This is a genomic window from Mycobacterium sp. SMC-15 (assembly GCF_045310925.1).
GTDB lineage: Bacteria > Actinomycetota > Actinomycetes > Mycobacteriales > Mycobacteriaceae > Mycobacterium.
Genome location: NZ_JBJIAJ010000008.1, coordinates 1 through 115,343, shown reverse-complemented (window position 1 = coordinate 115,343; position 115,343 = coordinate 1). Strand labels below are relative to the sequence as shown.

At 67.3% G+C, this 115,343-nt stretch carries 101 protein-coding genes, 5 tRNA genes and 2 pseudogenes (1 of these 108 running past the window's edge); 33 read left to right on the top strand and 75 right to left on the bottom strand.

Annotation, left to right across the window (positions count from 1 at the left end):
• On the bottom strand, positions 1–729 hold the 5' portion of the coding sequence (locus tag ACJH71_RS13535) for an adenylate/guanylate cyclase domain-containing protein (RefSeq protein WP_406758523.1). It extends 1,467 nt beyond the left edge of the window; 729 of the gene's 2,196 nt are visible here — the first part of the coding sequence; its start codon is at positions 727–729; its stop codon lies off the left edge, out of view.
• Between the two features lie 52 nt (positions 730–781).
• Between ACJH71_RS13535 and ACJH71_RS13530 the strand changes: the two genes are divergently transcribed.
• Entirely contained in the window at positions 782–1,651 is an 870-nt protein-coding gene (locus ACJH71_RS13530) for a ribokinase (protein ID WP_406758522.1), read from the top strand.
• Here ACJH71_RS13530 and ACJH71_RS13525 read toward each other — a convergent pair.
• Both ACJH71_RS13525 and ACJH71_RS13520 read right to left on the bottom strand, forming a co-directional pair.
• Positions 1,635–2,030, bottom strand: a complete 396-nt coding sequence (locus ACJH71_RS13525; RefSeq protein WP_406758521.1) for a tautomerase family protein — start codon at positions 2,028–2,030, stop codon at positions 1,635–1,637. The two genes, ACJH71_RS13530 and ACJH71_RS13525, sit on opposite strands and share 17 nt — an antisense overlap.
• Positions 2,031–2,134: 104 nt before the next feature.
• Entirely contained in the window at positions 2,135–4,189 is a 2,055-nt protein-coding gene (locus ACJH71_RS13520) for an NAD(+) synthase (protein ID WP_406758520.1), read from the bottom strand.
• Between the two features lie 56 nt (positions 4,190–4,245).
• Here ACJH71_RS13520 and ACJH71_RS13515 point away from each other — a divergent pair, with 56 nt between their 5' ends.
• The 4 genes from ACJH71_RS13515 (at position 4,246) to ACJH71_RS13500 (ending at position 7,642) form a co-directional block, all read left to right on the top strand.
• The gene (locus ACJH71_RS13515; protein WP_406758519.1) at positions 4,246–4,785 is read left to right on the top strand and encodes a cysteine hydrolase family protein; all 540 of its coding nucleotides are present in this window, start codon (positions 4,246–4,248) and stop codon (positions 4,783–4,785) included.
• Positions 4,786–4,789: 4 nt separating this feature from the next.
• Positions 4,790–5,641 carry an NAD-dependent protein deacetylase gene (locus ACJH71_RS13510; protein ID WP_406758518.1) on the top strand — a complete coding sequence of 284 codons (852 nt, stop codon included), beginning with the start codon at positions 4,790–4,792 and terminating at the stop codon, positions 5,639–5,641.
• A gap of 48 nt (positions 5,642–5,689) precedes the next feature.
• Positions 5,690–6,952, top strand: a complete 1,263-nt coding sequence (locus tag ACJH71_RS13505) for an MFS transporter (protein WP_406758517.1) — start codon at positions 5,690–5,692, stop codon at positions 6,950–6,952.
• A 204-nt stretch (positions 6,953–7,156) separates the two neighbouring features.
• Positions 7,157–7,642, top strand: a complete 486-nt coding sequence (locus ACJH71_RS13500; RefSeq protein ID WP_406758516.1) for a hypothetical protein — start codon at positions 7,157–7,159, stop codon at positions 7,640–7,642.
• 25 nt (positions 7,643–7,667) lie between these two features.
• On the opposite strand, the gene ACJH71_RS13495 is transcribed toward ACJH71_RS13500, so the two are convergent.
• Entirely contained in the window at positions 7,668–8,927 is a 1,260-nt protein-coding gene (locus ACJH71_RS13495; protein WP_406758515.1) for a cytochrome P450, read from the bottom strand.
• 105 nt (positions 8,928–9,032) lie between these two features.
• Between ACJH71_RS13495 and ACJH71_RS13490 the strand changes: the two genes are divergently transcribed.
• Entirely contained in the window at positions 9,033–9,668 is a 636-nt protein-coding gene (locus tag ACJH71_RS13490) for a TetR/AcrR family transcriptional regulator (protein ID WP_406758514.1), read from the top strand.
• Here the strand turns inward: ACJH71_RS13490 and ACJH71_RS13485 are convergent.
• From ACJH71_RS13485 to clpX, 17 genes and pseudogenes are all read right to left on the bottom strand, one after another.
• Positions 9,649–10,416, bottom strand: coding sequence for a PE-PPE domain-containing protein (locus ACJH71_RS13485; protein ID WP_406758513.1), 768 nt, complete (start codon positions 10,414–10,416; stop codon positions 9,649–9,651). The two genes, ACJH71_RS13490 and ACJH71_RS13485, sit on opposite strands and share 20 nt — an antisense overlap.
• Before the next feature lie 127 nt (positions 10,417–10,543).
• The gene (proB, locus tag ACJH71_RS13480) at positions 10,544–11,650 is read right to left on the bottom strand and encodes a glutamate 5-kinase (RefSeq protein WP_406758512.1); all 1,107 of its coding nucleotides are present in this window, start codon (positions 11,648–11,650) and stop codon (positions 10,544–10,546) included.
• Positions 11,647–13,092, bottom strand: coding sequence for a GTPase ObgE (gene obgE / locus ACJH71_RS13475; protein WP_406758511.1), 1,446 nt, complete (start codon positions 13,090–13,092; stop codon positions 11,647–11,649). The genes proB and obgE overlap by 4 nt, the downstream gene beginning before the upstream one ends.
• Before the next feature lie 48 nt (positions 13,093–13,140).
• Entirely contained in the window at positions 13,141–13,401 is a 261-nt protein-coding gene (gene rpmA / locus ACJH71_RS13470) for a 50S ribosomal protein L27 (RefSeq protein ID WP_024440772.1), read from the bottom strand.
• 17 nt (positions 13,402–13,418) lie between these two features.
• Positions 13,419–13,730 carry a 50S ribosomal protein L21 gene (rplU, locus tag ACJH71_RS13465; RefSeq protein ID WP_024440773.1) on the bottom strand — a complete coding sequence of 104 codons (312 nt, stop codon included), beginning with the start codon at positions 13,728–13,730 and terminating at the stop codon, positions 13,419–13,421.
• A gap of 152 nt (positions 13,731–13,882) precedes the next feature.
• Entirely contained in the window at positions 13,883–16,807 is a 2,925-nt protein-coding gene (locus ACJH71_RS13460) for an Rne/Rng family ribonuclease (protein ID WP_406758510.1), read from the bottom strand.
• Positions 16,808–17,104: 297 nt separating this feature from the next.
• Positions 17,105–17,551 carry a nucleoside-diphosphate kinase gene (ndk, locus tag ACJH71_RS13455; RefSeq protein ID WP_406758509.1) on the bottom strand — a complete coding sequence of 149 codons (447 nt, stop codon included), beginning with the start codon at positions 17,549–17,551 and terminating at the stop codon, positions 17,105–17,107.
• An 85-nt stretch (positions 17,552–17,636) separates the two neighbouring features.
• Positions 17,637–17,987: a DUF4233 domain-containing protein gene (locus tag ACJH71_RS13450; RefSeq protein WP_406758508.1), complete on the bottom strand. Its 351-nt coding sequence runs from the start codon at positions 17,985–17,987 to the stop codon at positions 17,637–17,639.
• On the bottom strand, positions 17,984–19,399 hold the full coding sequence (folC, locus tag ACJH71_RS13445) for a bifunctional tetrahydrofolate synthase/dihydrofolate synthase (protein ID WP_406758507.1): 1,416 nt from the start codon (positions 19,397–19,399) through the stop codon (positions 17,984–17,986). The genes ACJH71_RS13450 and folC overlap by 4 nt, the downstream gene beginning before the upstream one ends.
• On the bottom strand, positions 19,396–22,035 hold the full coding sequence (locus ACJH71_RS13440) for a valine--tRNA ligase (protein ID WP_406758506.1): 2,640 nt from the start codon (positions 22,033–22,035) through the stop codon (positions 19,396–19,398). The genes folC and ACJH71_RS13440 overlap by 4 nt, the downstream gene beginning before the upstream one ends.
• Positions 22,036–22,156: 121 nt before the next feature.
• Positions 22,157–22,738, bottom strand: a complete 582-nt coding sequence (locus ACJH71_RS13435; protein WP_406758505.1) for a DUF937 domain-containing protein — start codon at positions 22,736–22,738, stop codon at positions 22,157–22,159.
• A 99-nt stretch (positions 22,739–22,837) separates the two neighbouring features.
• The gene (locus tag ACJH71_RS13430; protein ID WP_406758504.1) at positions 22,838–24,094 is read right to left on the bottom strand and encodes a saccharopine dehydrogenase family protein; all 1,257 of its coding nucleotides are present in this window, start codon (positions 24,092–24,094) and stop codon (positions 22,838–22,840) included.
• Positions 24,095–24,188: 94 nt separating this feature from the next.
• Positions 24,189–24,422 (bottom strand): annotated as a pseudogene (locus ACJH71_RS13425) (transglycosylase family protein); the annotation flags it as partial.
• A gap of 934 nt (positions 24,423–25,356) precedes the next feature.
• Entirely contained in the window at positions 25,357–25,929 is a 573-nt protein-coding gene (gene mobA, locus ACJH71_RS13420) for a molybdenum cofactor guanylyltransferase (RefSeq protein WP_406758503.1), read from the bottom strand.
• 4 nt (positions 25,930–25,933) lie between these two features.
• Positions 25,934–27,019: a 2-oxoacid:ferredoxin oxidoreductase subunit beta gene (locus ACJH71_RS13415; protein WP_406758502.1), complete on the bottom strand. Its 1,086-nt coding sequence runs from the start codon at positions 27,017–27,019 to the stop codon at positions 25,934–25,936.
• Positions 27,016–28,956 carry a 2-oxoacid:acceptor oxidoreductase subunit alpha gene (locus tag ACJH71_RS13410; RefSeq protein WP_406758634.1) on the bottom strand — a complete coding sequence of 647 codons (1,941 nt, stop codon included), beginning with the start codon at positions 28,954–28,956 and terminating at the stop codon, positions 27,016–27,018. Before ACJH71_RS13410 ends, ACJH71_RS13415 begins: the two co-directional genes overlap by 4 nt.
• A gap of 287 nt (positions 28,957–29,243) precedes the next feature.
• Complete coding sequence (gene clpX, locus ACJH71_RS13405) at positions 29,244–30,527, bottom strand: ATP-dependent Clp protease ATP-binding subunit ClpX (protein WP_406758501.1); 1,284 nt, start codon at positions 30,525–30,527, stop codon at positions 29,244–29,246.
• 263 nt (positions 30,528–30,790) lie between these two features.
• Here clpX and mmuM point away from each other — a divergent pair, with 263 nt between their 5' ends.
• Positions 30,791–31,669 carry a homocysteine S-methyltransferase gene (gene mmuM, locus ACJH71_RS13400; RefSeq protein ID WP_406758500.1) on the top strand — a complete coding sequence of 293 codons (879 nt, stop codon included), beginning with the start codon at positions 30,791–30,793 and terminating at the stop codon, positions 31,667–31,669.
• Positions 31,670–31,742: 73 nt separating this feature from the next.
• On the opposite strand, the gene clpP2 is transcribed toward mmuM, so the two are convergent.
• From clpP2 to ACJH71_RS13380, 4 genes are all read right to left on the bottom strand, one after another.
• Positions 31,743–32,390, bottom strand: a complete 648-nt coding sequence (gene clpP2, locus ACJH71_RS13395) for an ATP-dependent CLP protease proteolytic subunit ClpP2 (protein WP_406758499.1) — start codon at positions 32,388–32,390, stop codon at positions 31,743–31,745.
• Positions 32,387–32,965: an ATP-dependent CLP protease proteolytic subunit ClpP1 gene (clpP1, locus tag ACJH71_RS13390; RefSeq protein ID WP_406758498.1), complete on the bottom strand. Its 579-nt coding sequence runs from the start codon at positions 32,963–32,965 to the stop codon at positions 32,387–32,389. The genes clpP2 and clpP1 overlap by 4 nt, the downstream gene beginning before the upstream one ends.
• A 95-nt stretch (positions 32,966–33,060) precedes the next feature.
• Positions 33,061–34,473, bottom strand: a complete 1,413-nt coding sequence (tig, locus tag ACJH71_RS13385) for a trigger factor (protein ID WP_406758497.1) — start codon at positions 34,471–34,473, stop codon at positions 33,061–33,063.
• Between the two features lie 57 nt (positions 34,474–34,530).
• Positions 34,531–34,607, bottom strand: a tRNA-Pro gene (locus tag ACJH71_RS13380).
• 136 nt (positions 34,608–34,743) lie between these two features.
• Here ACJH71_RS13380 and ACJH71_RS13375 point away from each other — a divergent pair.
• Together ACJH71_RS13375 and ACJH71_RS13370 are read left to right on the top strand one after the other, a co-directional pair.
• Positions 34,744–34,814: transfer RNA gene (locus ACJH71_RS13375), tRNA-Gly, on the top strand.
• Positions 34,815–35,033: 219 nt separating this feature from the next.
• A complete protein-coding gene (locus ACJH71_RS13370; protein ID WP_406758496.1) occupies positions 35,034–36,257 on the top strand; it encodes a serine hydrolase domain-containing protein in 1,224 nt (407 codons plus the stop codon).
• Between the two features lie 21 nt (positions 36,258–36,278).
• On the opposite strand, the gene ACJH71_RS13365 is transcribed toward ACJH71_RS13370, so the two are convergent.
• From ACJH71_RS13365 to ACJH71_RS13340, 6 genes are all read right to left on the bottom strand, one after another.
• Positions 36,279–36,644, bottom strand: coding sequence for a hypothetical protein (locus ACJH71_RS13365; RefSeq protein ID WP_406758495.1), 366 nt, complete (start codon positions 36,642–36,644; stop codon positions 36,279–36,281).
• 94 nt (positions 36,645–36,738) lie between these two features.
• On the bottom strand, positions 36,739–37,542 hold the full coding sequence (locus tag ACJH71_RS13360; protein ID WP_406758494.1) for an Fpg/Nei family DNA glycosylase: 804 nt from the start codon (positions 37,540–37,542) through the stop codon (positions 36,739–36,741).
• A gap of 22 nt (positions 37,543–37,564) precedes the next feature.
• The gene (locus ACJH71_RS13355; protein WP_406758493.1) at positions 37,565–38,044 is read right to left on the bottom strand and encodes a ribose-5-phosphate isomerase; all 480 of its coding nucleotides are present in this window, start codon (positions 38,042–38,044) and stop codon (positions 37,565–37,567) included.
• Complete coding sequence (locus tag ACJH71_RS13350; RefSeq protein WP_406758492.1) at positions 37,978–39,000, bottom strand: aromatic alcohol reductase; 1,023 nt, start codon at positions 38,998–39,000, stop codon at positions 37,978–37,980. The genes ACJH71_RS13355 and ACJH71_RS13350 overlap by 67 nt, the downstream gene beginning before the upstream one ends.
• On the bottom strand, positions 39,000–39,611 hold the full coding sequence (locus tag ACJH71_RS13345; protein WP_406758491.1) for a DsbA family protein: 612 nt from the start codon (positions 39,609–39,611) through the stop codon (positions 39,000–39,002). Before ACJH71_RS13345 ends, ACJH71_RS13350 begins: the two co-directional genes overlap by 1 nt.
• A gap of 78 nt (positions 39,612–39,689) precedes the next feature.
• The gene (locus tag ACJH71_RS13340; RefSeq protein ID WP_406758490.1) at positions 39,690–40,070 is read right to left on the bottom strand and encodes a DUF1304 domain-containing protein; all 381 of its coding nucleotides are present in this window, start codon (positions 40,068–40,070) and stop codon (positions 39,690–39,692) included.
• A 60-nt stretch (positions 40,071–40,130) separates the two neighbouring features.
• Between ACJH71_RS13340 and pepN the strand changes: the two genes are divergently transcribed.
• A complete protein-coding gene (pepN, locus tag ACJH71_RS13335) occupies positions 40,131–42,695 on the top strand; it encodes an aminopeptidase N (protein ID WP_406758489.1) in 2,565 nt (854 codons plus the stop codon).
• On the opposite strand, the gene ACJH71_RS13330 is transcribed toward pepN, so the two are convergent.
• From ACJH71_RS13330 to ACJH71_RS13320, 3 genes are read right to left on the bottom strand one after another with little or no spacing between them, the layout of a single operon-like run.
• Positions 42,696–43,433: a hypothetical protein gene (locus ACJH71_RS13330; RefSeq protein ID WP_406758488.1), complete on the bottom strand. Its 738-nt coding sequence runs from the start codon at positions 43,431–43,433 to the stop codon at positions 42,696–42,698.
• 59 nt (positions 43,434–43,492) lie between these two features.
• Positions 43,493–43,960, bottom strand: a complete 468-nt coding sequence (locus tag ACJH71_RS13325; protein ID WP_406758487.1) for a DUF5130 domain-containing protein — start codon at positions 43,958–43,960, stop codon at positions 43,493–43,495.
• Positions 43,947–44,168, bottom strand: a complete 222-nt coding sequence (locus tag ACJH71_RS13320) for a hypothetical protein (protein WP_406758633.1) — start codon at positions 44,166–44,168, stop codon at positions 43,947–43,949. The genes ACJH71_RS13325 and ACJH71_RS13320 overlap by 14 nt, the downstream gene beginning before the upstream one ends.
• 317 nt (positions 44,169–44,485) lie before the next feature.
• On the opposite strand from ACJH71_RS13320, the gene ACJH71_RS13315 reads away from it, so the two are divergent.
• The 4 genes from ACJH71_RS13315 to ACJH71_RS13300 are packed head-to-tail and all read left to right on the top strand — an operon-like array spanning position 44,486 to position 47,215.
• On the top strand, positions 44,486–45,394 hold the full coding sequence (locus ACJH71_RS13315; RefSeq protein ID WP_406758486.1) for an MOSC domain-containing protein: 909 nt from the start codon (positions 44,486–44,488) through the stop codon (positions 45,392–45,394).
• A 16-nt stretch (positions 45,395–45,410) separates the two neighbouring features.
• Positions 45,411–45,827, top strand: coding sequence for a RidA family protein (locus ACJH71_RS13310; protein WP_406758485.1), 417 nt, complete (start codon positions 45,411–45,413; stop codon positions 45,825–45,827).
• A 2-nt stretch (positions 45,828–45,829) separates the two neighbouring features.
• On the top strand, positions 45,830–46,756 hold the full coding sequence (locus tag ACJH71_RS13305; protein WP_406758484.1) for a carbon-nitrogen hydrolase family protein: 927 nt from the start codon (positions 45,830–45,832) through the stop codon (positions 46,754–46,756).
• A 33-nt stretch (positions 46,757–46,789) separates the two neighbouring features.
• Positions 46,790–47,215, top strand: coding sequence for a hypothetical protein (locus tag ACJH71_RS13300; protein ID WP_406758632.1), 426 nt, complete (start codon positions 46,790–46,792; stop codon positions 47,213–47,215).
• Between the two features lie 3 nt (positions 47,216–47,218).
• On the opposite strand, the gene ACJH71_RS13295 is transcribed toward ACJH71_RS13300, so the two are convergent.
• Positions 47,219–47,860 carry an HNH endonuclease gene (locus ACJH71_RS13295; protein ID WP_406758483.1) on the bottom strand — a complete coding sequence of 214 codons (642 nt, stop codon included), beginning with the start codon at positions 47,858–47,860 and terminating at the stop codon, positions 47,219–47,221.
• 135 nt (positions 47,861–47,995) lie between these two features.
• Here ACJH71_RS13295 and ACJH71_RS13290 point away from each other — a divergent pair, with 135 nt between their 5' ends.
• Both ACJH71_RS13290 and ACJH71_RS13285 read left to right on the top strand, forming a co-directional pair.
• Positions 47,996–48,394 carry a globin gene (locus tag ACJH71_RS13290; RefSeq protein ID WP_406758482.1) on the top strand — a complete coding sequence of 133 codons (399 nt, stop codon included), beginning with the start codon at positions 47,996–47,998 and terminating at the stop codon, positions 48,392–48,394.
• The gene (locus ACJH71_RS13285) at positions 48,394–49,971 is read left to right on the top strand and encodes an alpha-amylase family glycosyl hydrolase (RefSeq protein WP_406758481.1); all 1,578 of its coding nucleotides are present in this window, start codon (positions 48,394–48,396) and stop codon (positions 49,969–49,971) included. Before ACJH71_RS13290 ends, ACJH71_RS13285 begins: the two co-directional genes overlap by 1 nt.
• 13 nt (positions 49,972–49,984) lie before the next feature.
• Here the strand turns inward: ACJH71_RS13285 and ACJH71_RS13280 are convergent, their stop codons facing one another.
• Positions 49,985–50,842, bottom strand: coding sequence for an alpha/beta fold hydrolase (locus tag ACJH71_RS13280; protein ID WP_406758480.1), 858 nt, complete (start codon positions 50,840–50,842; stop codon positions 49,985–49,987).
• Between the two features lie 112 nt (positions 50,843–50,954).
• Between ACJH71_RS13280 and ACJH71_RS13275 the strand changes: the two genes are divergently transcribed.
• On the top strand, positions 50,955–51,506 hold the full coding sequence (locus ACJH71_RS13275; protein WP_406758631.1) for a helix-turn-helix domain-containing protein: 552 nt from the start codon (positions 50,955–50,957) through the stop codon (positions 51,504–51,506).
• Between the two features lie 18 nt (positions 51,507–51,524).
• Here the strand turns inward: ACJH71_RS13275 and ACJH71_RS13270 are convergent, their stop codons facing one another.
• The 5 genes from ACJH71_RS13270 to ACJH71_RS13250 all read right to left on the bottom strand — a co-directional run bounded on the left by ACJH71_RS13270 (position 51,525) and on the right by ACJH71_RS13250 (position 59,789).
• Positions 51,525–51,932, bottom strand: a complete 408-nt coding sequence (locus ACJH71_RS13270) for an acyl-CoA thioesterase (RefSeq protein WP_406758630.1) — start codon at positions 51,930–51,932, stop codon at positions 51,525–51,527.
• Between the two features lie 29 nt (positions 51,933–51,961).
• Positions 51,962–56,803 (bottom strand): NAD-glutamate dehydrogenase, encoded by a 4,842-nt coding sequence (locus tag ACJH71_RS13265; RefSeq protein ID WP_406758479.1) that lies wholly within the window; start codon positions 56,801–56,803, stop codon positions 51,962–51,964.
• 53 nt (positions 56,804–56,856) lie between these two features.
• Positions 56,857–58,530 (bottom strand): energy-dependent translational throttle protein EttA, encoded by a 1,674-nt coding sequence (gene ettA, locus ACJH71_RS13260; RefSeq protein WP_406758478.1) that lies wholly within the window; start codon positions 58,528–58,530, stop codon positions 56,857–56,859.
• Between the two features lie 80 nt (positions 58,531–58,610).
• On the bottom strand, positions 58,611–59,084 hold the full coding sequence (locus ACJH71_RS13255; protein WP_406758477.1) for a single-stranded DNA-binding protein: 474 nt from the start codon (positions 59,082–59,084) through the stop codon (positions 58,611–58,613).
• A 153-nt stretch (positions 59,085–59,237) separates the two neighbouring features.
• Positions 59,238–59,789, bottom strand: a complete 552-nt coding sequence (locus ACJH71_RS13250; protein WP_406758629.1) for an LppX_LprAFG lipoprotein — start codon at positions 59,787–59,789, stop codon at positions 59,238–59,240.
• Here ACJH71_RS13250 and ACJH71_RS13245 point away from each other — a divergent pair.
• Positions 59,740–60,135 (top strand): hypothetical protein, encoded by a 396-nt coding sequence (locus ACJH71_RS13245; RefSeq protein WP_406758644.1) that lies wholly within the window; start codon positions 59,740–59,742, stop codon positions 60,133–60,135. The genes ACJH71_RS13250 and ACJH71_RS13245 overlap by 50 nt on opposite strands.
• Positions 60,136–60,252: 117 nt before the next feature.
• The gene (locus tag ACJH71_RS13240; protein ID WP_406758476.1) at positions 60,253–61,599 is read left to right on the top strand and encodes an MFS transporter; all 1,347 of its coding nucleotides are present in this window, start codon (positions 60,253–60,255) and stop codon (positions 61,597–61,599) included.
• A 79-nt stretch (positions 61,600–61,678) separates the two neighbouring features.
• On the opposite strand, the gene ACJH71_RS13235 is transcribed toward ACJH71_RS13240, so the two are convergent.
• From ACJH71_RS13235 to ACJH71_RS13215, 5 genes are all read right to left on the bottom strand, one after another.
• Entirely contained in the window at positions 61,679–62,509 is an 831-nt protein-coding gene (locus tag ACJH71_RS13235) for an SDR family NAD(P)-dependent oxidoreductase (protein WP_406758475.1), read from the bottom strand.
• 105 nt (positions 62,510–62,614) lie between these two features.
• On the bottom strand, positions 62,615–64,627 hold the full coding sequence (locus tag ACJH71_RS13230) for a cytochrome c oxidase assembly protein (protein ID WP_406758474.1): 2,013 nt from the start codon (positions 64,625–64,627) through the stop codon (positions 62,615–62,617).
• A gap of 67 nt (positions 64,628–64,694) precedes the next feature.
• Positions 64,695–67,049 carry a glycerol-3-phosphate 1-O-acyltransferase gene (locus tag ACJH71_RS13225; RefSeq protein WP_406758473.1) on the bottom strand — a complete coding sequence of 785 codons (2,355 nt, stop codon included), beginning with the start codon at positions 67,047–67,049 and terminating at the stop codon, positions 64,695–64,697.
• Entirely contained in the window at positions 67,046–68,701 is a 1,656-nt protein-coding gene (locus ACJH71_RS13220; RefSeq protein WP_406758472.1) for an HAD-IB family hydrolase, read from the bottom strand. Before ACJH71_RS13220 ends, ACJH71_RS13225 begins: the two co-directional genes overlap by 4 nt.
• The gene (locus tag ACJH71_RS13215; protein ID WP_406758471.1) at positions 68,698–70,146 is read right to left on the bottom strand and encodes a wax ester/triacylglycerol synthase family O-acyltransferase; all 1,449 of its coding nucleotides are present in this window, start codon (positions 70,144–70,146) and stop codon (positions 68,698–68,700) included. Before ACJH71_RS13215 ends, ACJH71_RS13220 begins: the two co-directional genes overlap by 4 nt.
• A gap of 320 nt (positions 70,147–70,466) precedes the next feature.
• Here ACJH71_RS13215 and ACJH71_RS13210 point away from each other — a divergent pair.
• The 3 genes from ACJH71_RS13210 to ACJH71_RS13200 all read left to right on the top strand — a co-directional run bounded on the left by ACJH71_RS13210 (position 70,467) and on the right by ACJH71_RS13200 (position 72,050).
• A tRNA-Arg gene (locus ACJH71_RS13210) sits at positions 70,467–70,540 on the top strand.
• Positions 70,541–70,598: 58 nt separating this feature from the next.
• Positions 70,599–70,973 (top strand): HNH endonuclease, encoded by a 375-nt coding sequence (locus ACJH71_RS13205; RefSeq protein WP_406758470.1) that lies wholly within the window; start codon positions 70,599–70,601, stop codon positions 70,971–70,973.
• Positions 70,974–71,291: 318 nt separating this feature from the next.
• Complete coding sequence (locus ACJH71_RS13200; RefSeq protein ID WP_406758469.1) at positions 71,292–72,050, top strand: enoyl-CoA hydratase; 759 nt, start codon at positions 71,292–71,294, stop codon at positions 72,048–72,050.
• 10 nt (positions 72,051–72,060) lie between these two features.
• Here ACJH71_RS13200 and ACJH71_RS13195 read toward each other — a convergent pair whose 3' ends face one another.
• The 19 genes and pseudogenes from ACJH71_RS13195 to ACJH71_RS13105 all read right to left on the bottom strand — a co-directional run bounded on the left by ACJH71_RS13195 (position 72,061) and on the right by ACJH71_RS13105 (position 94,678).
• Positions 72,061–73,248, bottom strand: a complete 1,188-nt coding sequence (locus ACJH71_RS13195) for a dihydrolipoamide acetyltransferase family protein (RefSeq protein ID WP_406758468.1) — start codon at positions 73,246–73,248, stop codon at positions 72,061–72,063.
• Positions 73,245–74,294 (bottom strand): alpha-ketoacid dehydrogenase subunit beta, encoded by a 1,050-nt coding sequence (locus tag ACJH71_RS13190; RefSeq protein WP_406758467.1) that lies wholly within the window; start codon positions 74,292–74,294, stop codon positions 73,245–73,247. Before ACJH71_RS13190 ends, ACJH71_RS13195 begins: the two co-directional genes overlap by 4 nt.
• Positions 74,294–75,388, bottom strand: coding sequence for a pyruvate dehydrogenase (acetyl-transferring) E1 component subunit alpha (gene pdhA, locus ACJH71_RS13185; protein WP_406758466.1), 1,095 nt, complete (start codon positions 75,386–75,388; stop codon positions 74,294–74,296). The genes ACJH71_RS13190 and pdhA overlap by 1 nt, the downstream gene beginning before the upstream one ends.
• Before the next feature lie 216 nt (positions 75,389–75,604).
• Entirely contained in the window at positions 75,605–78,247 is a 2,643-nt protein-coding gene (locus ACJH71_RS13180) for a multicopper oxidase domain-containing protein (RefSeq protein WP_406758465.1), read from the bottom strand.
• Between the two features lie 80 nt (positions 78,248–78,327).
• Positions 78,328–79,389: a zinc-binding dehydrogenase gene (locus ACJH71_RS13175; RefSeq protein ID WP_406758464.1), complete on the bottom strand. Its 1,062-nt coding sequence runs from the start codon at positions 79,387–79,389 to the stop codon at positions 78,328–78,330.
• Between the two features lie 11 nt (positions 79,390–79,400).
• Positions 79,401–80,648, bottom strand: a complete 1,248-nt coding sequence (locus ACJH71_RS13170; RefSeq protein ID WP_406758463.1) for a sulfotransferase family protein — start codon at positions 80,646–80,648, stop codon at positions 79,401–79,403.
• Positions 80,645–81,718, bottom strand: coding sequence for a DUF1214 domain-containing protein (locus ACJH71_RS13165; protein WP_406758462.1), 1,074 nt, complete (start codon positions 81,716–81,718; stop codon positions 80,645–80,647). Before ACJH71_RS13165 ends, ACJH71_RS13170 begins: the two co-directional genes overlap by 4 nt.
• Entirely contained in the window at positions 81,711–82,328 is a 618-nt protein-coding gene (locus tag ACJH71_RS13160) for a TetR/AcrR family transcriptional regulator (RefSeq protein ID WP_406758461.1), read from the bottom strand. Before ACJH71_RS13160 ends, ACJH71_RS13165 begins: the two co-directional genes overlap by 8 nt.
• Positions 82,329–82,421: 93 nt before the next feature.
• Positions 82,422–83,243 (bottom strand): class I SAM-dependent methyltransferase, encoded by an 822-nt coding sequence (locus ACJH71_RS13155; protein WP_406758460.1) that lies wholly within the window; start codon positions 83,241–83,243, stop codon positions 82,422–82,424.
• Between the two features lie 69 nt (positions 83,244–83,312).
• The gene (locus ACJH71_RS13150; RefSeq protein WP_406758459.1) at positions 83,313–84,236 is read right to left on the bottom strand and encodes a ketopantoate reductase family protein; all 924 of its coding nucleotides are present in this window, start codon (positions 84,234–84,236) and stop codon (positions 83,313–83,315) included.
• Between the two features lie 4 nt (positions 84,237–84,240).
• Positions 84,241–85,416 carry an enolase C-terminal domain-like protein gene (locus ACJH71_RS13145; protein ID WP_406758458.1) on the bottom strand — a complete coding sequence of 392 codons (1,176 nt, stop codon included), beginning with the start codon at positions 85,414–85,416 and terminating at the stop codon, positions 84,241–84,243.
• Positions 85,417–85,439: 23 nt separating this feature from the next.
• Entirely contained in the window at positions 85,440–86,237 is a 798-nt protein-coding gene (locus ACJH71_RS13140; RefSeq protein WP_406758457.1) for an HpcH/HpaI aldolase/citrate lyase family protein, read from the bottom strand.
• Positions 86,234–86,820 (bottom strand): annotated as a pseudogene (locus tag ACJH71_RS13135) (MaoC family dehydratase). Before ACJH71_RS13135 ends, ACJH71_RS13140 begins: the two are co-directional and overlap by 4 nt.
• A complete protein-coding gene (locus ACJH71_RS13130; protein WP_406758456.1) occupies positions 86,820–87,980 on the bottom strand; it encodes an acyl-CoA dehydrogenase family protein in 1,161 nt (386 codons plus the stop codon). The pseudogene ACJH71_RS13135 and the gene ACJH71_RS13130 overlap by 1 nt, the downstream one beginning before the upstream one ends.
• Positions 87,977–90,001 carry an acetyl/propionyl/methylcrotonyl-CoA carboxylase subunit alpha gene (locus tag ACJH71_RS13125; RefSeq protein WP_406758455.1) on the bottom strand — a complete coding sequence of 675 codons (2,025 nt, stop codon included), beginning with the start codon at positions 89,999–90,001 and terminating at the stop codon, positions 87,977–87,979. Before ACJH71_RS13125 ends, ACJH71_RS13130 begins: the two co-directional genes overlap by 4 nt.
• Before the next feature lie 6 nt (positions 90,002–90,007).
• Positions 90,008–91,579: a carboxyl transferase domain-containing protein gene (locus ACJH71_RS13120; protein WP_406758454.1), complete on the bottom strand. Its 1,572-nt coding sequence runs from the start codon at positions 91,577–91,579 to the stop codon at positions 90,008–90,010.
• Positions 91,576–92,217, bottom strand: coding sequence for a 3-oxoacid CoA-transferase subunit B (locus ACJH71_RS13115; protein ID WP_406758453.1), 642 nt, complete (start codon positions 92,215–92,217; stop codon positions 91,576–91,578). Before ACJH71_RS13115 ends, ACJH71_RS13120 begins: the two co-directional genes overlap by 4 nt.
• A 2-nt stretch (positions 92,218–92,219) precedes the next feature.
• Positions 92,220–92,963 carry a CoA transferase subunit A gene (locus tag ACJH71_RS13110; RefSeq protein WP_406758628.1) on the bottom strand — a complete coding sequence of 248 codons (744 nt, stop codon included), beginning with the start codon at positions 92,961–92,963 and terminating at the stop codon, positions 92,220–92,222.
• 74 nt (positions 92,964–93,037) lie between these two features.
• Positions 93,038–94,678: an AMP-binding protein gene (locus tag ACJH71_RS13105; protein WP_406758452.1), complete on the bottom strand. Its 1,641-nt coding sequence runs from the start codon at positions 94,676–94,678 to the stop codon at positions 93,038–93,040.
• A 101-nt stretch (positions 94,679–94,779) separates the two neighbouring features.
• On the opposite strand from ACJH71_RS13105, the gene ACJH71_RS13100 reads away from it, so the two are divergent.
• Both ACJH71_RS13100 and ACJH71_RS13095 read left to right on the top strand, forming a co-directional pair.
• Entirely contained in the window at positions 94,780–95,433 is a 654-nt protein-coding gene (locus ACJH71_RS13100) for a TetR/AcrR family transcriptional regulator (RefSeq protein WP_406758451.1), read from the top strand.
• Positions 95,434–95,499: 66 nt separating this feature from the next.
• A complete protein-coding gene (locus tag ACJH71_RS13095) occupies positions 95,500–96,267 on the top strand; it encodes an MmpS family transport accessory protein (RefSeq protein ID WP_406758450.1) in 768 nt (255 codons plus the stop codon).
• A gap of 42 nt (positions 96,268–96,309) precedes the next feature.
• Here the strand turns inward: ACJH71_RS13095 and ACJH71_RS13090 are convergent, their stop codons facing one another.
• Positions 96,310–97,611: an MFS transporter gene (locus tag ACJH71_RS13090; protein WP_406758449.1), complete on the bottom strand. Its 1,302-nt coding sequence runs from the start codon at positions 97,609–97,611 to the stop codon at positions 96,310–96,312.
• A gap of 23 nt (positions 97,612–97,634) precedes the next feature.
• On the opposite strand from ACJH71_RS13090, the gene cmrA reads away from it, so the two are divergent.
• The gene (cmrA, locus tag ACJH71_RS13085; RefSeq protein WP_406758448.1) at positions 97,635–98,441 is read left to right on the top strand and encodes a mycolate reductase; all 807 of its coding nucleotides are present in this window, start codon (positions 97,635–97,637) and stop codon (positions 98,439–98,441) included.
• 8 nt (positions 98,442–98,449) lie between these two features.
• Here cmrA and ACJH71_RS13080 read toward each other — a convergent pair whose 3' ends face one another.
• Positions 98,450–100,018, bottom strand: a complete 1,569-nt coding sequence (locus ACJH71_RS13080; protein WP_406758447.1) for a helicase HerA-like domain-containing protein — start codon at positions 100,016–100,018, stop codon at positions 98,450–98,452.
• Positions 100,019–100,093: 75 nt separating this feature from the next.
• Here ACJH71_RS13080 and orn point away from each other — a divergent pair, with 75 nt between their 5' ends.
• Positions 100,094–100,750, top strand: coding sequence for an oligoribonuclease (orn, locus tag ACJH71_RS13075; RefSeq protein ID WP_406758446.1), 657 nt, complete (start codon positions 100,094–100,096; stop codon positions 100,748–100,750).
• A gap of 36 nt (positions 100,751–100,786) precedes the next feature.
• A tRNA-His gene (locus ACJH71_RS13070) sits at positions 100,787–100,862 on the top strand.
• A gap of 167 nt (positions 100,863–101,029) precedes the next feature.
• Here the strand turns inward: ACJH71_RS13070 and ACJH71_RS13065 are convergent.
• Together ACJH71_RS13065 and ACJH71_RS13060 are read right to left on the bottom strand one after the other, a co-directional pair.
• Positions 101,030–101,620, bottom strand: coding sequence for a class I SAM-dependent methyltransferase (locus ACJH71_RS13065; protein ID WP_406758627.1), 591 nt, complete (start codon positions 101,618–101,620; stop codon positions 101,030–101,032).
• Between the two features lie 108 nt (positions 101,621–101,728).
• The gene (locus tag ACJH71_RS13060) at positions 101,729–103,168 is read right to left on the bottom strand and encodes an alkaline phosphatase family protein (protein ID WP_406758445.1); all 1,440 of its coding nucleotides are present in this window, start codon (positions 103,166–103,168) and stop codon (positions 101,729–101,731) included.
• 248 nt (positions 103,169–103,416) lie between these two features.
• Between ACJH71_RS13060 and ACJH71_RS13055 the strand changes: the two genes are divergently transcribed.
• On the top strand, positions 103,417–104,202 hold the full coding sequence (locus tag ACJH71_RS13055) for a hypothetical protein (protein ID WP_406758444.1): 786 nt from the start codon (positions 103,417–103,419) through the stop codon (positions 104,200–104,202).
• A gap of 14 nt (positions 104,203–104,216) precedes the next feature.
• Here the strand turns inward: ACJH71_RS13055 and ACJH71_RS13050 are convergent, their stop codons facing one another.
• Positions 104,217–105,446 (bottom strand): Ig-like domain-containing protein, encoded by a 1,230-nt coding sequence (locus tag ACJH71_RS13050; protein ID WP_406758443.1) that lies wholly within the window; start codon positions 105,444–105,446, stop codon positions 104,217–104,219.
• Positions 105,447–105,600: 154 nt separating this feature from the next.
• On the opposite strand from ACJH71_RS13050, the gene ACJH71_RS13045 reads away from it, so the two are divergent.
• Positions 105,601–105,673 (top strand) — tRNA-Lys (locus ACJH71_RS13045).
• Between the two features lie 431 nt (positions 105,674–106,104).
• The gene (locus ACJH71_RS13040) at positions 106,105–107,085 is read left to right on the top strand and encodes a hypothetical protein (RefSeq protein WP_406758442.1); all 981 of its coding nucleotides are present in this window, start codon (positions 106,105–106,107) and stop codon (positions 107,083–107,085) included.
• A 74-nt stretch (positions 107,086–107,159) separates the two neighbouring features.
• Here the strand turns inward: ACJH71_RS13040 and ACJH71_RS13035 are convergent, their stop codons facing one another.
• Both ACJH71_RS13035 and ACJH71_RS13030 read right to left on the bottom strand, forming a co-directional pair.
• Entirely contained in the window at positions 107,160–109,496 is a 2,337-nt protein-coding gene (locus tag ACJH71_RS13035) for an amino acid permease (RefSeq protein ID WP_406758441.1), read from the bottom strand.
• Positions 109,497–109,561: 65 nt separating this feature from the next.
• Entirely contained in the window at positions 109,562–109,789 is a 228-nt protein-coding gene (locus tag ACJH71_RS13030; RefSeq protein ID WP_406758440.1) for a DUF3618 domain-containing protein, read from the bottom strand.
• Positions 109,790–109,881: 92 nt separating this feature from the next.
• Between ACJH71_RS13030 and bcp the strand changes: the two genes are divergently transcribed.
• The 3 genes from bcp (at position 109,882) to ACJH71_RS13015 (ending at position 112,066) form a co-directional block, all read left to right on the top strand.
• Positions 109,882–110,355, top strand: coding sequence for a thioredoxin-dependent thiol peroxidase (bcp, locus tag ACJH71_RS13025; protein WP_406758439.1), 474 nt, complete (start codon positions 109,882–109,884; stop codon positions 110,353–110,355).
• Positions 110,356–110,395: 40 nt separating this feature from the next.
• Complete coding sequence (locus ACJH71_RS13020) at positions 110,396–110,869, top strand: VOC family protein (RefSeq protein WP_406758438.1); 474 nt, start codon at positions 110,396–110,398, stop codon at positions 110,867–110,869.
• A 159-nt stretch (positions 110,870–111,028) separates the two neighbouring features.
• The gene (locus ACJH71_RS13015) at positions 111,029–112,066 is read left to right on the top strand and encodes an FAD/NAD(P)-binding protein (RefSeq protein ID WP_406758437.1); all 1,038 of its coding nucleotides are present in this window, start codon (positions 111,029–111,031) and stop codon (positions 112,064–112,066) included.
• A 12-nt stretch (positions 112,067–112,078) separates the two neighbouring features.
• On the opposite strand, the gene ACJH71_RS13010 is transcribed toward ACJH71_RS13015, so the two are convergent.
• The 3 genes from ACJH71_RS13010 to ACJH71_RS13000 are packed head-to-tail and all read right to left on the bottom strand — an operon-like array spanning position 112,079 to position 115,195.
• A complete protein-coding gene (locus tag ACJH71_RS13010) occupies positions 112,079–113,023 on the bottom strand; it encodes a LysR family transcriptional regulator (protein WP_406758436.1) in 945 nt (314 codons plus the stop codon).
• Between the two features lie 40 nt (positions 113,024–113,063).
• Positions 113,064–113,858 carry an aminoglycoside 3'-phosphotransferase gene (locus ACJH71_RS13005; RefSeq protein ID WP_406758435.1) on the bottom strand — a complete coding sequence of 265 codons (795 nt, stop codon included), beginning with the start codon at positions 113,856–113,858 and terminating at the stop codon, positions 113,064–113,066.
• Entirely contained in the window at positions 113,858–115,195 is a 1,338-nt protein-coding gene (locus ACJH71_RS13000; RefSeq protein ID WP_406758434.1) for a dipeptidase, read from the bottom strand. Before ACJH71_RS13000 ends, ACJH71_RS13005 begins: the two co-directional genes overlap by 1 nt.
• Between the last annotated feature and the right edge of the window lie 148 nt (positions 115,196–115,343).

Genomic DNA, 115,343 nt, shown 5'->3' with positions numbered 1-115,343 from the left:
ACCGGTGAGCACGTTGGTGCCCAAGTCCACGCCCTTGTTCACCGAGTAGACCACGTTGCCTCGGGTGTCCAGAAGCAACGCATCCAGGTACTCATTGAGCCGGACGATTTCAGCGAAGATGTTGTTGAACTGGGCATTTGCCGCCGACCAGGCACTGCCGTCCCCGGCGTCGCCGGACTTTTTCGGCTCCGCGACAATGCCCGCGGTGTAGCGGGCCTGCAGGTAACGCTGCGCGTTCGCCGTGGGCAGCAACGCGGCGATGTCCGGTTGCTCGCCGCTCCGTTCGCCCAGCGCCTTGGTGAAGTGGTCTTGGTAATAGGCCTCTATCGCCCGCTGTTGTTCGGGCGTGACTGCGGCAGTTGCGAGCTCGTCGAATCCGGCGGTAAATGCCTTGAGTGCGGTGGCCGCGGTCACTCCCCCGCTGAAAACGACCAGGGAGTTGGTCATCTCGGCAAACAATCCGGTGACCGCACGGCGCTGCGCCTCCCGTGCCTGCACCAGTTTATTGGTGGCCGCATGCTGCAATTCCTGTGCGCCATACTGGAACTCGACGAATCCGACGACTGCGACCGAGGAGACGCTGGTGAGCAGCAGAATGAACATCAGTTTGGTCTGAATACTGAGCCGAGACAGCAGCCGCCAGCGCCGGCGCTCATCACTCGCCGTGGCCACTGTCGACGGTGCCGAGTCCACCCGGCCGCTCCCTTCCCCGAATACCGGATGGTTCATCACCCTAGGGGATGCACGACATTCCGCGGTCGTGAATGCGAAGCTGGATCGCATGGCGACGCGGGTGTGCGTAGTGGGCAGCGTGAACCTCGACACCGTGTTCAACGTCGCCACCTTGCCCGCCCCGGGCGAGACGGTGCTGGCCGCGGCGCGCGGAACCCACCCCGGCGGAAAGGGCGCAAACCAGGCGGTGGCCGCGGCACGAGCGGGAGCACGGGTGCAGTTCGTCGGCGCAGTCGGTGACGACGACGCCGGACTGCGGCTGCGCCGGCACCTACAGGGCAACGGTGTCGGGACCGACGGCCTGACGACGATGCCCGGGCCCAGCGGCTCGGCGGTCATCACGGTGGACCCGTCCGGGGAGAACACCATCGTGGTGGCCCCCGGCGCCAACGGCGCGTGGGCGCTGGATTCCGGCCAGCGTGACCCGATCGCCGACTGCGACGTGCTACTGATGCAGCTGGAGATTCCGATCCCGGTGGCCACCGCGGCGGCACGGCTGGCCCACGCGAGCGGGGCCACGGTGATCCTCAACGTGTCGCCGCCCGCCACCGACCTGTCCGAACTGGCCGGGCTCATCGAACTGATAGACGTGGCAGTGGTCAACGAATCCGAAGCCGCGCGGTTCGATCACGAGGTGCCGCACCGGGTGGTCACCCTTGGTGCCCGTGGTGCCCGCTATCACGGTGCCGGTAGCACCCTTAGCGTGCCGGCACCGGTGGTGCAGGCCCTGGACAGCACGGGCGCGGGCGACGTCTTCGCCGGTGTGCTGGCGACCGGATGGGCCGGCGGCGTCGAACACGCACTGCGACGAGCCTGTGTGGCAGGGGCGCTGGCAACGCTGGTAGCCGGCGCTGGGGACTGCGCCCCCAGCGCGGAGGCGATCAGGGCAGCCCTGGAGGCGTTCAGACCCCGACGTTGAAACCCAAGTCGACGTCGGACGCGGCCTGCCCGCCGCGGATCCCCCAATTGTCCCGATCCACCTCGTGCAGGGTGATCATGACGTGGTCAGCGGGAATACCCAGCGCAGCAAGGCTTTCGACAATCCCTGAATAAAGCAGCCGCTTGGCCTCCAGAGACCGGCCCGAGAAGCAGTCGATCGAGACCAGCGTGCGGTACTCGGGCTTCGCGAGCTGCGCCGGAACCGCGAACCGGTGCGGTTCGTGGACAACCAATCGCACGTTCTTGTCCTTGACAGGGATCTGGAAAGCGGTCACCAGCGCGCCGTGGACCGCGTCGATGATTGCGACTTCCTCGGCCGGCTCGTAGCGGCGACGGACCTCGATCAGGACGGTGGGCATGATTCCCACCCTGCCAGATGGTCAGCGCCGGTTGGCCCGCACCCACTGGATGGTCCCGAAGTCCTTGACCCGCACGCTGGTGAGGCCATCCTCGGCGCCCCTCCCTACCCCTGCGGAATCTCCCGTTCGATCTCGTCGAGCCAGATCCGCGCCGACATGTCCGACGGGGCCCGCCATTCACCCCGCGGCGACAGCGAACCGCCGTGGGATACCTTCGGTCCGTTCGGCAACGCTGAACGCTTGAACTGACTGAACGAATAGAACCGCTGCACAAAGACTTTCAGCCAGTGCCGGATGTCTGCCAGCGAATAGGCCTGCCGTTTGTCCGCCGGATATCCGGGAGGCCAGGAACCCGCTTCCACGTCATGCCAGGCGTGCCAGGCCAAGAATGCGGTCTTGGCGGGGGTGAATCCGTACCGCAACGCCTGGAACAGCGCGAAGTCCTGCAGCGAGTACGGGCCCACCTTGTCCTCGCTGCGCTGAATCTCTTCGCCGTCAGCCGCCGGCACCAGTTCCGGGCTGATCTCGGTGTTGAGCACTGAGGCCAGTACCGCGCACACGTCGGAATCGAACTCCCCGGAGTTGATCACCCACCGGATCAGGTGCTGGATCAGGGTTTTGGGAACGCCACCGTTGACGTTGTAGTGCGACATCTGGTCGCCCACCCCGTAGGTGGACCAGCCCAGCGCCAGCTCGGACAGGTCACCGGTGCCCAGCACGATCCCGCCGTTCTGGTTGGCGATCCGGAACAGATAGTCGGTGCGCAGACCGGCCTGCACGTTCTCGAACGTGACGTCGTAGACGGCTTCACCGCGGGCGAACGGGTGCCCGAGCTCGGACAGCATCAGTTTCGCGGTCTCGCGGATGTCGATCTCGGCGAACGTCACCCCCAACGCCTTGCTCAGTGCAGCGGCATTGGCCTTGGTGCGCTCGCCGGTGGCAAAGCCGGGCATGGTGAACGCCAGAATGTCACTGCGCGGTCGGTTCTCCCGGTCCATCGCCCGAGCGGCGACGATCAGGGCGTGCGTCGAATCCAGTCCGCCCGACACCCCAATGACCACCTTGGGACAGTTCAACGCGCGCAGTCGCTGCTCCAGACCAGAGACCTGAATGTTGTAGGCCTCGTAGCAGTCCTGTTGCAGTCGCTGCGGATTCGACGGCACGAACGGGAATCGTTCGACCACCCGCCGCAGGCCGATGTCCCCGGCCGGGGGGTCCAGAGCGAACTCCACCCGCCGGAACGCCTGCACCGCATCCCGCTGGTGGCGGCGGTTGTCGTCGAAGGTGCCCATGCGCAAGCGCTCAGAGCGCAGCAGCCCGAGGTCGACGTCGGCGACCGATCGGCGGGGGCCGTTGGGGAACCGTTCGCTTTCGGCGAGCAGGGTGCCGTTCTCCCAGATCATGGTCTGGCCGTCCCAGGCGAGGTCGGTGGTCGACTCCCCCTCTCCCGCGGCGGCATAGACGTAAGCGGCCAGGCAGCGCGCCGAGGCCGACCGGGCCAACAGGCAGCGGTCCTCGGCGCGTCCGACGGTGATCGGACTGCCGGACAGGTTCGCCAGCACCGTCGCACCGGCCAGGGCGGCCTGGGCACTGGGCGGCACCGGCACGAACATGTCCTCGCACACCTCGGCGTGCAGCACGAACCCGGGCAGATCGGTCGCGGCGAACAGCAGGTCTGGCCCGAACGGGATCTCCACCCCGCCCAGCCGAATGAGTCCGTGTTCGCCGGCGCCGGCAGCCAGCTGGCGGCCCTCGTAGAACTCCCGGTAGGTGGGCAGGTAGGACTTCGGCGCGACCCCGAGGATGCGCCCGCGGTGGATGACCACCGCGGTGTTGTAGACGCGGTGCCCGTAACGCAGTGGCGCCCCCACCACCAGGACCGGCAACAGTTCCGTCGACGCCGCGACCACGTCGAGCAGGGCCGCTTCGACGGCACCGAGCAGGCTGTCCTGCTGGACGATGTCGTCAATGGAGTATCCCGACAGGGTGAGTTCGGGAAAGACGGCCAGCACGACACCGTCGTGGTGGCATTCGCGCGCCAGCTGCAGCACCGACTCGGCGTTGGCGGCCGGGTCGGCGAGCGTCGTACGGTGCGTGCAGGCGGCAACCCGTGCGAACCCATGCCGGTAAGCGTTGTAGAAGTCCCCAGAATGCTCCATTGCCCCCATTGTCGCCTGGACTGTGTCAACGTGCAGCTTTCGGGTATCACCAGGGCATGACCGATACCGCGGTGGTCGTCGTCGACATGCTCAACGCCTACCGCCACGCCGACGCGAAACAACTGGCCGGCAACGTCGCGCAGATCGTCGAACCACTCGCCGACCTGGTCGAACGCAGCCGGGACGCCGAAGATGTCGACCTGATCTACGTCAACGACAACTACGGCGACTTCACCGCTGGATTCGCCCAGATCGTCGCCTCGGCACTGGAGGGTGCCAGACCCGAGCTGGTTCAGCCGATCGTCCCGGTAGCCGGCGATCGGTTGATGACCAAGGTGCGACACAGCGCCTTCTACGCGACTCCGCTGGAATATCTGCTCGGCCGGCTCGGGACCCGCCGGTTGATCCTGACCGGGCAGGTCACCGAGCAATGCATCCTCTACACCGCGCTGGACGCCTACGTTCGGCACCTACCGGTGGTGATACCGATCGACGCCGTCGCCCACATCGACCCGGAACTGGGCGCCGCCGCGCTGGAGATGATGTCCCGCAACATGGCTGCTGAGCAGTCGACGGCCGAGAAGTGCCTACGCTAGCCGGATGGGCGGAACCGAGCCGACGGTCTGCGACCTGCTGACGCTGCTGGCGGGCCGACGGGTCGCGGTGCTCACCGGCGCCGGTATCTCTACCGATTCGGGCATTCCGGACTATCGCGGCCCGGACTCCCCACCGAGCAACCCGATGACCATCGCCCAGTTCACCGGCGACCGGGTGTTTCGGCAGCGGTACTGGGCTCGCAACCACATCGGCTGGCGCCACATGGCCGCCACCGCGCCCAACCTCGGGCACGTGGCACTGGCCGCGTTGGAAGAATCCGGCGTGGTGACCGGGGTGATCACCCAGAACGTCGATCTGCTGCACACCAAAGCAGGGAGCCGGCGCGTGGTGGATCTGCACGGTAGCTACGCGACGGTGATCTGCTTGTCCTGCGGGCAGACGATGAGCCGAGCGTCGCTCGCCGAGCAGTTGGAGGAGCTCAACCCGGGGTTCACCGACCGGGCTGGAAAGCTCGGCGGCATCGCCGTGGCGCCCGATGCGGACGCCGTCGTCACCGATACCGCGTCATTCCGCTTCGTCGACTGCCGGCATTGCGGCGGAATCCTCAAGCCCGACATCGTCTATTTCGGCGAAAGCGTCCCCAAAGAACGCGTCGCTCAAGCCTATTCGATGGTCGATGACGCAGAGGCGTTGCTGGTGGCGGGTTCGTCGCTGACGGTGTTCTCCGGCTACCGGTTCGTTCGCCACGCCGCCGCACGCGGTGTCCCGGTCGGGATCGTCAACCGCGGGCCCACCCGCGGCGATGAGTTGGCCGACGTCAGGATCGACGGCGGTTGTTCGCCGACGCTGGCGTTGCTGGCTTCGGAGCTGGCCTGCGAAATTTCGTCGCGGTAATCCATCAGTAGCGGCACGCAATCGCCGCGAATCCTGCACGATGCTCCGGTGACAAAGCAGCGGCTCACGCCCGACCAGCGCAACTCGTTCCTCGCCGCCGTGTTGGGCTGGTCGATGGATGCCTTCGACTACTTCATCGTGGTGTTCGTCTATGCCGACATCGCCAAGACCTTCGGCCATACCAAGACCGAAGTCGCGTTCCTGACCACGGCCACGCTGGTGATGCGCCCGCTCGGGGCGCTGCTGTTCGGCCTGTGGGCCGACCGGGTCGGCAGACGAATACCACTCATGGTGAACGTGGTGTTCTACTCGACGGTGGGGTTCCTGTGCGCTTTCGCCCCCACCTTCACCGTGCTGGTGATTCTGCGTCTGCTGTACGGGATCGGGATGGGTGGCGAATGGGGGTTGGGCGCGGCGCTGGCCATGGAGAAGATTCCAGCCGAGCGGCGCGGGTTCTTCTCCGGCCTGCTGCAGGAGGGCTATCTGTTCGGCTACCTGGCCGCCACCGTGGCCTCGCTACTGGTGAACGACTTACTGGGGTTGTCCTGGCGCTGGCTGTTCGGGCTTTCGATACTGCCGGCCATGGTCAGCCTGTTGATCCGCTACCGGGTGACAGAGTCCGAAGTTTGGCAGGCCACCCAGGATCGGATGCAGCTGACCCGCACCAGGATCCGCGATGTCTTCACCGACGCCAAGGTGATCCGCCGATTCTGCTACCTGGTGCTGCTGATGACGGCGTTCAACTGGATGAGCCACGGCACCCACGACATCTACCCGACATTTCTGACCTCTCCCGACGGCGCGGGCCTGTCCCATGTCACGGCCAAGTGGATCGCGGTGATCTACAACATCGGCGGGATCATCGGCGGGCTGATCTTCGGTTCGCTGTCACAGCGGCTGGGCCGGCGCTACGCGATCATCTGGGCCGCGGTGATGGGTTTGCCGATCGTGCCCCTGTTCGCGTTGTCACACACCGCGGGCATGCTGTGCCTGGGCTCGTTCCTGATTCAGATCTGTGTGCAGGGTGCCTGGGGCGTGATCCCGGCCCACCTGACCGAGATGTCACCGGATGCGATCCGCGGCTTCTATCCGGGCGTGACCTATCAGCTGGGCAATCTCTTCGCCGCGTTCAACCTTCCGATCCAGGAGCACTTGGCGGCCGCCCACGGATACCCGTACGCCCTGGTCGTGACGCTGGTGCCGACGCTGATCGCGGTCATCGTGCTGACCGCGATCGGCAAGGACGCCACCGGCCGGCACTTCGGTCCAGGCGCGACGGCATCCCTTCGTGAAGCGGCGGAGCCTGCTTGACAACATTTTCAATAAGAGGTATTTTTCGTAAAAATTAGCCGTATTTAATTGGCCGGGGGGCTAATGATGCGTCGTCGTCGGACAAGCATCCTTCGCGGGGGATTTCTCGGAGCCGGCTTGGGAGTCGCACTGGGTGCCGCGTTTGCCGCCGGCCCGGCCGCATCCGCAGACGCCATCGACGATGCCTGGCCCTATCTTGACCCGGTGTCGCCGGTGTTCCCGTACTACTACGCGGCGCCGGGACTTCCGACCATCCCCGGGACTGATCTGTGGTACACAGTCGACCACACATCTTCCAGTGTCCCGTACCTGTACAGCGATTTTCATGACGTCGTCACCGCCACCCTCGACGGCCCGGCGTATCCGCACGTCGGAACCGTTGCAGATGCGTTTATCTTGTTGCCGATCATTCCCGCGGTCGGCGGACTCGCAGGGGCTCCGGTGATCACGAATTATTCCCTGAACGATCCCGTCCTAGGGTTCGCTGACGCATTCACCCTGCTGAACGGATTGACCAACACCTACCTCAGCGACTCGGCGGGCGTGAAAGACGTGCTGAGCATTTATGGCCTGCCGCCGCTGACCTTGTTCGAATTCCCCGCCGTTGACGCCGGCGGGACGGCATTGGAATCGGGCGACGGATTCGCGCAATTGCTGGCAGATCTCGCGGGCATCACTCCGAGCCTGTAGGGGCCGGGAGAGCCCGGCACCACCGTCAGAACGTGCAAGACATGGCGCGGATGCCGTGAATGAAGCTGCCCGCCAGGTACTCCGGTTCGCCGGCCTCGATGCGCGGCAACCGATGGAGTAACTCACCGAAGAGGGCGCGCAACTGTGCCCGGGCCACATGGGTTCCCAGGCAGTAGTGCTGCCCACCGCCGCCGAAGCCCAGGTGCGGATTCGGATCGCGGCTCAGGTCCAAGCGGTCCGGATCGTTGAATACGGTGTCATCCCAGTTGCCGGATGCGTAGAACATCGCCACCTTGTCGCCGGCGCGAATGGTCTGGCCGCCGAGTTCGTAATCGGTCGCGGCGGTGCGCCGGAAGGTCATCACCGGTGTGGCGTAGCGAATGAACTCCTCTACCGCGGTCCCGATGCGGCGGTCGAAATCCTCCAATAGCCAAGCGCGCTGGTCGGGGAAGTCGGTGAGCGCTCGCAGGGCATGACTGGCGGTCTGGCGGGTGGTGTCGTTGCCCGCCACCGCGAGCAGCACGAAGTAGGCGGACACCTCGGCATCCGTGAGCCGGTCACCGTCGACCTCGGCGTTGACCAGGCTGCTGAACAGGTCATCACCGGGAGTGTCGCGGCGCTGCGCCGCCAGCGCGCCGGCGACCTGATGCAGGTACATGATGTTCTCGCCCATCACCGCCAGTGGGTCGCGCCCGGCGAGGAACACCGAGTCGTTAGTCGACACCAGCGCATCGGCGGCATGGGCCACCCGTGCGCGCTCGGAATCCGGCACGCCCACCATGTCGGCCAGCGTGCGCAGCGGCAGTTCCTTGGAGCAGTACTCGACAAAGTCGGCTCCACTGCCGGCCGCCTTGAGTTCGTCGACGATCGCCTTGGCGCTGGCCTTGATCGAGTCCTCGATGCGCCGAATCTGCCGGGGAGTGAACGCCGCGGTAGCCAGCTTGCGCAGTTTGGTGTGCCGGGGCGGATCCATGGCCAAGAAAGACTGCGTGGTCTCCAGCATCTCCGCGGGGATGTTCTCGAACTGCACGCCCTTTCCGGATAGGAACACCTCGTTGGTGCGGCTGACCTCGACGATGTCGGCGTGGCAGGTGACTGCCCAATATCCCGGGTCGTCGGGATCGTTGAGCATGGCGTCTTGCACCGGCGGATGCCAGCTCACCGGACGCTCGGCGCGCAGCATTGCGAACGAGCGCTCCCGCTCCGCGGCGGTGCCGGACCAGAACGCACGGGAGGACAGGTCGACCGGGTCATAGCTGCGCAGCGCGGCGGATGGTGCAGTCACGAGACCCCCTTGGCGTATGGCCCCGGTCACACCGGGCTCGAGCCGACACTAGGTCTAGACATAGTGTCTAGTCAAGACGTCGGGCTTGCCGTTACGCTGACCACCGTGGCTTCTGTGACCCGCAAGCCCCCCACCAGCCGCCAGGAGCGGCGCGAGGAGATCGAACGCCGCCTCCTCGACGCCACCGAGCGGCTGATGAGCGCCGGCGCCAGCTTCACCGAGCTCAGCGTGGACCGACTCGCCACCGAGGCCGGCATCTCACGCGCCAGCTTCTACATCTACTTCGAAGACAAAGGCCATCTGCTGCGCCGGCTCGCCGGCCAGGTGTTCGGCGATCTGGCTTCGGGGGCCGAGCGTTGGTGGGGCGTGGCGCAGCGCCGCGATCCCGACGATGTCAGCGCCGCGATGGCCTCGATCATCGCCAACTATCGACGGCATCAACCGCTGCTGATCGCACTCAGTGAGATGGCCGGCTACGACCCGCTGGTGGGCGCCACCTACCGGGATCTGCTGACCGGAATCTCGGGCCGGGTGGCCCAGGTCATCGAAGACGGCCAGGCCGACGGCTCCATTCGCCGCGAGTTGCCCGTGGCCGCCACCGCGAGTGCGCTCACCTGGATGGTGGAGCGGGTATGCCAGCAGAACCTGCCGGTCCGCGACGCGGACTACGATTCCGAGCTCGCCACTGCACTGACTGAAATCGTTTGGGGTGCCCTATATCTCAAGCCAACGGAGAAGTAGGGCCGGTCCACGCCGAGCGATCATAGGAGCTCTCGATCTTCTGACGCCGCCGCTTCAACCGGGCAGGAAACAGCGCAGACAGGCCAGAGGCCGGAGGAACCCGGGTTGGGGACAAGACGAAGGTGATGTTGCCGCGGCGGACGCGGACGTTCGCGGCACTGTTGATGTCGAGCCGAAAGTAGTTGTTGTGGACCAGGACCAGGCCCAGCAGAGCGTTTCTGACGGCCAGCGAGTCGACGTCTGCCGCGGGCAGGTTGGGAAAGTCGGCCATGCCGTCGTATTGGCGACACAGGTCCGTCACCGCGAACCGGGTGTCCGCCGGTACGCCGACGCCGCCGTAGTCGGGCAGCTTCATGAACGTGACCAGCTTCGGGTCGGCCCGATAGATGCCGTGGAACGGCTGCTCGGGATTGGCCACTAGCAGAAACGACACCCTGTCGGTGGGGACCGATGAGGTCGGCCCCCTCTCGCGCAACCATTTACAGGCGACCTGCGCCCCCATGCTCACGGCGTAGACGAGTACGTCGTCGGCATTGGGAGAGGCGTTGAAGTGGGCGGTCAGCATGTCGTCGAGGGCTTGCGCACCGCGCTGCACCGCGGCGACCGCCGGGACATAGCGCAGTCCGTCGAAGTAGGTGTTGGGATACTTGACGTTTTCGACGGTCTTGCCCTTGGTGACCGCGCCCCGGCACATGAACCGCAGAAACCCACTCCAGCCCGCCCCGTCGATGGTGAACACCGTGGACATCTACCAACCCCTATCGCTGGCATCGACAACCCAACGTGCGTAGTTGTACGCCCCTGACCGGCGTGTCGCTGGGCAAACACGCACGCTCGCGGGAAGGATTCGCGGGAAGGACCGGGGTGGGAAGGGACTACACCGCGACCAGGTCGTCGGCGTGCACGACCGGCCGACGCGCATCCGGGGCCAGCTCAGCGGTGGAATGACCGATCATGGCGTCCAGCTCCGCGGCGTCGTAGCCGACCACGCCGCGGGCCACCACCGATCCATCCGGGCCACAAAGTTCGACCACATCGCCGCCGTAGAACCTGCCCGAGACCGCGGTGATCCCGGCCGGCAGCAGGGAGCGACGGCGAGCCAGCACCGCCTCGACGGCCCCGGCGTCCAGCGTCAGCATCCCGGCCGCGTCGGCGGCGTGGCGCACCCAGAATTTGCGCGCCGACAACCGTTGCGCCCGGGGTGCGAAGACGGTGCCTACCGATGCATCCGAGAGGGCGGATGCTGCCGCGCTGGCGGCGGCCAACAACACCGGCACTCCCGCATCGGCGGCCAGCAGTGCCGACGACAGCTTGGACACCATGCCGCCGGTGCCCAGGTGACTGCCCTCGCTGGCAACCACATCGGCGAGGTCATCCGGTCCGGACACCTCGGGGACCAGACGGGCCGGGCCCTTGCGCGGATCGGAGTCGTAGAGACCGTCGATGTCGGAGAGCAGCACCAGCGCGTCGGCGCCCACCAGATGCGCCACCAGCGCAGAGAGCCGGTCGTTGTCGCCGAACCGGATCTCGCTGGTGGCCACCGTGTCGTTCTCGTTGACGATCGCCACCGCGTGCAGCGCGCGCAGCCGGTCCAGGGTGCGGGCGGCGTTGGTATGCGACACCCGCATCGACACGTCCTGTGCGGTCAGCAACACCTGCCCCACCGTGCGGCCGAACCGGCCGAAGGCGGCACTCCACGCGTTGACCAGCGCCACCTGGCCCACACTGGCGGCGGCTTGTTTGGTGGCCAGATCGCTTGGCCGCTTGGACAATCCGAGCGGCTCCAGGCCCGCGGCGATGGCCCCCGAGGACACGATCGTCACGTCCGAGCCGGCCTTCATTCGGGCCTCGATCGCCTCGGCCAGCCCGGCCAGCCGCGCCGCGTCGAACATGCCGGACTCGGTGGTCAGTGCGGTGGTGCCGATCTTGACCACGACGGTGCGCGCGGTGCGAATCGCTTCGCGCGCACCACTGCCGGTCACTCGTCCTCCGAATGCTCTCGGCGCTGCTTGCGTGCCACCTTGCGCTCGGCGGCACCCACTCGGTCGCTGCGCTCCAGCCGGGTGTCGGTGCCGCGGCCGGACAGCGTGATGTCCACCCCGGCCTGCGTAGCCGGCTCCCAGTCGAAGGTCATCTCCCCGATGGTCACCGCGCAACCCGGTTTGGCGCCCCGCTTCAGCAGCTCGTCCTCGACCCCGAGTCGGGCCAGCCGGTCGCCCAGGTAGCCGACCGCCTCGTCGTTGTCGAAGTTGGTCTGATGCACCCAGCGCTCGGGTTGGGTACCCCGCACCAGAAAACCGCCCTCGCCGTCGGATTCCACGGTGAACCCGGTATCGCCCGCACGCACGGGCCGGATCACCGGGCGGCGCGCGACCGGCTCCGGCTGCGCCGCGCGGTACGCCGACACCATCTCGGCCAGCGCGAATGTCAAGGGCCGCAAGCCGGCACGGCTGACCGTCGAGACCATGAACACCGGCCAGCCGCGCTCGGCCGCGATGTCGTCACGGACGAATTCGGCCATCTCCAGCGCCTCGGGCACGTCGATCTTGTTGAGCACCACGGCCCGCGGCCGGTCGACCAGGTCGCCCAGCGTCGAATCCCCTTGCATGGTGGGGGTATAGGCGGCCAGTTCGGCTTCGATCGCTTCGATGTCGGAGAGCGGGTCACGACCCGGCTCGGCGGTCGCACAGTCCACGATGTGAACCAGCACCGCGCAGCGTTCGATGTGCCGCAGAAAGTCCAGACCCAGTCCACGCCCGGCCGAGGCGCCCGGGATGAGGCCGGGCACATCTGCCGCGGTGAAGGTGTGCTCGCCGGCCGAGACCACGCCCAGGTTCGGCGCCAGCGTGGTGAACGGATAGTCGGCGATCTTGGGTTTGGCTGCCGAGATCACCGACACCAGAGCGGATTTGCCCGCGGACGGGAATCCGATCAGCCCGACGTCGGCAACGGTCTTGAGTTCCAGCGTGAGGTCGCGGGACTCTCCCTTCTCCCCCAGCAACGCGAAGCCGGGCGCCTTTCGGGCGCGCGACACCAGGGCCGCGTTGCCCAGCCCGCCTCGCCCGCCGGCGGCTGCCTCGAAGCGGGCACCCGTGCCCACCAGGTCGGCCAGCAACCGCCCGTGCTCGTCGAGCACGACAGTGCCGTCGGGAACTTTGATCTCCAGGTCCGCGCCGAAAGCGCCGTCCTTGTTGTTGCCCTGGCCCTGCTTGCCGGACGCCGCGTCGATGTGCGGCCGAAAGTGAAAGTCCAGCAGGGTGTGCACCTGGGGGTCGACGACCAGCACGACGCTGCCGCCGCGGCCGCCGTTACCACCGTCGGGCCCACCGAGCGGCTTGAACTTCTCCCGGTGAATCGAGGCGCAGCCGTTGCCCCCGTCGCCGGCCCGCACATGGATGACAACGCGGTCGACGAACCGGGACATGGCGTTACTACCTATCCGGCGCCCGAAGGCGCCCAGTTACGCCAGCGACTAGTCGCGGGCGACAGGCACGATGTTGATCAACTTGCGGCCACGCTTCACGCCGAATTCGACGGCACCGGGTGCCGTGGCGAACAGGGTGTCGTCGCCGCCGCGCCCGACGTTGACGCCGGGGTGGAAGTGAGTGCCGCGCTGGCGGACCAGGATCTCGCCGGCCTTGACGACCTGGCCGCCGAACCGCTTGACGCCGAGTCGCTGGGCGTTTGAGTCGCGCCCGTTACGTGAGCTGGAAGCGCCCTTTTTGTGTGCCATCTCGCTGCCTCCTGCTGCTACTTGATTCCGGTGACCTTGAGCACGGTCAGCTGCTGACGGTGACCCTGCCGCTTGTGGTAGCCGGTCTTGTTCTTGAACTTGTGGATGCGGATCTTGGGGCCCTTGGTGTGCTCCAGGATCTCGCCGGTGACCGCGACCTTCGCCAGCTTGGCGGCGTCGGTGGTGACGGTGGCACCGTCCACGACCAGCGCGACCGGCAGCGAGACCGACGATCCCGGCTCGGACTCGATCTTCTCAACCTTGAGCACGTCACCAACGGCAACCTTGTACTGCTTGCCGCCGGTTTTGACGATTGCGTACGTCGCCATCGTTGGTTTCTACCTCTGCTTCTCGGGCGCGCACGCCATCGGGACTTGCGCAGGTGTCTGGGGTTCTGTCCGCCGAGCTGTGGTTATTCCCGCCTGGCGACAACTGGTCAAGGGTACGTGACCAGCGGCTAAGGGGTCAAACCGGCACGACCTTAGATCGGAGGTCCGGCAGGTCGGGCCGCCGCACGCCGACGACGCGGACGCTCGACCACCACAACCGGCACCTCCGGCTCGTCAAAGTCCTCGGAATCCTCGGAGTCTTCGTCCTCATCAGACTCGTCCGACTCGTCCGACTCATCGATGACATCGAGGTCGTCGTCGAAGTCCTCGTCGTCATCGTCGTCGAGATCGACTTCGTCGGCGTCTTCGTCGTCATCGTCGGCGTCTTCGTCGTCGGCGTCGTCTTCGGCGTCTTCGTCTTCATCGTCGGCGTCGTCGGCGTCGTCGTCTTCAGCCTCAGCGAGGTCCTCGTCGGCCGCGTCGGACTCCAGGTCGTCCTGAGCGACCTCGTCGGCGCCCTCGACCTCGTCGACACCTTCGGTGCCCTGCTCGGCGAGGTTCACCAACAGCTCATCGGTGTCGGGCGCGGTCTCGTCGTCGGACTCATCCTCGTGACGATCGCTGGCCGCGGCCATCGCCTTGAACATCGGGTGGTCGCCTGGCGTATGCACCGGAACCTTGGTGACCGGCGGTTCGTCGACCTTCGGCTTCTTCGCGCGCTTGCTGCGGCGGCTGCTGCTGGTGCTGCTGCCGCCCGATTCGGACTTTCGCCCCGGCGCAGCGGAGTCCACCGGGTCGGCGTGCAGCACGATTCCGCGTCCGGCGCAGTGCTGACATGACGTCGAGAACGCCTCGATCAGCCCCGTGCCCAGGCGCTTGCGGGTCAGCTGCACCAGCCCCAGCGAGGTCACCTCCGAAACCTGATGGCGGGTTCGGTCGCGGCCCAGCGCCTCGGTCAGTCGGCGCAGCACCAGGTCCCGGTTGGACTCCAGCACCATGTCGATGAAGTCGATGACGATGATGCCGCCGATGTCACGAAGGCGCAGCTGCCGCACGATCTCCTCGGCGGCCTCCAAGTTGTTCTTGGTCACCGTCTCCTCGAGGTTGCCCCCCGAGCCGGTGAACTTGCCGGTGTTGACGTCGACCACCGTCATCGCCTCGGTCCGGTCGATCACCAGCGTGCCGCCCGAGGGCAACCAGACCTTGCGGTCCAGCGCCTTGGCCAGCTGTTCGTCGATGCGGTGCACGGCGAATACGTCCGGACCGGCCTGGCCCTCCGGGCCGGTGGGCGCGGAGTAGCGGGTCAGCTTCGACACCAACTCGGGCGCCACCGAGCCCACGTACTCGTTGATCGTGGCCCACGCGTCGTCACCGGAGACCACCAACTCGGAGAAGTCCTCGTTGAACAGGTCGCGGATCACCTTGACCAGCACGTCGGGCTCTTCATAGAGCGCGACCGCGGCACCGGCCGCCTTCCCCTTGGTCTCGGCCGCGGTGGCCTCGATCTGGGTCCAGCGTTCCTGGAGCCGTTCGACATCGGAGCGGATGTCGGATTCCTTGACGCCCTCCGATGCGGTGCGAATGATCACGCCGGCGTCGGCGGGCACCACCTCACGCAGGATCTCCTTGAGCCGCTGACGTTCGGTGTCGGGCAGCTTGCGGCTGATCCCGGTCGACGACGCGCCCGGGACGTAGACCAAGTAGCGGCCGGCCAGCGAAACCTGGGTGGTCAGGCGGGCACCCTTGTGCCCAATGGGGTCCTTGCTGACCTGCACGACGACGTAGTCGCCGGGTTTGAGCGCCTGCTCGATCTTTCGGTTGGCACCGCCGAGCCCGGCGGCTTCCCAGTTCACCTCACCCGCGTAGAGCACACCGTTGCGGCCCCGGCCGATGTCGACGAAGGCGGCCTCCATCGACGGCAGCACGTTCTGGACAACGCCCAAGTAGACGTTGCCCACCAGTGAGGTCGATGCGGCAGACGTCACGAAGTGTTCGACCATCACGCCGTCTTCCAGCACGGCGATCTGGGTGTAGCGGGCGCCCTGATGCGGCGGCTCGGTCCGGACCCGGTCGCGGACCACCATCCGGCGTTCGACGGCCTCGCGGCGGGCCAGGAACTCGGCCTCGCTCAGGATCGGCGGGCGGCGGCGTCCGGCGTCTCGGCCGTCACGGCGACGCTGCCGCTTGGCCTCCAGCCGAGTCGACCCGGTGATGCCCTGGATCTCGTCGTCGCCGGTGCCCCGGTCGCTCTTGGCGGACCGGCTGGTCTTGGCGCGCGGCGCCCGTTCGTGCACGACCGTGTTGGGCGGGTCGTCCGACGACGCGGCGTCCTCTTCCTCGCCCGCCCCGGCCTTGCGCCGGCGGCGGCGGCGACGGCGACGGTTGCCCGCGTCCTCAGCCGAACCGCCCTCCTCGTCAGCGGCGTCCTCGGCGTCCCCGGCCTCCTCCGATTCCGCGGCCGAGTCATCGTCCTCGGTCTCGTCGTCGGAGTCCTCGGCTGTCGCCCCCTCGGACCCGCGACCCCGACCACGGCCGCGGCGACCGCGGCGCCGACGCCGGTTGGCCGGCCGGTCCCCGTTCTCGTCGTCGGCGTCGGCGTCGGCGTCGGCGCCGCCGAGGTCGTCGTCGTCATCGTCATCGTCGGCATCGGCGTCGGCGACACGAGGCACCGGGCGCTCGAAGGCGACCGGCTGCGGCGCCACGAACAACGGCATGTAGTCAGCGCGCGCGGCGACCGGCTCCGGGGCCGTCTCCAGCAGCAGCCGGGACTCGGGCTCGTCAGGGACCTCGCCGGTCCCCTCGGCTTCGCCGGCCTCCTGGAACAACCCGCCCACAGCGGGTGCGGCGACCGACTCGAGCAGGTCGCGGACTCGCACCGCCTCGACACGGTCCACGCTGGAATGGGCGCTGCGCGTCCGGCCGTCCAGCTCGGTCAGCGCTTCCAGGACCCGCCTGCTGGTGGTGCCCAGAACCCGCGCCAGCGAGTGCACCCGCAGTCGATCGGGCAACTCCTCGTGTTCATGCGGCGCTGCTGAAGCGTCTGAATCGGGGCCTTTAAATAGAGAGGGGTCTGACACGTACGTCTCCTCAAGCCCCCGGGCGCGTCGTTGCGACGCGGCCACGCGAGGACTTCTCGTTATGGGCCCGGCTCACTTACCCGGGCTTGTGGTGGTCTCGCTCCGAGGGGCTCGGGTTGAACCGACTCGGTGCCTGGCTGAATGAGAACCGGCGATCGGCGCCGCATCACATATCGCGACCGTCGCACTCGCCGAAGTCTTCATTCGGGTGTCGGACACCGGTCCGGTGACGTTCACCCGTTAGTCAGTATCCCACACAATCCACAGGAGCCGGACGAAAGGCACTAACTTCCGGCGTCAGGCCAGGGTCATCGGAGTGGCCGACGCCGACGGCTTCAGGTCGGGGAACCACAGCGCGATCTCCCGCTCGGCCGACTCCGGCGAGTCCGAGCCGTGCACCAAGTTGAACTGGGTCTCCAGACCGAAATCGCCACGGATGGTGCCAGGGGTGGCCTTGGCCACCGGGTCGGTGCCACCGGCGAGCTGCCGGAACGCCTCGATCGCGCGCGGTCCTTCCACCACGGCGGCGACCACGGGGCCTGAGGTGATGAAGTCCAGCAGCGAAGCGAAGAACGCCTTGCCGTCGTGCTCGGCGTAGTGCTGCCGGGCCACGGCCTGCTGCACCGGCCGCAGTTCCAGGGCCGCCAGCGTCAGGCCCTTCTTCTCGATGCGGTTGATGATCTCGCCCACCAGTCGACGGTTCACGCCGTCCGGCTTGATCAGTACCAAAGTCCGCTCAGTCATGCAGCGCCGCTCCTGTCCCATCGTTCCGCCCTGCGTCATCGCCAGCGGCACGGGCGATAGCGTACCGGCCCGGCGACCGGATCCGTCACGAGCGTCGCAAGACCACAGCACGGAAATAAGCGATCAGTGCCCACACCGCGGTGAACACCAGGCCCATGATGCCCACGCCGGGGTAAATCACGAATCCGGCCACCAGCACCAGTTGCAGCGCCAGATTGGCCCAGATCGCCCAGCTGCGGCCCTGGATACCGGCGAACAGCAGCAGCACCAATGCCAGGCCGAGCAGGTACGCCAGCGAGAACGGTGTCAGACCTCCCCCGACGACGCTGACCACCGGCAGAGCCAGCAGCACCGTGATGGCTTCGAGTATCAGCGTCGCGGCCATCACGCCGCGAAAGCCTCGCCAAGGATCGGGAGCGTCTGACTGTTGGGTCATGCCGGGTCCTTCCCGAACAGAGAGCGAGCAGCGCCGGCGGTGACCACCGACCCGGTGATCACGATGCCAGCCCCGGAGGCTTCGCCCTCGGAGTCGAATTCATCGACCAGCGCCGTAGCGGTGTCGATCGCGTCCTCCAACGTTTCGGTGGTGACCACCCGGTCGTCACCGAACCACCGCGCTGCCGCCACGGTCAGCGTTTCAACGTCCAGTGCACGCGGAGAACCGTTATGGGTCACCACAATTCGGTCGAATGCCGGTTCCAGCGCCGCCAGGATGCCGTCGACGTCCTTGTCGCCCAGCACGCTGACGACACCGACCAGGTATCGGAAGTCGAAATCTTCGGCCAGGGCCTGGGCCAGCACGGCGGCTCCGGCTGGGTTGTGCGCGGCGTCGATGAACACCGTGGGCGAGCTGCGCATCCGCTCCAGCCGGCCGGGGCTGCGCACCGCGGCGAAGCCCGCCCGAACGGTGTCGACATCGAGCTGCCGGTCGGCGCCGGCCCCGAAGAACGCCTCGACCGCCGCCAGCGCCAGCACCGCATTGTGGGCCTGATGCTCGCCGTGCAGCGGCAGAAAGAGGTCGGAGTACACCCCGCCCAGGCCCTGAAGTTCCAGCACCTGCCCGCCGACCGCGAGCTGGCGGCTGCGCACCGCGAACTCCGAGTTCTCCCGTGCCACCGCCGCATCGGTGCGCACGGACTGCGCCAGCAACACCTCCATCGCCTCGGGCGCCTGGCGGGCGATCACCGCCACGGTGTCGGTCAGTTCGTCCGACGAGCGATGGATGATGCCGGCCTTCTCCGCGGCGATCCCGGCGATGTCGTCGCCGAGATAGTCGACGTGGTCGATACCGATCGGGGTGATGACGGCGACCGGAGCCTGGACGACGTTGGTGGCATCCCAGCGGCCGCCCATGCCGACTTCCACCACGGCGACATCGACCGGAGCGTCGGCGAAGGCCGCGAACGCCATCCCGGTGAGCACCTCGAACTTGCTCATCGCCGGTCCCCCATCAGCCTGCGAGGACGCGTCGACCATCTGCACGAAGGGCTCGATCTCGGCGTAGGTCTCCACATACCGGCCCGGGCTGATCGGCTGGCCGTCGATCGCAATGCGCTCGACCGCCGACTGCAGGTGCGGGCTGGTGGTGCGTCCGGTACGGCGAGAAAACGCCGTCAGCAACGCATCGATCATCCGCACCACCGAGGTCTTGCCGTTGGTGCCGGCGACGTGGATGGACGGGTAGGTGCGCTGCGGCGAACCGAGCAGCTCGAGCAGGGCGTTGATCCGGGTCAGGCTCGGTTCGATCTTGGTCTCGCCCCACCGCTGATCAAGAAGGTGCTCGACCTGCAGCAGCGCCGCAATCTCGTCCGGGGTGGGCTCTGTGGTGCCGATCGGTTGATCGGTCACGCCAGGCCTGCCAGGCGTGCCGTGATCCGCTCCACTTCGTCGCTGGCCAGCTGCTGGCGGCCCCGGATCTTGTCGACCACCGCTTCGGGCGCCTTGCCCAGGAATGCCTCATTGCCAAGCTTGGCCGAAGTGGCCTCGAGTTCCTTGCGCGCGGTGGCCAGATCCTTCTCCAGCCGCCGACGCTCGGCTTCGACGTCGACGGTGCCGGAGGTGTCCAGTTCGACGACGACGGTGCCGTGCTGCAGCCGCACCTCGACGGTGGCCGACGGCGTGAAGTCGTCCCCGGGCTCGGTCAGCCAAGCCTGGGAGGCCACCGCTGCCACCTGGGTGGCCAGGTCGGCGTCGTCGATACCGGTCAGCCGGGCCGGGACCTTCTGCCGGTCACGCAGGCCCTGGTCGCTGCGGAACCGACGCACCTCGGTCACCAACTTCTGCATGTCGGTAATCCGTTGCGCAGCAACCTGGTCGAGTGCGATGCCCGAGGACGCCGGCCAGTCCGCGATCACCAGCGACTCCGCACCGGTGAGCTCCTGCCACAGGGTTTCGGTGACGAACGGGATCACCGGGTGCAATAGCCGCAGAAGGTTGTCCAGCACCGCGGCGAGCACGGCTGTGGTGTGCGTAAGGCCCTGTCCCAGCTGGGTCTTGGCCAGCTCGACGTACCAGTCACAGAACTCGTCCCAGGCGAAGTGATACAGCGCCTCGCAGGCCCGACCGAACTCGTAGCCTTCGAACGCCGAATCCACCTCGGCACGAACCTCTTCCAACCGCCCCAGAATCCAGCGGTCCGCGTCGGTCAGCTCATCGAGCGCCGGCAGCGGCGCCGGCGAGGCGCCGTTCATCAGCGCGAACCTGGTCGCGTTGAACAGTTTGGTGACGAAGTTGCGCGACGCGCGGGCATGGTCCTCACCGATCGACAGGTCACTGCCGGGGCTGGCGCCGCGCGCCAGGGTGAACCGCAGCGCGTCGGCGCCGAACGTCTCGACCCAGTCCAGCGGGTCGATCCCGTTGCCACGCGATTTGCTCATCTTGCGGCCGTGTTCGTCGCGGATCAGGCCGTGCAGGAACACGTTGCGGAACGGAACATGGGCGTCGGGCAGCGCAGCGTCGCCACCGACGAAGGTGCCGAACATCATCATCCGGGCCACCCAGAAGAACAAGATGTCGTAGCCGGTCACCAAAACGCTGGTCGGATAGAACTTCTCCAGCTCCGGCGTGGCGTCCGGCCAGCCCATCGTGGAGAACGGCCACAACGCCGAGGAGAACCAGGTGTCCAGCACGTCGGGGTCCTGCTCCCAGCCCTGCGGCGGGGTCTCATCCGGGCCGACGCAGACCTTCTCGCCGTTGGGCCCGTGCCAGATGGGAATGCGGTGCCCCCACCACAGCTGCCGCGAGATGCACCAGTCGTGCATGTCGTCGACCCAGGCGAACCAGCGCGGCTCCAGGCTCTTCGGATGGATGACCGTGTCGCCGTCTCGGACCGCGTCACCGGCGGCCTTGGCCAACGAGGAGACGTCTACCCACCACTGCATGGACAGCCGCGGTTCGATGACTTCGCCGCTGCGCTCGGAATGCCCGACGCTGTGCAGGTAGGGCCGCTTCTCGGCGACGATGCGGCCTTGGGCGGCCAGCGCTTCGCGCACCGCGACGCGCGCCTCGAAGCGGTCCATGCCGTCGAACTGTGTTCCGGTGCCGGTGATCCGGGCGCGTTTGTCCAGGATCGTCGGCATGTCCAGCTGGTGTCGCAGACCGATCTCGAAGTCGTTGGGGTCATGGGCGGGGGTGACTTTCACCGCGCCGGTGCCGAATTCGGGGTCGACGTGGGCGTCGGCCACCACCACGATCTGACGGTCGGAGAACGGGTGCGGCAATGAACTGCCCACCAGGTCGCGGTAGCGGTCGTCGTCGGGATGCACCGCGATCGCGGTGTCACCGAGCATGGTCTCCAGTCGGGTGGTGGCCACCACGATGTGGGGTTCGGCGTCATCGAGCGAGCCGTACCGGAACGACACCAGCTCACCCTCGATGTCTTCGTACTTGACCTCGAGGTCGCTGATCGCGGTCTCCAGCACGGGCGACCAGTTGACCAGTCGTTCAGCCTGGTAGATCAGACCCGCGTCGTAGAGCCGCTTGAAGATGGTGCGGACCGCCCGCGACAGCCCCTCGTCCATGGTGAACCGTTCGCGACTCCAGTCCACACCGTCGCCGAGCCGGCGCATCTGGGCGCCGATGGTGCCGCCGGACTCCCGCTTCCAGTCCCACACCTTCTCGATGAACTGTTCGCGGCCGAAGTCTTCCTTGGTCTTACCGTCGGCGGCCAGCTGGCGTTCCACCACGCTCTGGGTGGCGATGCCGGCGTGGTCCATGCCGGGCAGCCACAACACCTCGTAGCCCTGCATCCGCTTGCGACGGGTCAACACGTCCATCAGGGTGTGGTCGAGCGCATGCCCCATGTGCAGGCTGCCGGTGACGTTCGGCGGGGGCAGCACGATCGAGTAGCCGGGCTTTTCGCTGGTGGGATCGGCGGTGAAGTAGCCGGCATCCACCCAACGCTGGTAGATCGCGTCCTCTACCGCACCCGGCTCCCATGACTTGGGCAGGTGATCGGTGTTGGCGGCGTTGGGAGTGTCAGTCACCGGTCAATTCTAGGAAGGATGGCCAGGTGATCCCCGCAGGGAGGTGTCCGAGGGAGGTGACACTGCCGAAAAGCCCCCGGATCAGGTCTGATCCGGGGGCTTTGGCTATGACTGCTGTGGGCTACTTCTTGCCGAGCAGCCCGCCGAGGATTCCGCCGATCGCCTCCCCGGTCTTGCCGCCCAGCGCGTTGCCCAGGATGCTGCCCATCGACTTGTTACCGCCACCGCCGGCTGCACCACCCAGGATGCTGCCCAGGACGTCACCGAGGCCGCCGCCGGAGGCCTGCTGCTGGGCCGGCTCGGACTTCTGGCCGGTCAGTTGCTTGCCGATGTAGGCGAGCACGATCGGCGCGATGATCGGCAGCAGCTTCTGCAGCAGGTCGTTGTTGCCCGCGCCGGCACCCGACAGCGCCGAGGCAACCTGGCTGGTGTCGTTGCCGCCGAAGATGGTGGAGATCACCTGCTGGCCTTCGGACTGGCTGGCGCCCAACGCGTTGTCCAGCAGTCCCTGGGCCGCGAAGGTGGCGGCGGTGTTGACGATGCTGTCGGCCTGACCGGGGTCTTGGGCGTTCTGGCTCAACCCGCCGACCAGCACCGGCACCAGGGTACGAATGGTGCTGTCCACTTCACCCGAGTCGGCGCCAAGCTGGTTGGCGATGTCCTGGATGGGGATCTGAGCGAAGAGATCGTCGAGGCCGGCCATGATGATTCCACCTTCGTTGCTGGGTGCTGCTTGCGGCAGCGGTCGAAAACGACATTAGCGGAAAGATCAGTGGCCGGCACCGAGCAATTTGAGCCCCGATCAGCGCAGCCGGGATACCTCTAGCGTCACTCCCGCCGCGGGCAGTCTGGTCAGCAGCACATCGCCCATCGCGGCTGCCGGGGTGAGCACACCGTAGTGGTCGGGCAGGGCGTCGCGGTCCAGCGCCAGCGCCAGGGCGCTCTCGCCCAGCAGCACCGAGGTGGCCTGGTAGCCGGGGTCGCCGCGCTGCGCCATGTCCGCCCGGTAGCGGGCTCCGCTACTGGTAGTCGTGTAGGTCTCGATGCGGTAGTAGCCGTTCTCGCGGCGGCTGCGGCTCGGGCCGGTGCCTGGTTTGGGCAACACCCGCTCCAACAGTCCATCCGGCACCAGCCGCAAGAGGTGGCCGCCGACCGCGAAGGTCACCTTGCCTATCCCGGTCGCCAGTCCAGACAGCACCGGCGCCGCGGCCGACGAGCCGACGCTCATGTGCTCGGCGTAGCGGAACCGCCGACCGTAGGCCCAGTCCAGCAGTCCGTTGCTGCGCCGCACGATGCGGGTGTTGACGGGCGCCATCGCGAAGCCGGCGGTCCAGATTCCGTCCAGTTCCGGCGCGATGTCTTGGCCCCGCCGCCAGGACAGGTCCGGCTCGGGGCCCAATCGCGGTTCGGCGGACCGATCGGAGCTGAGCGTGTGGGGATCAAACAGCTGCCGCCGGGCCTCCGGGTCGTTGGCCGCGGCGCTCAGAACCTCGATCATCGAGGCCAGCGTCCCTCCGGACACCCCGGCGGAGAAACCTCGCACAACGTAGTCGGTGTCGAGCAGGTCGCCGGTGCCGTCGTCGCGCGCCGCCCGATACAGGGCATACACGCTCATGTCCGACGGAAGGGAGTCGAATCCGCAGGCATGCACGATGCGGGCCCGGTTGTCGGCGGCCTGCTTGTGGTGTCGGTCGATGCTCTCCCGCACGAACAGCGCTTCGCCGGTGAGGTCGACGTAGTCGGTGCCCGCCGCGGCACAGGCCGCGACCAGGGGCATTCCATAACGGGTGTAGGGGCCGACGGTGGTGATCACCACTCGGGCGCGGGCCGCCATCGCGTCCAGGGTTGTGGGTTTATCGGCGTCGGCCAGCACGATCGGCCAGTCCTGAGCTGGCGATCCGAGTTCGTCGCGGACCTGGCGCAACCGCTCCGCCGAGCGGCCGGCCAACCCAATCCGGGCGGCGCCGCCGGCGCGAGCCAGGTACTGGGCGGTCAGCTTCCCTGCGAAACCGGTGGCTCCGTAGAGGATGATGTCGAGCTCGCGAGGCGTGTCAGGCACGCGTCCGACGCTACTCGCCGGCCGGATCCTGTACCGACGGCGACGGCGCCGGGCTGCTCGCCCGGCGCCGTCGTCGCTAGCGCTAGAGGGATGTTCAGCCGCGACGGCCGCACACCGGCCAGGCACCGATGCCCTGGCTGCGCAGAACGTTCTCGGCAACCCGGATCTGCTCGGCACGGCTCGCGTTGTGCGGCATGCCGCTGCCGCCGTTGGCACGCCAGGTGCCGGCGTTGAACTGCAGTCCGCCGTAGTAGCCGTTGCCGGTGTTGATCGACCAGTTGCCGCCCGACTCGCAGGCCGCGATGGCGTCCCAGTTGACGCTGTCCGCCTTGGCGGTGGCGTCGGACAGGGCGACGGCGCCGGTGATCAGGGCGCCGGCGATCGCGGCCAGGGTGAGGGGCTTGCGGACGTTCTTCAACATGCTTCCTTTCGCAGTGCGCGCTCCGAAGTGCGCCCACGGCAGTGGGCCGGCATGCCTGGTCTTCAGGCGGGAGTGTTCTTCGAGACGTGCCGTCTAGGTCAGGCACGACAGCAGGGGGCAGATCGCCCGCCGGGATGGCACCCGGCACCGCGGAGGCGTTCGAGGGGCCGCCCGCGGCCCCGCTCACACGCGGTTCCGTCGATTCAATTTGTTTGCCTTGCATTAGGGCGAGGGGAAACTTACGAAACGTTCATACGACAAGTCCAACCGCATGACGCGAATATTTCGGGCAGATAACGAAACCATCACGCCGCCGTCAAGAATGGTTATAGCAGGTCAGCGCCAGAATTGGGCGATCCGTCGACGTCACAGCACACATTGCCGAGCGTGAGTCAGATCACCAGCTTTTTGTGGGCTGGACCACTGGAAATGGCGCGATTTGACGTCGTTCCAGCGCTGGCCGCGCCGAAAATGGCCCGTTACAGGAGCCCCAGCAGCATCATCTACCCCACTCGTCGCAGGTCATCGGGCCGGGGCGGGACCAAACGCCCGTACGCAGGCGATAGATCCGCGCCGGCCGGAATCCACACGTAATTGGGCATGCACAAACGGCTTCGCGCCCCAGCCGGACTCGGCGCCCAGTGCGCCGCGAGCCTTAATCCAATTGCCTTGCGCCCCAAACGCTTCCGGCTACCGGCAGCCAGGCGATCTCGCCGCTAATTCCGCGTCACGCCAATATTTGTTGCATCTCGCGCAGATAATACGATGATTTATTTCACCATTCATGCACGTAGTTTGATGCCTTATTTACGGCCCACAATCACATTTGCTGATGCGCGACTCAGCGCAAGCCGGTGACATCATCAGGAGAGTTGAGATTGGCCAGCGGTGACGCGTCGGCCAGCACGATCCGCCGGACGTCGGCCACGTCGATCAGCGCGCCCACTCGACGTTCGCCGGCAGCGACCAAGGCATCGACGGTGTCGGCCAAGGTGGTGCGATACACCCCGGCCAGATAGTGGTCCCGGTCGGCGTGCGGCAACACGACGTCAGCAGTGACAGCAGCGACCGCATCGATCAATTCCGTTGTCAGAAAAGGCATGTCGACCGCGCAGACGAAGGCGCGTCGAGCGCCGTCCTGTGCCGCCGCTCGCAACCCCAGCCCAATAGCGGGCAACGGACCCAGCCCGGGCACTTCGTCGCGCAGCACCTGCGCAGCAAGATCGGGCAACTCCTGGCCCTGGGCAGCTACCACGAAGACGGGATCGCAGCGCTGCGCCAGCACCGAGACCAGGTGTTCCACCAGGGTCAGACCGGCGAACCGACCCGGCACGGTCAGAGTGGCCTTATCGCGGCCCATCCGACGCGATGCGCCGCCGGCCAGCACGACACCGGCCAACCGACCGGCAGTCATGGCGTCAGTCGACAGTCCAGGTGTCGCGACCACGCAGCAGCGCCTGCAGTGCGGCGGTGTCGTTGGCGGTCGACTGCCGGGCCTCGGCAACCTGCGCGCGCGCCAGGTCGTCGTAGGTGGGCTTGCTGACCTTGCGGAAAATACCCATCGGGAAGTGCGACAGGTCCTGTTCGGAGAGCCGCGACAGTGCGAAGGCGTACGAGGAGTCGGCCTGGGTGGCGTCGTGCACCACGATCTGGTCGGCCGCGACATCGGCCGTCTTGGCGACCTCCAGCCCGAAGCCGGACCTGATGACGCAGTACTCGTCCTCGGCGCCGAACACGACCCGCTCGCCGTGGCGGACGTTGATGATGCGGTTCTCCGCACCGTCCTTACGCAGCAGGTCGAAAGACCCGTCGTTGAACACCGGGCAGTCCTGCAGGATCTCCACCAGCGCCGAACCGCGGTGCTCCATGGCACCTTGAAGGACCTCGGTGAGGCCCTTGCGGTCGGAATCCAGGGCACGCCCGACGAACGTCGCCTCGGCACCGATCGCCAGCGAGATCGGGTTGAACGGGTTGTCCAGCGAACCGTAGGGCGTCGACTTGGTGACCTTGCCGGTCTCCGACGTCGGCGAGTACTGGCCCTTGGTCAGTCCGTAGATCCGGTTGTTGAACAGCAGGATGGTGATGTTGACGTTGCGTCGCAGCGTGTGGATCAGGTGGTTGCCGCCGATCGACAGCGCGTCGCCGTCACCGGTGATCAGGAAGACCTTCAAGTCTTCGCGGGCGGTTGCCAGCCCGGTAGCGAACGTCGGGCCACGGCCGTGGATCGAGTGCACGCCGTAGGTGTTCATGTAGTACGGGAAGCGGCTCGAGCAGCCGATCCCGCTGACGAACACCACGTTCTCCCGCCGTACCCCCAGCTCGGGCAGGAAGTTGCGGACGGAGTTGAGGATGGCGTAGTCGCCACAGCCCGGGCACCAGCGCACCTCCTGGTCGGAGGTGAAGTCCTTGGACTTCTGCGGCTCGTCGGTGGTGGGGACCCCGCTCAACGCGGTCAGTCCCAGATCGGTTCCGACAAGCGAGCCGACAGCTTCGGTGGTGGTCATGAGTTCGCTCCTGCTGTACCCGCAATGGTGACCGCCGCGGCCCTGGCCAGCGACGCCTTCTCATTCTCCCGGTCGGCCAGCGTGCCGGCCAATGCGTCGTCGATGATTCCCTCGACCTCGTCGGCCAGGAACGCCTGGCCGGTCACCTTGGTCACCGACTGGATGTCGACCAGGTAGCGGCCGCGCAGCAGCAGCGCCAACTGGCCCAGGTTCATCTCCGGCAGCACCACCTTGGGGTAGCGCCGCAGCACCTCACCCAGGTTGGCCGGCAGCGGGTTGAGGTTGCGCAGGTGCGCCTGCGCAACCTTGACGCCGCCACGCCGGACCCGCCGACAGGCCTCGGCGATCGGGCCGTAGGAACTGCCCCAGCCCAGCATCAGCAGCTCGGCGTCCCCGGAGGGGTCGTCGACCACCAGGTCCGGAACCTCGATGCCGTCGATCTTGGCCTGACGCAGCCGAACCATCAGATCGTGGTTGGCCGGCTCGTAGGAGATCGCCCCGGAGCCGTTGGCCTTCTCCAGGCCACCGATCCGGTGCTCCAGGCCCGGCGTGCCGGGGATGGCGAACTGCCGGGCCAGGGTCTCCGGGTCGCGCGCGTACGGCGCGAAGTCCTCGCCGGCCTTGGCGAAGTTCTGGTCGATCGGCGCCATAGCGGCAACGTCCGGGATACGCCACGGCTCCGAACCGTTGGCGATCGCGCCGTCGGAGAGCAGCACCACCGGGGTGCGGTAGGTCACCGCGATCCGGACGGCCTCGATGGCCGCGTCGAAGCAGTCCGACGGCGTGCACGGCGCCAGCACCGCCACCGGGGACTCACCGTTGCGTCCGTAGAGCGCCTGCATCAGGTCGGCCTGCTCGGTCTTGGTGGGCAGACCGGTGGATGGGCCACCGCGCTGGACGTTGATCAGCAGCAGCGGCAGCTCGGTCATGACGGCCAGGCCCAGCGCCTCGGCCTTGAGAGCCAAGCCGGGACCGGAGGTGCTGGTGACGCCCAGCGCGCCGCCGTAGGAGGCGCCGATCGCCGCACCGATGCCGGCGATCTCGTCTTCGGCCTGGAAGGTCAGCACGTTGAAGTTCTTGTACTTCGACAGCTCGTGCAGGATGTCCGAGGCCGGGGTGATCGGGTAAGTCCCCAGCACCACCTGGGTGTCGGCCAGCTGACCGGCGACGACCACGCCGTAGGCCATCGCGGTGTTGCCCGAGATCTGGCGGTACTCGCCCGCCGGCAGCTTGGCCGGTGCGATCTCGTAGGTGGTGCCGAACGCCTCGGTGGTCTCGCCGTAGTTCCAGCCCGCCTTCAGCGCCAGGACGTTGGCGTCGGCCACGTCGGGCTTCTTGGCGAACTTCTCCTTGATGAAGCGCTCGCTGCTCTCCAGCTCCCGGCCGTACATCCAGGACAGCAGGCCGAGGGCGAACATGTTCTTGGCCCGGGCACCGTCCTTCTTGGTCGCGCCGATCGCCTCGACCGCACCCAGGGTCAGGGAGGTCATCGCGACCGGAACGACGACGTAGTCGGAGAGTTCCTCGGTCTCCAGCGGGTTGGCCTCGTAGCCGATCTTGGCCAGGTTGCGCTTGGTGAACTCGTCGGAGTTGACGATCACCATGCCGCCACGCGGCAGGTCGCCGATGTTGGCCTTCAGCGCCGCCGGGTTCATCGCCACCAACACGTCGGGGCGGTCACCGGCGGTCAGGATGTCGAAGTCGGCGATCTGGATCTGGAACGACGAGACACCGGGCAGGGTGCCCTGAGGTGCGCGGATCTCGGCCGGATAGTTCGGCTGGGTGGCCAGGTCGTTGCCGAACAGGGCCGCCTCAGAGGTGAAGCGATCGCCGGTGAGCTGCATACCGTCGCCGGAGTCACCGGCGAAACGAATGACGACCTTCTCGAGTTTTTGGCGCCCGGGTGCCGACCCGACTCCGTTACCACTCGGCCCCACGGCCCCGCCTTCCATCACTGTCCACCCGGGCCCGCGCAACACGGCTGGCGCACCCACAAGTTTTTCTGTCACTGGCAGTACCGATTATTGCACCGCTCTTATAGACCATACGACGCCACACCGTGTCGAAATTCGGGTTACTCAGTGTTAAATGTCGATGTCACACCGGGGTTAGCGGTCAACTTGAGCCGGAAATGTGGTTTTCATCACGTTCGCTCGCACGCCAACTCTAAGAGAAGTTCGGTACTGGCGAGTAACTTTGCGCGGCGACGAGCGCCGCCCCCGGATCAGGCGCTCTTGTCGCGACGCTCGCCGCGGGATGCCTTGCGCGGCACGATGGTCGGCAACACGTTGTCCTGCACCGTTTCCTTGGTCACGACGACCTTGGCGACATCGTTGCGGCTCGGGATGTCGTACATGACCGGCAGCAGGACTTCTTCCATGATCGCCCGCAGACCGCGCGCGCCGGTGCCGCGGTGGATGGCCTGATCCGCGATGGCCTCCAGGGCGTCCGGGCTGAACTCCAGCTCCACCCCGTCCATCTCGAACAGCCGGGTGTACTGCTTGACCAGAGCGTTCTTCGGCTCCGACAAGATCTTGACCAACGACTCCATGTCCAGGTTGGTCACCGAGGCCACCACCGGCAACCGGCCGATGAATTCCGGGATCAATCCGAACTTGATCAGGTCCTCGGGCATGACCTCGGCGAAGTGGTCGGTGGTGTCGATCTCCGCCTTGGACCGGACCTCGGCACCAAAACCCAAGCCTCGCTTGCCAACCCGATCCGAAACGATCTTCTCCAGTCCGGCGAAAGCCCCGGCCACGATGAACAGCACATTGGTGGTGTCGATCTGGATGAACTCCTGGTGCGGGTGCTTGCGGCCACCCTGCGGGGGAACCGAGGCCTGGGTGCCCTCCAGGATCTTCAGCAACGCCTGCTGCACGCCCTCGCCGGAAACGTCGCGGGTGATCGACGGGTTCTCGCTCTTGCGGGCGATCTTGTCGACCTCGTCGATGTAGACGATGCCGGTCTCGGCGCGCTTGACGTCATAGTCGGCCGCTTGAATCAGCTTGAGCAGAATGTTCTCGACGTCCTCACCGACGTAGCCCGCTTCGGTCAGCGCGGTGGCGTCGGCGATCGCGAACGGCACGTTGAGCATCTTGGCCAGGGTCTGGGCCAGGTAGGTCTTGCCGCAGCCGGTGGGCCCGAGCATCAAGATGTTGGACTTGGTCAGCTCAACCGGCTCACCGGAGCGGGAATCCCGGCTCTTCTCGCCGGCCTGGATCCGCTTGTAGTGGTTGTAGACCGCCACCGCCAGGGTGCGCTTGGCCGTGTCCTGGCCGATGACGTAGCCCTCCAGGAATTCGCGGATCTCCGCGGGCTTGGGCAGTTCATCGAGCTTGACGTCGTCGGCGTCGGCCAGCTCTTCTTCGATGATCTCGTTGCACAGGTCGATGCACTCGTCGCAGATGTAGACGCCCGGACCCGCGATGAGCTTCTTAACCTGCTTCTGGCTCTTACCGCAGAACGAACATTTCAGCAGGTCCCCGCCGTCTCCAATGCGCGCCATAGTGCGTTAGGACCTACTTCCTGTTCGCCGTCTGTCGTCGGGGTGCCGGTGTCTGCTCCGACGCTACCCGTTCATTCCGGTGCGAGGCGACCGATAAGGCCGAATCGCGTCGTTGGTATTCATCAGGGCCCATCTGCCTGCTCCAAGAACATATCGTCCAAGGCGCCGCGCCCGGTGTGTGACGCGCTGGCGTGGCGTGAGCGTTTCGGGGGCGTTACCCGGCCGTGAGACAGGCAGAGCCTTCCAGCCCTACAGTGGCCAACGTGGGGTTCGCCGTGCCCGACGATACCGTCCTCGTCGCCGATGGGGGGCTGGCCACGGAACTGGAGGCCCGCGGGGCCGACCTGTCCGACCCGCTGTGGTCTGCCCGGTTGCTCGTCGAGCACCCCGAAGAGATTGCGGCCGTTCACGCCGCCTTCTTCGCCGCAGGCGCCCAGATCGCGACCACCGCCAGCTATCAGGCGAGCTTCGACGGGTTCGCCACCCGCGGGATCGACCGACGCACGGCCGACGGGCTTTTGCGCCGCAGCGTGGGCCTGGCCCGCAACGCCGGCGGCGACGTGCCTGGTCGCTGGGTGGCCGCGTCGGTCGGCCCGTACGGCGCCGCCCGCGCCGACGGCTCGGAATACGTTGGGCGCTACGGTCTTTCGATCGCGCAGTTGTCGTCTTGGCACCGACCGCGGCTGGAGGTGCTGGCCGGTGCCGGCGCCGATCTGCTCGCGCTGGAGACCGTGCCGGACCTCGACGAGGCGGCGGCCCTGGTGGGTCTGGTCCAGGAGGCGAACGTGCCGGCGTGGCTCAGCTACACGATTGACGGCACGGCGACCCGCGCCGGGCAGCCACTCGCCGAAGCGTTCGCGGTGGCCGCCGGGGTGCCGCAGATCGTCGCCGTGGGAGTGAACTGCTGTGTGCCGGACGACGTCCTACCGGCGATCGAGATTGCCGCCGAGGTCACCGGCAAGCCGGTGGTTGCCTACCCCAACAGCGGCGAGCACTGGAGCTCTGGAGGGTGGAACGGGCCGGTGCGCTTCTCCCCCGCGCTGGTGCCGCAGTGGGTTGCCGCGGGCGCACGCATCGTGGGCGGTTGCTGCCGGGTCAGCCCGGCAGATATCAGCGAGCTGGCCGCCGCAGTCTCCCGCTAAAACGGCGAACGTGCACTCAGCGCGAAAATCCGGCCGGAAATTCGCGCTGAGTGCACGTTCGGTGTGGAGAAAACTAGGCGGTCTGCGCCGACAGCTTCCGATACTCCAGCACGGTGTCGATGATCCCGTACTCCTTGGCCTCGGCCGCGGTCAGGATCTTGTCGCGGTCGGTGTCCTTGCGGACCACCTCGGGGTCCTTGCCGGTGTGGCGAGCCAGAGTGGACTCCATCAGGGTCCGCATCCGCTCGATCTCAGCGGCCTGGATCTCCAGGTCGGAGAACTGACCCTGGATCACGCCGGACAGCGACGGCTGGTGGATCAGCACCCGGGCGTTGGGCAGCGCCATCCGCTTGCCCGGCGTACCCGCCGCCAGCAACACCGCCGCGGCCGACGCGGCCTGACCCAGGCACACGGTCTGGATGTCGGCCCGCACGTACTGCATGGTGTCGTAGATCGCCATCAGCGAGGTGAAGGAACCACCCGGGGAGTTGATGTACATGGTGATGTCGCGGTCCGGGTCCAGCGACTCCAGGACCAGCAGCTGGGCCATGATGTCGTTGGCCGAGGCGTCGTCGACCTGGACGCCCAGGAAGATGATCCGCTCCTCGAACAGCTTGTTGTACGGATTGGACTCCTTGACGCCCCAGCTGGAGTGCTCCACGAACGACGGCAGGATGTAGCGCGCCTGCGGCGCGATGGCTCGCAAGGTTTCGGGGTTCATGATGCATCTCCGTTGACGTGGGCGCGGGTGATGATGTGGTCGACGAAGCCGTATTCCAGCGCTTCGGCGGCGGTGAACCAGCGGTCGCGGTCGGAGTCGGCCTCGATGCGCTCGATGGACTGGCCGGTGAACTCGGCGTTGAGCCGGAACATCTCCTTCTTGATGACCGCGAACTGCTCGGCCTGGATGGCGATGTCGGCGGCGCTGCCGGTCACCCCACCCAACGGCTGGTGCATCAGGATCCGGGCGTGCGGCAAGGCGTAGCGCTTGCCCTTGGTGCCCGCCGCGAGCAGGAACTCGCCCATCGAGGCGGCCATGCCCATCGCGTAGGTGGCCACGTCACACGGTGCCAGCACCATCGTGTCGTAGATCGCCATCCCCGCGCTGATCGAACCGCCCGGGGAGTTGATGTAGAGCGAGATGTCCTTGGTCGGGTCTTCGGCGGCCAACAACAGGATCTGGGCGCACAGCCGGTTGGCGATGTCGTCGTCCACCTGCGACCCCAGGAAGATGATGCGTTCTCGCAGTAGCCGCTCGTATACCGAGTCGACGAGATTCAGTCCGGGCTGGCTCACAGTGGGATACCTGCTTTCTCGAGATTCATATGCACCGACCCTAACCAACCGGCGCGGCTGAAGTAGGTCCGAACCGGCTTCGTTCGCTTACAGCGTCACTCGTCGGTGGCGGCCTCGGCCTCGACCGCTTCGTCGGCGGTGGCCAAAGCCTCGGCGGCCGCGTCGGCGGCTTCGTTCGCCTCGTCGGATTCGGCGCCGAAGAACTCAGCGGTGTCGATCTCGTTGCCCGCGGTGTCGCTGACTGCGGCGGCACGCACCGCTGCCGCCAACGCCATGCCGCGACGCACGTCAGCGAAGACTGCCGGCAGCTGGTTGTTCTGCTGCAGGAACTGAACCAGCTGCTGCGGCGGAAGGCCGTACTGACGTGCCATCAGCACCAGGTGCTGGGTGAGGTCGTTCTGCCCCACCTGGATCTCCAGCTTGTCGCCGAGCGCGTCGAGCAGCAGCTGGGTCTTCACCGACTTCTCGGCCTCACTGCGGGTCTCGGCGTCGAACTCGGCCCGCGAGGAGCCCTTCTCGGCCAGCGACTCGGCGAACTTGTTCTCGTCGTGGTCCAGACCGTGCAGGGCGTTGTGCAGGGCGTTGTCGATGTGCGCCTGCACCACGGCCTCGGGCAGCGGCATCTCGACCTGCTCGACCAGGGTCTCCAGCGTCGCCTCGCGGACCTTCTCGGCCTGCTGGATGCGCTTGGTCCGGCTCACCTGCTCGACGAGGTTCTCGCGCAGTTCGCCGATGGTGTCGTATTCGCTGGCCAGCTGCGCGAATTCGTCGTCGGCCTCGGGCAGCTCGCGCTCCTTGACGGACTGAACCGTGACCGTGACCTCGGCGTCCTTACCGGCCTGCGGGCCGGCGGCCAGCTTGGTGGTGAAGGACTTGCTCTCACCGGCGGACAGCCCCACGATGGCGTCGTCGAGGCCCTCGATGAGCTGACCCGATCCGACCTCGTGCGACAGCCCCTCTGTGGCAGCCCCTTCAACGGTTTCCCCATCGACGGTGGCGTCCAGGTCGATCGAGACGAAGTCGCCCTTCGCGGCCGGGCGCTCGACACCGGTCAGGGTGCCGAACCGGGCGCGCAGCGCGTCGAGCTGGGTGTCGACCTCATCGTCGTTGACCTCGATGGGGTCCACGGTGATCTTGAGCTGCTCCAGGTCGGGCAGGGCGATGTCCGGGCGCACGTCGACCTCGGCGGTGAAGGCGATCTGCTCACCGTCGTCGAGCTTGGTGACCTCGATGTCGGGCTGGCCCAGCGGCTTGAGGTCCGACGTCGTGACTGCCTCGCTGTAGCGACTCGGCAGCGCCTCGTTGACCACCTGCTGCAACACTGCGGCACGACCGAAACGAGCCTCGATGAGCTTGGCCGGAGCCTTACCCGGCCGGAAGCCCGGCAACCGCACCTGCTTGGCCAGCTCCTTGTAGGTCCGCTCGAAGTCCGGCTGAAGCTCGGTGAACGGCACCTCAACGTTGATGCGAACCCGGGTCGGGGTCAGCTGCTCGACGGTGCTCTTCACGGGTGTACTCCTCGATATCGTTGACGTGGTCGGTCGTGCCGGTGCGGCGCGCGCTGCTGGTCGGGGTGACAGGATTTGAACCTGCGGCCTTCCGCTCCCAAAGCGGATGCGCTACCAAGCTGCGCTACACCCCGCACTGACCAGGCGATCCTACGGCCCGGCATATCGGTGATCACAATGACCTGCTGCCAACGCCCCACGAAGGCACCGCGACGGGGCAATTGGATTTCGGGTCCGCCACGCCGGTACAGTCTCGCTCTAGCTATTCATGCGGGCGTAGCTCAATGGTAGAGCCCTAGTCTTCCAAACTAGCTACGCGGGTTCGATTCCCGTCGCCCGCTCTGCAAGGACCAGCGTGGAGTCCGTCGACCTGCGGTTCGACGGACTCCCGCAACGGTCTTACCTCATAACCAGCGCCAGGTCACCGGCGCCGCCGGACCGGGTGCCGGGCCTGCTGTACTCACGCGACGCCGCGGACTTATCCTTCCAAGCAAGCTACGCGGGTTCGATCGCCCCGTCACCCCCGTGTAAGGGGATATTCCCTAGCAGGAAGGCACGCCATGGGCGGCACACGGCACGTCCAAATTCATGGGACGTGCTCCCCGCGCTTTGAGAAGGTGCGGCACGAGTTCGAACGCAACTTCACCGAGCGCGACGAACTCGGCGCAGCCGTCGCGGCCTATGTCGACGGCGAACTCGTGGTCAATCTGTGGGCCGGCTCCGTCGACGTCGAGGGCCAGCGGCCTTGGCAGGAAGACACCCTGAGCACCGTGCTGTCCGGCAGCAAGGGCCTGACCAGCACCTGCGTTCATCGGCTCGCTGAAGCCGGCGAACTGGACCTGCGGATCCCGGTGGCCCACTACTGGCCGGAGTTCGGCCAGGCCGGCAAGGGCGACATCTCCCTGGCGATGGTGCTGGCGCACCGTTCCGGGGCGATCGGCCCGCGCGAACCGATGCACTGGCGCGACGTCACCGACTGGGACCTGGTCTGCCAGCGGCTGGCCGCCGCCGAACCGTGGTGGCGTCCGGGCACCGCGCAGGGCTATCACATGACGACCTACGGCTTCATCATCGGCGAAGTCGTCCGGCGGGTGACCGGATTGACCGTGAGCCAGTACCTGCGCACCGAGGTCGCCGGCCCGCTCGGCGCCGAGGTGCACATCGGGGTGCCCGCCGACCAACAGCCGTACCGCTGCGCCGATCCGGTGGGCAAGCCCACGATCCGGGAGATGTTGTCCTCGGCCGGCGCGCCGAAACGCCCGACTTCGCTGGACGACCACCCCAAGGCGGGACTGGCGGTCGCGATGGGGTTCGCCCCCGACGACGAGATCGCCACCAACGACCTGACCCTCTGGCGCCAACTGGAGTTCCCCGGAACCAACGCTCAGGTCTCCGCCCTGGGCATGGCCACCTTCTACAACGCACTGGTGCAGGAGAAGCTGCTCAGCCGGGCAACGATGGACCGCCTGCGCGTGCTGCAGGGCGGCACCGAGACCGATCTGGTGCTCGGCCCCCGAGTCGCCGAACACGGATGGGGCATGGGCTACATGCTCAACGCCCAGGGGGTCAATGGGCCCAACCGGCGGATCTTCGGTCACGGCGGCCTGGGCGGATCGTTCGCGTTCGCCGATCTGGAGCACCGGATCGGCTACGGCTATGTGATGAACCGGTTCGACCACACCCAGGCCAATGCCGACCCGCGCAGCGTGGTGTTGTCCAATGAGATCTACCGGGCGCTCGGGGTGGCACTTAGGCCCCGCCGCGAGACGGTGTACGACGACTGAGCCACAGCCCGCGGCCGGGGGTCAGCCGTGGCCCGAACCGGGCTGTCCGGGGCTACCCGGGTGGGTGTAGTCACCGGGGTGTTGAGGCCCACCGGGCCCTTGCGGGTGGGGCCCTTGTGGGCCATGTTGGTCGACGCCTCCGGGGCCGCGCTGCTCGCCATGGAAGTCGCGACTGTGGTCATTGCCGTCGCGATCGCGGTGGTGATCGTCGTGGCATTCGTTCTTCTCCCAGTTCATGCCCCACGTCGAGTCCCAGGTCTGGCCGGGACACCAGTGGTAGACCGGCGCCGGCAGGGCGCGAGCCTGGGCGGCGACACCGAGGCCGATCAGCCCCGTACCCGCGGCAAGGGCAAAGGTGGCAGCGGAGATCCTGCTGAGCGATTCCATGCGATCGGTTATAGCCGGACCAGCTGCCGCCGAAACGCTCAAACCGATTGAAAATCACGGGCTTTCACTGGGGACTGACTGTCCGGCCCGGACATCAGGACTGACAGGACGGACACCAGAACACATTGCGGCCCTCTAGTTCAGCGGTGCGCACGGCAGTCCCGCACACCCGGCACGGGTTACCGGCACGCCGGTAGACGTAGGTGCGCGGCTTGCCGGCCGCGTACGCCGGGGCGCCGTGGTCGTCCTCGGGCCGGACGACGACGATGCTGCCGCGCCGCAGGCCGACCTTCATCAGCGCCACCAGGTCGGCCCAGATCTCGCCGAAATCGGCTTCGCCGATCTGGACGCCGGGCCGGTAGGGGTCGATCCGGTGCCGGAACAGCACCTCACTGCGGTAGACGTTGCCCACCCCGGCCAGCACCGACTGGTCCATCAGCAGCGCAGCAATAGTCTTGCGGGACTTAGCAATTCTCTTGAAGGCCAGCGATGGATCGGCGTCGCCCCGCAGCGGGTCGGGCCCCAGTCGCGCGAGCACATCGGCGACTTGGGCCTCGTCGATCACCTCGCATGCCGCCGGGCCGCGCAGATCGGTGCCGTAAGCGGCGCCCACCATGCGCATCCGGACCTGGCCGACCGGTTCGGGCAGGCCACCGTCGGCCAGGTCGAACTCGGTGAACTGGCCGTAGATCCCCAGGTGCACGTGCACGATCGGCCCGCGCGCGTAGTGGTGGAACAGATGCTTGCCCCACGCCTCGGCCCGCAGCAGCGGCTGCCCGTCGACTAGGGCAGCACCGGATTCGAAGCGGCCCTGCGGACTGGACACCGCTACCGGCGCGGTTGCGAAACGGCGCTGATGCAGCCGGGCCAGCCGGTGCAGGATGTGCCCCTCCGGCATGTCAGGCCAATCTGTGCTCGGGTCAGGCGGGCGCGCCGGGCACCGCAGGTGCCTCGTGGTTGCGCTCGTAGGCAGCCAGGATGTCGATGCGCCGCTGGTGCCGTTCGGCCTCCGACCACGGCGTGCTCAGGAACGCGTCGACAATCGCGAGCGCTTCGGCGGTGGTGTGCATCCGGCCGCCGATGCCGATCAGCTGGGCGTTGTTGTGCTCCCGGGCCAGCTGCGCGGTCTCGGTGCTCCACGCCAGCGCACAGCGCGCCCCGGGCACCTTGTTGGCCGCGATCTGCTCGCCATTGCCGGACCCACCGATCACGATCCCCAGGCTCTCGGGGTCGGCCACCGTGCGGGCCGCCGCCGCGATGCAGAACGCCGGGTAGTCGTCCTCGGCGTCGTAGCTGAAGGCCCCGCAGTCGACCGGCTCATGGCCGGCCTTCTTCAGGTGCTCGACGATCGCTTCTTTGAGTTCGTAACCGGCATGGTCGCAGCCGAGGTAGACGCGCATGGCGCCATTCTCTCAGAGCCTCGTCTGCACACCTGCGCGGGTTTCAGGTTGTCCCGAGCCCACTGAGCGGCGGTCGTGGTGGCGATGTTGTACCGCCCGTTGAACGTGTCGCCGATGTCCCACGCCACTCCCTTTCCCTGCGCGAAAACTGCGCGGTATTTCTTCATCGAGTCGTCGGGATCGTGCTCGGATTCCTCGATCAAGCTGGACAACGGCCGAAGCACGCGATCGACCTTGCGCCCAAGCACATCCTCGCCAAGGTCGGCGAGATCGGCGTACGTGAGTGTGTCACCGGCCAGGTAGATCACCTCATTGGCAAACCTCGGGACGGCGAACAAAATGCGCGCCGTCAGCGCCCCGATATCCTCCGGCGTCGTCACCGTGACGGCGGTATCCCAGCTGCCCAGCGCGGCCACCGTTCGGCCGGGGACATCGACCACGCCGAATGACGGGTCGAATAGGAAGCTGGTGAACATGCCGGTGGAGATGATCAACCACTCGGTATCCCTCTGGCTTCGCAACAGGTCGCGAACATCGAGCTGTTCATCGAAGAGGTCCTGCGGACTGCCCCGGCCGATGACGTCGTAGTCCACGCCGAATTGCCAGGGCACGAAACGCCTCACACCCGCGGCCAGTGCGGCGCGAGCCAGCTTCAGCTGCGTGCCTTCACCCGCCGAAAAGCCGACGCAGCTGATCACCGCGTCGAAACCGCTGAATACCTCCGCCAGCTGGGCAGATGTCCAGGCGACCACGTCGCCCGGCTCGATCGCGACGCCCCACTGCCGAATCCGCGCGAGCTCGTGCTGCTTGGCCGGATCACTCGATTCGACGGTCGTCGGGCGCAGCAGCACCGACACCGTGGCGGTCCCGGACCGACCGGCACTGCCCGCTAAGGCCTGCAACACCGCCATCCCGAGCTCCCCGGCACCGAGCACCAGGATGCGCTCGCTATCCATCAGTCGAATTCCGGCGCCTCGCTGCGGCTGCGCTTGAGCTCCCAGAAGTGCGGGTAGGACGCAAAGGTCACCGACGCGTCCCACAGCTCCCCCGCCTGCTCGCCGCGGGGAATGCGGGACAACACCGGCCCGAAGAACGCCACCCCGTTGACATGGATGGTCGGGGTCCCGACGTCCTTGCCGACGGCGTCCATGCCGGCGTGGTGGCTCGCGCGCAGCGCCTCGTCGTAGGCGTCGCTGGTGGCGGCGTCGGCCAGTTCAGCCGGCAGACCCACCTCGGCCAGCGCACCGGCGATGACGTCGGGGAAGTCCTTGTTGTTCTGGTTGTGGATCCGGGTTCCCATCGCGGTGTACAGCGGCCGCAGGATCTCGTTGCCGCGCAACTGTTCGGCGGCGATCGCCACCCGCACTGGACCCCACGCGTGCTTGAGGCCTTCGCGGTACTGCTCGGGAAGATCGTCGCGCCCCTCGTTGAGGACGGCCAGACTCATCACGTGGAAGGTGACGTCGATGTCACGGACCTTCTCGACCTCCAGGATCCACCGGGAGGTGATCCAGCACCACGGGCACAGCGGGTCGAACCAGAGCGCGGCGTGCGATTTCACGGGCATGGGCGATCCTCTCAGCCAACAACGGACACGTTTAGAACGTCTAACGCGGCACCGGACACATCTATGCCCACCGCGCGGTTACAGGCTCAGGGCCAGCAGCACGACCGCAACCGCCGGGAAGGCACCCTGGACGACGGCCGCGCGGGCCTTGTCGGGCGACGACGTCACCAGAACCAGCGCCGCAGCCAGCATGGACCCGACGCCGGCAAAGATCAGCGCAAGCCCAACTGTGTTGTGGTCCAACGAAACCGCGGCGACACCCACTACCGTGACGATGGCCAGGAACAGATTGTAGAAACCCTGGTTGAAGGCCAGCTCCTTGGTGGCCTCAGCCTCCGCCACGGTGGTGCCGAAGACGGCCCGAGTGCGCGGTGAGGTCCAACTCAGCGACTCAAGCGCGAAGATGTAGACGTGCAACACCGCGGCCAGCACGGCGAAGGTCAGACCGGCAATGAGCATGGCCTCATTAAACTCGGTCCGGCGCCCGCCCGCACGGTCTGGCGGCTACTGTAGGCGGGCGTGGCACTTCCTAACCTCACCCGCGACCAGGCCGCCGTGCGGGCCGCTTCGGTCACCGTCGTCAACTACCGGATCGCGCTGGACCTGACCGATGGCAGCGGCAATCCGGGCGAGCGCACCTTCCGCTCCACCACCACCGTCACCTTCGACGCCCTGGCCGGCAGTGACACCGTCATCGACATCGCCGCCGAGACGATCCACGGTGCCACCCTCAACGGCCGCGCTCTGGATGTCTCGGCCTACGACGAGTCCGTCGGTGTGGTGCTGACCGGGTTGGCCGAGCACAACACCGTCGAGATCGACGCGCAGTGCTATTACTCCAACACCGGCGAAGGTCTGCACCGCTTCGTCGACCCGGTCGACGACGAGGTGTACCTGTACTCGCAGTTCGAAACCGCCGACGCCAAGCGGATGTTCGCCTGCTTCGACCAGCCAGACCTCAAGGCCACCTTCGACATCACCGTCACCGCGCCGTCGCACTGGCAGGTGATCTCCAATGGCGCCACGACCTCCGTACGCGACGGAGTGCACAGCTTCGAGACCACGCCCAAGATGAGCACGTATCTGGTGGCGCTGATCGCCGGACCGTATGCCCGTTGGGACGACGTCTACCGTGACGAGCACAGCGAGATCCCGCTGGGCCTGTTCTGCCGGGCTTCGCTGGCCGAGCACATGGACTCCGAGCGGCTGTTCACCGAGACCAAGCAGGGATTCGGCTTCTACCACAGCAACTTCGGTGTGCCGTATGCGTTCGGCAAGTACGACCAGCTGTTCGTGCCGGAGTTCAACGCCGGCGCCATGGAGAACGCCGGAGCGGTGACGTTCCTGGAGGACTACGTCTTTCGCAGCAAGGTGACCCGGGCGTCTTATGAGCGACGCGCCGAGACCGTGTTGCACGAGATGGCGCACATGTGGTTCGGCGACCTGGTCACCATGCGGTGGTGGGACGACCTGTGGCTCAACGAATCGTTCGCGACGTTCGCGTCGGTGCTGTGCCAAAGCGAGGCAACCGAATACACCAGCGCCTGGACGACATTCGCGAACGCGGAGAAGTCGTGGGCCTACCGCCAAGACCAGCTGCCGTCGACGCACCCGATCGCCGCCGACATCCCCGACCTGGCCGCCGTAGAGGTCAACTTCGACGGGATCACCTACGCCAAAGGCGCATCCGTGCTCAAGCAGTTGGTGGCCTATGTCGGCTTGGACCACTTCCTGGCCGGTCTGCGCGACTACTTCGCCGCGCACGCGTTCGGCAACGCCACCTTTGACGACCTGCTGGCCGCGCTGGAGAAGGCGTCCGGCCGGGATCTGTCCGACTGGGGCCGGCAGTGGCTGAAGACCACCGGCCTGAACACGCTGCGGGCAGACTTCGATGTCGACGGCGACGGCCGGTTTACCCGGTTCGCGGTGACGCAGAGCGGCGCCGCTCCGGGGGCCGGCGAGACCCGGGTGCACCGGTTGGCCATCGGCATCTACGACGACGACCCCTCCGGTTCGGGCCGGTTGGTGCGGGTGCACCGCGAGGAGTTGGACATCGACGGGCCCAGCACCCAAGTGCCTGGCCTGGTCGGGGTTTCGCGCGGAAAGCTGATCCTGGTCAACGACGACGACCTGACCTACTGCGCGCTGCGGCTGGACCCGCAGTCGCTGGCCGCCGCGACGGAGCGGATCGCCGACATCGCCGAGCCGTTGCCGCGCACCCTGGTGTGGTCGGCGGCCTGGGAGATGACCCGCGAAGCCGAGCTGCGCGCCCGGGACTTCCTGGCGCTGGTGCAGCGCGGTATCGGCGCCGAGACCGAGGTCGGCGTGGCCTCGCGGCTGCTGCTGCAGGCGCAGACCGCGCTGGGCTTCTACGCCGAGCCGGCCTGGGCCGCCGAGCAGGGTTGGCCGGCGTTCGCCGATCGGCTGCTGGAGTTGGCCCGCGGCGCGGACCCCGGCTCAGATCACCAGCTGGCCTATGTCAACGCGCTGTGCACGTCGGTGCTCGCCGAGCGGCACACCGCGGTACTGGCCGCGCTGCTGGACGCGGACCCGGCCGCTCAGGGGCTGGCCGGGCTGGCCGTCGACACCGACCTGCGCTGGCGGATCGTGGTGGCGCTGGCCCGCGGCGGCGTGCTGGACTCTGCGGCGATCGACGCCGAGATCCAGCGTGACCCCACCGCGGCCGGCAAACGCCAGGGCGCCCAGGCGTCAGCGGCCCGGCCGCAGGCCGCGGTCAAGGAAGCGGCCTGGCAGCAGGTGATCGAGGACGACACGTTGGCCAACATCACCGGTCGCGCGATCATCGGCGGGATCGTGCAGCCCGGTCAGGGCGAGCTGTTGGCACCGTTCACCGCGCGCTACTTCGAGGCGATCTCCGGTGTGTGGGAACGGCGATCCAGCGAGGTGGCGCAGACCGTGGTGGTGGGCCTGTACCCCGGGTGGGATGTCAGCCAGGCGGGATTGGACGCCGCCGACGCTTTCCTGGCCGATCCTTCGGTGCCGCCGGCGCTGCGGAGGCTGGTCACCGAGGGCCGGGCCGGAGTGGAGCGGTCGCTGCGGGCACGCACCGTTGATACCGCCTGATCAGCGGTATCCCCCGTCGCGCAGGCCGGCATCCTTCTCGAAACTGTTGACACCACCGAAGATTCGCGCCCTCGCCTCCTCGGCGAGGTAGCGCGCCGGCATCCGCACCGGCCCCAGCGCAGCCCATTGCTGGGCGTGAATCTCCTCGTGATGCAACAGCGCGTCCAGGTCAGGTCCGCCCGGGCCGAGACGTCCCGTTTCGATGATCTCGTGCAGCCGCCGGGCGGGGTCGGAGACCTGTTGGGAGTTGACCAGGAACAGATCTCCCCACATGGTGCCGCCGCGGTGGCTGAACGAACCGTGAATCCGATTGCCGCCCACGACCATCAGCACCCCGTTAGGGGTGGCGGCCACACAGCCGCCGGCGTTGCAGATACCTCGGACCACCGCGTAGCTCCAGCGGTTCGCGCGCTGACGGTCGATGATCCGTCGCATCTCGGCCGCGCCGTACGGCGTCTCGGGAAAGTCGGTGCACGCGCCACGCCGGCCGTAACCGGTGCCCGCATTGAGAAGGTAGGTCAGCAGCACCGCGCGCCGCACGGCATCGCCGCCGGCTGTTCGGGGGATGACGAAAAAGCTCTTGCCGTCCGGGTCGGTGACCTGCTCCATCACGTCCAGCGACCGGAAGGTGTCCCGCGTGATGCCCTGCGCGCGAACGATTTCGGTCACCGCTTGCGGGCCGACGGCGCGCCGGTCGATGTTCGACAGCCAGGCTCGGTGCGCCGGGGAACCCGACACGGCGGCAGTGTGAGCTGGGAACACCTGCCGCACGATCGCCGAACCAGTAAGAGCAGCCGCTAGGCCGGGGTGACGCCGGCGCTGATCACCTGCACCGCGCTGACCAGACCATCGATCAAGTTGCCGTCGCGGAAAGCCGCAGCCGCCGCGGCCACACCCTGCGGTGCCGCTGCCGGGGCAATGCGGTCAGCCACGCCGGCGCCGTAGACCACCTCGATGGCCTTCTGGTCCGGCGACACTGCGATCAGCACTGCATCGTTGGGGGTGGGCACCTTGGCCAAAATCTCGCGGGCCCGCGCGGCGGTGTCCGCCCCCAGGTCGCCGATGTAGGTGGCGAACCGGGCCTGGGTGGCACGCGACGCGTAGGTCAGTGCGTCATCGAGGGCCACCAGTTCCTTGACCGGGAACGGGTAGTGCGTCGACGCCTCGCCGGGCTCGGTAACCCCGGAAACCCGACCGCTGTTGGTGACCACAAAGCCGTAGGGCAGGTCCGCCGGATCGATCGTTACGACTTCACCAGTTGCCACTGGTTCCACCCCCCACGCTGAACTCGGAATGGCCGTGGCCGTGTCCGCCAATGGCCTCGTCGGTCGCCGCCCACAGGATCGGCGGGTGTGTCCACCGATCGGACATCTGGTAGGTGGCCGCGCGCGGCCCCTTCTGCGACAGGGTCCGGGCGGCCAGCAGTGCGAACATTGCCGCCGGGATGCCAATGAAGATGCCGAGGGTTTCCAACACGCTCACGCCGTAGACGGTATCCCACCGCTGATCGGGCGGTGCGGGAACCCGGCCCGATGGGGCGCCGCCGCGGGGCGAGCGACCGAGCACGGGCGCGACGGGGCTGCCTTGCGCCTGCTGAACGGCCATCGATTATGGTGACGCCATACCTTCGCACTGGCAGTCAGCGTGAGGAAGGGCTGCCCCGGCAGTCATGGGAGGCCCACGGGCCTCGGAGATAGCACCATCACCCGTTGCTGCCGTGCGGCAACGCCTTCTTCCTTCGCGAGGTAGGCGCGCCGTCGGGCAGCAGGGGTCCTGCCAGTGGGAGTCCCATGAACGACGAATTGCGCGCCGACAGCGTGGTCGGCCGCATCAAGACCATCTTCCGCTTCCCCATCAAATCGGTCGGCGGCCGAAGCATCACCCACACCTACATCGACACGCACGGCGGTCTGGGCGATCACCGGTACGCCTTCATCGATGTCGAGACCGGCAATCTGTGCAACGCGAAGAATCCGCGCAAGTACGGCAGCATGCTGGCCTGTCGGGCCTACTACCTCGACGAACCACGGCCCGGACAGCCGCTGCCCACCCTGGAAGTCGTCTTCCCGGACGGCAGGGCTCACCGCAACGTCGGCACCGACCTCGACGACGCCATGTCGCGCTATCTGGGCCGCACGGTACGCCTCGCCGCGGCGGTGCCCAGCGACGCGAAGACCGAGTTGGTCTGGGACGCGGCGACCGGTCTGCCCAAGGAGGGCGTGTACAGCCACACCACCACGAATGCCGACGGCGACGAGGTCTTGACCTACGGCCCGCTGCAAGCCAACAGGTTCTTCGACCTGACGCCGCTGCACTTCATCACCACCTCGACGCTCAACCATTTTCAGCGGCTGGAACCCGCCGCGAGATTCAACCCTCGCCGCTATCGGCCGACGATGGTCATCGACACCCCAGCGCCCGGCCTCGTCGAAGACGCCTGGGTGGGCGGACGGCTCAGCATCGGTGCGGCGGTCTCGGCCAGCGTCGACTTATGCACGCCGCGTTGTGTGATGTCCACGCTCGCGCACGGCAAGGACGTGCCGCTGGACCGGGCGACCCTGCGAACCATCGCCAAACACAACAGCAAGGTCATCGGAGACTTCGGGCGGCTGGCATGCGCCGGGGTCTACGCCACCGTGACGGCGACGGGACCGGTTCGGGTAGGCGACCCCGTCCGATTCGAGTCAAAAACCAACTAGGCAAGGAGGACACACCATGATTCAGCGGCTCACCCCCGACGTCGGCTACCTGCCGCCGGCAATGTTCGACGCGTTGGGACTCTCGCAACTGGTGATCACCGCAGGGCTGATGCACTGGTCGGGAATCGTTGCGGCACAGGCTGACCCGGAGGGAATCAGCATTCCGGCAGCCGATGTCACCGGTCAGCTCACCTTCATCCTGGACAAGCTGGACGCCATGCTTGCCTCCGTCGGCTCCGATCGGACGCAGATCGTGAGCATGACCATCTACAGCACCGCGATCGACGACTTGTCGGCCGCGCTGGCGCGCGTTTATGCACCATGGGTGGGAGAACACCGACCGGCTCTCACCTCGATCGGAGTCGCACGCCTGTCCCTGCCCCAGGCGTTGCTCGAGGTCCAGGGCTGCGCCGTCGTTCCGGAAAGGCGATGACCATGGTTCTTGCTGCGGCTGTCCAGCTGGATGCGGTACTCGGCGACATTCCGGCCAACCTTGCCGCCTGTGAGCGGCTGGCCGACGAGGCGGGCGGTGCCGGCGCCAGGATCATCGCCCTGCCGGAGTTCTTCACCACCGGTATCGGCTTCGAGCCGGCACTGGCGACGGCGGCGTTGCCGCCCGACGGTGCGGCCACCGAACTGCTCACCAGGCTGGCTCGCCGGCACCGCGCGCTGGTCGGTGGGTCCTTTCTGTGCCGCGATACCGACGGCCACGTCCGCAACGCCTATCTACTCGCAGGTCCCGCCGGCGGTGTGGTGGGGCGCCACGACAAGGATCTGCCGACCATGTGGGAGAACGCGTTCTACACCACCGGCGACGACGACGGGGTGCTCGCGGCAGGCGAACACACGGTCGGGGCGGCGGTGTGCTGGGAGCTGATGCGCACCCAGACGGTGCGCCGACTGCGCGGCCGGGTGGACCTGGTGATGACCGGCTCGGGCTGGTGGTCGATTCCACGCTGGTCGCCGCACGTCCTGTTCGACCGCCTCGAACGCAACAACGCCGGTACCGCGCGCCGGGCCGCGGCGTCGTTTGCCCAGTATGTCGGCGCCCCGGTGGTGCACGCCGCCCACGCGGGTGCGTTGACCTGCGCGATGCCGTGGCTGCCCCTGCGGTACCGCGGTCACTTCGAAGGCGCCACGCTGATCGCCACCGCGGACGGCACCGTCATCGCCGAACGGCGCGCCGATCAAGGCGAAGGGATCGTGCTTGCCGAGATCACGCCCGGCCGGCAGCCGGCTCGACTCGCGCCGCCGGCCGGCTTCTGGCTGCATCGCCGCGGGACGCTGCCCACCGCGGTGTGGCACTACCAACGCTGGCATGGGCGGCGCTGGTACCGGAACAACGTCGCACAGAACGTCTGAGGAGGCACCATCGTGGATTGGACCGGCGGAGCACTGGGCACCGACACGCTGACAACGCTGCTGGCAGCGGGCCTGACCTTCCTGCTCGCCCTGGGACTGGGCATCTGGAAGTACCGGCAGATGGTCACGCGGCCGGAGCGCCTCGCCCATCCCTACGTCGACATCGCACACCGTGCCGCGCTGCTGTATTCCTTCGCCACGCTGCTGTTAGCGGTCTTCGTCGAGCTCAGCGTCTGGCCGACCTGGGTGAATCTGACGGCAGCCATGGTGGTCGTGTTCTATTTCCTGGCCGCCATCGTCAGCTACATCGTGCACGGCGCCCTACAAGACACCACCAACCAGTTCGAGCACCCCACAGCCGGAATGCATGTGTCGATGGTGCTGCTCATCGTCGGTGAGATGGGCGGTTTTGGCGTGCTGCTGGCCGGCTTCGTCGCCGGTTGGCTCGGTCGAGGCTAGAGCTCAGGCGGCGCCTTCACCGAGGTAGCGCATCCACACCGGGTCGAGATCGTGGATCACCGCAAGAAGCCGCCAATGCTGGCCCTTGGGCGAGGTGGGCACCAATCGCAGCGTCCAGCCGATCTCGGCCAGCAACCGGTCCGCCTTGCGGTGATTGCAGGTCGAACAGGCGGCCACACAGTTCTCCCAGGAGTGGTCGCCGCCACGGCTGCGCGGCACCACGTGATCGACGGTGTCGGCTTTGCCGCCGCAGTACGCGCAGCTGTGCTGGTCGCGGTGCATCAGCGCAGCCCGGGTCAACGGGATCCGGGCCCGGTAGGGCACCCGCACGTAGTTCCGCAGCCGGATCACCGACGGCACCGGCACCGACCGGGTCGCCGAGTGGATGACCGGCCCGGCCGGATCGTCGTGCACGATGTCGGCCTTACCGCAGATCAGCATGACTACGGCACGACGCAGCGGAAGCGCCGTCAACGGCTCGAAGGTGGAGTTCAGCAGCAATACCCGCCGGCGGGTCCAGATCGATGCGGCTTCATTGTTGGTCGCGGCATTCGAAGTGGCGACCGAATGCAGGCATGGGGCGGCGGCAAGCCCGCTCAGGCTCGCCGGTGGGGCACCGGGGGTGCGGTGGCCCCGACGTTTCATATCCGGTCTTGCAGCCGGTTTAGATGTCGCACCATTGACCTCCGCCGAACAGTTCACCATGATTCGGCGCTGGTCGCACGCCTATTTCCTGTGTGTTCACCGGCAGGCATCGACGATGCCCCACAATGGGGGGCGATGCAGCCGATAGAAGAACCCTCGTTTTATGACGCCGTCGGCGGTGCGGAGACCTTCCACGCCATCGTGTCGCGGTTTTATCAATTGGTCGCCCAGGATCCGATCCTGCGCCCGATGTACCCCGCCGACGACATGGACGGCGCCGAGGAACGGTTGCGGATGTTCCTCGAGCAGTACTGGGGCGGACCGCGCACCTATACCGAACTTCGCGGGCACCCACGGTTGCGGATGCGCCACATCCCCTACCGGATCGGCCCCATTCAGCGCGACGCCTGGCTGCGCTGCATGGTGACGGCCATCAACGAGATCGACAGCGACACCCTCGACGATGCACACCGCGGCGAGCTGCTGCAGTACCTGCATTCGGCGGCCGACTTCCTGGTCAACGCGCCGATCTGATGGCCACCCGCGACCGCCCCGGTCACACCCCGTGGTGGGCCGACAGTGCGTTCTACCAGGTGTATCCCCGCTCGTTCGCCGACAGCAACTCCGACGGGGTCGGCGAACTGGACGGGGTGACCGCACACCTGGACTACTTGGCGTGGCTGGGGGTCGAGGCGCTGTGGCTCAACCCGGTGATGGTGTCGCCGATGGCCGACCACGGCTACGACGTGGCGAACCCGCGTGACATCGATCCGCTCTTCGGCGACCTCGCCGCACTAGATCGGCTGGTGGCCGCCGCACACGAGCGGGACATCAAGCTGACCATGGACCTGGTGCCCAACCACACCAGTTCGGCGCACCCGTGGTTCGTCGAGGCGCTGGCCGCCAAGCCGGGCAGTGCCGCGCGCGACCGCTACTTCTTCCGTGACGGCCGCGGACCCGACGGCGGGCTGCCACCCAACAACTGGGTGTCGGTCTTCGGCGGCCCGGCCTGGACGCGGGTCACCGAGCCGGACGGCCCGGGCCAGTGGTACCTGCATCTGTTCGATGTGTCACAGCCGGATCTGAACTGGGACAACCCGGAGGTCTTCGCCGACTTCGAGCGAACCCTGCGGTTCTGGCTGGACCGTGGCGTGGACGGCTTCCGCATCGATGTCTCCCACGGCATGGCCAAGCCTGCCGGTCTGCCGGACATGCCGGTCACCGATGTGAAGCTGCTGGCCCACCAGGACGACGACCCGCGATTCAACCGGCCCGGAGTCCACCCGATCCACCGGGCGATTCGCCGGGTCTTCGACGACTATTCGGACGCGGTGAGCGTCGGTGAGATCTGGGTACACGACAACCATCAGTTCGCCGAGTACCTCCGGCCCGACGAACTGCACCTGGCCTTCAACTTCCGGCTGTTGCAAGCCGACTTCGATGCGACTCAGATCCGCAGTGCGATCGACAATTCGCTGGCCGCGGTGGCGTTGGTGGGCGCCAGCGCCACCTGGGCGCTGGAGAATCACGACGTCGAGCGGGCGGTCACCCGCTACGGTGGCGGCGCCTTGGGGCTGGCCCGGGCGCGGGCCATGGCCCTGGTGTTGTTGGCCCTTCCCGGCGCGGTGTTCGTCTACAACGGCCAGGAGCTGGGCCTGCCCAACGTCGAGCTGCCCGATTCGGCTCTGCAGGACCCGGTGTGGGAGCGCTCCGGGCACACCGAACGCGGCCGCGACGGCTGCCGGGTGCCCCTGCCCTGGTCCGGCGATGCGCCGGCGTTCGGGTTCTCCGACAACCCCGACACCTGGCTACCGATGCCGGCGGACTGGGCACAGCGGACTGTCGACAGACAACGCAGCGACCGCAGCTCGACACTCTCGCTGTACCGGCAGGCTCTCGAGATACGCAGGAGCAGAACCGAACTCACCGGATCGCAGGTCGATTGGCTCGACGCGCTGCCGGGAATGTTGATCTTCCGGCGCGGCGGGCTGGTATGCGCGCTGAACGCCGGCGACCGTCCGGTAGATCTCCCGGAGGGGCAGCTGATCCTGGCCAGCGCGCCGGCGACCGGCGGTGTCTTGCCACCCAACACCGCCGCGTGGCTGGTCTGAGCGGCCGGTCACCTCACAGCCGACCACGGACTCCTGGACCGCTTGCGGCACTGGCGAATTCGGCGACCAGATCGGCCAGCCGGTCCGGCTGATCGATCATCGAGTAGGTGCGCGCACCGTCGATGAGTTCGAAGCGAGAGTTGGGCAGCACCTCGGCCAAGCGCCTGCCGTCCTCGATGGGAAAGAACAGATCGTCGACGGACCAGGCCACCAGGGCCGGCTTGGTGAACCCGCGAAGTCGCGCACCGGCATCTAGGGAGGTCTGCTGGTTCAGCGACTTGGTGAGCTGACGGAGGTCCTCGGCGACTGCCGAATCACGCAGAGCGGGTTTGACCCACTCTTTCACCAGCTGGTCGATGTCGCGGTGCGCCAGCTTCCCGTAGCCGTAGTTACGGAACATCCGCGTCCGCATCGGCTGGAGCGCAGCACGAAAGGTGGTTGCGGTCCTAGCCGCGACGATGAACGGATTGATAATCGGCGGCGGGAAATGTTCGAAGGCGTCGCAGCTGGTCAGCACCAGCGCCCCGAGTCGGTCCGGGTGGTTGACCGCGACCAATTGGCTGACCAGGCCGCCGGTGTCGTTGCCGACCAACACCACGTCCTCGAGGCCGAGCGCGCCCATGAACGCGTCAACCATGGCGGCGATCCCCGGCAGCGTTCTGTCCGCGCCGGTCCGCAACGCCGTCGGATGCGCGCCCAGCGGCCAATTCGGGGCGATGCAGCGCAGACCTCGCGCTGCCAGGCGGGAGCTCAGCGGCCCCCACAGCGAGGCGCCCATGGCGTAGCCGTGGACGAACAGCACCGGCCGGCCGTCCAGGGGACCCGTGGTGTCGTAGTGGATGGTTCCGGCGTCAATGTCAACGGTGGGCATTGGAAGCTCCTAACATAGTTACGTGCAACCTGCCGATAACTTACCGACAGCCTGTACGGAAATCAAGCGTCGGACGCAAGCCGAGCGTTCCGCCGCCACCCGTGCTGCCCTGATGAGCGCGGCCCGCAAACTGTGGGGCGCGCGCGGCTACGCAGCGGTGGGGACCCCCGAGATCGCCGAGTCCGCCGGCGTGACCCGAGGGGCGATGTACCACCAATTCCCGGACAAGGCAGCGCTTTTCCTGGCCGTCGTGGAATCGGTGGAAGCCGACGTGATGGCGCGACTCGGCGAAGCGGTGGCCGCCTCCGCGGCAACCACCCCGGCCGCCGCGTTACGGGCAGCGGCGGAAAACTGGCTGGTGGTGGCCAACGATCCGGAGGTGCGCCAACTCCTCCTGCTCGATGCCCCCACCGTGCTGGGTTGGGACGGTTTTCGCGACGTGGCCCAGCGCTACAGCCTGGGCATGACCGAGCAGCTGCTCAGCGAAGCGATGAAGGCCGGACAACTCCCCCACCAGCCGGTCCGCGCGCTGGCCCACGTTCTGATCGGCGCGCTCGACGAAGCAGCGATGCTGATCGCGACGGCCGACGATCCCGAGCAGACGCGTGCCGACGTGAGCATCGTCATTCAACGACTGCTCGACGCCATGCTCACCGGGGGCTGATGGAAAGCATCAGCGCACTCAGCGGATGAATTTCTCCAGATAGGCGCGATGGTCCGCGGACAGTCGCACCAGCTTCTGCTCGTCGATGCTGAAGGTGGCCAACTGCGTCTCGGCGATCACCGCCGGCCGCGAATCCGGGGCGGCGTGCACCGAGCGCACCTCGTAGCCGATGGTGAAGTCCACCGTACGCAGCCGCGACACCCACATCGTCACCTGCAGCGGTGAGTCCGTCAGCCGCAGCTGCCCCTTGTAGGTGACTTTGACCTCGGCGATCAGCAGACCGACGCTGGTGATGTCGACCGCGAACGCCGGCGACAGGAAGGGCACTCGCGCCTCTTCGAGCATCGTCACCATGGTCGCGTGGTTCACGTGCTGGTACATGTCGATGTCCGACCAGCGCACCGGAACCGCTGCCACAAAGCCCACCGGTGCCCCGGCGGATTCGCCTGCCGGATTCACGACGCCGCGCCGCGCGTCATGCTGCGGATCTGGCGCGCCGCCACCGACAGGGTGGCCAGATCCCGCTGGTCGGATTCGTAGATCTGGGTCAGCGTGCGCCGCGCCCGCTCCACGCGTGAGGCGTTGGTCGATTCCCATTCGGTGATTTTCTGCATCCCGTCCTCGTCCGGTTCCCCGACCGCCAGCACATCCAGGCACAGCGACCGCACCGAATTGTAGATGTCGTCGCGGATCGCCAACCGCGCCAAGGCATGCCAGCGGTCATCGCGCGGCAGCTGAGCGACCGCGGTCAGCAGCCCGTCGGTACCGAGGCGATCCATCAGCGCGAAGTAGGTGTCCGCAACCTCGCCGGCGTCGCGTTCGGTGATGTCGGCGACGTCGATGATGTCGAGCAGGCTGTAGCGGTACAGGCCCAGGGCGACGTCGGAAGCCAGTGCCCGGGGCACGCCCTGAGCCTCGAACTCGCCGATGTGCTTGGCGACGATGTCGGCATCGTCGCCGCGCAGCCATTCCGACATCCGCGGCGACAGTGCGGCGACCTGCTCGGCGAACCGATTGATCTCGGCGCCCACCGCCAGTGGTTGCGGGCGGTAGTTCAGCAGCCAACGGCCGGCCCGGTCGATGAGCCGCCGCAGGTCCAGCGTCATCCGGTCGGTCACCGCCACCGGCAGGCCGTCCTGTTCACCGGCGACACGGATTCGCCGCCACAGATCGCCCACCCCGAAGATGGCGTCGGTCGCAACGTAGGCCCGCACCGCGTCGATCAGTTCCACGCCCGCGTCCTCGGTGATCCGGAAGGCGTAGGTGATGCCCGCGGTGTCCACCACATCGTTGATCAGCATCGTGGTGACGATTTCGCGGCGCAGTTGATGCTGGCGGATCTCGGCGCCGAAGCGCTCTTGCAATACGCGCGGGAAGTACTGCGGGAGCCGGGCGGCGAACACGTCCTGCTCCGGCAGGTCGGTGGCCAGCACCGCCGCCTTCAGCGTCAGCTTGACGTGCGCCATCAGGGTGGCCAACTCCGGTGACGCCAGCCCCAGCCCGGCCTCGGCACGTCGGGCGATCTCCTTCTCCGAGGGCAGTGCCTCCAGTTCACGGTTGAGGCCGCGGTCGGCCACCAGGTGGCGGATCTGATCGGCGTGCACCGGCAGCAGGCTCGCGGCGTTGGCCCGGCTGGTGCCCATCAGATCGTTCTGGGCGGTGTTGTCGGCGAGTACCAGCGCGCTGACCTCGTCGGTCATCGACGCCAGCAGCTCCGGCCGGTCGGCGGCGTCGACCTTGCCGACGGTGACCAGGGCGTCGATCAAGATCTTGATGTTGACCTCGTGATCGGAGCAGTCGACTCCGGCGGAGTTGTCCAGGGCGTCGGTGTTGATGCGCCCGCCGGCCAGGTCGAATTCCACGCGCCCCAGCGGCGTGACGCCCAGGTTCCCTCCTTCGCCGATCACCTTGGCGCGCACCTGGTTTCCATTGACCCGGACCTGGTCGTTGGCGCGGTCGCCCACATCGGCGTCGGATTCGGACTCGGCCTTGACGTAGGTGCCGATGCCGCCGTTGAACAGCAGGTCGACGGGGGCCCGCAGGATCGCCCGGATCAGCACCGGCGGCGTGAGCTCCGTGACGTCCTCGTCGAGGCCCAGCACGGCGGCGACCTGAGGGCTGATCGGAACGGATTTCAGGTCCCGCGGGTAGACGCCACCACCGGCGCTGATCAGCGATTTGTCGTAGTCGTCCCAACTGGATCGGGGCAGATCGAACATCCGCTGACGCTCGGCGAAGGACCGGGCGGGATCGGGGTCGGGATCGAGGAAGATGTGCCGATGGTCGAAGGCGGCCATCAGCCGGATGTGTTCGCTGCGCAGCATGCCGTTGCCGAACACGTCGCCACTCATGTCCCCGACCCCGACGACGGCGAAATCCTGTGTCTGGGTATCGATTCCCATCTCCCGGAAGTGCCGCTTGACCGACTCCCAGGCACCCTTGGCGGTGATGCCCATCTCCTTGTGGTCGTAGCCGACCGACCCGCCGGACGCGAACGCGTCGCCCAGCCAGTAGCCGTAGGACTTCGCCACGCCGTTGGCGATGTCGGAGAAGCTGGCGGTGCCCTTGTCGGCGGCCACCACCAGATAGGCGTCGTCGCCGTCCCGGCGCACGACCTGCAGCGGCGCGCTGACCGCACCGGTGGCGTGGTCGACGTTGTCGGTGACGTCGAGCAGCCCGGAGATGAACAGCGTGTAGCAGGCGATCCCCTCGTCGCGGGCCGCCTCGCGGTCGGCTATCGGGTTGCCGGTGGGCGTCGGTGGGTGTTTGACCACGAACCCGCCTTTGGCTCCGGTTGGGACGATGACAGCGTTCTTGACCTCTTGGGCCTTGACCAGTCCGAGGATCTCGGTTCGGTAGTCCTCGCGGCGGTCCGACCAGCGCAGCCCGCCGCGCGAGACGAAGCCGAACCGCAGGTGCACGCCCTCGACCCGGGGTGAGTAGACGAAGATCTCGAACTTCGGTCGGGGCAGCGGCAACTCGTCGATCAGGCCGGCATCCAGCTTGAGCGCCAGCACATTACGTGCGCGAGCCGAATCAGCGCAGGTGACAAAGTAATTGGTACGCAGGGTGGCTTGAATCAGGGAGGCGAACGCGCGCAGCACTCGGTCGGTGTCCAGGCTCACCACCGCGTCGATGCCCGCCGCGACGTCCGCGGCCGCCGCCTGTGCGTCACGGCTGCGCTGTGTGCGCGACGGGTCGAACAGCGCCTCGAACAGTGCCACCAGGGCCCGCGCGATGCTCGGATAGTCGTTGAGCACCGAGGCGATGTGGTTCTCGCTGTAGGGGAACCGGGCCTGCCGCAGGTATTTGGCGTAGCCGCGCAGCACCACCACCTGCTGCCAGTTCAGTCCGGCGCGCAGCACCAGCTCGTTGAATCGGTCGGGCTCGACGCGGCCCTCCCAGATCGCGGTGACACCGTCGGCGAACCGCTGCTGCGCATCTTCGCGCTCGGCTCCGCTCGCCGGGATCTCGATGGTGGGGTGCGCGGACACCTTGAACTTGTAGATCCACACCTGCAGGCCGTCCGCCCGGGTGACGGTGAACGGCCGCTCTTCGAGCACTGCCACTCCCATGCATTGCAGCATCGGCAGTAGGTGGCTCAGCGACGCGCCGTGCCCGCCCAGGAACCAGGCCAACTGACTTCCGTCGGCGGCGCCGTAGTCGGAGAACACCAATTTGACCGAGTCGGCGGTGAGCCGCTCGATGATCGCGATGTCGCCGACCGCCTCCGCCGGAGGGACGGCCTGCTTGTAGATCTCGTCGAATGCGACGGCGTAGTGTTCGGCCACCTCGGCGTCGATGGAGTCCTGCGCCGCCGTCTCGAGCAGCCGGTCCCCCCAGGTGCGGGTGGCCTCGGCCAGCAGCGCCTGGATCCGCACCCGGTTGGCCTCGCCGGTATCGGCCGGACGGGCGTCGGGATCGTCGGACATCCGGACCATGAAATGCAGCAGCGCCCAGGGCGCTTCGCTGACGCGGGCACTGTATTCCAGTCCTACCCCACCGAACTCGTGGATCAGGATGTCCTCCATGTGCAACCGCACCGGGGTGGTGTAACGGTCGCGTGGCAGGTACACCAGGCAGGACACGAAGCGCCCGGTCCGGTCGCCGCGCAGGAACAGCAGGGTTCCGCGCCGCGCACCCAGATCGGACACCGCCATCGCCATGTTCAACAACTGCTCGGCATCGATCGCGAAAAGCTCTGAGCGCGGGACGGTCTGGATGATGTCGAGCAGCAGCTGGCCGGGGTGGCCGGGCTCCTTCTCTGCCAGCGCCAAGGCGTGGCGGACGGTGTGCGAGATGACCGGGATCTCAAACACGTCGGCGTTCATGGCGCCGGCGGTGAACAGCCCGACGAAGCGGTGCGCAACGATGCTGTCGCCGGTGTCCTCCCGGATCACCACCACATAGGTGTGCGAGCTGAACCGCATGTAGCTTGGCACGGTGGCCTGCGCCAGGGTCAGCAGATTGTCACCGGTGAGCCGGGGCCGCAAGGACTTACGCAGGCGCAGCACTCCCAGCCGGGCGGCGTCTTCGACGTGAACCTGCCCGTCTCGCACCACCCCGCTCTGATAACCCAGCAGCACGAAATGCCCGTCGGCCAGCCAGTGCAGCAGCGCGGCGACATCATGGCGATCCGGCGCGGTGTAGTGGCCTTGTGCATTGGCCTCAACATCGGCGGCGAGCTCGTTGAGGGCGTCACGCATCGCGGTGGAATCGAGGGCGACCTGGCGGACGTCGGCCATCACATCGGGTAGCAGGCATTCGGTCTCGGCGAGGGTGCTGCGGTTGACCGTCGGTGAGAGCTGGACATGAATCCAGGCCTCGGCCCCCGCCGAGCCGTCCGCGGATCTCGGTTCCACCGAGCGTAGTTCCCCGGCCGCATCGCGCTGCACGGTGAACACCGGCGACATGATCCCGACGTAGGCCACCCCGAGCCGGTGCAGCAGCACCGCTACCGAGTCCATCAGCATGCCGCCGTGCTCGGTGACCACCTGCAGTGCCGGACCGAAACCGGCCGGATCGTCGGCGGCATACACCGCAACGCGGGTCTCACCGGCGAGCCGATGCTGCGCCAGCCGGGCATGCGCCGCCGGCAGCGCCCGGGTCACGACAGCGGTGGCGGCGGCCCGGCTGGCCGGATCGGCGTCCGATGGTTCGTCGCTGACCAGCGAGTCGCTGTGCGAGCCGCGATAGGTCTCGATGTAGGCGGTCGAGACCCAGGCAGGAATGCCTTGCGGCTCAGAGGGATCGGGAAATGTTGTCCACGCGGTCGTTTCTTTGGTGGACTTCGTCATCCCACCCCTCCTGACTGTGTGTCAGCTCCGGCAGCGCCGCTACCGGGCCAACATTAGTCGCGGGTGAGCCTGCGGTGGGTCACTCGATGCGGACGCGCCGCTTCGGCACCGAGTCGTTGCACCTTGTTCTCCTCGTAGGCACCGAAGTTGCCCTCGAACCAGAACCACTTGGCCTCGTTGTCGTCGTCGCCCTCCCACGCCAGGATGTGGGTGCAGGTGCGGTCCAGGAACCAGCGGTCGTGGCTGATGACCACGGCGCAGCCCGGGAACTGTTCGAGGGCGTTCTCCAGCGAACCGAGGGTCTCGACATCGAGGTCGTTGGTCGGCTCATCCAGCAGGATCAGGTTGCCGCCCTGCTTGAGAGTCAACGCCAGATTCAGCCGGTTGCGCTCACCACCGGAGAGCACCCCCGCGGGCTTCTGCTGATCGGGGCCTTTGAACCCGAACGCCGAGACGTAGGCCCGCGACGGGATCTCGGTCTGTCCGACCTCGATGTAGTCCAAGCCGTCGGAGACCACTTCCCAAACCGTCTTCTTCGGGTCGATGCCGGCGCGATTCTGGTCGACGTAGCTCAACTTGACCGTCTCGCCGACCTTGACCGTGCCGCTGTCCGGCTCCTCCAGACCGACGATCGTCTTGAACAGGGTCGTCTTGCCGACGCCGTTGGGGCCGATCACGCCGACGATGCCGTTGCGCGGCAGCGTGAACGACAGGTCCTTGATCAGCTGGCGGGAGTCGAAGCCCTTGTCCAGGTGTTCCACCTCGACGACGGTGTTGCCCAAGCGCGGGCCGACCGGGATCTGGATCTCCTCGAAGTCGAGTTTGCGGGTCTTCTCCGCCTCGACAACCATTTCCTCGTAGCGCTGCAGGCGGGCCTTGTTCTTGGCTTGGCGGGCCTTGGCACCCGAGCGCACCCAGGCGAGTTCGTCCTTGAGCCGCTTCTGCAGCTTCTGGTCCTTCTTGCCCTGCACCTCGAGGCGGTCGGCCTTCTTCTCCAGGTAGGTGGAGTAGTTGCCCTCGTAGGGGTAGGCGCGGCCCCGGTCGAGTTCGAGGATCCACTCGGCCACATTGTCGAGGAAGTAGCGGTCGTGGGTGACGGCCAGGATCGCGCCCGGGTAGGAGGCCAGGTGCTGCTCGAGCCACAGCACACTCTCGGCGTCCAGGTGGTTGGTCGGCTCGTCCAGGAGCAGCAGGTCGGGCTTGCTCAGCAGCAGCTTGCACAGCGCCACCCGCCGGCGCTCGCCACCGGAGAGGTGGGTGACGGGCTCGTCGGCCGGCGGGCAGCGCAGCGCGTCCATCGCCTGTTCGAGCTGCGAGTCGATGTCCCAGGCGTCGGCGGAGTCAAGCTCTTCCTGGAGCTTGCCCATCTCTTCCATCAGCTCGTCGGTGTAGTCGGTGGCCATCAGCTCGGCGACCTCGTTGTACCGGTTGAGCTTGGCCTTGATCGGCACGCCCTCTTCGACGTTCTCCCGGACGGTCTTGGTCTCGTCCAGATGCGGCTCCTGCAGCAGGATGCCGACCGAGGCGCCCGGCGCGAGGAACGCGTCGCCGTTGTTCGCCTTGTCCAACCCGGCCATGATCCGCAGGACGCTGGACTTACCAGCACCGTTGGGGCCGACGACACCGATCTTGGCGCCGGGCAGGAAGTTCAGCGTGACGTCGTCGAGGATGACTTTGTCGCCGTGTGCTTTGCGCACCTTCTTCATCGTGTAGATGAATTCAGCCATGCCGGGGTGTCGCCTCCTGGTCTCGCGAATTTGCTCGCCAACCATCCTAGGGGGTCGTCCGGCAGCGCTGTCGGCTGCTGTCAGGGCGTCAACGCCATCTCGGCCATATCGTCGCTGGCGTCGGATTCGCCGTCCGCGCAGTCCGGGCCATCGGCGTCGTCGCTACCGGCGGCGACCGGCGGATTTTCCGGTCCGGCGGCGATGATCTTCTCCACCCGGGCCGCGCACCGCGCCAGATCGGGTCCGACCGCGGTCGCGCGCAGCTCCACCGACGACCGGCGGACCCCGTCCTTGTCCTCATACTCGCTGGTGAAGACGTGCCCGACCACGACCACCGGCAGCCCCTTGCTCAGTGACGCCCCGACTCCGGTGACCAACCTGTCCCAGCAGTTGACCGTCACGAACAGGGAGTTACCGCTCTCCCAGCTGCCGTCGGCATTGCGCTTGCGCGAATTGCTGGCGACCCGGAACTTGATCAGCTCGTGGTCGCCCACCCGGCGGCGGAGCGGTTCCGAGGCGATGTTGCCGATCACGGTCAGCGTTGTCTCGAACATGGGGTGTTTCCTTCCTGGTTGCGGCGGGCCAGACGGGCTCGCCGGTGCTGCACCCATTGGGCCCGGCGGGCCCGACACGGACGTCGAGCCGGCCGCCGCGCACAACGGCAACTGGGGAAGAACAGCGGATTGGGGATAACCCCCGGCGGCTACTTAGGTCCGCGGCTTGCCGACAGTCACCGGCGCATTCCAATTCGAGAAGGTGAAGTCCACGGCGTCGTCGTCGCCGGAGGCCAGTTTGAGCGCGACCAGATGGTGATCGCCGGTCTCCTCGATCCAGACCGTGCACGCGGTCCGTTTGGTGGCCTGCAGCTGCGGCACGATCTTCTTTGCCTCGTTGGCCGACACCTCGCCGCGGATCCGGACGGTGTGCACCGCGTCGTCACCCTCGCCGATCGTCTCGCGCCCCTCGACCTCGGGATCGATGAAATCGGTCAGGATGCCGGCCAGCCCGGTGTCGGGGCTCAGGATGCTCGCCGCGTCATAGAACTTCGAGGCGGGGCCATAGTCGACCCAACGGCCGCGATCCTGCGACACGTAGAAGTCGCCGCCGAACACGATGAACGCGACATAAGCCGGAGCGCCCCGGTAGGCGATCTTGGCGTAGCCCTTCGCCGCGGGGCCAGGCTGCTCCGTCACGTCCCCGTCGAGCGCCGTGACCGGCATGTTCTCCATGCTGCCGGTCACGGCCATCGACAGGTGCACGCTGCCGAGTTCGGCGGTGGTGGCGCTGGACTCCTTCAAGATCGCCGCGGCGTCCGGCAGGGGCTCGGTGGACTTCTTGGGCGACGTGGGCGCCGTGGACGACGAGGATGCGGTCGATGACGGCGGCGGGGACTCCGGTGCGGGTAACGGGGAGACCGTCGGAGCGGTGCTCGACAAGGGAACAGTGGTCGACGAGGGGGCCGGTGAAGACGGGGCCGATGAGCAACCGGCAACCAGGGCGGCGGCGCTCACAACGGACAGGACGGCTGGGAGCCTGCGCATGCCCGCCATCGTAGAGGGCCACCCGATCAATCGGGGCAGGTCCCGCTGCGACAACGAGAAGTAGGCGGCCGATTGGTATACGTTGCTTGCGGTGGATACCAAAGGCCGGCCCGGCAGCGGTGAACACACAAGCCGCACAACATGGGCACGTGACGATATCCGGGTCTCGGATCCCAAATCGATGCATCGGTCGATCGCGGGCACCGCTGTCGGCAACTTCATGGAGTGGTACGACTTCGGCATCTACGGCTTCCTGGCCACCACCATCGCGCAGGTGTTCTACCCCAGTGACAGCTCCAGCGCGGTGGGCCTGATCGCGACGTTCGGCACCCTGGCCGCCGCGTTCGCTGTGCGGCCGTTGGGCGGCATCGTTTTCGGCGCGCTCGGTGACCGGATCGGTCGCAAGCGGGTCTTGATCATGACCGTCACGCTGATGGCGGTAGGCACCACGATCACTGGATTGCTGCCGTCGTACGAGAAGATCGGATTCTGGGCTCCGGTCCTGCTGATCGTCACCAAGATCATGCAGGGCTTCTCCACCGGCGGTGAATACGTCGGCGCCATGACTTACGTCAGCGAACACGCCCCGGACCGCAGCCGCGGCGCGCTGACCGGATTCCTGCCGCTGGGCACACTAGGCGGCTACATCACCGGCGCCGGTGTGGTGACCCTGCTCAAGTCCCAACTGCCTGTCTCGGACATGTTGGACTGGGGCTGGCGCGTACCCTTCCTGCTGGGAGTCCCGCTGGCGATCGTCACGCTGTACCTGCGGCTGCGCATCGATGAGTCGCCGGCCTTTGAAGGGCTAGAACAGCTCGACGAGAGCGAGGACACGGCCCGCAGCAGCGGATGGCAGCAGTTCCAGCAGACCGTGGTGGGGCAGCGCCGAGGACTGTTGATCTGCATGGGCCTGGTTTTGGCGGAGAACGTCACCAACTACATGCTCACCGGATATCTGCCCACCTACTTCAAGCAGGTCGGTGGCATCAGCGGCAGCCGCGGGCTGACGATGATCGTGGTGGCACTGGTGGTGATGCTGGTCGCGGTGATGCCACTGGCCAAGCTGTCCGATCGAATCGGCCGCAAACCGTTGCTGTGGACCGGTAGTGCCCTGCTGATTGTCGGCTCCGTGCCGGCGTTCCTGTTGATACGGCACGGCGGAAACTATCCGCTACGGCTCCTGGGCGTGCTGCTGATCGGCGTGATGCTGGTGTGTTTCTACAGCACCACACCCTCGACGCTGCCCGCCTTGTTCCCCACCAAAGTTCGCTTTTTCGCGGTGGCGATCGGATTCAACATTTCGGTCTCGGTGTTCGGAGGCACCACTCCCCTGGTCGCCGAGACCCTGGTGTCGGGCACCGGCAACGTGATGTTGCCGGCCTACATCCTGATGTGCGCGGGCATCGTGGGTGCGATCACGCTGTGGTTCACCCCGGAGACCGCTGGCCAGCGCCTGCCCGGTTCGGGGCCGTCGGTGGCCACCGAGCAGGAGGCCGAGGCGATCGCCGAAGCGGGGCTACCCGAATAGCCGTCTGCCGCCCGAGCAGGTGCCGGTGTGCCTCATCCCGATCGGGTGGGCTCGCCTGCGATACGGCCCGCCCCAGCGATCAGGCCAGGCCAACGAGATCGACGGACGCGGTCCACAGCCCGTCGATGAGCTTGGGGTCGTGGGCCTGCCGATTCTCGCGGCCGTTGGCGCGGTGTCGGTCGAAGTAGACGCCGTTGATCTCGGGGTCGGCGCCGCGGTTGACCAGTTCGATCAACGGCGTGGCCCCCTGGGCCGGGGTGATGGTCGCGAGGTGGCGCAGCGGCGTGCGGTAGAGCAGGCCGACAAACCAGGAGTCCCGGCCGAAGCTGGTCGCGACCGGACCGGGATGCACTGCGGCCGAGACGATCCCGTCGTCAGCCCAGCGCTGGGCGATGCCGCGGGTGAACAGGATGTTCATCAGCTTGCTTGTCCCATAGGCCCGCGTCTCGAAGGCACGCCGGCGCCGGTAGTCCAGGTCATCGAGGTCGACGTGTCCGAACCGGTTGCCGACGCTGGAGGTGTTCAGCACCAACGCGCCACCAGCGGCGGCCAGCCGATCGCGCAGCAGGTGGGTAAGCAGGAAGGGCGCGAGGTGGTTGATCCCGAAGTTGGGTTCATGCCCCTGCGCAGTACGCAGACCCGGCGCGAACGTGCCCCCTGCGTTGTTCAGCAGGACGTCGATGGCGCCGACCTGTTCGCGGATCTGTTGCGCCAGCGCGCGAAGCTGGTCCAGATCGGCGAAATCAGCGGTCAGTGCGGTGGCACCGGCATCGGCAGCGACCGGCGCCAATTTCTGGGCCGAGCGGCCGACGACAACGAGGTTGACCTCCGGTCCAGCCAAGGCGCGCGCCGCGACGGCGCCGATGCCGTCACTGGCGCCGGTGATCACGATCGTTCGGGGTGAGGTCACTGCAAGGTCTCCTTCGATTCGTCACCATAACGCCGCCGATGTCAACGGCGCTTACTCACGCGCCGCGGCCGGTCAGAGCTCCTAGCCCGGCCGCCGGGGATGGGCTCAGTGCTGCACGGTCCCGTCGCGGCGGGCCATCTCGGCCAGCATCGCGTTGTAAGCGGCCAAGTCGGCGTCGTCGTCTCGGTCGGCGGCGCGGTCGAGTCGCTTCGCGGTGCGCCGGTCACTGCGATGCCACTGCACCAGCAGCGCGATCATCACCATGAGCAGGGGCAATTCGCCTGCCGACCAGGTGATGCCGCCGCCCAGGTGCTGGTCGCCGGCTAAGTCGGTGTGCCAGGGCAAACCGAGCGCACCGTAGAACCACTCCCCGAGCACCTTGTGCATCCCCATCAGGAAGACCCCGAAGAAGCCGTGCAGCGGCAACGAGGCGAACACCACCGCCAGTTTGGCCAGCGGTGAGATGGGCCGGGGGGTGGGATCCACACCGATCACGACCCAATAGAAGAGGTAGCCGCTGAGGATGAAGTGGATGTTCATCGCGAGGTGTCCGGCGTGGCTGCCGGCGATCGAGTCGAACAGGCTGCTGAAGTAGAGCCCGTAGAAGCCGACGACGAAGATCACCGCCGCGATGATCGGGTTGGTGAGGACCCGCGAGACCCGGCTGTGCAGCGCGGCGAGCAGCCATTCCCGCATGCCCGGAGGCTCGCCGCGACCGGCGACCGGCAGCGCGCGTAGCGCCAGCGTGGTCGGCCCGCCGAGCACCAGCAGGATCGGCACCAGCATCGACAGCAGCATGTGCACGGCCATGTGCATGCTGAACATCGCCGGCATGTAGCGACCGGTTCCCGACGAGGTGGCGAACAACAAGGTCAGACAGCCCAGCATCCAGGCGGTCGTGCGGCCCGCCGGCCAGACGTCGCCGCGGCGCCGCAGCCGCAACACACCGGCCAGGTACACCCCGGCCAGGACTATCGCGGCGGTACCGAAGACGACGTCGAATCGCCAGTCGAACAGGATCCGCGCCACCGTCGGCGGGCCGGCGAAGTCGTAGCCGATCTTGACCATGGGGACCGACGGGTTGAGCACCGTCGGCGGCGGTGGCGGGGTGCGGCCCAGCCCGACCGCGACGCCGAAGGTGGCCGCGAAGATGACGGCCTCGGTCAGCGCCAGCCGGATGAGTGGGGCGCGCTTGTTCGGGTCTTCCTGCAGCGCGGCCACCCCGCGGCGCCGCTGCCAGGCACCGAGCGCGCCAAGCGCACACAGGGCGACGAACTTGGCCACCACCAGTTGGCCGTACGGGGTGGTCAGCAGGTCGGCGGGGGCCAGCCGAACCAGCGCGTTGAGCACTCCCGACAGGCCCATCGCCACGAAGCACCACAGCGCCACGGTGGAGAATCGCCGTGCTGCCAGGTCAGCGTGTTCTCCGCCGCGAATCGCGTGCACCAGCAGCGCCAGCAGGCCACCGGCCCACAGGCCCGCGGCGATCAGGTGGATGAGCAGGCTGTTGGTGGCCAGGTCGTGGGATCCGCCGGCGGCCGAATGCCCGGTCAACCCCAACGGGATCAGGGTCAGCAGCGAACCCGCCAGCAGCACCGGTGTCCAGGACCAGCGCAGCACGGGCAGGCTCACCAGCATCACCACCGCGGCCAGCAGCGCGGTCCACCGCCAGGCCGACGCGGTGTCGACCAGCCCGGCGAACGACCAGGCCGTCGCCGGGTCGAGGAACTCGGTCAACGGGTGGCCGGAGACGTCGGAGATGGTCAGCGGAACCAGCAGCGCGGCGCACACCGCCCAGGCTCCCGACGCCGCGGTACCCAACCGCAGCGCGCGGTAGCCGGCGGCGTCGAGTACCCCGCTTTGCTGCGGCGGCACCAGGAACGCCGCGAGCAGAAACGATCCCACCGCCAGCACCGCGGCCATCTCGCCGGCCGCCCGCACGAACGGCAGCCCCAGCGTGGTCACTGGTCCCGGGTCAGGCAGACCGGTCGCGGTCAGGGCGTCGGCCAACGACAGCGCCCCGATCCCGGCGGCGATACACCCGGCCAGGATTGCCAGCCCGGCCAACATCGGCACCAAGATCGCCCCGCGGCCGCGGTTCGCCGAAAGAGCCGTCATGGCTTCCAGCGTATGGTGCGTGCCCGCCGCGCCGCATACCAGGCGGGCGACGCCGCGGCCCGCCCCGCTACCTGTTCAATCCCCGCCAATGCCGCCGCACCTCCACGTCCCGGGCGGCAAACGCCTCCCGGGCGATGCGGGCGATGTGGTCGGAGTCTTGCAGGATCGCTCGCAGTTCAGCCCGGAACGCCTTGCGGCGTCCCGCCAGATCCGGCGCGGGTTCCAGCAGACCCTGGTCGGCGACCACCTGACATGCGGTCGCGAACAGCAGGGTGGACACCGATTCGCTGCTGCGGACGCGGCCCTGCGCCACGTACTGGCGGCCGACCCCCAGGGCCAACTGCGTCAGTTCGTTCTCACCGATGTCGTCCGGCGCGTCGCAGAGCACGTCGGCGACGATCGCGTAGGACTCGAAGAACACCCGCAGCATGACGTCGGAGGTCACCGGAGTCTTCTCGGACAAGATCCCGTCGATCTCGGCGCCACCCGCGCCTACCCGCGTCTGCCAGTCACCGAACCAGGACATCTCTTCGGCGATGTTGTCGCGGAACGACGCGGAGTCGGCGAAGTAGAAGTCGAACTTCAGCAGGTCCCGTAGCCGCATCGCCTGCGTCCAGAACGCGTCCAGCCGGTCGCCTTCGCCGCGGCCGGCGTGCGCCAGGGCCAGTTCGACGATCGAGGTCTCCAGGAAGGCGTGGATCACCGAATTGCGGTAGAACGACGCGGCGTGCTCGTCTTCGGGGGCGATCCGCCACACCGACTCCCGCCCGCCGTCGACGCGGGTGACCGGATGCCCGTTGGACAGCGCATCCACCGCCGCGCGTACCCCGTCACGGCTGCGCAGCCGCAACGCGCTGGTGGAGATCGGAGTCTGCTTGCGTTCCAGGTAATCCAGGCCGGCCTGCAGCGAATGGTGGATCTGGTCCAGCGTCAATGCCAGCCCGTGCGTGGTCAACAGCAACGCCGACACCAGACCGGTCGCGCTGATCGGAGTGACGCGCTGGATCCGCCAGGCCACCTCGATGGCCATCTTCTGCATGGCCAGCCGCTTGGCGTCCGGGTCGGTCGCGGTCTGACTGTCAGGGGCACCAAGGTACTGGCGCATCGACACGGCCTCGGGAAAACGAACGTAGATCTTGCCGTAGTTGCGTTCGCCCTGCGCCTTGATGAAGTGGTAGAGCCAGCGGATGCCCTCCGGGGTCTTCTCTCCGCCCCGGGCATAGGCGGCGTACTCGTCGGTCTCGTGCAACTGATCGAAGCTGATCGAAACGCCCTGCAGGAGAACATCTTCAGTGCGGTCGTCCAGGTAGGCGTCGGCGACGTAGGTCATCAGACCGAGCTTGGGCGGCAGCATCTTGCCGGTGCGCGACCGGGTGCCCTCAATGGACCAGCTCAGATTGAATCGCTTCTCCATCACATAGCCGACGTACTCCTTGAGCACGTATTTGTAGAGCGGGTTGTTGCCGATGCTGCGGCGGATGAAGATGACCCCCGAGCGGCGCAGCAACGGCCCCATCAATCCGAACGACAGGTTGATGCCGGCGAAGACGTGGACCGGCGGCAGCCGGTTCTCCTGCATCGCCACCGGCATGACGGCGCCGTCGATGTAGGACCGGTGCGAGAACAGCAGCACCGCGGGATGGTTCTCCAGCGCGGTGCGCAGCGCAGCGACCTGGTACTCGTCGTAGTCGATCTCGGGGTCGAAGCCGCGGCTGAGCATCCTGGTCAAGACGGCGACCATGTCTACCGACACCCGGCTCCAGCCGGTGGACAGCTCATCGAGCATCTTGCCGGCCTCGTCGACGGTGGCGCCCGGGATGGCTTCCAGTCCCTCGCGAAACCGGGTGGACGCCAAGATCTCCGGTTTCACCAGCCGTGGCGACTTGTACTGCGGGCCCAGGATCCGGTTCTCGGCGCGCTCCAGCGCCAGCACCGCCCGGCGCGTGACGAAATGCGCGAAGTCCCGGGGATTCTCACCGACGGTGTTCTCACTCCACTGACTGCGCAGGTCGGCGACGCTGGCAGGCTCGCCGACCACCACGCGGGCCAGCGACGACTCGGTACGCAGGATCTGGCGCTGTTGGCGTTCGCTGGGCCGATAGGGATTGCGGCCGGGCAGCAAGGCGGCCACCCGCTTCAGGGCGGAGGCTTCGGCACGGGGCATCCAGAAGACCCGCACCGGCAGGATCGACCGCCGCTCGTCGCGTTCGAGATGCCCCACCAGCCGAGCCATCGCCCCGGGTGAGCGCTGCGACGGGTCGAGCTCCAGCAGTTCGATACGGTCGCCGGGCCGGCCGTCCCGGTACCGTTCCAGCCACTCGTGAACGAGGTCGGCCTCCACCGGCGACGACACATAGGCCAAGACCAGCGTGTCAGCGGTTGTGGTGGCCCCCGAGGCGCCAGTGGCCGGTGATGTCGTCACTGCTCCTCCTTTGAGGCCGGCGGCTTCTTGGCCGGAGCCTTCTTGGCCGGGGCTTTCTTGGCGGCCGCCTTCTTGGCCGGAACCTTTTTCGCCGGAGCCTTCTTCGCCGGTGCCTTCTTGGCCGGGGCTTTCTTGGCCGCTGCCTTCTTGGCCGGGGCGGACGGCTTGGGCGACCAGGCCGGCAACTCGTCGACCGGCCAGTCGGCCAGTGTGTCCAGATACAGCTGGCGGACCTCCGCAATCCGCTCGGGCAGCGAGTCCACCGTCCAGTCCTCGACCGAGATGGCCGGGAACACCGCGACGTCCACGGTGCCGGGGTGAGCGCTGATCGAGTCCCGGGCGGCGACCACCTCGGCGTTACGGATGATCACCGGCACGATCGGAATCCCGGCCGCCATCGCGAGCCGGAACGGCCCCTTCTTGAAGGGGCCCACCCCGGTGGTGTCCACCCGAGTGCCTTCCGGTGCGATCACCACCGACAGGCCCCGCTTGGCGCGTTCCTCGACCTGTTGCAGGGACTCCACGGCCGCCGCCGCGTCGTCGCGGTCGATGAACACCATCTCCGTCAGTTTCCCCAGCGGACCGGCGATCGGGTCTCTCTCCAGCTCCCGTTTGCCGACGCTGATCCAGTTGTCACGCACCAGTGAGGCAGTGATCACCGGATCGACCTGGTTGCGGTGGTTGAAGATGAACACCGCCGGCCGGGTTGCGGTGAGGTTCTCTTTGCCGATCACGTTGAGCCGCACACCATTGAGGCCCAACAGCACCTGCGGGAACAGCGCGGTGAAGAAGTTGACGCCCCGACGCCGGCTGCCACTCAACAGGCCCAGCCCAATCGCTCCGGCGCCCACCGGGACGATCGAGCTGAGTCCGGCCAGGTTCCGCAGTTGGCCGACCACGCCACTGCCGCGGCTGCTGAACTGCAGGATCGGCCAGCCGCGCTTGCGGGCCACCGAGGCCATCTTGCCCTCGGGGTTCGTCGGTCGCGGATTGCCGACCAGGTGCATCAGCGCGACGTCTTCGTCCCCGTCGGCATAGAAGTAACTGTCCTGCAGGTCGATGTCGTGTTCGGCGGCGAACTTCTGCACCGCGGCCGCCTTGCCCGGCCCCCACAGGATCGGTTCGACCACCTCGCCGGTGAGCGCCCCGTCCTCATCGGTCACGAAAGCGTTGGTGAGTGTGTTGGTGATGCCCAGGAAACGGGCCACCGGTTCGACCTGGATGGTCAGCGCCGACGAACTCAGTACCACCGTGTGTCCGCGCGCCTGGTGCGCCCGCACCACTTCGCGCATCTCCGGGTAGATGCGTTTGGCGATCTTCTGAACGAACAGCCGCTCACCGATCTCGTCGAGATCAGTGATCGAGCGGCCGCGCAGCGCCGAGGACGCCGTGGTGATGAGCTGTTCGAACTCGATGCGGCCCAGTTGATGGTTGAGTCCGGCCTGGATCATGCCGAACAACTCCCCCAGCCCCATATCGCGGCTGCGGAAGCGCTCCCGGGTGAGGATGACGGCGGTAAAGCCGGCCACCAGGGTGCCGTCGAGGTCAAAGAACGCGCCGATCTTGGGTCCGGGCGGGCTGGCGGCGATCTCGGCCACCGAGCCGGGCAACCGCATGTCGCGCGGCGGCCGCGAATTCGCGTCGTCGGTCATGACTCACCACCGGTGGCAAAGGAAGCCGGCACGCAGCGCGGCGCCGGGTCACCGGCGAGCGCGAGCACTTCGTCGAAGCCCTCCACCAGACACGTGGTGAACAGCTTTTCGTCGCGGACGGCTGCGCGGTCATAGCGGACCGTGATGGTGCACTCACCACCACGGGAAATCAGCACCACCATCATCGCGACGCCCGGCAACGGGCCGATTCCGTAGTGCCGCAGCACCTTCGCTCCCGCGATGTAGGTTTCGCCGGGATAGAACGCCACGTTGCTGGCCTGCACGTCGGCGCTGACCACCGACTCGGTCATCTTCTCCAGAACCGGCGACGGAAAGACGCTCAGCAGCGGCGCGATGGAGCCGAGCACGTCCATCGCCGGCTCGTCACGGCGCTGGGTCATTTGAGACCGAATCCGCTTGATCCGCTCCACCGGGTCGGCGACTCCGACCGGGGCGGCCAGGTTCACCCCGGTGAACCGATTGCCGCCGGCGGGATCGGCGTCGGCGCGCAGGTTCACCGGGATCGCCATCGGCAGCGTCGCGATCGGCACCCCCAGCGCCCGGTGGTAGCGCCCCAGTGCACCGGACACGGCTGCCAGGTAGGCGTCGTTGATGGATCCGCCGCCGGCCTTGGCGGCCCGATGCAGATCCGACAGTCGCACGTCGATCGCCTGGGTCCGGCTGGCCAGGCTGCGCCGGCGCAGCAGTGGCGAGGGTTCGGCGGCCTGACTCATCACTCGCGCGCCCGACCGCGCGTAGGTGATGGCGCCGGTGACCGCCGACAGCGGGTCACGCACGGTGCGGGTCGCCATCGACAGCGCCCCCAACAGCACATCGCGGGTGCTGCCGAGCATCGCGATCGGCAGGTGGTTGATGCCGTCGCGCATCAGGTCGTTGGCCGACAGGTCCTGCGGTACCGGTTGCGGGGGCATCGACCGGGCCGGCGGATCGCGCTCTAGGTCGTAGATCCGGCCGAACATCGCGGCACCGCCGACGCCGTCGGTGACCGCGTGACTCAGATGCATCAAGGTGGCGGCACGCCCGTCGGCCAGCCCCTCCACCAGCGTCGCCGACCACAGCGGGCGCTGAATGTCCATCGGGGATTGCAGGGCGACCTCGGCCAGATCGAGCACCTCGCGCAAGCCCCCGGGTTCGGGCACCCGGACCCTCCGGACATGAAAATCGAGGTTGAAGTCGGGGTCCACCACCCACCGCGGCGCCGCCGTCGGCAGCGTGGGCACCACCACCTTCTGGCGCAACCGCAGCACTTTCCGCGAGACGTTCTCGAACAGGTTCCGGAAGCGGTCCCAGTCCGGTGTGGTGTCGAGCAGCTCTAGGCCCATGATCCCCGAGCGGGTACGCGGATTGGCCTCCCCGCGGTGCAACAGGTAGTCGAGAGCACCGAGTTCGGTGGGCAGGCCGTCGGCGTCGACGAGGTCACCCACGCCGAACTCCCCATGCCGCAGCGCGGCCCCGCCCTGATCGGCACACCACGGCTGTCACCACACACCACTCCTGATTCACAGACGTCACGGCCATCATTCAACGCTAGTTGTTTGCCCAGGGCGACGGGTGTCGATTGGCGCAGATCAGGATCCCTGCCGACAAATCGAAATACTGTGTTGGCCGGTTGAATTGGAAACCGGCGGTTTAGCGAGGATCGACGAAGGGCAGGCGAAGCTGGAAGCGCCGCATGAGTCCGGCTTGCGGCTTTTCTCGGTCGGCGCGGATCCACCCCTACCAGCGGATAAACTGGACCCGCATTGCCTCCGTAGCTCAGGTGGATAGAGCACATGACTTCTAATCTTGTGGTCGCAGGTTCGAGTCCTGCCGGGGGCGCGTCAACCCGGGGCGAAGCGCTCGAGCAGAGGCGATCGGCCCGGCTACCGTTACTCCAATGCCACCTCGACGCAGGTTTCCGTCTGCCAAAACCTCAGGGGCGGCTCGCGCGCGTTACGCGACTCGACGACGACGGCGGCTCGCTCGCGTCGACAATGACCTCACCGCAGCCCAGTGGGACACCCTCCTAGACGCGTGGGGCGGGTGCGCATACTGCCAAATGACGAGCCCGGCATTGCAGCGCGACTGCGTTGTTCCGATCTCGCGTGGCGGCCGCTACACCCTCGAAAACGTGGTCCCTGCCTGCGCTTCCTGCAACGCAAGCAAACACAACGGCGAGGTCACCGAGTGGCTTCGTCGCAAGAAGCTTGACGAACGCACGTTCCTGCTACGCCACGCGACCATCTTGCGGGCACTGCGCCTCGGCGATTAACACCGGGGATTCGGCAAGCAGCCGGGCTAGCCACTACTCTGGAGCGTCAACGATCAATCAAGGACGATCCGTCAAACGCATCGACCGCCGCCGAACAGCGGCGCGTCAGCCGCAGCGGAACGCCAGAAGCCCGGTTCGCACGACACCCCGTCGCGCGGAACGACAAGGAGACCGGGCAAATCGCGAAAGGCAGATCCATGAGCCACGAACGGGCGCTCATCTTCTTCACCATGTTCATGATCGCGATGGTGGGGGTGACCGCAGGGGTCGTCACCTGGATCGGCTGAACGCTCCCCACCGCGGTAGCGTCATCGCCCTATGACACCTCCCGACCTCGTCTTATACAGCGTCACCGACCGCGTGGCGCTGATCACCGTCAACGATCCGGACCGGCGTAATGCCGTCACCGGCACGATGTCGGTGCAGCTGCGGGCCGCTGTGGAGCGGGCCGAAGCCGACCCCGATGTGCACGCGGTGGTGGTGACCGGAGCGGGCCGGGCGTTCTGCGCCGGAGCCGACCTGTCGGCCCTCGGTGTGGCGACCGAGGACGGACTGTTGGCGCTGTACGACGGTTTCATGGCGGTCGCGCAGTGCACGTTGCCCACGATCGCCGCCGTCAACGGCGCCGCGGTGGGTGCGGGCTTGAACCTGGCGCTGGCCGCCGACGTGCGTATCGCCGGTCCGGCGGCGCTGTTCGATGCCCGGTTCCAGCAGCTGGGTCTGCATCCCGGCGGCGGCGCCACCTGGATGTTGCACCGGGCGGTGGGGCCTCAGGTGGCGCGGGCCGCCCTGTTGTTCGGCATGCGTTTCGACGCCGAGGCCGCGGTGCGGCACGGCTTGGCGCTGCAGATCGACGACGACCCGGTCGCCGCGGCGATGAAGCTGGCCGCCGGACCGGCGTCGGCGCCTCGGCAGGTGGTCTTGGCGACCAAGGAAACAATGCGCGCCACCGCCAGCCCCGGGGCGATCGAGGGCGACCAACACGAGTTCGCCAAGCGGACCGAGCTGGGCCCGCAGGCAGCGTCCGTCGAGTCGCCGGACTTCGCCGCACGGCTGGCCGCAGCGCAGCGCAAGTAGCGGCACCCGGCTACAGATCCAGCAGCGCGATCTCCGGTTGTTCGATCAGATCGCGAAGCGCGCACAGGAATTCGGCGGTCTGCGCACCGTCGGCGACGCGATGGTCGAACGCGCACGTCAAGGTCAGCTGCGGACGTACGACGACGGTATCGCCCACCGCCACCGGCCGTGGTTTGAGCGAACCGATCCCCAAGATGGCCGCCTCCGGGTAATTGATCACCGGCACCCCGTCGTCGAGGCCGAGCGCCCCGAAGTTGGAGACCGTGAACGTCGACCCCTGCAGCTCGGCAGGTTTGAGTGTGCCGGCCCTTGCCTCGGCGATCAGCCGCGCAACGGTGTCGGCAAGTTCGCGGGTGGTCTTGCGGTGCGCGTCGAACACCACCGGCACCAGCAGGCCGCGGGGCGCGGCCACCCCGAAGCCCAGGTGCACGCCGCGATGGGTGCGGATCATCGGACCCTCCGGTGCTTCGACCCATGTCGCGTTGAGCACCGGGTGGCGGGTCAGGGCGATAACCAGCAGGCGCAGCATCAGCACGAACGGAGTGATCGTCGCACCGCCCGTCTCGACCAGCCGATCCCGCAGCTGCAGCAGGTTGGTGCCGTCGACCTGCACGCGGCCGTGCGCGTCGGGGATCCTGCTGCGGGACAGTGTCATCCGCTCGGCCATGGCCGCCTGCACCGGGCTGGGTGGACGAAGTTCGTCGTCGGGAGCCGCTTCGCCGGCGGCCGCTCGCACACCATCGGGAGTGATCACACCGCTCGGGCCGGGCGGCACTGCACTCAAATCGACACCCAACTCAGCGGCGAGTTTGCGCGCCCCCGGCTTGGCTTTGGGCCGCCCAGTCGTGGACGTGCAGGTGCGGCGGCTGGTGTCGAAACTGTCGTCGGCGCCGTAGCCGACCAGCACCGGTGCGCGTCCCGCCGGAGCGGCCGGACGCTCGGCCGATGTGCCGGTGTCGATGCGCACCAGCGGTGCCCCGACCGCGAGCACGTCTCCCAGCGCGCCACCCAGCTCGACCACCCGCCCGGCATACGGGCTGGGGATCTCCACTTCGGCTTTGGCCGTCTCCACCGAGCACAGCGCCTGGTTGAGTTCGATCTGATCGCCGACCGCGACGTTCCAAGTGGTCACCGTCACCTCTTCGAGGCCCTCCCCGAGATCGGGAACGCTGAAGGTCTGGACCGTCTCGGTACTCACGGCGCCTCCAGCACGCGCTGAACGCAGTCCAGCAGCCGATCGGGGCCGGGCAGCCACAGCCGTTCCAGCCGGGCCGGTGGATAAGGGGTGTCGAATCCGCTGGCGCGCAACACCGGTGCCTCCAGCTCGTAGAACAGTTCCTCCTGTATGCGGGCGGCCAGTTCGGCGCCGTAGCCGAGGTTGCGCGGGCCCTCGTGCAGCACCACGCATCGCCCGGTGCGCCGCACCGACGCCGCGACCGTGTCGAAGTCGAGCGGGACCAGCGAGCGCAGGTCGACCACCTCCAGGCTCCACCCGTGGTGTTGCGCGCCGATGTCGGCCGCGGACATTGCGGTGGCCACTCCGCCGCCGTAGGTGAGCACCGTGACGTCGGTGCCGGCCCGGCGTACGGCAGCGCACCCGATGCCCGGCGCGGGGTGTTCGGTGTCGACGGGTCCGCGGGCCCAGTACCGCCGCTTGGGCTCCAGGAACATCACCGGGTCGGGGGCGGCGATCGCGTGGCGCAGTAGCCAGTACGCGTCCGACGGGTCGGCGGGCACCACCACCTTCAGTCCGGCGGTGTGCGCCCAGTAGGTTTCGGTGGATTCCGAATGATGCTCGGCCGCACCGATTCCGCCGAACGACGGGACGCGTACGGTGACCGGCATCGATACCGCGCCGCGAGTCCGGGTCCGGTACTTGGCCAGGTGGCTGACCACCTGGTCCAATGCCGGGTAGCTGAACCCGTCGAACTGGATCTCCGGAACCGGGACGAAGCCACGAATGGCCAACCCGATGGCGATGCCGATCACCGCCGATTCCGCCAGCGGAGTATCGAAACAGCGTTGCTCACCGAAGGTTTCGGCCAGGCCCTCGGTCACCCGGAACACCCCGCCCTGCACGCCTACGTCGGTGCCGAACACCAGGACCTTGGGCTCGGCGTCCATCGCATCGCGCAGCGCCCGGTTGAGCGCGGCCACCATGGTCAGCTCTTCGGTGCGGGCGCCGGATCCGGCCGCTGGGGTCGGGGTCGCTGCGCGGGTCGGCGGTTCGAGGATCTGGGTCATCAGCGCCCCCTGCCCAATTCGGCGCGCAGCGCGGCGCGCTGCTGCTGCAGATCCGGGGTGATGTCGGTGAAGACGGCGGTGAATACCTCGTCGATGTCGGCGTCGGCAGCCCCGACGGTGGCGTCTCGCAGCTCGCTGCGTACGCGCTTGGCCCGAGCCTCGACCCGGTCCGCCAAGCGCTGCGACCACACGCCGATATTGCGCAGGTAGGTGCGGTAACGCGGGATCGGGTCGAGCGCCGTCCACTGGTCGACTTCGGCGTCGCTGCGGTAGCGGGTCGGATCATCGGAGGTGGTGTGCGGTCCGAGCCGGTAGGTGACGGCCTCGACCAGGCTCGGGCCATCACCGTGTCGCGCCCGCTCGGCGGCTTCGGCCATCACCGCGTAGCAGGCCAGCGGGTCGTTGCCGTCCACCCGGATACCGGGCATGCCGTAGCCGATCGCCTTATGCGCCAGCGAGACAGCGGCGGTCTGCTTGCTCAGCGGCACGGAGATGGCCCATTGGTTGTTCTGCACGTAGAACACGCACGGGGCGCTGAACACGGCGGCGAAATTCAGTGCCTCGTGTACGTCACCCTCGCTGGTTGCGCCGTCGCCGACAAAGGCGACGGTGACGGAATCCTCGGCCAGGCGTTGGGCGGCCATCGCCGCGCCCACCGCGTGCAGCGCCTGGGTACCGATCGGAACCGAGATCGGCGCGCAATTCTTCTCGGTGAACTCCAGCCCGCCGTTCCAGGTTCCGCGCCAGGCAGCCGCGACATGCCACGGCGGGATTCCCCGGGTGACGAAGACGCCCAGCTCGCGGTACTGCGGGAACAGCCAGTCGGTCTTGCGCAGGCACGCGGCGGCGCCGACCTGGGCCGCCTCCTGGCCTCGGCTCGACGCATAGAGCCCCAGCTCGCCCTGGCGCTGCAGGTTGACCAGTTCGGTGTCGAGTTCTCGGGTGAGCACCATCAGCTCATAGAGCCAACAGAGGGTTTCTTCGGGCAGGTCCCGGCTGTAGCGATTCTCGGTGGTGGGCGCCCCGTCCGGCCCGATCAGCTGCACAGGCTCCAGGGCGACCTGGGGACCGGTAATGCCTGGCAGCTGGCCCATGCGAGCCTCCTTGTGACGCTGATCTCATTATGCCAGCGAATGCACCACACACCGGGATCGCCGCGCTCCGCTGCACCACCTCAGCTGGCAGTGAACGCGTCGACGTCGCAGCTCCGCCCAGCGTGAAGGTAGGTGCACGTTCGGGCTCCGAGAGTGAAGCCAACTTCACGCTCGACGGGGCGGCGGGGCGACGGGGGTAGAGGTACGGGTTCTGGGCTAACCCGTCACCTCGAAGACGCCGTGCGCCCCGTTCTCGGCATGCCGCATGTCGTGGTCCATGAACGGGTAATGGCCCGGTTCGGGGAAGGTGAGCTCGACGAAGCCGCCCTGGGCGGGCGCCAGGTCGAGGACCTGCGATCCGCCCGCCGGGGCCGACGGGTCGCTCGGCTCATGCGGCGGTCCCAGCCTCGCCTCTCCTCCGTCGAGCCTCGCTGAACCGCCGGGCCGCAGCAGCCAGGCGCCCTCTTTGTAGACGGTATCGAACTGGGACCCGACGACGTGGAATGCGATCGAGTCGCTCGGACCGGCGTTGACCACCCAGACACGCACCCGTTCGGCGGTGCGCGCCGGCAGCGGGGCGTGCATGTACTGAGCCGCGGTGCCGTTGAACATCCAACCGTCGGGCTGGCCGGCGCGGATGGCCGTGGTTTGGGCGTCGGAATCAGGTGCGCTCGCGTAGAGCTGGGCGCCGACCAGGGCGTATTCCCGGTTCACCGTCGGCAACCCGGGTGGGTCGATGATCACCGCCCCGTACATGCCGTTGGCGATGTGCAGCGCCATCGGCGGGGTACTGCAGTGATAGAGCCAGGCGCCGGCCCGATGCGCCGTGAACCGGTAGACCAGCCGCTCCCCCGGCGCCAAGGTGCGCATCGGCTGGTCCGGGGCGAGCGCTCCAGCGTGAAAGTCGATTCCGTGGCCCATGGTCGCGTCGTTGCTCAATGTGATCTCGAAGGTGTCCCCGACCCTGCCGTGCAGCGTCGGCGCCGGTTCGACGCCGCCGAAGGTCCAGCGGATCTCCCTGCGGCCGGGCGCGATCTCCAGTTCCCGGTCGACGGCGCGTAGTTCCACCCGATGCACGCCCGGGGTCGCCGGTGCGAGCACCGCGTCGCGCGGTGTCCAGCCCGGGGACGGATCGGCGGCCAGGTCCAAAGCGGTCGGCGCGGGCAGTCCACCATGCCCCGCGCCGGTGTGCTCATGGCGGGGGGCACCACCGATGGCGTGGATCGTCATCGTCATGCCCGCAGCCCGGTGACCGGGTACGTCGCACCACGCCTCGCGGTCCTGTTGCACCGCACCGAGATCCAGCACCGCGGTCTGGCCGCGGCTCAACCGCGGGGTGTGCTCGCCGGTGTCGACGTACAAGTCGTGCGGCAATCCGTCGACGTTGGTGACTCGCAGCACCAGTCGGGTTCCGGCCGGCACATTGATCACGTCCGGGGAGAACCGCATGTTCTTCAGCGTGACGTCGACGGTGCGTGCCTCCCCGGAGATACCGGTGGCCCCCGACGGTGCGGGACCGCCGATTCCGAGCCCCAGAGCGGCGGCGACCGCGGCCACCGCGACAACGGCGACAGCCCCGGTGACCGCCCGGGAATGCGGCGCGATCGCGTCGATGTCGAGCGGGCCGCGCAGCGCCACGGGCAGCGCGAGCCGCAGCGCCAACAGGACGAAGCTGGCGACCGCGACCGCGGCCAGCACCCAGCCGATCAACGGCAGCGGCGGCGGCCACGGCCCGGCGACCAGCGGTACGGCGATGTTGATCGCGCACACCCGGGCCTGCCAGCCTTGATCCAGATAGCCGATGACTGCTTTGCGGACGGGTGGGCCGTTGGCCACCAGGATCGGTAGCAGCTGGCTCAGCGCGCCCATCAGGATCTGCGCAACGAATCCGACCGCCAGCAGCGGCAGCAGGGTGTTCTCCACGAACGCGGGCAGCACATCGACGGAGCGGCCTGCGATCAGCCGGGTCATCTCGATCAGGACGGCAACACCGAGCCAGGCCGTCGCTCCGACCAGCATCCAGGCCGCAGGTCCAGTAAAGCTGCGCCCTGGCCACAACCCGACGATGGACAAGCCGACTCCGACCGCATAACCCAGCAGTCCTGCCGCGGTGAGCCACCAGCTGTTGGTGAGCAGACCGGCAGCCGTGACAGATAGGCCCACCGTCAGCGTCGGCAGCGCCCGTTGGGCCATGGCAAAGTTACGAGGGGTGATCTTTTCCCGGATTGTGGTGGGCCACAGGGTGAACAAGGTGCCCACCACCGTCAGCCCGATCCACCCGTAGAGCATCACGTGCACGTGGGTGGTCCACAGCCGTGCATACCATCGGGCCACACCGAAAGCCATGGCAGCACCGGTCGCTGATCCGGCCAGCAGCGCTGCGATGGCGGCCAGGTAGAAACCGACCAGGTAGTCGAAGCGCGCCGACAGGGCGCGCTTCTTCATCGCGATCAACTCGACGCCGTGGGCGACGGCGACCACGGCCACGGCCGTGCCACCCATCCCGGTCAGGGCCTCGGTGTTGAAGGCGACACCGGCCAGGGTCGAGACGACGGCGACGTTGAGCAGTACCAGTTTGGCCACCAGGTGCCATTGCGGCGGGTCGGGAACCCGGCACAGCGTGGTGGTGAAGTGTCCCGACCAGATCACGATCGCATTGGTGGCCGCACCGAGCAGCAGCGCGTGCACCGGCAGCCAGATTGGGTGCGCAACGACGTTGTGCGCGACCAGCAACGCGACCGCGACGACCAGCCAGCCCAGCACCACGATGTTGGCGCCGAGGAAGACCGGCCCGCGCGGTCCACCCCGGCGGCGGGGTTTGGCGACCGGCGCCGGGGGCGGCGGCCCCAACGGAATCATGTTCGCCAGGCTACGGTGGCCGCGCGCTCAGCCGGAAGTGACCTTAGACATCGAAAGCCATCGGTTTTGATCCGGGCAAGTCACCCGTGATGGCCGGTGCTGACCACCAGGCGGCCGATGGTCTGGCGGGCGGCCATGCGTTCCAAGGCATTCGGCAGATCGGTCCAGGGAACCTCTGCGCCGACGACGGTACGGATCTTCCCGGTACGCAGCATCTCCAGGATCTTCGCGTGGGCTTCCAGTCCTTCCGAGCGGGCCGGCCAGTTGAAGCCCAGGGTGCGCCGGATCGCCACCGGGTCGTTGACATAGACCAGGCATACCCCGCACACGTCGAAGTTGCTGTAGGCGATGGGCCGTGGCGAGAGGTAGTCGCCGTCCTCCAGGGCGATGTCCTGGGCGAACCCGGCCATCAGGTACCGGCCGTTCAAACCCATGCACTTGAAGGTCTCCACCGCCACGTCGCCGCCGACCGCATCGAACGCGACGTCGACACCACGGCCGTAGGTCAGGTCCACGACCTGCTCGACCCAGTCACCGTTGCGGTAATTGATCGCGTGGTCGGCGCCGAGTTCCTTGCAGAAGGCGACCTTCTCGTCGCTTCCGGCGGTGGCGATCACCCGTGCGCCCAGCGCCTTGCCGAGCACCAACGCGCCGGATCCGGTGCCGCCCGCGGCGGCGTGCACCAGCAGGGTCTCCCCCGGCTTGAGGCGACCACGTTCCCGCAATGCGAACCAGCCCAGGTGGAACGGGTAGTGCAAGGCGGCGCCGTCGACATCGCTGACCCAGTCCGGCAGGTCCAGCGCGGTCGCCGCATCCACGATCGCGTAGGAGGCGTACCCGCCGAAGGCCATCACCGGGATGCCGACGATGCGCCGGCCGACGAGGTGTTCGGCGCCCTGGCCGGCACTTTCCACGACTCCGACCGTCTCCATGCCGGGCACGAACGGCGGCTGCAATGGCAGCGTCGTGTAGCGGCCACCGATGATGTCGATGTCGTTGAAATTGAGGCAGAACGCGTTGACGGCGACCCGGACTTCACCGGGTCCGGGCGCGCGTACCTCGACGCTCTGGCGGGCCAGCACTTTGGCCGGGTCACCGAGTTCGGTGGCGACCCAGGCGTCCGCGGTGATCGGTTGATTCATGGTTTCTCCCATTAGTCGTCGACGAATTGGTTTCGGTAGGCGCGCAGTCGGTTTGCCACTTCGTCGGCATCTAGCCCCAGACCGGCCGGCTGGTAGTCGACCGCGCCGTAGCGCCCGCGGGGGTGCTCGACGCAGAATTGCGTCATCGCTTCTTTGGCCCGGGTGTCAAGGGGCTGGCCCGCAAGCTCATAGATGGCGGCGACGGTTCCGTCCTCGTCGGCCATGAAGTCCTCGAACCGCACGTCGACGGACTGCGCCGCCGGCAGCACGTCGCGGTCGCGTAGGCAGCCGGTGAGCAGGTCGTCGGCCCGGTCCAGCCAGTACTTCGAGATCTTGACCGGATCCGGTTGGTCGCAGGCCATACGTGCCGCGTAGCTGATCATGGTCGCCATCGATCGCGTCACCTCGACCGGATCCCGATGGGTGACCACGAAGGTGGCGTCGGGGAAGGTGGCATATAGCGCGGGGAACTGCTCCAGATGCTGCGGCGATTTGAGCACCCAGCGGGTCCCACCGCGTAGCCATTGCAGCGCCTGCAGGGTGCGCTTCATGTATGCGTACGACGCGGTCTGATCGTGCGTCTTGTAGTGCTGCGCGAATGTCGGGAGGTAGTAACTACATTCGAAGAGCATTCCGGAGATGTCATTGCCCAGCAGCTGGATCTCTTCGTGCGCGTGGTCAACGGTCATGTCGTGCATGCGCTTGAACTCGGGCATCGAGGTGTTGATCAGATCCAGGCCGACGGCGCAGCGGTCACGCCTGGCCTGCGGATCGGGTTCACCCGGCGTGGCAACCGGCTCCATGCTCTCCCAGTACGGCAGGTAGCGCAGTGCCGGGTCGGCGGCGATCAGGTTGTGCAGGTGCGTGGTGCCGGTGCGTGGCAGACCGCAGATGATGATCGGGCGGTCGATCTCGACGCTCTCGATCTCGGGGTTCGCCGCGATCAGGTCTTCCAGTCGAAGCCGGTTGACCAGGTGGCCCACCAGTTGTTCGAATGCCATCGCCCGGCCGACACCGGACAGGTCGGCCTCGGTGACCAGCGATTCGCACAGCACGTCGAGGCGTTCGCGGAATCCGTTGTCGCCCCAGTTGTCCAGGCCAGTTCGCTCGGTTGCGGCCTGCAGCAGTGCTTCCGGCGTGAGTTGCAGGACCGCGCCGTAGCCTGCTAGGCCTTCGCGCATCGGGGCCGCGGCCTCGGGAAAGACCGGGTTGGCAAGGTCTTCAAGCCGGATGGCGCCCGGACGAGTGGCGGCGCTCATGAGGCCAGCTCTGCGACGTCGACGACCCGGCAGCTCAGTGGGTCGGGCGTGGCCTCGGGTAGGAACCAGCGCAGCCAGATCAGGCCTTTGGACCGGCCCGCGGTGGACACCCAGTTCGGATGTCCGGGATCGGTTTCGCTGATCACGATCTGCCAGGACCCGTCGGGGGCATAGGTGACGTGCGAGCCGTTGATGGTGACCCGCTCGCGGGTGTAGTCGTAGGTGTGCAGGAACGGATTCCACAGGCACAGATTCCAGAACACACACTCCGGCGATGTTCCTTCGATGACCAGCGCCTGTCCGGGTTGCAGTTCGTAGGCCCCCATCGAATAGGCGGCATCGCCGGCGGCCCAGCCCACGGTGCGGCTGGGAACCGGGTAGGGCTCCTGCAGCACGTTGGCCGGCAGCCGCACGGGCGCCATGGCGGCCTGTTCACGGATCCAAGTGCGCGCCGCGCGCATCCGCCGGCTCAGATCGGCCCGGGTGTCAGGGCGCCGGCCAGTGTCATCGAGCGCCTCGATCTTCCACTGCACGCGCCGATCGGTCCCGGAGTCGGTGAGATAGTCGCGGGTCAGGATGAACACGGCGTCGGGCTCCAGTTTGAGCCAATTGCCCTGCTGCTCCGTCGCACTGATGACGAATTCGAAGTTTCCGTCGGCGTCGCAACCGACGTCGCGATCGTTGATGGTGTCGATGATGCGGTCGCTGTAGCGGCCGTCGTCGGGCCCGCCGTAGACGGTCATGGACAGATAGACCGCGTCGCCGCGGTTGCCGGTGACCCGGTAGCTGCGGCTCGGGTCGACCGGCGCCAGCTGGTAGAAGGCATCCGAATTGTCGCCGCCCCATTTGAGATAGGGACCGATCACGTCGACCAGGATCGGCTTGTCCGCATCGCCCCAGATGTAGGCCTCGGAGGCGACGCGCAGCAGACTCAACGCCCATCGGTAGCCGTCGAGGACGTCAGCCTCCTCCAACGGCGGATCGGCATTCAATAGGCGCTGCTCGACCGCACGGACCTCGTCGAGCAGAGACCCGAATGCCTCAGACAGATCCGATAACTCGTCACTCATCCCGGTTCTCCTTTTTTCTCATTCCCTGCAGCAGCAGGGTGCACAGCCTGTCGGCGGCGGCATCGACGGTGTCGGTGGCCAAGACTTGGGCGACGTAGAAGCTGGTGCCCACCAATGCGTCATAGGCGATCTCGATATCGATGTCGGCATCGAGCACACCTTGGTCAATGCCGGCGCTCACCAGAACCCCGAACGCGGTCCGGGTCGTCTCGTCCAGCAGCTGTTGAGTGCGGATGAACAGTTCCGGATCGCGGTGGCGATCGGCCAGGATGCCCAGTGCCGCGGCAGCCACGTCCGGTGCGCGCCAGAACTCGAACACGCCGGCAACGAATTGGCGCAGGTCGGCTTCGAAATCGCCCGAGCTGGTCAGCACGTCACCGACCTCGGCGGCACCGAAGACCGCGTCGAACACCAGGTGGGTCTTCGACGGCCAACGCCGGTAGACGGTGGGTCGGCTGACGTCTGCCTCGCGGGCGATCGCCTCGATGGACACCTGGTCGTAGCCGTCGCGGGCCAGCAGCCGCCGGGTGGCCTCGATGATGGCCTGCTCGGTGCGCGGATCACGCGGGCGTCCGCGACCGGCCGGGGCCTGGTCCGGGCTCGCCGTCACTGTGGCATCCGTTGGGAACGACTCACGCTCTAAACAATTACATTACGTAACGTAATTCGTCAATGGTGTTGTGGGCCGCCCCGACTGCGCAGGTCAGAACGCGTAGCGGTGGTACTGCGACATGTTCGCCACCGCCGGAATCAGCGACATCGCCTTGCCCAGCGCCCGGTAGGCGCGCGGCAGTTGGGCGTACGTGGCCGACTCGAACCAGCGCTCCCATTGCAGGAGCCGGGTGCCCGGTATCGCGGCAAGAATGTCGTCGGGGCCGTTGATCGCCCAGTGCAGCTTCGCCCCGGATCTGCGGACCACCGCGTTGGACCACTGCGATTTGACGCCCAGCCAGTTGAAGGCGTCGAACTGCAACTCCCCACCCGGGGCGTGCTCGACCACCCGGCGCAGCAACGCCACGCCGTCCGATTCGGTGAGGTACATGGTCAGGCCTTCGCCCAGCATCAATGTCGGCCGGCCGGTGGGGATTTCGGCGAACCACGCCGGGTCGGTGACCGATGCCGCCACCACATGATTGTGGGGTCGCTCCGGAAGCAGCTGCCGGCGCAGGTCGGCCACCGACGCGTAATCGATGTCGTACCAGTCGACTCCATCGCCGGGCTGCAGCCGGAAGTATCGGGCGTCGAGCCCACAACCCAGGTGCAGCACCACGGCATCGGGGTTGGCCGCCAGAAATCGGCGAGCCCAGATGTCGAAGTGTGCCGAGCGGGTGGTCACCGACGGTGATCGGGCCGCGGTGATGGTGGTCTTGCGCCAGTCGTAGTCGATGCGTGCGACCACTTCCTTGGCGTAGCGGTCTCCCAGGATGGGTTCGGGCAGATCGGCATCCAGCGCCTTGGCGTACAGCGTCGCGAGCATGGTCTGTGGGGACCCGCTCAGGTCCACCCGCGCCTTGTCATCGGTCATGCCAATCCACGCTAGCGCCGCCGGCGAAAACCGGGCGGAGCTGAACGCCGGTCGGCGTGGTGTTCAGCCCTACGGCGTTATCCACTGACGTTCAACCGCTTTGACCAGCGCGGTCAGGGTGGCATTCACCGGGACCTGCTCCCCCACCTGCGCGGCCGTGCGCACCACAGCGCCGTTGATGACGTCGATCTCGCTGACTCGGCGGGCCAGATGATCCAGCAGCGCAGACGGTTTGGCGTTCGGCATCTGCGCTCCGAAGGCCCGGACATGCGCGACCGGGTCTGCCACATCGATGCCGATTCCGGCGGCGCGCGCCACCGTCCAGGCCTCGGTTGCGGTGGCCCGGCTGACCGGTCCCATGTCTGCGTCGTCCATGACCTGCCCCACCGTCATGCCGGTCAGCGCGCACGGCGCGCTGTAGGCGGCGTTGCAGATCAGCTTCTCCCACTGCATGGCAGCGATATCGGCGACCGCGGCGGCGTCGAATCCCGCCTCGGACCACACCCGAGCGATCTGATCGACCGTCGAAAACGGCAGCGCCGCATAGGCGCCGAACCGGACAGCACGCATCGCGTTGTGGTGCACATGCCCCGGGGCGGGACGAGAGGCCCCGAAGCCGCTGGCGATGCCGACCGCCACCCGGGCTGTTCCGACGATGTCGGCGACGGTGTCTGCCGATCCGAGTCCGTTCTGGATGGTCAACACCGGCGTGTCCTCGCCGAGCAGCGGCAGTGCCTGGTTGGCCCCGGTGGCGACGTCGGCGGCCTTGACCGCCAACACCACCAGATCCATCGGCTCATCCGGCGCGGTGGTGGCCGCGCGCATGGGAACCACCTGGTCAGGTTGCGGTCCGCTGATCCGCAGGCCGCCCGCGGCGATGGCCTCGACGTGCGCGCTTGACCGGTCCACCGCCAGCACGTCGTTGCCGGCCGCCGCCAGCTTGGCGGCATAGATGGAACCCATGGCGCCGCATCCGATGACCGCGATCTTCATCTGCTCATCCCACCAGGTCGGCGATCACGGCGGCCAGGTCGGGCTTCTCCTCCAGCCCGAAGCCCGGCGCGTCGGTCGGCGCGATGGTGCCCTCGGCCAGCACACAACCCGGTGCGTAGCCGCCGAACGGTGCGAACACCCCGGGGTAGGACTCGCAGCCGCCCAGGCCCAACGCGACCACGATGTGCAGATTGATCAGGTGCCCGCCGTGTGGGAAGGCGAAGCGGCGATCGAAGCCGTTCGCTTCCAGGACCTCGATCATTCGGGCGTATTCGGTCAGGCCGTAGCTGAGTCCGGCGTCCATCTGGAAGATGTCGCTGCCCGGCCGCATACCGGCGTAACGAAGCAGGTTGGTCGCGTCGCGCACCGAGAACAGGTTCTCTCCGGTGGCGATGGCACCGTCGTAGGCCGCAATGACCGCGGCATTCAACGCAAAGTCGAGCGGATCACCGGGCTCTTCGTACCAGCGCAGTCCATACGGGCGCAGCGCGTGGGCCCATTGCACCGCGGCGGCCTCGCCGAACCGGCCGTTGGCGTCGACCGCGACCCGGGCACCGCTGCCGACGATGTCGATCACGGCCTCGATGCGCGCCAGGTCCTCGCTCGTCGACGCGCCGCCGATCTTCATCTTGACCGCGTCGTAGCCCATGTCGAGATAGCCACGGATCTCGCTGCGCAGCCGATCCAGGCCGGCGTCCGAGTCGTCGCCGGGGTAGTAGTAGCCACCGGCGGCATACACCGGCACGGCGGCGGGGACGGTGTCGCGGCCGAAATACCCGGCAATGGTGCGGTAGGCGGGCTCGTCGGCGAGTTTGGCATTGAGGTCCCAGCAGGCCAACTCCAGTGCGGCCGCCGCACCGGCCCGGTCGCCGTGCCCGCCGGGCTTCTCGTCGGCCAGCGCACAACTGAGCACCCTCGCGGGATCGATCCGGCCGGCGTCGTCAAGCAACGACTCGGGATTCGCGCGCAGCACCCGCGGGATCATCCGATCGGCCAGGATGCCGCTCTGGGCGAATCGGCCGATCGAATTGAACGCGATACCGGTCACCGGCTTCCCGTCGCGGATCTGATCGCTGACCACCGCGACCAGTGACACCGTGTGCCGGGAGAAATCCACCAAGGCGTTGGCGACCTCGCCGCGCAGTCGCACCGGTGTCTCGATGATCTGGGAGATGCGCATGCGGTGTCAGTCCTCCTGGTGCGTCAATCCGCTCGCCGCAGGATGGCTTCCGCGTGCCGCAGCACCGGGGAGTCGACCATCTGTCCTTCGAACGCGAACACCCCGCGCTCGGTCTGCGCCGCGGCGAGCACCCTGCGCGCCCAGTCAACCCGTTCCGGGGCGGGCCGATAGGCGTCGCGGACCACCGCGATCTGGCTCGGGTGGATGCACACCGTAGCAGCGAATCCGACCGCGGCGCCATCGAGTGCTTCGGCTTTGAGCCCGTCGAGGTCGCCGATGTTGAGGTAGACGGCGTCCAATGCGGCCCGGCCGAACGTCGATGCGGCCAACAGCACACTCGAGCGCACGTGGCGGGCCACATCGCGATACCGGCCGTCAGCGTGCCGGCTGGAGCCGCCGCCCATTGCGGCGACCAGATCTTCGGCGCCCCACATCATCGCGACGCACTGCTGTGCGGCGGCGATCTCGGCGCAGAACACCGCGCCGCGTGGCGTCTCGATCAGGGCCACCACCTGCCGTGGCGCCAGCGCGGCGACCTGTGCGGCGGATTCGGTCTTGGCCAGCATCACCGTGGTGTAGGCGGTGTCGGCCAGGGCCTCCAGGTCGCGGGCCTGGTCCTCGGTCCCGGCGGGGTTCACCCGCACCACGGTCCGCTCCGGGTCAAGGGGTGTGCTCCGCAGCGCTTCGCGGGCGGCGGGCCGATCCGCCGCGGCCACACCGTCTTCCAGGTCCAGGATCACCACGTCGGCGACCGCGGCCGCCTTGCCGTATCGCTCCGGGCGATCTGCCGGGCAGAACAGCCAGGCCGGACCGGCGCTCACTGGTCCCCCGCGGGCTTCTTGCGCACCAGCGTGGTGCGTACCGCGCGGGCGACGATGTCGCCGTTCTGGTTACGCCCGACGTGCTCCAACGTCACGATGCCCTCGCCGGGGCGACTCTTGGACTCCCGCTTGTCGGTGCAGACCGTCTCGGCGTACAGCGTGTCGCCGTGAAACACCGGCTTGGGGAACGACACCTCCGAGAAGCCCAGGTTGGCCACGATGGTGCCCAGCGTCAGCTGCGACACCGACAGGCCGACCAGCGTGGAGAGGGTGAACATCGAATTCACCAGGCGCTCACCGCGGAAGCCCGGTTGCTGGGCCGCCCACGCCGCATCCAGGTGCAGCGATTGGGTGTTCATAGTCAGCGTGGTGAACAGCACGTTGTCGGCTTCGGTGATGGTCCGCCCGGGCCGGTGGGCGTAGATGGTGCCGATCTCGTACTCCTCGAACCACAGCCCACGCTGCTCGACCGTCTTGCTCACGCCGTTTCCCTTCCGCTCTTTCTGGCGCCGAGTGTGAATCCTGCGACGCGACACGCCGACACGGCGTCGCAGGATTCACACTCGGCGGAGGACTTCCCCATCACAGCCCCAACGATCGCGCGATGAGCATCAGCTGCACCTCGGTGGTGCCCTCGCCGATCTCGAGGATCTTGCTGTCGCGATAGTGCCGGGCCACCGGGTACTCGTTGATGAAGCCGTAGCCGCCGTGGATCTGGGTGGCGTCGCGGGCGTTGTCCATCGCCGCTTCCGAGGAGATCATCTTGGCGATCGCCGCCTCCTTCTTGAACGGCTTGCCCGCCAACATCTTCGCGGCGGCGTCGTAGTAGGCGGTACGGGCGACGTGAGCACGCGCCTCCATCCGGGCGATCTTGAAGCTGATCGCCTGGTAGGAGCCGATCGTCTGGCCGAACGCCTCACGCTCGCCGGCGTACTTCACACTTTCGTCCACGCAACCCTGCGCCACCCCGGTGGCCACCGCGGCGATCGCGATACGGCCCTCATCGAGGATGGACAGGAAGTTCGCGTAGCCCCGGCCCTCGTCACCGAGCAGGTTGGCTTGGGGAACGCGGGCGTCGGCGAAGGTGAGCGGGTGGGTGTCCGAGGCGTTCCAGCCGACCTTGTTGTAGGCCGGTTCCACGGTGAATCCCGCTGTGCCGGAGGGCACGATGATGGTGGAGATGTCCTTCTTGCCGTCGGGCCGGGTTCCGGTGACGGCGGTGACGGTCACCAGTGACGTGATGTCGGTTCCGGAGTTGGTGATGAACTGCTTGGTGCCGTTGATCACCCACTCGTCGCCGTCGCGGCGGGCGGTGGTCCTGGTGCCGCTGGCATCGGAGCCGGCGCCCGGTTCGGTCAGGCCGAATCCCGCCAGCGTGCGACCGCTCACCAGATCCGGCAGCCAGGTCTGCTTCTGTTCTTCGGAGCCGAACCGGTAGATCGGCATCGCCCCCAGGCCCACCCCGGCCTCCAGGGTCATCGCCACCGACTGGTCGACCTTGCCGAGTTCCTCCAAGGCGAGCGCCAGGGCGAAGTAGTCGCCGCCCATCCCGCCGTACTCCTCGGGGAACGGCAGGCCGAACAGCCCCATCTCCCCCATCTTCGCGATCACTTCGTAGGGGAAGCTGTGCTCTTCGTCGTGCTTGGCCGCCACCGGAGCGACGACGGTGCGGGCGAATTCAGCGACGGTGTCGCGCAGGTCCAGGTAGTGGCTCGGCAGGGTTCCTGCCTCGATGGTGGTCATGATTTCGCTTCCTCGGTCTCTTCCTCCGGGATCAGCCGCGCCAGCACCTGATCCACCTTCACTTGATCGCCCACCGCTACCAACACCTGCACCCGGCCGGAAATCGGGGCGGTCAGGGTGTGCTCCATCTTCATCGCCTCGACCACGAGCACCGGATCACCTTCGCCGACAGTCGATTCCGATGCGGCACTGACGGCGATCACGGTGCCCGGCATCGGGCTGGCGATCTCTGCGCTGCGGGTTGCGCCGCCGCGGTGCACACGCACCACTTCGGCCTCTCGCAGCTGCCAGCTTCCGCGTTCGTCGCAGATCCACAGTTGACCGTCGTCTTCGGCGAACAGGTAGCGGCGTTGCCGCCCGGCCACCGTGGCGATCAGCTGGTCGCCTTCGACATGGGCGCTGGCGCTCTGGGTCTCGCCGTCACCGATCTGCACCTGCGCGGCGTAGGGCAGGCCCCACACCGACACCGTCTCGGTGCGCAGCGGGGTGTGCATCTCGGTACGCACCGGCGCCGCCGCGCCGATTCGCCATCCGCTCGGGGCCGCCCACAGCGATCTCGGCGCGGTTTCGCCCGCTGAGCGAGCATTATCGCGCCGAAATCGCCCCGAGAGCGCCCACTGGCGATAGAGGCCACCGGCGGCCAACACATCGTCGGGTGCGGGCACCGGCGCGAAATCGCCCGACCGCGCATCCAGCAGTTCGGTGTCCAGGTCACCCGCGATCACCCGCTCATCGGCCAGCAGAAACCGCAGGAACTCGACGTTGGTCTGCACGCCGAACACCGCCGTGCCGGCCAGCGCCGCGTCGAGGCGCACCAGTGCCTGCGCCCGGTCGGCCCCGTGCGCGATCACCTTGGACAGCATCGGGTCGTAGTCGCTGCCGACAACGGTGCCGTCCTGCAACGACGAGTCCACCCGTACCCCCGTGCCGGTGGGTTCGTGCACCGCCAGCACCCGCCCTCCCGTAGGCAAGAAGCCACGAGCCGGGTCCTCGGCATATACCCGGGCCTCCATGGCGTGCCCCGTCAAGGTGATGTCGTCCTGGGTGACGGACAGCTTCTCCCCGGCGGCCACCCGCAGCTGCCACTCGACCAGGTCCAGGCCGGTGATCGCTTCGGTGACGGGGTGTTCCACCTGCAGCCGGGTGTTCATCTCCATGAAGAAGAACTCATCCGGGCGATCGGCGGAGACGATGAATTCCACCGTGCCGGCGCCGACGTAGTCCACGCTGCGGGCGGTGTTGCAGGCCGCCGTGCCGATCCGGTCGCGGGTGGCGGCGTCCAGCAGCGGCGACGGCGCCTCTTCGATCACCTTCTGGTGGCGGCGCTGCAGGCTGCATTCGCGTTCGCCGAGGTGCACCACGTTGCCCTGGGTGTCGGCGAGCACCTGCACCTCGATGTGGCGCGGCCGCAGCACGAAGCGCTCCAAGAACAAGGTGTCGTCACCGAACGCCGAGGCCGCCTCGCGCCGCGCGGTGGCCAGCGCCGCGCGCAGCTGGGCAGGCTCCTCCACCAGGTGCATGCCTTTGCCACCACCGCCGGCCGACGGCTTGATCAGCACCGGGTAGCCGATCTCGCCGGCTGCTTCCACCAGGGTGTCGTCGGACAGACCGGGTTTGGCGATGCCCGGAACCACCGGCACCTCAAAGGCGGTGACGGTGTTCTTCGCGGAGATCTTGTCGCCCATCACCTCGATGGCCCGGGCCGGCGGCCCGATGAAGACCACTCCGGCCCGCTCGCAGGCGGCCGCGAATCCAGCGTTCTCGGAGAGGAATCCGTAGCCGGGGTGGATGGCCTGGGCGCCGGTGGTCGCGGCGGCCTCGAGCACCTTGGGTATCGACAGGTAGCTCTCCAGCACCGGTGCCGGCCCCAGGCGCACCGCGGTGTCGGCTTCGCGCACATGGCGCGCCCCGGCGTCGGCGTCGCTGTAGACGGCTACGGATCGGATGCCCATCCGGCGCAGGGTGCGGATCACCCGGACCGCGATCTCACCGCGGTTGGCTATCAAGACGGTTTCAAACATGTGCGCTCACATCCGGAATACGCCGTAGGAGACCGGGTCCAAAGGCGCGTTCGAGCAGACCGAAAGCGCCAGGCCCAGAACTGTTCTGGTGTCGGCCGGGTCGATGATCCCGTCGTCCCACAACCGGGCGGTCGAGTAGTACGGATTGCCCTGCACCTCGTATTGCTCGCGGATCGGCGCCTTGAAGGCTTCCTCGTCGGCCGCCGACCACGGCTTGCCGGCGGCATCGAGTTGATCGCCGCGCACGGTGGCCAGCACCGACGCCGCCTGCTCACCACCCATCACCGAGATCCGCGCGTTGGGCCACATCCACAGGAACCGCGGCGAATACGCCCGACCACACATGGAGTAGTTGCCCGCCCCGTAGGAGCCGCCGATCACGACCGTCAGCTTGGGCACCCGCGCGCAGGCCACCGCGGTGACCATCTTGGCCCCGTGCTTGGCGATACCACCGGCCTCGTAGTCGCGGCCGACCATGAACCCGGCGATGTTCTGCAGGAACACCAGTGGGATCGAGCGCTTGTCGCACAGTTCGATGAAGTGCGCCCCCTTGAGCGCGGATTCACCGAACAGCACCCCGTTGTTGGCGATGATCCCGACCGGGTGGCCGTGGATGCGCGCGAACGCGGTCACCAGGGTTTTGCCGTACTCGGCCTTGAACTCGCTGTACTCGCTGTTGTCGACCAGCCGGACTATCACCTGCCGCACGTCATAGGGCACCCGTGGATCCGGCGGAACTACGTCGTAGAGCTCGGCCGGGTCATGCTGGGGCTCGGCGGAGTCGCTGATCTCCCAAGGGCTTTCCGGGCGCGGCCCGAGGGTCGCCGCGATCTGGCGCACGATGCGCAGCGCGTGCTCGTCGTCGTCGGCCAAATAGTCGGTGACCCCGGAGACCTTGGAGTGCAGGTCGCCGCCGCCGAGTTCTTCGGCGGTCACCACTTCGCCGGTCGCGGCCTTCACCAGCGGCGGTCCGCCCAGGAAGATGGTGCCCTGCTCGCGGACGATGACGGCCTCGTCGCTCATCGCCGGGACGTAGGCGCCGCCGGCGGTGCACGAGCCGAGTACCGCCGCGATCTGCGGAATGCCCGCAGCGCTCATGGTCGCCTGGTTGTAGAAGATGCGGCCGAAGTGCTCACGGTCGGGGAAGACTTCGTCCTGGCGGGGCAGGAACGCTCCCCCGGAGTCCACCAGGTACAGGCAGGGCAGCCGATTGCCCAGTGCCACCTCTTGGGCACGCAGGTGCTTTTTGACCGTCACCGGGTAGTAGGTGCCACCCTTGACGGTGGCGTCATTGGCGACGATCACGCATTCGCGCCCAGCGACCCGCCCGATGCCGGTGATGATCCCGGCCCCGGGACACTCGTTGTCGTACATCCCTTCGGCGGCCAGCGGCGCCAGTTCCAGGAACGGGCTGCCGGGGTCCAGCAACCGGTCAACCCGGTCGCGTGGCAACAGTTTTCCGCGGGCCACATGGCGCTGCCGGGACTGCTCGTTGCCGCCGAGGGCGGCCGCCGCCAGCTTGGCGTTGAGCTCGGCGACCAGACGACGGTGTTCGTCAGCGAATACCGGTGACGTCATGACAGTGCCGAAAGATCCAGCGGGGCATCGGTTTTCGCGACGACCTCGTCGACGGTGACACCCGGGGCCGTCTCGATCAGCTTCAGACCGTCCTCGGTGACGTCGACGACGGCCAGGTCGGTGATGACCCGGTTGACGCAGCGGGCGCCGGTGAGCGGCAGCGTGCAGTGCTCGACGATCTTGGCGCTGCCGTCTTTGGCGGCGTGTTCCATCATCACGATCACCCGGCGCGCTCCGTGCACCAGGTCCATCGCCCCGCCCATGCCTTTGATCATCTTGCCGGGAATCATCCAGTTGGCCAGGTCGCCGGCGGCCGAAACCTGCATGGCGCCCAGGACCGCCACGTCGAGGTGGCCGCCGCGGATGACTCCGAACGACGCCGACGACGAGAAGAAGGATGCGCCGGGCAGGGTGGTGACGGTCTCCTTGCCGGCATTGATCAGGTCGGCGTCGAGATCTTCGCGCAGCGGGTAGGGGCCGACTCCGAGGATTCCGTTCTCCGAGTGCAGCACCACGCTGACGCCGTCGGGGATGTGGTTGGGAATCAAGGTGGGCAATCCGATGCCCAGGTTGACGTACTGCCCGTCGCGCAGCTCGGCGGCCACCCGTGCGGCTAACTCGTCTCTGGTGAGGGTCATGACTAACGCACCGTCTCCCGCTCGATTCGCTTGATCGGATCAGGCACGTGCACCACCCGGTGCACGAAGACTCCCTGGGTGTGCACCTCGGCGGGGCAGATCTCGCCGGGCTCGACCAGATGCTCGACCTCGGCGATGGTGATCCGGCCTGCCGCAGCGCAGTCCGGGTTGAAGTTGGCGGCGGCCTCGCGGTAGACCAGGTTGCCGTGCCGGTCACCCTTCCAGGCGTGCACCAGTGCGAAGTCGGTGCGGATCGCCCGCTCCAGGACATAGGTTCGGCCGTCGAATTCCCGGGTCTCTTTCGGCGGCGAGGCCACCGCGACCCCGCCGGCGCCGTCGTAGCGCCACGGCAGGCCGCCGTCGGCAACCTGGGTGCCCACGCCGGTGGGCGTGTAGAACGCCGGGATGCCGGCGCCGCCGGCACGCAGCCGCTCGGCGAGGGTGCCCTGCGGGGTCAGCTCCATTTCGAGCTCACCGGAGAGGAACTGCCGGGCGAACTCCTTGTTCTCACCTACATAGGAGCTGACCGTGCGGCGGATGCGCTTGTGCTCCAAGAGCACTCCCAGTCCGACACCGTCGACACCGCAGTTGTTGGACACCGTCTCCAGATCGGTGACCCCGAGCTGCAGCAGGGCCTCGATCAACGCCTCCGGGATGCCGCAGAGTCCGAACCCGCCTACCGCCAGCGACGCGCCGTCGGTGACGTCGGCCACGGCCTCTGCCGCCGTCGCCACGACCTTGTCTATCGCCACGCGCGCCTCCTCATTTCAGTTAATGTTCATTAACTGATGCCAGAGAATACCATTCTCGAGCAGCCTTGTCAGCCGCCGCCCAAATGCTCGATTGCCTGCCGGCGCATCTGGTCCTTGCGGACCTTCCCGGTGACCGTCATCGGGAACTCGGCCACGACCCGCACGTAGCGCGGCACCTTGAAGTGCGCGAGCCGGCCCGCGCAGAACTCCCGCAGCCCCTCGACGGTCAACGGCGGCGTCCCGTCGCGCATCATCACCACCGCCATCAGCTCCTCGCCGTAGGTTTCGTCGGGCACGCCGATGACCTGAGCGTCGCGGATGTCGGGATGGGTGTAGAGGAATTCCTCGATCTCGCGCGGGTAGATGTTCTCCCCGCCGCGGATCACCATGTCCTTGATCCGGCCGGTGATTCGGACGTAGCCGTCGCCATCCATCACGGCCAGATCGCCGGTGTGCATCCAGCCGCCCGCGTCGATAGCCGCCGCGGTCTTGTCCGGGTCATTCCAGTAACCGGTCATCACCGAGTAGCCCCGGGTGCACAGCTCGCCGACCTGCCCACGCGGCACCGTCGCACCGGTGCCCGGGTCGGTCAGCTTGATCTCCAGGTGCGGGCCGACCTGCCCGACGGTCTCCACTCGCTGCTCCAGCGAGTCCTCACTGCGGGTTTGGGCCGAGACCGGGGAGGTCTCGGTCATGCCGTAGCAGATCGCCACCCCGGCCATGTGCATGTCGTCGATGACCCGTCGCATCACCTCAGCCGGGCACGGCGATCCCGCCATGATCCCGGTACGCAGGCTGGTCAGGTCGTACTCGCCGAAGTCAGCCAGACCGAGTTCGGCGATGAACATGGTGGGCACCCCGTAAAGGCTGGTGCACGCCTCATCCTGCACCGCTCGCAGCGTGGCCACCGGATCGAAGCCGGGACCCGGCAAGACGATGGTCGCGCCGTGACTGGTCGCCGCCAGGCTCCCCATCACCAGACCGAAGCAGTGGTAGAGCGGCACCGGAAGGCAGATCCGGTCCGCTTCGGTGTAGCCGAGCAGCTCACCGACCAGGTAGCCGTTGTTGAGGATGTTGCGATGACTCAGCGTCGCGCCCTTGGGGTAACCCGTGGTGCCCGAGGTGTATTGGATATTGATCGGATCCCGGGCATCCAGTGTCGCGGCCACCTGCGCCAGTGCGGTCGCATCGATCGACGTGCCGGCCAGCTCCTGCCAACGGGGACCGTCGATGAACACCACCTCGCGCAGATCCGGGCATTCGGGGGCCACCTCCCCCAGCATTCCGACGTAATCGGAGGTCTTGAAACGCGAAGCCGAGATGACCATCGCGGCCCCGGACTGCTTGAGCGCATAGGCCAATTCGTGGGAGCGGTAGGCGGGATTGACGTTGACCAGAATCGCGCCGATCTGGGCGGTGGCGTACTGGGTCAATACCCATTCGGCACAGTTGGGCGCCCAGATGCCCACTCGCTCCCCCGCGCCGATACCGGCCTTCAGCAGCCCGGTTGCCAGTCGCCGCACCTCGGCCAAGAACTCGGCGTAGCTCCAACGCCGACCCGACGCAACGTCAACCAACGCATCGCGATCGGGGAACGCGCTAGCGATCGCCGCGAGAGTGGCGCCGATCGTCGCCTCCAACAGGGCGGGCTCGGCCCCGCCGCTGGCGTAGGACAAGTCGTCCTGTGCCGCGGGTATCGCAGTTGCCATCGGGCCTCCACCGATGTCGCCCAAAGCCGGATGTATTCCGAGGCGACGGGTGTTACGTTAGTGGCCATTAACTGAGATGTCCACGATGGAGCGGAGGGGTGATGGCTTCTTCCATTCCGAAGTCCACCTCGGCCGACTCGGCGGGCAACGACGAGCCGGCCAACCGGCGCAGCCGGCTGAAGTCCGACCGGCGTAGCCAGTTGCTCGCGGCCGCCGAACGCCTCTTCGCCCAGGGCGGCTACCCCGCAGTGCGGTTGGAGGACATCGGTGCGGCCGCAGGAGTCAGCGGTCCGGCCATTTACCGACACTTCGCAGGCAAAGAAGCACTGCTCGTCGAGCTGCTGGTCGGTATCAGCACCCGGTTACTCGCCGGGGCGCGCGCCGTCGAAGCGGGTGGACACGGCCCGCAGGAAGTGCTGGACGGCCTGGTCGACTTTCACCTTGACTTCGCCCTCGGCGAGCCGGATCTGATCCGTATCCAGGACCGTGACCTGGCACATCTTCCGGCCGCCGCCCAGCGCCAGGTGCGCAGCGCCCAGCGGCAGTATGTCGAGGTGTGGGTGAGCGTGTTGCGCACGCTGCACACGGGTCTGGCCGAAACCGATGCACGGCTGATGGCCCACGCCGCGTTCGGCTTGCTGAACTCGACCCCGCACAGCATGAAGCCCACCGGCGCCAAGTCAGCCGGCCCGGAGCGCTCGCGAGCGGTGTTGCGGGCGATGACGATCAGAGCGCTGGGCGCGGCCGCAATTTAGGCCGGGCACGCCGACGTCCCGGCCGCCGACGCCCGCCGCAGGTACCCTGCAAGCCATGAGGTGGGCATGACCGATCCGTACCGACCGGAGGGCTCTAACCAGCCGTGGCAGCGCGGTGGAGCGTCCGAACCGCCGACCGCCGGCTATCCGCCCTACGTCGACCCGGCCTACGCCGGGCAGCTCCCGACGTACCCGCCCGGCTATCCGCCGCAGGCTCCGCACCCCACCGAGCAACTGCCGCGACAGCCCTGGGAGGCGCCCCAGCCCCCGCCGGGTGGGCCAGTAGGCGGCGGCGAGGGCGGACCGCCGGAGCCCCCACGGTTCCCGAACTGGCTGTTCCTGGTCGCCGGCGCCGCGGTGCTGCTGGTGGTCGGCATGGTCATCGCCCTGGTGATCGCCAATGGCTCGCAACGCAATTCGGCCACCGTGACACCGGTGACCCCGTTGCCGACGGCCCCGAGTACGCCGGTTCCCAAGCGCGTTCCGACCACCACGCCCCCGTCGCGGACGCCGGCGCCCAGCACCACACCAACCACGCCGCCACCGACGACCTCGACCACCGCCGGGGTGCCCGAGACGATCGTCTACAGCGTCAGCGGGACCGGCAGGGCGCTCAGCATCGCCTACATCGATACCGGCGGGATATTGCAGACCGAGTTCAACGTGGCCCTGCCGTGGACCAAGCAGGTGACGCTGACGCCGCCGGCGACGACGGCTGCGGCGGTCACGGTGGTCAATTTCGGCGAGCAGATCACCTGCTCGGTATCGGTGGACGGCGCCCAGGTCCGTCAGCGCACCGGTTCGATCCTCACGGTGTGCGCGGCGGCCGGCTGAGGCGATCGCCAGCGCGGCGGAGCCGGGCGAAGCGGGTCGCCGTCAAACCCGGCTGACCCGCACCGGCAGAATCGCCAGCAGGCCCAGCAGCAGGACGGTGCACAGCCCGCCCATGCCCGCCCGGTCGGAGCCAAAGACGTCGACGAAGACCGAGAACAGCCACGGCGCCAGGAACGACACCGCCCGACCGGTCATGGTGTAGAGGCCGAACGCCACCCCTTCCATACCGTCGTCGGCCATCCGCAGCAGCAGAGTGCGCGCCGAGGATTGGGTCGGCCCGATGAACAGACACAGCACCAGCCCGCAGGCCCAGAACGCCCCTGGCCCCGACAGCGTCATCAGCGTGGTGCCGGCGGCGATCATCACGACCAGGGAGCCCACGATGACGGTCTTGGACCCGATCCGGTCGTCGAGCAGGCCACCGGCGATCGCCCCGAGTGCGGCCACCACACTGGCGGCCACCCCGAAGATCAGCACGTCGCCGGCCGAGATGCCGTAGACGTTGACGCCGAGCACCGCGCCGAACGCGAACACCCCAGCCAGTCCATCGCGGAAGATCGCGCTAGCCACCAGATAGAAGACCAAGTTGCGGTCGCGATGCCATTCCACGGTGATGTCGCGCCACAATTGGCGGTAACCGCCGAAGAAGCCCAGCCGCGGCGCAGGCGCCTCACCCTCGCCCGCCAACCGGTGCGCGGTGAGCAGCAGCGGCAGCGCGAACACCGTCAGCCACGCCGCCGCCATCAGCATTGCCACCCGAACGTTGTGGCCACCTTCGGTGGACAAACCGAGCAGGCCGCGGGTGGGACCGCTGCCGGCGATGCAGCCCACGTAGACCAGCAGCAGCAACACCACGCTGCCGGCATAGCCGGCCGCCCAGCCGAAACCGGAGATCCGGCCGGAGTTCTGCGGGGTCGACAGCTGCCGCAGCATGGCGTTGTAGGGCACGCTGGCAAGGTCGCCGCACGCGGCGGTGAGCGCCAACAGCAGCAGGCCCGGAGCCAGGTAGGCGGGCTCGTCACGGATCAGGCTCATCGAGGCCGTCAGCGCCGCCGCGGTACCGGTCAGCACCGCCAGCGTCACGCGACGACGGTGTGGGGCGGCCACCCAGACCCCGATCACCGGCGCCACCGCGGCCACGGTCAGCCCCGAGATGGCCAGGGTGCGGCCCAGCCAGCTCGCCGGGGACACCTCTCCGGGCAGCTCACGGCCGACACTGCTGGTCAGATACACCGAGTAGACGAACGTCACCACGATGGCGCTGACGCCGGCCGCACCGGTGTCCCACAGGGCCCACGCCACGATCCGGGATCGCCCCGGCTTGTCCGCCCCAGGCTCACCCATGACTGGCACTCTACGATTGCCCCATGCCGATTCCTGCTCCCAGCCCAGATGCCCGCGCCGTCGTCACCGGAGCGTCCCAGGGGATCGGTGAGGCGTTGGCCACCGAGCTGGCCGCCCGCGGCCACGCCCTAATCATCACCGCGCGCCGCGAAGACGTGCTCAACGACGTGGCGGCGCGGTTGCGGGACAAGTACCGGGTCGCGGTGGAGGTCCGGGCGGTCGACCTGGCCGACCCGCCGGCGCGTGACGCGTTCTGCGCTGAATTGGCCGAGCGGGACATCTCGGTGCTGTGCGCCAACGCCGGAACCGCGACGTTCGGACCGATCTCCGGCCTGGACCCGGCGGCGGAGAAGGCCCAGGTGCAGCTGAACGCGGTGGCGGTGCACGACCTGGTCTTGGCGGTGCTGCCCGGCATGCTCGAGCGCCGCGCCGGCGGCATATTGATCTCGGGTTCGGCGGCGGGCAACTCACCGATCCCCAACAACGCGACCTACGCCGCGACCAAGGCGTTTGCGAACACGTTCAGCGAATCGCTGCGCGGCGAGCTGCGGGGGTCCGGGGTGCACGTGACCTTGCTGGCGCCGGGGCCGGTGCGCGCCGAGATGCCTGATGCCACCGAGGCCTCGCTGGTCGACCGGCTGATCCCGGACTTCTTGTGGATCTCCACCCAGCACACCGCGAAGCTGTCGCTGGATGCACTGGCGCGCAACAAGATGCGCGTGGTGCCCGGGATCACCTCCAAAGCCATGTCGATGGCCAGCGGCTACGCGCCGCGCGCCATCGTCACGCCGATCGTGGGGGCGGTCTATAAGAAGCTCGGCGGGGACTAACGCTCCAGTTACCGGCGACGCCGGCCGGTGCCCATCATGCCCCGGGTGATCTCGCGACCCATCGCTGTTCCCGCCGAACGGGCAAAGCTCTTGGCCGCCGGGCTCGCGAAGATGCCCTTGATCCAGCGTCCCAGTCGCGTCCACCAGTGCAGCTTCGGTGGCGGCGGCAGCTCGTCGTATCCCTGGGCGTCGGATGGCGGCGCACTGCCCTCCCCCGATGCGAGCTTGCCGGACAAGATCTCATAGGCCGACTCGCGATCCACCGTCTCGCTGTAGACGGCGTGCAGCGGGCTCGCGGTGGCTGCGGCGGTGATCGCCGCGTCACCGACGGGGGCCATCAGCGATCGCGGTGCCCGCAGCCGCGTCCAGGCGACCGGGGTGGGGGCGCCCTTCTCCGACAGGACGGTGACGATCGCCTCGCCGATCCCCAGCGACGTCAGCGCCGACTCCAGGTCATAGACCTTGGTTTTCGGGTAGGTGCGCACCGTTTTGCTCAGCGCCGCCTGGTCATCGGGGGTGAACGCGCGCAGCGCATGCTGGATCCGGGCGCCCAGCTGCGACAGCACGCTGTTGGGCACATCGGTGGGCAACTGGGTGCAGAAGAACACCCCGACGCCCTTGGAGCGGATCAGCTTCACGGTCTGCTCGACCTGCTGCAGGAACGCCTTGGAGGCGTCGGTGAACAGCAGGTGCGCCTCGTCGAAGAAGAACACCAGCTTGGGCTTGTCGACGTCGCCGACCTCGGGAAGCAGCGTGAACAGGTCGGCGAGCACCCACATCAAGAAGGTGGAGAACAACACCGGGCGGGCGGCTTGATCGCCCAGTTCCAGCAGCGAGATGATCCCGCGGCCCTGACTGTCGGTGCGTATCAAGTCCTCCGGTTTGAGCTCCGGCTCACCGAAGAAGGTGTCGCCGCCTTCGGCCTCCAGGTTGACCAGGGCACGCAGGATCACCCCGGCGGTCTGAGCCGACACCCCGCCGAGGTTCTTCAGTTGAGGTTTGCCGGCATCGCTGGTCAAAAACGTGATGACCGAACGCAAATCCTTCAGGTCCAGCAGCAGGTAGCTGTTCTGGTCCGCCCAGTGAAAGATCAGCCCGAGGGTCGATTCCTGGGTGGCATTGAGCCCCAACACCTTCGACAACAGAATGGGTCCGAAGCTGGAAATGGTGGCGCGCACCGGGATTCCGAGACCGCCGGTGCCCAGCGACAGGAACTCCACCGGGAACGCCGTCGGCGTCCAGTCGTCGCCGGTCTCGGTGGCGCGCTGGGTGATCTTGTCGCCGGCCTCCCCCGCCCGCGAGAGCCCGGACAGGTCACCTTTGACGTCGGCCATCAGCACCGGGACGCCGGCGGCCGACAGCTGCTCGGCGATCACCTGCAACGTCTTGGTCTTGCCGGTGCCGGTGGCGCCGGCCACCAGGCCGTGACGGTTGATGGTGGCCAGCGGAATGCGGACCTGCGCGGAGGCGTCTGCGGTGTCGTCGATGACCACCGTGCCCAGTTCCAGGGCCTGGCCGTCGGCGACGTAGCCCGCCGCGATCTGCTGCGCGGCGTTCGCCGCCGACTCGGGACTCACAGGTCACGACATTACTTGGCCGGTCTGTACCGCTGTGCGGCTATGGCGGGGGCGAACGGCTAACGTTGGCTCACTGTGAGTGCTGCACGAGACGAACTCGTCTGGATCGACTGTGAGATGACCGGCCTGGATCTGGGCTCGGACAAGCTCATCGAGATCGCCGTCCTGGTCACCGACGGCGAGCTGAACATCCTGGGCGACGGTATTGACGTGGTGATCCACGCCGACGACGCGGACCTGGACGCGATGAGCCCCGTGGTGACCGCGATGCACACCAGATCGGGCCTGATCGACGAGGTCAGGGCGTCGACGGTCGATCTGGCCACCGCCGAGGCGATGGTGCTCGACTACATCCGCACCCACGTCAAGCAGGCCAAGACGGCGCCGCTGGCGGGCAACTCGATCGGCACCGACCGCGGTTTCCTGGCCCGCGACATGACCGCCCTCAACGACTACCTGCACTACCGGATGATCGACGTCAGCTCGATCAAGGAGCTGTGCCGTCGGTGGTATCCGCGGATCTACTTCGGCCAGCCCGAAAAGGGCCTGGCGCACCGCGCACTGGCCGACATCCACGAGTCCATCCGGGAATTGAAGTACTACCGGCGCACCGCGTTCGTCGCCCCACCCGGGCCGTCTACCAGCGACATTGCCGCGATCGCCGGGGAACTGGGGCCGCCGGTGGACGCGCCCGACGATATCGATTCGGTCGCTGAGCGCCCAAGCGGTTAGTATCGACGACGCTGCTTGCTAGTCGGGGCAGCAATGGTGGCTGTAGTTCAGTTGGTAGAGCACCAGGTTGTGATCCTGGGTGTCGCGGGTTCGAGTCCCGTCAGCCACCCCAGCAGGTCAGGCCCCCTTTCGAGGGGGCCTGACTCGTTTCTACGGGATTCTGAGCGACCTTGTGGCATCCGTGGTGGGGCGCAACATCCCCAGTCTGGCGCCGCCGCGAAGGCCGCGGTCACATACGCCTTGCCGGATGGGGACAGGATGGATAAGCCGTACTGCAGCCTATGCGGCCTCACCCCGGGTGAACTCCACGATGTCACGCCACCGGCTTCCCGTCGCGGACTTGAGCACAAAGCCCCTGGGTTCGAAAAGAGCGCGTAGTTCTGCGACGCCCAGTCGATCGGGGTCAAGGAATATCTCCTGGAAGACCAGCCGCCCACCCGGCTTGATCACATTCTGCAAGGACACCGCACATGCCGCTTTGTCCGGAACCTCGCCGAGCACGCTGGCCAGAAATGCAAGATCAAAAGTGTTGTCGGGGAAAGGAAGCCCGTCACTGGCGTCGCCCGAGTGAAATTGCACATTCCGGTAGCCAGCAGCTTCGACTTTTTGCTTCACCTTGTCCAGCATCTGCGGTTGGACATCGAAAAGATCGAGGTGGCCGGTCGTCAGCCGGCGGGCGATCTCGATACTGAAGATCCCCGGACCAGGTCCGATCTCCAGCACTCGTTCACCTCCGCGAAGCGCTAGCTGGCCGACCACGCCACCAGGATTGACAAGGCGTCGGTGAATCGGATTGTCCAGCAGGAAGGCGGCCTGGTGCGGAAAGGGGAAGTCACCGACCCGGCGCACCTGGCGTATCACAGCGTCCATCCACGTTATAGGCATTGAGTTAGGCTACCCTAACTCGATGTTCTACGCCCGCCGTTCCGTTGGGGATACCCGCGGCCAGGGATCAAGCCCTGGCCCCGCCCGGGCCTGTCAGGCGTCCAGCAGCCAGGGCAGTTCGAGTCCCCCTACCGAATGGTCAGGCGCGAACAGGTTGCCGTCGCCGGTGAGCAGCCCCCACGGGTCGGAGAACTCCGAGGCACCAGGCAGCGGCAGCGGCGGGTCGGTCGGCGCGATGTACCCCGATCCGGTCAGGAACGCAACGCCCCGAGCCAGCGCAACGCTCGTGTCGACCACCAGACCGCCAACGAAATCGTTGATCTGCTGGGCGAATTGGGCCAGTTCACTGATCAGGAAGATGTCTTGATCGACGATCGACTGCAGCAGCTTGTCGATCTCGGTGACGACGAGATTGAGTCCGTAAGGGATGGAGGTGACCACCGTGCGGATGGCCAGTTCGATGTCGTTACCGATATTGGGGTAGCCGTAATTCGCGAGCGCGGCGAGCAGCGCCTGCTTGAGGTCCGCGGGCGTGACGATGCTGTTCAGGATGGAGGGGTCGTTGGCCATCGAGACGCCGTCGAAGTCCGACCGCATCGGGACTCCGAAGAGCGACAAGATCGTGGGCGTGATGTCCACCGTGGAGTAATTCAGGTTTTGGCTGCCGTCGGTCGCGTGATCGCCGGCTTGATCGAAGATGACGAACGACGACGTCTCGTTGGGCGACTGGAAGCCGTGCCCCAAGATGTCATGCGACTGCTGATGGCCGTGGTCGGTGGTGATGATGATCGACCAGTCGTCCCCGGTGAGCGCCTTGACCTGCGCCACCGCGGCCAGGATCTGCTGGATGTTGGCGCCCACATTCACGACAGCTTGGGCATACTCGGCCGACCCGCCACCGAACGCATGCCCGGCCTCGTCGACCTGGACTTGGTAGGAGAACAGGAAGTTGGAGATGTCGTCGGGGTTGTCCGCGGTCGCCAGGATCTGGGCGATGGTCTGCGCGGTGACCAGCGCGTCGGCGTCGGCCCAGTTGGTCTCGAAAGGCACGAAGATGTTGCTGTCGACCGGATAGCCGCCCGCGGCAGCGATGTCGTTGATGTAGTCCCAGTCGGCGATCACCGAGGTGTTGATCTCCGGCTTGTAGTACTCGAGAAGGTTGAACACCGTCGGCCACTGGTTGTACGGGTCGGGGCTGAACAGGTTGTTGGTCACCCCGTGCTTGTCGTCCCACACGCCGGTGAGGATCGTTGACCATGACGGGCCCGAGAAGGTGGTGTGGTTGACCAGGCTCGCGGTTCCGGTAATGCCTTGGTCCATCGCGGTTTTGAAGCCGCTGTCTGAGCTGTAGGCGTACTCCAGGATCTTGTCCAAGTTGGTGCCGTCGGTGCCGATCAGCAGCACGTGTTCGGCGGCAAGCATCCAGTCGGCGGTCAGGGCGGACAGCCCCGTCTGCGTCCCTACCACCGCTCCCGTTCCGGCCACCAGGCCGGCGACGGTCGCACCACACAGAAACCGCTTGACCTTTGTCACTATTGGATTCCCTCGTCGAAGTTGACCGCCGGCGAAGACTAGCAATTACACAGGAATCGCTCAGGGGTTTCGATGAATTCACTCCCGTGACCTGCATCGTTACCGGAAGCAGCGCTATCGTTGGCCTCGTTCCCTACCGGCACACAGGCACTCCTCACAGACCGGCGTTCCGCGCGCCGGGTTGATGTCGAGGTAACGTTTTGGTTACGGTTCCCTGCGTGCTCACGCAAGGACTAGTAGATCTGCGCATGAAATCCTCGGTTCTGGCCGCGACGACTCTGTTGCCGGCCGCTGTGTTCTTGGCTGGCGGCGTCGGTGCCGAGCCGGGAAACAACGACGAACCGCCACCTGCGGCCGCCGCCGATGCGCCGCCTCCTCCCGAGGTCGCGCCCCCGCCGCCACCGGAGGACGCACCTCCCCCACCGCCTGAAGAGGGGCCACCCCCGCCGCCGGAGGACGCTCCTCCGCCGCCGCCGGAAGACCTGCCGCCTCCGCCTCCAGAGGACGCGCCACCCCCACCGCCCGAAGATGGACCGCCTCCGCCGCCGGAAGACATTCCGCCGCCTCCGCAGGACTGGGGACCACCCGTACCCGATCTGGTGACCAACTGGTCCATGCCGGCACCGCACGCGCTGCCGCCGGGGATCGTCAACGAACACGGCATGCAGGTCAAGACGATTCTCGTTGCGCGCAGCATCAGCGAAGCGTTTCCGCAGATTCACAACATGATCGGGGTACGTCCCGACGGCCAGCGCTGGCATCCCTCCGGCCTGGCCATCGACGTGATGATCCCCAACCCCGGTAGTCCCGAGGGCATCGCGTTGGGAGACCAGATCGTCGACTACGTCAGGCAGAACGCCGGTCGGTTCGCCATGCAGGACGCGATCTGGCGCGGCACCTACTACACGCCGGGCGGGCCCAGTGGTCGCGGCAACGGCCACTACGACCACGTGCACATCACCACGTTCGGCGGGGGTTACCCCAACGGCAACGAGGAATACCTGCGCGAGGAAGGCGGACCGCCCCCGGCCTGACGGCGCCTAGCGCGTCAGCGCACCGGGTCGTTGGCGTTGCCGGCCTGCCACTGGGACCACGGCACATTCCAGTCGCCGAGGCCCTCATTGCCGGGCAGCAGCGAGCCGATGGTGTTGTTGATCTGCACTACGTCGCCGCGTTTGACGTGGTCGTAGAACCACAGCGCGTTGCTGGGGCTGACGTTGATGCAGCCGTGGCTGGTGTTGGCGTAGCCCTGGGCCCCCACCGACCACGGTGCCGAGTGCACGAAGATGCCGCTGTAGGAGATCTGGGTGGCCCAGTCGACGTCGGTGCGATAGCCGTTGGGCGAGTTGACCGGCACGCCGTAGGTCGACGAGTCCATGACGATGTGCGCGAAACGCTCACCGACGATGTAGGTGCCGTTATTGGTAGGGGTGCTTTCCTTGCCCATCGACACGGCCATAGTCTTGGCCACTTCGCCGTTGATGCGCACCACCATCGACTTGGTGTCGTCGTCGACGGTGGCGATCACCTCGTCGCCGATGACGAAGTGGCTGGCCGCATTGTCCTGCCCGTAGACCCCGTTGCCCAGGTCCACCCCGTAGGTGTTGACTTGCACGTCGACGTTGGTTCCGGGCTTCCAGAAGGCCTGCGGCCGCCAGCGCACCTCGCGATTGTTCAGCCAGTAGAAGGCGCCCGCAACCGGAGGCTCGGTGGTGATGGTGATCGCCTTCTCGGCCGCCTCGCGGTCGACGATGTTCTCGTCGAACCGAATCGCCACCGGCTGGCCGACTCCGACCACCTCGCCGTCGCGCGGCATCACGTAGGGCATGGTCAGGTTCTGCGGCGAGTGCGTCTGAAAAGTCATCTGCCGGCTGGTCACGCCACCGAGGCCCAGCGCCTTCGCGTTGACCGTGTAGCGCTTGTTGTAGCCGAGCTGCTCGGATGTGGCCCAGGTCAGCCCGTCGGCACTGAGCTTGCCGTCCACGACCGCGCCGTACTCGTTGACCATGGTGACCGAGTCGAGCACACCGTCCTCGGCGCTCACCGTCACCGGCGCGTCCACCGCCACACCGACAGCCTTATCGGTGACCGACGCGCTGACCTTGGGAACGAGCAGATCGGCGAAGGGGGTCCCCTTGTCGGTGATGATCTTGGCCGCTTCGGCGTCGGCATTGCTGCCGCAGGCACTCAAGCCCGCCACCGTGGCCGCAGCCATCAGCAATGCCGCTGCCCGGGACCCGAACCCCCGACAGCGTTGCGCCAAACCAACCTGCCTCATGCTTTTCCCACCTGACCGTGCTGATACTGCTCGCAGGCAGTCTAGTGGGTAATCGACAGTGCCGCTGTGCCGTCCGGAAGAGCGCTCTGACATCGCGATTTCGTCTCCCGGCTTGGCGCCTGTTATTGTCTCTTTCGCGGTTCTTGACCGCCCAGCGCCGTTAGCTCAGTTGGTAGAGCAGCTGACTCTTAATCAGCGGGTCCGGGGTTCGAAACCCTGACGGCGCACTTCGCTCAGAGGATATTTCGACATCCACTGCACCCGCGGGTGCATGTGATCGGTGCGAATCCCATTTCCCACCCGCAGACCGAATTCAGGTCTGTTGTACCCGCATCGCTGGCCCATGATGGCCACAACCCGGCTCCGGCCGAGCGATGCCCTACGCCGCTGCGACCGCCGGTGAATCGCACTCGCGCCCATCGGCCGATGCGCTCGACGCAGTACCACCACGGTGCTCCTGCGCGGTCGGCGCTTGCCCCTTGGGCCCGGTCCGCGATGGTAGCTCCGCACTGCGGCAAGTCCGCCAACGTCACCGATTGTTCACCAAACCTTCGCCTAGTTAGGTTAGGGTCCCCTATGATAATGGCTATTATTGAATTCGCAGGATTCTGCTCCCTAACCCTAGGGAACCACACAGAAATAGTTAAAGGAGTTACCTGTGGAGTTCGCCCTACATCCCGAAACGACCAGATTCAGGGCCGGTCGTTCGACCCGGCTGGCGGCAGCCGGAGTCGCATTGGCGGGCGCCGGCCTGGTGGCCGTTCACCCGGTTGCACCGAACCTGCAAGAAGCGCAACACCACGCTGTGCAGTTGACCGGCTGGGAATCGCTGTTCGAGCGGACCAGCGAGAACCTGACCGCGCTGATGGAGAGCTCCAACGTCAATACTCTGCTGGGCCAGTACAGCAGCAACTGGAGCGACTACGCCCAGCTGATCATCGGCATGGAAGACGTCCCGCTGGACGCGCGGGAGGGCATGTCACCTCGCTTCATCACCTCGGGCTTCGCCGGCATCAACGAGGCGCTCGACAAGATGATCGACGGCGACGAGTCCAACCCCGTCCGGTACCCGGGGCTCGAGGTGCTGATGGAACGGATCTCCGACTACATGTCGCAGGGAGACCCCTTCAACGCATTCAACGAGTTCAACATCTGGTACCTCTACGGCATCGAGGAGATGGGCAAGTCCCTGGGCCCGGTGCTGTCCATTCCCGCCCGCGAGATGATGAACCAGTCGAGCCTGCTGAACGAATTCATCGGTCCCCTCGATGGTTGGGCCTTCATCAAGCAGGTCAGCGATGCAATGATGTCGCCGATGATCGGCGCCGTCTACCAACTGACTCAGAACATCACCGCGGCGGCCGGCGGCGACCTTGAGGCGCTGTTCAACCTGCCCGCTGACCTGCTGAACACCGTGCTCAACGGGTACATCGTGCCCGAGACCGAGGACGTTTTCACGGGCATACTCACCGAAGATGGCATCTTCGACCTGCTGCTGAACCAGTGGCCCGCCCGCGCAGCCGAGGCCCTCACCGTGGGCACCGCGGACCTGCCGGTCAACGCCGTGGAGGTGCCGGACCTCGGGGCAGCCGGAACTGACCTGTTGGACGGCGGTTTGTGGGACGCCTTGGGCTTCTAGACCTATCGATTCCTGAATATGTAGAACGCAACGGCGGCCGGGAGGGACCCTGAGTCCCTCCCGGCCGTTTCGTCTTATTGCGACGGCGCCGACTCCTCCGTCTCTTTGACGATCCGGTAGCTGGGGTCGGACATGTACACCGGCCCGGTGCCGTTCCGTCGAGCCTTGCCGGTGAGCGCAACCACGTCACCCGGGCCGATGTCGGTGCCCCGTCCCGCATGAAAAGTCGCGCGCAGCTCTCCGGTGCCGTCGCCGACCACCGCGACGCGGACCGGCTTGCCGCGGCTGATGCTGTCGTCGACCTCGTTGACCCGGCCCTCGATGGTGGACAGGTGACCGATGATGAGGGCGTCCACCGCGATGGCGTCCGGCGGCGGCGCCGGATGCTCGTAGCGGTCCACATCCTGCTGGTCGTGGCGCGCCACCCACTGCTGGAGCTTGCCTACCTCGCGCACGAGGCGCTGTTCGAACAGATCCGGAAACGCCTGCCGCACCCGCGATTGCACGTCGTAGGGCACGATCGTCGCCGCCGCGTCGGGGACCTGGCTCACGGCCTTGGCGATCTTGTCGGCGGTGCGATCGTGCAGCAGCCGACCCAGCAGCGGCGCGTACGTGCGCCGGGGCAACAACACGGTCACGTGGCAGTCCGGGTATTGGGCCCGCGCGGTGTCGACCAGTTGCTGGGCGGTGCGCGTCAGCCGGCGGTCCGGGCAGTCGACCACCCGCAGCGGCGTATCGAGTCCGTAGTACTCCCAGCGCTGCTGCAGCAGCGCGGCGTGGGCGGCGTCGACCACCAGGTGCACCGCGACCAAGTCGTCGGCGTAGAGCCCTTTGCCGTAGCGCAGGGCTTCGAGCACCGCTAGATCCAGCGAATGCACGAACACCATCACCCGGTGCCGGGCGTATTTGACGACGTCGGGCCGGTCGGTGCGGAACCGCTCCAGGATCGCGGCCTCGGCCCGGTATTCCCGGTTGAGCCGGATCAGCACCACCACCAGCAGCGGGAACACGACCACCACCAGCCAGGCTCCCTCGGTGAACTTCGCCACCGCGAAGATCCCCACCACCACGGTGGACAGCAGCCCTGCCGAGAAGTTGATGGCGAGCTTGTACCGCCAGCCCGATTCCCGATACGTCACATGATGTTTGGCCATGCCGTAGCCGGCCATCGCGAATCCGGTGAACACCCCGATCGCGTAGAACGGCACCAGCGCGTTGACCGACCCGCCGGTGACCACCAGCAGTGTCACCGCCAAGACAGTGAGCACGATGATCCCGTTGGAAAAGACCAGCCGATGCCCGCGCTTGGTCAACTGGCGGGGCAGGAATCGGTCTTCGGCGACGAAGCTGGCCAGCATCGGAAACCCGTTGAAGCTGGTGTTCGCCCCAGTGAACAGGATCAATGCCGTCGCCGTCTGCACCAGCACGTAAAAGACCTGGCCCACCCAGCCGCCGCCGAACACCGCCCGGGCCACCTCGGACAGCACCGAGGGATACCCGACCGCGTACGGCGGGGTGTGGGTGCGGTAGGCCAGGTAGGTGACCCCGGCCAGCAGGAAACCCAGAATGCACGCCATCGTGGTGAGCACCCGTCGGGCGTTCACACCCTGCGGCTTTTGGAAGACGCTGACGGTGTTGGAGATCGCTTCCACACCGGTCAGTGACGACCCGCCGTTGGCGAAAGCGCGCAGCACCACCAGGACGGTCGCCCCCATGATCAGCCCGTTGCCCTGGTGCACCGGCACCGCTCCGGGAAGATGCTCGGCGTCGTAAACCGGTAAGCCCCAGAAGATCTCGCGCACCAGACCGGTAACGATCATCAACCCGAGCATGCCTATGAAGAAATACGTCGGTATCGCGAACGTGCGGCCGGCTTCTCGCACACCACGCAGGTTCGCGTAACACATCACGATCACCACTGCGACGGTGATCTCCAGGCTGTAGGGGCCTAGTGGGCGGATCGCCGAGACGACGGCAACGGTGCCGGCCGCGGATTGCACGGCGACGGTCACCACATAGTCGATCAGCAGCGCCGCGGCGGCGACCTGCGCCACCCGGGGCCCGAAGTTCTCCCGCGAGACGATGTAGGAACCGCCGGCCCGGGTGTAGGTCATCACCACCTGGCGATACGACGCGGTGACCAACACCAGGATCAGCAGCACCACGCCGGTGATGGGCAGCAGCAGCGCGAATGCGGCCAGACCCGCGAACGGCAGCAACTCGATCAGGATCTCCTCGACGCCATAAGCGTTCGAGGAGATCGCGTCGGGTGAAAGTACTCCTAGTGCAACCGGATTCGACAACCGCTCGGAACGCAGCGCACCGGTGACCAGCGGCCGTCCCAGTACCAGCCGCTTGAGCGTGTAGCCGATCGGGTCAGGCCGCGGCGCCGGGGGCTGTTGGGCGCGCACCGCAATATCTTCGTCCCGGCAGCCTCACGCCACCAGACCCAATTTTCGCGTCGGCGCGCGGGGACCTAGCGGTTGCGGATTCGGCGAATCGTCAGGATCAGAATCAGTCCGCCGACACCGGCCAGCGACGCTATTACCGCAGGTTGGCTGACGATCTCGACCGCCCGGGCCTTGGCGCGGTCGGCCAGCCGACGGGGGTTGGCCCGGTCCGCGAGAATATCGACCGTCGACGCCAGCTGCTCGCGGGCCTGATCGATGTCCTTCTTGATCGTGTCGGGATCGCGTTCCGCCACTGTCGTCCTCCCTGTCCGATGCTGCCCCTGTCGAACTACCCTAGAGCAGCCGGGGTTCGTCTCATGCCCCGGCGAGCAGAAAGGGGCTGTTGTTGACCGACACCGCACGCCTGGCGCCCGGCGATGAAGCGCCCGCGTTCAGTCTTCCCGACGCCGACGGCAACACCGTGTCACTGGCCGACTACCGGGGACGACGGGTCGTCGTCTACTTCTATCCGGCCGCCTCGACCCCGGGCTGCACCAAGCAGGCCTGCGACTTCCGGGACAACCTGCGAGACTTCAACGACGCCGGCCTCGACATCGTCGGCATCTCCCCCGACAAGCCCGCCAAGCTGGCCAAATTCCGCGACACCGAGGAATTGACCTTCCCGCTGCTGTCCGACCCGGACCGGTCGGTGTTGGCGGCGTGGGGCGCCTACGGCGAGAAGAAGATGTACGGCAAGACCGTGCAGGGCGTCATTCGCTCGACGTTCGTCGTCGATGAGCAGGGCAAGATCGCCGAGGCCCAGTACAACGTGCGGGCCACCGGGCACGTCGCGAAACTGCGGCGCGATCTGTCGGTCTGACCGCCGAGGTCGCTAGCCGCCGACCGAGAAGGAGCAGCTCATGCCTGTCATCCGGACGAGTCTGTGGTTCGACACCCAGGCGCTGGAAGCCGCCGAGTATTACGTCTCGATCTTTCCCAATTCGAAGGTCACCGAGACCTCCTACTGGGGCGCGGAGAACCCCGAGCGCGACGGCAGCCCGCTGGAGGTGTTGTTCGAGCTCGACGGGCGGCAGTTCTCCGCGATCAACGGCGGACCGAACTTCACGTTGGACGAGGCCGCCTCGATCCAGGTCTACTGCACCGACCAAGCCGAGGTCGACCGCTACTGGGACGCGTTGAGCGCCGGCGGCAAACAGGTCCAGTGCGGCTGGCTCACCGACCGCTACGGCTTGTCCTGGCAGATCATCCCGCAACGGTTGTCGGAGTTGATGACCGATCCAGATCCCGAACGCGTGCTGCGGGCGAAGCAGGCCATGTACACGATGGTCAAGCTCGATATCGCCGCGCTGGAAGCCGCGGCTGACGGGCGTTGACCACGACGCACAATCAGACCTTGTGACCTGACAAGAACAACCCCACTAGCCACGGACCGCCGGCGAGCGGAGCATTGTGCCAACGGTCGGGATTGGGTGGCGCCTCCGATCGAGCGACCAAGGCGGCGCGCTACTCCTACTCCGTTGGAAGGCAGGCAGATGACCGGGCATAGCTGGGCAGTGATCGGAGCAGGTCCCGCAGGCATAGCCGCGGTGGGCCGCCTACTCGACCATGGCATCCCCGGGAACGAGATCGTGTGGATCGATCCCGACTTTGCCGCCGGTGATGTCGGCACCAAATGGCGCGCCGTCCCGGGCAACACCCACGTGTCCCTGTTCCTCGAATACCTGAACAGCTCACCGTCGTTCCGCTTCGCCGAAGCGCCTCACTTTGAGCTGACCGACATCGATCCCGGTCACACCTGCCCACTCGGCCTCATCGCCGATCCGTTGGTATGGATCTCCCAACACCTGATAGAGCGAGTCACGTCCATTCGCGCGGTGGCAACAGAGCTCACCCTGCGCAACCGCCGGTGGTTGGTGAGCACCAAGGACGCCGAGATCGAAGCGAAGAACGTGATTCTGGCCGTCGGTTCGGTTCCCAAGACACTTCATCATCCTCACCTGGAAGAGATTCCGATCGAGGTGGCACTGAACCCCGACAAGCTCGGACAGCTGGCCTTGGACGACGCCACGGTGGCGGTCTTCGGCTCGTCACACTCATCGATGGTGGCACTGCCCAACCTGTTGAACACACGCGCCCGCAAAGTCGTCAACTTCTATCGGAGCCCAACCAAATACGCTGTCTACCTGGGTGATCAGATTCTTTTCGACGACACAGGCCTGAAGGGCAATGCCGCAACATGGGCCCGGGAGAACATCGACGGGGCCTATCCGGAGCGCTTGGAACGGTATCGGGTGGACGACAAGGAGTTCCCCGAGCAGCTCCAAGCCTGTAGCCACGCTGTCTACACCGTCGGGTTCACCCGTCGGCAACTCCCCGCGACCCCGCAGTGGGGGGATCTGGAATACGACCCGGTGAACGGGATCCTGGCTCCGGGGTTGTTCGGGGTCGGGATTGCGTTCCCCGAGTACGGAATCGACTCATTCGGATCTGGGCAGTATCGGATCGGACTCATCAAGTTCATGCAGCGGCTCAATAGTGCCCTGCCGCTGTGGTTGCAGTACGGCACCTAACTTCGGCGTACGTCAGCGTGGCGGGTTGGCGCCGCCGATGTGGCTCAACAGGTCCCGGGCCACTCCGGCCGGCGGCGTCCGCCCGCCCGTCCAGATCGCCCTGAGATCACGATGCAGGTCCAGTTCCGGTACCGCGACGCAGCGAAGCCGGCCGACCGCAAGGTCATCGGCGACCGCCAGCCTGCTCATCACCGCCGGCCCGGCCCCCGCCAGCACGGCACCACGCACAGCGACCGAAGAAGACAACTCCAACGCCGGACGCACCTGTTCCACCTCGTGGCCCAAGACGGTGCGCAATGCCGACGTCAGTGAGTCACGGGTGCCCGACCCCTGTTCGCGCACGACCAGCGAGGTCTGGCTGAGTTCGGCGGCGGTAACGCCCTTGGAGCGACGCACCCACTTATGGTCGGGCGGCACGATCACCACGAGGTCGTCGTGCGCGACAACACGGCTTCGAATACCGGTCAGTGCCCCCGGACTCTCGATGAAGCCCAGGTCCGCCGAGCCGCCTCGGACGCTCGAAATAGCCTGCTCGCTGTTGGTGGCGGTCAGGATGACCTCCGGTGCCTCACGCCCGGTTCGAGTGGCGGCGGTCTGCAGTGACACGATCCAGCGGGGCATCAGCTGTTCGGCGATCGTCAGACTCGCAACCACCTTCATCTTCTTGCGGCTCGCAGCCCGCAACGAAGCCAATCCGGCATCGACGTGACCGGCGACATCCAGTAGCTGATCGGCCCATTCCGCCACGACCGCACCGGCCGAAGTCAACTGCGAACCACGCGCGCTGCGGGCCACGAGGCGCACACCGGTCTGAGCCTCCATCGCCGACAGGCGTGCCGAAACCGCCTGCTGCGTCAGCCCCAATTCCCGCCCCGCGGCACCGAGGCTGCCGGTTCTCGCGATAGCCACCAACATCTCGAACGCCGGCAGATCGGGCATCCGGGGGCTCAGCGCCATCACTCCATGCAATCACAAGTCGCCCTTGTGGGCCCGCCAATCAAGGATCGAGGGTCCACAGCAGCCGGTAGTAGTCGATGCGCTCCTGGTCTCGTCGGATTCCGTACGCATCGAGCAGCACATCAGTCCAGTCGGCACCGTAGTTCCACTCGGTACTCCAGGTCGCCACCGCCAGATCGGCCCAGCGATCGGCAACCCCCAGTTCTCCGAGGTCGACGTGGCCCGTGGGGTGTCCATCGTCGTTCAGCAACGTGTTCGGCGCGCAGGCGTCGCCGTGGCATACCACCAGCCGATCAACCGGGGGCGGATCGGCTACTCGCTGCAATGCCTGCGCGACGGTGAGACCGGCGAACTCCGCAGGCCACTCCGCCGGATTCAGTTGCCCGGACCGACGATTGGCGTCCGCTACTCGCCTCTCGGCGCTCCAGTCGAACGGGCATGCCGCCACCGGCAGGACATCGTGCAGCGCTCGCAGGCCCCGCCCGATTCCCGTCACTGCCGGGAGCGGGTCGGTGATCCACCGCGCTGCGACCGCATTGGTGCCGGGCAGTGCCGCGGTGACCAGCCACTGCCCCTCGTCGTTATGACCGTGATCGAGCACTTCCGGCACCGGCGTGTAGCCGAGCGCCCACTGCAGTCGCGCCACCTCGGCGGACAGGTCGATACCGCTGTCGTGCGGTGACCACTTGATGAAGCGGCGCCCTGCGGCGCCGGCGACTTCGAAAGTGGTGCCGCCTACCTCGTTGAGCCACACCGGGTGTGGAATGTCGGCTCCGGCCAACTGCCGTACGGCATCGGGCACGGTCTGCGGCAACTGCGGCGGGCCAGCGATCATCAGGCGGACTGATCGCCCAGCTTCGCCAGCAGCAGCGCCTCGGCGGTAGCAGCGCGTTCGAGTACCCCCAGATGCAGGCTCTCGTTGATGCTGTGTGCCTGGGTGCCCGGATCCTCCACCCCGGTGACCAGGATGGTCGCCTGCGGGTAGGCGGCGGCGAACTCCGCGATAAACGGGATCGAACCGCCCATCCCCATGTCGATGGGCTCGACGCCCCACGCCTGGGCGAACGCGGCCCGCGCTTTGTCATACACCGGACCGCTGGCGTCGATGGCATAGGGCTGGCCGATGTCGCCCGGGGTGACGGTCACGTGCGCTCCCCACGGGGCATGGTGCTGCAGGTGTGCGGTGAGCGCCTCCAGGTGTGCGGCGGCCTCGCCGCCGGGGGCCACTCGCATACTGACCTTGGCGCGGGCCCGCGGGATGAGCGTGTTCGACGAGGCCGCGATGCTCGTGGTGTCGATCCCGATGACGGTGATCGCCGGTTTGGCCCACATCCGCTGCGGCACCGAACCGGAGCCGATCTCGGCCACCCCGTCCAGCAGCCCGGTGTCGGCACGTACCCGCTCAGGCGGGTAATCGACTGGGGCCGCCGTGCTTTCGTAGAGTCCGGCGACTGCCACGTTGCCGTCGTCGTCGTGCAGGCTCGCCAGCAGCCGCACCAGGACGGTCAGCGCGTCAGGCACCACCCCACCCCACAGTCCCGAGTGCAGACCGTGGTCCAGCGTCGCGACTTCCACCACGCAGTCGACCAGGCCCCGCAGCGACACCGTCAGTGAGGGAATCTCGGTGCTCCAGTTGTCGGAGTCGGCGATCACGATCACGTCGGCGCTCAGCGCCTCCCGGTGCGCGGCGAGCAGTGCGCCCAGCGACGGTGAACCGGATTCCTCCTCGCCTTCGACGAAGACCGTCACACCAACCGGCGGCCGGCCACCGTGCGCCCGGAACGCCGCCAGATGTGTTGCGATACCGGCCTTATCGTCGGCGGTACCGCGACCGTAGAGGCGCCCGTCGCGTTCGGTGGGCACGAAAGGCGGTGAATCCCACTGCCCCGCCTCACCCTCGGGCTGCACATCGTGGTGGGCATACAGCAGCACGGTCGGCGCACCAGGCGGTGGCGGATAGTGCGCGATCACCGCCGGCGCACCGCCTTCGGCGACGATCTGCACCTGCGGAAAACCGGCCTGGCTCAGCAGATCTGCGACGCGCTGTGCGCTGCGGTGCACCTCGGAGCGTCGCGCCGGGTCGGCCCACACCGACTCGATGCGCACCAGGTCCTCCAGGTCAGCCCGCACCGACGGCAGGATGTCGCGGACTCGCTGCACCAGATCGCTCATGACGTCGAGGTTAGCCGGTGCCGCGATTACCGCGAGCGTGCGCAGAATGCCACCTTCTTGCGGCGTGTCGTGTGCAAACACTCAGTGTCAGTCTCGACGGTGCCGCGTTGCGGTGGTTGGGTTCTTCTCACCTGGTGCCTGGCTCTTG

What these genes read in the sequence shown, in the direction of transcription:
- ACJH71_RS13530 (WP_406758522.1), top strand. Translation starts at nt 782, where the DNA reads ATGGCGACGCGGGTGTGCGTAGTGGGCAGCGTGAACCTCGACACCGTG.
- ACJH71_RS13525 (WP_406758521.1), bottom strand. Translation starts at nt 2,030, where the DNA reads ATGCCCACCGTCCTGATCGAGGTCCGTCGCCGCTACGAGCCGGCCGAG.
- ACJH71_RS13520 (WP_406758520.1), bottom strand. Translation starts at nt 4,189, where the DNA reads ATGGAGCATTCTGGGGACTTCTACAACGCTTACCGGCATGGGTTCGCA.
- ACJH71_RS13515 (WP_406758519.1), top strand. Translation starts at nt 4,246, where the DNA reads ATGACCGATACCGCGGTGGTCGTCGTCGACATGCTCAACGCCTACCGC.
- ACJH71_RS13510 (WP_406758518.1), top strand. Translation starts at nt 4,790, where the DNA reads ATGGGCGGAACCGAGCCGACGGTCTGCGACCTGCTGACGCTGCTGGCG.
- ACJH71_RS13485 (WP_406758513.1), bottom strand. Translation starts at nt 10,416, where the DNA reads ATGTCCACGGTGTTCACCATCGACGGGGCGGGCTGGAGTGGGTTTCTG.
- obgE (WP_406758511.1), bottom strand. Translation starts at nt 13,092, where the DNA reads ATGTCCCGGTTCGTCGACCGCGTTGTCATCCATGTGCGGGCCGGCGAC.
- rpmA (WP_024440772.1), bottom strand. Translation starts at nt 13,401, where the DNA reads ATGGCACACAAAAAGGGCGCTTCCAGCTCACGTAACGGGCGCGACTCA.
- rplU (WP_024440773.1), bottom strand. Translation starts at nt 13,730, where the DNA reads ATGGCGACGTACGCAATCGTCAAAACCGGCGGCAAGCAGTACAAGGTT.
- ndk (WP_406758509.1), bottom strand. Translation starts at nt 17,551, where the DNA reads ATGACTGAGCGGACTTTGGTACTGATCAAGCCGGACGGCGTGAACCGT.
- ACJH71_RS13450 (WP_406758508.1), bottom strand. Translation starts at nt 17,987, where the DNA reads ATGACCCAACAGTCAGACGCTCCCGATCCTTGGCGAGGCTTTCGCGGC.
- ACJH71_RS13435 (WP_406758505.1), bottom strand. Translation starts at nt 22,738, where the DNA reads ATGGCCGGCCTCGACGATCTCTTCGCTCAGATCCCCATCCAGGACATC.
- mobA (WP_406758503.1), bottom strand. Translation starts at nt 25,929, where the DNA reads ATGACTGCCGGTCGGTTGGCCGGTGTCGTGCTGGCCGGCGGCGCATCG.
- ACJH71_RS13415 (WP_406758502.1), bottom strand. Translation starts at nt 27,019, where the DNA reads ATGACCACCACCGAAGCTGTCGGCTCGCTTGTCGGAACCGATCTGGGA.
- clpX (WP_406758501.1), bottom strand. Translation starts at nt 30,527, where the DNA reads ATGGCGCGCATTGGAGACGGCGGGGACCTGCTGAAATGTTCGTTCTGC.
- clpP2 (WP_406758499.1), bottom strand. Translation starts at nt 32,390, where the DNA reads ATGAACCCCGAAACCTTGCGAGCCATCGCGCCGCAGGCGCGCTACATC.
- ACJH71_RS13370 (WP_406758496.1), top strand. Translation starts at nt 35,034, where the DNA reads ATGGGCGGCACACGGCACGTCCAAATTCATGGGACGTGCTCCCCGCGC.
- ACJH71_RS13365 (WP_406758495.1), bottom strand. Translation starts at nt 36,644, where the DNA reads ATGGAATCGCTCAGCAGGATCTCCGCTGCCACCTTTGCCCTTGCCGCG.
- ACJH71_RS13360 (WP_406758494.1), bottom strand. Translation starts at nt 37,542, where the DNA reads ATGCCGGAGGGGCACATCCTGCACCGGCTGGCCCGGCTGCATCAGCGC.
- ACJH71_RS13355 (WP_406758493.1), bottom strand. Translation starts at nt 38,044, where the DNA reads ATGCGCGTCTACCTCGGCTGCGACCATGCCGGTTACGAACTCAAAGAA.
- ACJH71_RS13350 (WP_406758492.1), bottom strand. Translation starts at nt 39,000, where the DNA reads ATGGATAGCGAGCGCATCCTGGTGCTCGGTGCCGGGGAGCTCGGGATG.
- ACJH71_RS13345 (WP_406758491.1), bottom strand. Translation starts at nt 39,611, where the DNA reads ATGCCCGTGAAATCGCACGCCGCGCTCTGGTTCGACCCGCTGTGCCCG.
- ACJH71_RS13340 (WP_406758490.1), bottom strand. Translation starts at nt 40,070, where the DNA reads ATGCTCATTGCCGGTCTGACCTTCGCCGTGCTGGCCGCGGTGTTGCAC.
- ACJH71_RS13315 (WP_406758486.1), top strand. Translation starts at nt 44,486, where the DNA reads ATGAACGACGAATTGCGCGCCGACAGCGTGGTCGGCCGCATCAAGACC.
- ACJH71_RS13310 (WP_406758485.1), top strand. Translation starts at nt 45,411, where the DNA reads ATGATTCAGCGGCTCACCCCCGACGTCGGCTACCTGCCGCCGGCAATG.
- ACJH71_RS13305 (WP_406758484.1), top strand. Translation starts at nt 45,830, where the DNA reads ATGGTTCTTGCTGCGGCTGTCCAGCTGGATGCGGTACTCGGCGACATT.
- ACJH71_RS13295 (WP_406758483.1), bottom strand. Translation starts at nt 47,860, where the DNA reads ATGAAACGTCGGGGCCACCGCACCCCCGGTGCCCCACCGGCGAGCCTG.
- ACJH71_RS13290 (WP_406758482.1), top strand. Translation starts at nt 47,996, where the DNA reads ATGCAGCCGATAGAAGAACCCTCGTTTTATGACGCCGTCGGCGGTGCG.
- ACJH71_RS13285 (WP_406758481.1), top strand. Translation starts at nt 48,394, where the DNA reads ATGGCCACCCGCGACCGCCCCGGTCACACCCCGTGGTGGGCCGACAGT.
- ACJH71_RS13280 (WP_406758480.1), bottom strand. Translation starts at nt 50,842, where the DNA reads ATGCCCACCGTTGACATTGACGCCGGAACCATCCACTACGACACCACG.
- ACJH71_RS13275 (WP_406758631.1), top strand. Translation starts at nt 50,955, where the DNA reads ATGAGCGCGGCCCGCAAACTGTGGGGCGCGCGCGGCTACGCAGCGGTG.
- ACJH71_RS13265 (WP_406758479.1), bottom strand. Translation starts at nt 56,803, where the DNA reads ATGACGAAGTCCACCAAAGAAACGACCGCGTGGACAACATTTCCCGAT.
- ettA (WP_406758478.1), bottom strand. Translation starts at nt 58,530, where the DNA reads ATGGCTGAATTCATCTACACGATGAAGAAGGTGCGCAAAGCACACGGC.
- ACJH71_RS13255 (WP_406758477.1), bottom strand. Translation starts at nt 59,084, where the DNA reads ATGTTCGAGACAACGCTGACCGTGATCGGCAACATCGCCTCGGAACCG.
- ACJH71_RS13240 (WP_406758476.1), top strand. Translation starts at nt 60,253, where the DNA reads ATGCATCGGTCGATCGCGGGCACCGCTGTCGGCAACTTCATGGAGTGG.
- ACJH71_RS13230 (WP_406758474.1), bottom strand. Translation starts at nt 64,627, where the DNA reads ATGACGGCTCTTTCGGCGAACCGCGGCCGCGGGGCGATCTTGGTGCCG.
- ACJH71_RS13220 (WP_406758472.1), bottom strand. Translation starts at nt 68,701, where the DNA reads ATGACCGACGACGCGAATTCGCGGCCGCCGCGCGACATGCGGTTGCCC.
- ACJH71_RS13205 (WP_406758470.1), top strand. Translation starts at nt 70,599, where the DNA reads ATGCCACCTCGACGCAGGTTTCCGTCTGCCAAAACCTCAGGGGCGGCT.
- ACJH71_RS13200 (WP_406758469.1), top strand. Translation starts at nt 71,292, where the DNA reads ATGACACCTCCCGACCTCGTCTTATACAGCGTCACCGACCGCGTGGCG.
- ACJH71_RS13190 (WP_406758467.1), bottom strand. Translation starts at nt 74,294, where the DNA reads ATGACCCAGATCCTCGAACCGCCGACCCGCGCAGCGACCCCGACCCCA.
- pdhA (WP_406758466.1), bottom strand. Translation starts at nt 75,388, where the DNA reads ATGGGCCAGCTGCCAGGCATTACCGGTCCCCAGGTCGCCCTGGAGCCT.
- ACJH71_RS13180 (WP_406758465.1), bottom strand. Translation starts at nt 78,247, where the DNA reads ATGATTCCGTTGGGGCCGCCGCCCCCGGCGCCGGTCGCCAAACCCCGC.
- ACJH71_RS13175 (WP_406758464.1), bottom strand. Translation starts at nt 79,389, where the DNA reads ATGAATCAACCGATCACCGCGGACGCCTGGGTCGCCACCGAACTCGGT.
- ACJH71_RS13170 (WP_406758463.1), bottom strand. Translation starts at nt 80,648, where the DNA reads ATGAGCGCCGCCACTCGTCCGGGCGCCATCCGGCTTGAAGACCTTGCC.
- ACJH71_RS13165 (WP_406758462.1), bottom strand. Translation starts at nt 81,718, where the DNA reads ATGAGTGACGAGTTATCGGATCTGTCTGAGGCATTCGGGTCTCTGCTC.
- ACJH71_RS13155 (WP_406758460.1), bottom strand. Translation starts at nt 83,243, where the DNA reads ATGACCGATGACAAGGCGCGGGTGGACCTGAGCGGGTCCCCACAGACC.
- ACJH71_RS13150 (WP_406758459.1), bottom strand. Translation starts at nt 84,236, where the DNA reads ATGAAGATCGCGGTCATCGGATGCGGCGCCATGGGTTCCATCTATGCC.
- ACJH71_RS13145 (WP_406758458.1), bottom strand. Translation starts at nt 85,416, where the DNA reads ATGCGCATCTCCCAGATCATCGAGACACCGGTGCGACTGCGCGGCGAG.
- ACJH71_RS13130 (WP_406758456.1), bottom strand. Translation starts at nt 87,980, where the DNA reads ATGACCACCATCGAGGCAGGAACCCTGCCGAGCCACTACCTGGACCTG.
- ACJH71_RS13125 (WP_406758455.1), bottom strand. Translation starts at nt 90,001, where the DNA reads ATGTTTGAAACCGTCTTGATAGCCAACCGCGGTGAGATCGCGGTCCGG.
- ACJH71_RS13120 (WP_406758454.1), bottom strand. Translation starts at nt 91,579, where the DNA reads ATGACGTCACCGGTATTCGCTGACGAACACCGTCGTCTGGTCGCCGAG.
- ACJH71_RS13115 (WP_406758453.1), bottom strand. Translation starts at nt 92,217, where the DNA reads ATGACCCTCACCAGAGACGAGTTAGCCGCACGGGTGGCCGCCGAGCTG.
- ACJH71_RS13105 (WP_406758452.1), bottom strand. Translation starts at nt 94,678, where the DNA reads ATGGCAACTGCGATACCCGCGGCACAGGACGACTTGTCCTACGCCAGC.
- ACJH71_RS13100 (WP_406758451.1), top strand. Translation starts at nt 94,780, where the DNA reads ATGGCTTCTTCCATTCCGAAGTCCACCTCGGCCGACTCGGCGGGCAAC.
- ACJH71_RS13095 (WP_406758450.1), top strand. Translation starts at nt 95,500, where the DNA reads ATGACCGATCCGTACCGACCGGAGGGCTCTAACCAGCCGTGGCAGCGC.
- ACJH71_RS13090 (WP_406758449.1), bottom strand. Translation starts at nt 97,611, where the DNA reads ATGGGTGAGCCTGGGGCGGACAAGCCGGGGCGATCCCGGATCGTGGCG.
- cmrA (WP_406758448.1), top strand. Translation starts at nt 97,635, where the DNA reads ATGCCGATTCCTGCTCCCAGCCCAGATGCCCGCGCCGTCGTCACCGGA.
- ACJH71_RS13065 (WP_406758627.1), bottom strand. Translation starts at nt 101,620, where the DNA reads ATGGACGCTGTGATACGCCAGGTGCGCCGGGTCGGTGACTTCCCCTTT.
- ACJH71_RS13055 (WP_406758444.1), top strand. Translation starts at nt 103,417, where the DNA reads ATGAAATCCTCGGTTCTGGCCGCGACGACTCTGTTGCCGGCCGCTGTG.
- ACJH71_RS13050 (WP_406758443.1), bottom strand. Translation starts at nt 105,446, where the DNA reads ATGAGGCAGGTTGGTTTGGCGCAACGCTGTCGGGGGTTCGGGTCCCGG.
- ACJH71_RS13020 (WP_406758438.1), top strand. Translation starts at nt 110,396, where the DNA reads ATGCCTGTCATCCGGACGAGTCTGTGGTTCGACACCCAGGCGCTGGAA.
- ACJH71_RS13015 (WP_406758437.1), top strand. Translation starts at nt 111,029, where the DNA reads ATGACCGGGCATAGCTGGGCAGTGATCGGAGCAGGTCCCGCAGGCATA.
- ACJH71_RS13010 (WP_406758436.1), bottom strand. Translation starts at nt 113,023, where the DNA reads ATGGCGCTGAGCCCCCGGATGCCCGATCTGCCGGCGTTCGAGATGTTG.
- ACJH71_RS13005 (WP_406758435.1), bottom strand. Translation starts at nt 113,858, where the DNA reads ATGATCGCTGGCCCGCCGCAGTTGCCGCAGACCGTGCCCGATGCCGTA.
- ACJH71_RS13000 (WP_406758434.1), bottom strand. Translation starts at nt 115,195, where the DNA reads ATGAGCGATCTGGTGCAGCGAGTCCGCGACATCCTGCCGTCGGTGCGG.